The sequence below is a fragment of the bacterium genome (genome assembly GCA_035419245.1).
Lineage (GTDB): Bacteria > Zhuqueibacterota > Zhuqueibacteria > Residuimicrobiales > Residuimicrobiaceae > JAKPUX01.
The window spans coordinates 57,672-173,014 of sequence record DAOLSP010000004.1 but is presented as its reverse complement, the minus strand read 5'-3'; the positions used below and the strand labels follow the sequence as shown (position 1 = coordinate 173,014).

Sequence of the window (115,343 nt, the reverse complement as noted above, 5' to 3'; positions counted from 1 at the left end):
CCACGCCCATGATGGCACCGCCGGCAATAAAACCCGAGGCGATCAGGGTACCCTTCTCGCGACGGCGGGTATTGAGGCTTTCCTCCCTGGAACCGGTCGAGACCAGGTGGGCGATAAGGCCGCCGATCAGCAGCGGGGTATTAAGCTCCAGCGGAATGTACATGCCCAGAGCGAATGCGAGCGGCGGGATCCCGATCATCTGCAGCACCAGGGCGAAGATGGCACCGACCGCATAGAGGAGCCAGGGTGCCGGCATGTTGGACATCAGTGGCTTGATCACCGCGGCCATGGCATTGGCCTGCGGCGCAACCAGGGCGTCGGGTCCGACGAATCCATAGGTCTTGTTGAGGATCATGATGACGAATCCAACCGCCGCGGCGGAAACCAGGGTACCGAGGAATTTGAATTTTTCCTGATTGACGGGGGTGGTGCCCAGCCAATAGCCGATCTTGAGATCGGTGATAAAACCGCCTGCCATCGAGAGCGCGGTGCAGACCACGCCGCCGATGATCAGGGCCGAGACCATCCCGGTCGTGCCGGTCATGCCGATCTTGACCAGGATGAAGGAGGAGAGGATCAGAGTCATCAAGGTCATGCCGGAGACCGGATTGGTACCGACGATGGCGATGGCACGCGCCGCCACCGTGGTGAAAAGGAAGGAGATGATCAGCACGATCAGCAGTCCGACCACCGCCTGCAGCCAGCTGTGCACCACACCAAACTGGAAGAAGATCAGGATCAGCAGAGCGGTCAGGGCGATGGCGGCGACGATGATGCTCATCGAGAGATCCTTTTCCATGCGGTTGACTTTTTTCGCCTCGCCACCATGTTTGCCGGTGATCTCAACCCAGGCCAGCTGCATTGCCCCGCCTATGATTTTGGAGGATTTCAGGATACCGATAATGCCCGCGCAGGCGATGCCGCCGATGCCGATATGGCGCACATAGGTGAAAAAGATCTGCTCGGCGCTCATATCCTTGATGAGCAGGCTCGCCGTGCTGCCCAGCGTCGCGGTTAATCCCGAGCCGAAATAGTGGACCAGCGGCACCAGCAGGAACCAGGAAACGAAACTCCCGGCGGTGATGATGGCGGCGTATTTCAAACCGACGATATAGCCGAGGCCGGTGACCGCGGCGCCGACATTGAGGCGGAAAACTATCTTCCACTTGTCGGCGATGCCGGCCAGAAAGGGTACGGCCCGGCTTTCAAAAACCTCACTCCACCAGTGGAATGTCCCGATGATGAAATCGTAGAGCCCGCCGATGGCCATCGCTTTCAGCAGAATCCGGGCCTGGTCCCCTCCGGCCTCACCCGCGACGAGCACCTCGGTTGTCGCAGTCGCTTCGGGAAAGGGGAACTGGCCGTGCATTTCCTGGACAAAGTACTTGCGGAAGGGAATCAGGAAGAGGATGCCGAGAAAACCGCCGAAGAGCGAGGAGAGGAAGATCTGGTAGAATTTGGCATCCAAATTGAGGATATAGATGGCCGGTATGGTGAAAATCGCTCCAGCGACGACCACGCCCGAGGCGGCGCCGATCGACTGGATGATGACATTCTCCGACATGGCGTTCTTGCGGCCGAGAAAGACCGATCCTCCCACGGCGAGGATGGCAATGGGAATGGCGGCCTCGAAAACCTGACCGATCTTGAGGCCGAGATAGGCCGCCGCCATGGAAAAAAGCGCCGCATAAAAAAGGCCCCAGATGAGTGAATAGGGCGTGACCTCGCGCAGGGGCTTGTCCACCGGGACGACCGGCTGATAGGTTTCCCCTTCACGCAGGGGGCGGTAGGCATTTTCCGGCAGGGATGTTTTTTCGGATTCCATCACTCCTCCTGATTGGGTGAGAGGTTCGATACATGGCGAAAATATAGCGATCAGGCGCCTTTAATGCAAGGAGAATGTAACCCGGGATACCCCCCGAAATCTGGTTTCCACCCGCCCCCTCGCGCTGGTTGGGAGCCGGATTCCGGGGGGCAGCATGGACTGTAAACCCGCAAAATAGTGCTTTAATTTTCCCGCCGTATGCCGTATATTACGCGGCAATGACCACAGGAGAAGCTCATGACGTCGCGTTGCCTCTTTCTTACCCTGGTGCTGATCGGTGCAGGCTGCCGCACCCCCGAAGTCAAACCACTGCTGAACGAGCCGGTTGATCTGGGCTTAGCGAACAGCTCCGCCCGGATGATCGCGCTGCAAGGCTGTGGTTCCTGGAAGGACCTGCTGATTTGCACCATCCCGGAGATGGATGAATCCGCGTCCCTCCGTTTTGTGGAAAAAGTGGTCCGGCTGGGTTATCGCTCGTTGTGGGTGCGGACTCCGCCGCCGGCGGACTCGGCTGCGGCTGCGGCCCTGCTTCAAGCCGGCGCCGCCCGGCTGACCACGCCCGGCAAGAAGGGGGTGATGCTCTTCGGTAGCTGGCCGGTCTGCGGTTCCGCTCTGAGCGATACAGTTTTTCAGGCGATGATCTGGGTGACGGCTCCCGGGCCGGTTCAGGAGTGCCTCGGTGACGCACCCCAGAGCGCCCCGGCCGGGCCGCGGCTGGCACTGATCATTCCTTCGCAAAAGACCGTGACCCTCGAACCCGCCTGGCGCATGCGACTGGCTGCAGCGGAAGATCTAGTCTGGCTGGCCACCTCACAACCCGACATCACGCTGCTGCAGTCGGATCTTGAACCGATCGTCCGCCGTAAAACGCAGCTCTTTTTCGATCGATATCTCAAGGGGAAAAAGTGAACCAGCGAAAAGGCTTCGGGATCGGCCGCGAAGCAAATTGCGATTGAATGGCCGTGCGATGCAGGTCTATTTTTATCCGCAGCGCGACACTTGGCGCCGCATCGGCTTCTCGGCTACGCAGCTGCAGTCGATTTTGGAGCGCATCGCCGCAGGAACCGAAACCGCGGATCTGGTGGTGGCCGTGCACCTGGTCCGCTGTACGGCCTGGAGCGGCGGAACCGCGTATGTGCGGCAGTGGCATCATCCCGCTGCCTTTTATGCACGGCGGGGCAAATGGCGCCTGCGGGAGGAGTGGGATCTGCCCGCGGATCTGCCGCCGCGTTTCAAGCTGATCCGGCTGCTGCTGGCCGACGATCGCGCCCCTTACCCACTGACCATCCAGGACCGTTACGGTTGGCAACATCGCTTCGGCACCTTCGGGGATCAACTCGCCTTCTTTTTCGCCCATGAGCTGCACCATTTCCGCCGTTTTCATCTCGGACTCCATCAGGGAGAAGGGGAGCACGGCGCCAATCTCTATGCGGTCGAGCGTTGCCGCGAACTCGGATTCGAGGTTGCCAGCCTCCGCCTGCAGCGGCGGCCGCCCAAAAAAAAGGCCCACTCCGAGCCTACCTTCTGGCAGGTGCTCAATCCGGCCGATTTTTTGCCCGCGGCCCAAGCCAGCCTGCTTTGGCGTCGGGGCGGCGCCATTCTCGGCCTGGCGGTCCGCCTCCGTTGCCGCGATCGGGGCCAGTATATCGCGGGAAAACTGCGCCATTTCGAGCAATTGATGCAGACACCGCCGGGCGCGCGGCTCTGGATCACCTTCGATCCGCAGCGGCGGTATCAGCATGCCCCGGTGCGTCTCGTCCGGACCCTGCGCCGTCCCTCCCTGCGCGTTCTCATCGAGACCGGGGATGGCAAACAGTGGCGATGGCCAATGAGCTGGCTGACGGACGAACCGCCGGTACCGTGAATCGGTCAGACTTTCTCCTCGACCGGTTCAGAGAGCGTGCGTGAACTGCGGATCGTTTCAGGCCGGATCTTGTGCTTCTTGATTTTAAGATGCAGGTTTTGCCGCGGCATCTGCGCCATTTTAGCCGCCTGGGATATGTTGCCACGAGCTTGCAGCAGCAATTGGGTAATGTACTCCTTCTCAAACAGGTTTTTGGCCTCGGCATAAGAGTGAAAACCCATGCCCAGCGGGGGGGTATCGTTGGTAGGACCGAGATAGTCTTCCGGCAGTTCGCCGGGACCGATCCAGTCCGAGTCCGAAAGGGCGACCAGACGCTCGATAACATTCTCCAATTCGCGGACATTGCCACGCCAGGACTGGCGTGAGAGGATCTCGATGGTTTCGGGCTTGAGGTAGACGCCGAGATGATTATGTTTTTTGGAATAGGTGGAGACAAAGTGGCGGATGAGGAGGGCGATGTCATCAGCGCGTTCGCGCAGGGGCGGTACACGCAGGGTGATGACATTGAGCCGGAAATAGAGGTCTTCGCGGAACTGACCCTCCTGGACCATCTTGCGCAGATCGCGGTTGGTGGCGGCGATGATCCGGGCGCTGGAGCTGAGAAGCTCGGTCCCGCCAATACGCCGGAAACGCCTGTCCTGAAGCACACGCAGCAGCTTGACCTGAAAGGAGGGCGTGGTGTCGCCGATCTCGTCGAGGAAAATGGTACCGCGGTCGGCGATCTCAAAATAGCCCTTGTGGGTGCGGTACGCACCGGTGAAGGAACCCTTCTCGTGACCGAAGAGGGTGCTCTCCAGCAGGGTGTCCGGAATGCCGCCGCAATGGACGGCAAGAAAGTTGTTGTGCTTGTTGGGACCGAGAGCGTGGATCATCCGGGCGATCACCTCTTTGCCCGTGCCGGTCTCTCCAAGGATAAGCACCGTAGCATCCAGGGGCGCGACCTTGTGCACCAGACTCTTTAGATCCTGAATAGGTTCACTCTGGCCGACCAGCAAGGGCGCTTCGATCGTGGCGAGTTCGGTATCGCGCTGCATGGTGGAGGGACGTCGCTGTAGCTGGTTGAAGAGGTGCTCGACGTGACGCAGGACCTGTTCCACCTTCTGGATCGGCTTTTCGATAAAGCCGTCGGCTCCCTGTTTGACACACTCGACCAGCTCTTCGGCTGAAAGCGCCCCCAAAAGGACAATGAGGGTGTTTTCGGCAAGGCCCTTGATCTCGATGATCGTTTTCGCCAGCTCTTCGCGCAGGCTGTCCACATCGAGGAGCACCGCATCCCAAGCGAACGCATCGCTGAGCAGGCGAAGCCCCTGTTCAATTTCCCTGGTTGAATGAAGCTCAAAGCCGTTGAGCGGCGCTGCCTGATCAAAAAGCGATAGAAGTTGAGAGTCCCGGGCAATGATCAACAAGGATTTCTTCATGTGTTCTGGTCCTTATGCTGCTCCTTACAGTTCCGGTTCATGCAGTCGTGATCTTCAACCCCATGTAAGCAAAGAATGTGCCTGAAATGAGCAAATCCGGCAATAAAATATTTTTATAACCTTATAATTATCAAGCATAAAATCATAACGTGAGGCGCCCTGCCGGCGCTTTGGCTGGTACGGGGGGCGATAGTGTATAAGTGGCGCCACAGGCTGTGGCACGGATTCAGCAACCCCACAAAGGAGTAACCAGGCCGCCATGCGCATCTGTCAGATCTCGGATACCCATCTCGGCTATTCCGAGTATGGAAAAATATCGGTCCGAAGCGGGTTGAACCAGCGGGAACAGGATTTTTACGATGCCTGGGATCAGGCCATTGACCGCATCATTGCGCTGCAACCCGATCTGGTGGTTCATGCCGGGGATCTCTTCCACACACCGCGCCCGAGCAACCGCGCCATCCGCGTCGCCCTTGAGGGTATCCACAAGATCAGCCGGACCGGGATCCCGATGGTGCTGGTTTCGGGCAACCATGAAACCCCGCGCATCCGCAGCACCGGCTCCATCTTTGAATCCCTGGATCTCTTTCCCGGCATTTTCAGCGTCTACGACGGCCGCTATCAGCGCCTCTCCTTCGGTACTCTGGATGTCCACGCCATTCCCCATTGTTCGCTGAGTGAAGAACTTGAGGCCGCCTGCCGCAGCCTGGAGATCCGGGAGGGAGCGCACGATCATATCCTGGTAACCCACGGGGTATGGACCCAGACCGGCAGTTACAGCATGGGCGAGTTTAACGAGCAGCGTCTCCCCGACCTGACCGCGCTCTATCCCGGGGTCTTCAATCATGTCGCTCTGGGCCATTATCACCGCCGGCTGGATGTCGCGCCTAACGTCAGCTATTGCGGTGCGACGGAGCGCACCAGTCTGAATCAGGCGGGGTATTCCTGTGGTTTCCTCGAGGTGGACCTGTCGAGCGGGGAGCGGCGGTATCATGAGCTGGAGGTGCGCAACATGATCCGGCTTCAACCGGTCGACTGTCGCGGCATCGGCTTGCAGGAGCTGTACGATCGCGTCGCCGAACTGGCCGGAGGGGTGCCTGCGGGCGCGATTGCACAGCTGACCCTCGACGGTGTGGAGGAGAACCTCTACCTGGCCCTGGAAATGCGGCGGCTGGATGATCTCTTTCCGGATGTTTTTCATCTCGAGAAGCAGCTCCATGTCTCGGCGGGTGAGGCTTCCGCACCTGCAGCCACCCTCCATTTCGATACGCTCAGTGTGGAGTTCGGCCGCTATCTATCCGATCAGCCGGAGATGGCCCTGGACCGCGAGTATCTGCAGCAGCTTGGCAGCCGCTATCTTGAAGAGATTGAGGAGTGAGGCGCGGATGATCATCAAGAGTCTGGTGCTGCGCAACTACCGCCGTTTCGCTGCGGTCGATATAGAATGTCCGGAGAATATAATCGGCATCATCGGGCGGAACGGCGCGGGCAAAACCACCCTGGTTGAAGCGATCGGTTGGGCGCTTTACGGGAATGTCATCGCACGGACTGGAAAATCGGATATCCGGTCCCAGTTTGCCGGCGAGGGCGAAAACTGTTCGGTCGAACTGGAGTTTGTCTATGGCGGTGAAGCCTATCGGATCATCCGGCAGCTCAAGGGGAAGAATGCAACCGCCGAGGCTGCAATCTACCGGGCGGCTGTGGCTGAACCCGAGGCGGTGCAGGAGCGCGGAGTCAATGACTATGTGGAGCGGCTGTTGCGTCTCGATTACCGTTCGTTTTTCGCCTCTGTCTTTGCCAAACAGCGCGAGCTGGCGGCGCTCTCGGCAATGAGTGCGGAGGAACGGCGTCGCAGCATTGCGCGGCTGATCAACATCGACCGTGTCGATAAGGCGCGCGAGCGGGTGTTGGCCGACCGACTTGGCAAACTCAAATATGTGGAGGGGATGCGCAACGCCCTGGTCGATCCCGGATTGCTGGAAGCGCAGATCCTCGCCGCAGAGGCCGAAACCCGCCAGCTTCGTGAAGGGTTGAAGAAGGAGGAGGGCTTGGCGGCAAGCGGGGAGCGTGCCTTGCACGTGGCGCGCACCGAACTTGAACGGCTCGCGGCCATTCGCGATGCCTGGCAGTCCCATCAGAGCCGGATCTTGAGCGTGCGCGCGAGCGTAACCGAGAACGAGGCGGCGTTGCGGCGTGCCCGTGCGGATCTCGAGGCGATCGGGGCAGCGGAGCAGGAGCTGGCGGCGCTGGCCGGCCCGATACGGGAGCTGGAACCGCTGCGGCGGGAGAAGGAGCGGCTCGATGGCGAGGCGCTGCGCCAGGTCCGGCGCGAGGAATTGCTGCGGCAGCAGTCACAGTGCGAAATGCAGATCGATGCCTTGCAGACCCGCATCGCTAGCCTGCAGGGGCGGCAAGCGGAGTGGGCCGGGCTGGAGGCGGCGCGGGACGGCCTGCTGCGGCGCGAGGCGGAGCTGGAACAGGGGCTGGCGATCGCGCGTGCGGAGCAGCAACAGTGGAAGAGCGAGTGTGCCGCGATCGCCAAGGCAGGAGCAGAGGCGCGGGCCAAAAAGGAGCGGATCGAATCGTTGGGACCGGATGGGGAATGTCCCACCTGTACGCAGCGCCTCGCCGATCATTATGCCGTGGTGCTTGAGGGGATGGAGGCGAGGCTCGCCGAGCTACGTCAGGAGTGGCAAGCGGCGAGCCAGCGGCTCGCGGCCGCTGAGGTCCGGGTTGCGGAGGGCGAGGCGGTGCTGCGCGGGGTGCGGCAGGAAAAGGAGGGGGTTCTGGGGCGGCTGGCTGCGGTGCGCGAGGCGGCGGCCGCTCTCGACCAGCTGCGGGCTGATCTGGAAGCAGTCCGGGACAACCGCGACGGGGTCGCCCGTGGGCTGGCGGCGCTGGGGGAAGTGGCCTATGATCAAACGCAGCACGAGGCGGCCCGGGCACGCCTGGCCGAGCTGGAGGGGCTGCAGCGACGGGCGGACCAGCTGGGAGAGCGGGCCAGCCGGCGGGCGCAGGTGACCGAAGGCATCGCCCGCATCGAAGGGGTCTTGGTCGAATTCCATCAAATCGAGGAACGTGAACGCGCCGCCCAGTCGCAGCTGCGTCACGATGAGGAACGCTATCAGCAGGCCCAGGCGGAGCTCGATGCCGCCACCCGAGACCTGCTCGCAGCCAAAGAGCGGTGTGCCAATGCCCGGGAAGAGGTTGCCCGCAGCGTGGAGAAGGAAACGGGACTGCGGACGCAAAAAGTGCAGCAGGAGCAAAAACGCGCCGAAATCACCGCAGCCGAAGAGGAGATCCGCTATCTCGATGCCCTCGATCTCCATCTAAAAAAATTCCGGCTCGACCTCGCCGGCCGCATCCGCCCCCTCCTCGCCCGCCGCGCCTCGGAACTGCTGGCGCTCACCACCAGCGGTCGCTATTCCCGCCTCGAGCTCGACGAGGATTATCTCATTGCCCTCCAGGACGGCAACCATCTCTTCCCGCTCGGGCGGTTCTCAGGCGGCGAACAGGACCTCGCCAATCTCTGCCTGCGCGTCGCCATAAGCCAGATCCTGGCCGAGCGCAGCGGCGGCGCACCCATCAATTTCATCATCCTTGACGAGATTTTTGGCTCCCAGGACGAAGAGCGCAAGGTCCAGATCCTCAATGCCCTGGGCAAACTCTCGTCCCAATTTCGGCAAATCTTTATTATCACCCATGTCGATTCGATCAAGGATCAATTGCCCGTGATCATGGAGGTCTCCCAGGCCGACGAGGAGCGCAGCCAGGTTCGGATGGTGTGAGCCCGGAACGCCGGCCTTCAGTCTGGCCGGCTGGCGCTGGATTTGAGATTCTTGAAGCTCAACCCCTCCAGTGAAATCATGGCGAGCCCGACCAGGATGACGGGCAGGAAGTTGATGCCGTGCATCACAATGGCAAAGGTCAGGGCCTGACTGTCAGGAACCGAAAAGGGTGGCAGCGCAAGGGCCTGCTGGCACAACCAATGGTAGGTGCCGACATAGCCCGGAGAGGAGGGCACGAGGACGCCGAAGGTGGTGATCACCAGCAGCACCAGCGCGGTGGTCCAGGGTAGGGCGTAGAGGTGGAAGAAATCAAAGGAGTAGAGCACGAACTGGAACGCCAGGCCATAGCAGGCCCAGATGATGAGGGAGAGCACGGCGACGATGAGATAATGCGAAGGCCGGCGCAAAGGAACGATGCCGTTGAGGAAAGACTCGAGCATCTTTTTTATCTTCTCGGTGAGATGAGGAGCGCGGTGGCTGGCGAAACGATCGAGCAGATTCAGGGCGAGCCCCGGGTAGCGCTTCAGCAGCAGCAGCGCAAGGAAGAGCAGCGCAATGGCCCCGAAGGTGAGATAACCACCCATCTGCACCCAACCAGGGAAGGGAAAGACCAGCAAGGCCACAGCCATGAGCAAGAAGAGGGTGAAAACGTCAATGACGCGCTCCATGACGATGGTGCCGAAAATGGCGCTGCTCGAAACCGGCTGCTTTCTGCCGAGAACATAGGCACGGACGAACTCACCCAGATGCGCCGGGAGAAAGTCATTGAAAAAGTAGCCGATCATCAAGGCGGAAAAGAGGGGCATGAAGGGGATGGGGCGAATCGGTTCGAGCAAATACCGCCAGCGCAAGGTGCGCAGACTATGGGCAACGAAGGTTATGGCCACCGTTGGAATCAGCCACCAATAGTCGGCCGCGGCGAAAGCCTTGCCCATCTGGGCAAAATCCACTTTGCTGAAAGCCAGATACAGAAAGACGGCACTGATGACCAATCCGAGAAACGCCTTCCAGTTTTTCATCATGCACTTACATTCCCTTCCCTTGAACCAGATCACTGAAAGATACGGATTTTCATCCAATTCCTCAAGCGAATAAAAGGCTGGCTTATGAAATCAGTTGCTTTTCATAAATAAACTCTTAGCTTTATACCATACTCTATCCGGCGGAGCGGCAAAAAGTGTTCCCCCGGGGAGGAACCTATAAATAGGATGCCATATGGCCAGGATTGCACTTCACAACAATACCAGCAAAGGCCGGTTGATCGCGGTGGAGGGGCTCGATGGTTCCGGCAAATCGACGCAGATCTATTTGCTCAAGCGCTGGCTGGAACTGGAAGGCTATAAGGTCTTTTTCACCGAGTGGAACTCCTCAGTGCTGGTCAAAAAAGCGACCAAAAAGGGCAAGACCTCCAATCTGCTGACCCCGACCACCTTTTCCCTGATTCATTGCACTGATTTCGCTGACCGGTTCGAGCGTCAGATCTGGCCGCTCCTCTGCGCCGGCTATATTGTCCTTGCCGACCGGTATTGCTTTACCGCTTTCGCGCGCGATGCGGTGCGCGGCTGCAATGCCGATTGGGTACGTACCCTCTATAGTTTTGCCACCCAGCCGGATATCACCTTTTTCTTTCAGGTCCCGCCGGAGGTGGCGATCAACCGTATCCTCGATGGCCGCCCGACCCTCAAATATCACGAGGCGGGTATGGACCTGGGCCTTTCCTCCGATCCGTATGAAAGTTTTCGCCTCTTCCAGGGGATGATCAACAAGGCCTACCTGAGCATGGTGGAGGAATACGGCTTCACCGTCATCGACGCCAGCCAACCGATCGACGTCCAGCAGCAGCAGGTCCGCAAGGTGGTCGGTGAACGTATCGATCTACCGGACTATAAATGGAAAGTGAGGAGCCGGATATGAGATTTTATGGGGAGGGATTGCCCGGCATCAAGGTCGCCGATCTCACCGGCAAATTGATCGCCATCGAAGGAGCCGACGGCAGCGGCCGTTCGACACAAATCCGGTTGCTCACGGACTGGCTGGAGGGGCACGGCTATGCCACGGTCAATGTTGGGCTCAAACGCTCCAACCTCGTCAGCGAGGAGCTTGAAGCCGCCATGCAGGGCAACGTGCTCAGTCCGATTACGCTGTCGCTTTTTTACGCGACGGATTTCGCCGACCAGCTCGAAAACCGAATCATCCCGGCCCTCAAGGCGGGCTTTATTGTCCTGGCCGACCGGTATATTTATACGTTGATCGCCCGCGACATCGTGCGCGGCAGCAACGCCGAGTGGGTGGAATCGCTCTACAGCATCGCCCTGATCCCGGACCTGGTGTTCTATCTGGATGTGGCCCCGCGTTTTCTGGTGGAGCGCAACATGCAAAAGAGCGCCAGTCTCGATTATTGGGAATCGGGGATGGATATACGCCTCTCACGCGATATCTTCGACAGCTTTATCCGCTACCAGAAGATGATGCGCAGCGAATTCCGCCGCATGAGCGAAAAATACCAATTCGAGGTCATCAACGGCAACCGGTCGCCGCGCTCCATTGCCCTCGATCTGCAGAAACACGTCTCCCCTCTGCTCTCGAGCCATCCGGGCGTTTAGGTTTGCACCCTTTCTTGAACAGGTGCCTATGAAGAAAAACAAAAAGGATACCCTCCCCCCGAAGCATCAGGAGGATCTGGCTGCGGAGCTGACTGCGTTGCGCGCCAATTTCATCGATATCCTCAGCCGCTATCAGGTCAATCAGGAAGCCAAGCTGCTGGCCTGCATCGAGAGCCTCTCCGAACAATCCATGGCAGATCCGGACAGCAGTCATCCCGATGAGAAACATATTCTTATGATTCTCGAGCAGTTGCACGAACTGCGGCTCAAGCCGGAGAAAGGCCGCTTCAAGGATGTCCGGCGGATCAATGACTTGGTCGACGAGATCTACGCGCGGCTGGTACGGATGTCATAACATTGTCGCTGGCGTACGTTATGGTTGGCCGAAAAAGGCGGCGTGGTTGGAGGTGAAGGCCGGTGGGGTACGTCTGAGGATGGCGGCGATGGCGGGCTGACGCCTGAAGGTACGGTCGAGAAAGAGGCGCACCTTTCTGCGGTCCCACCCGAGGGGATGGCGGAAATCGGCGTAGAGTTCCAGATCGCCGGCATAGAACATTCTCAGCTCGAGCCCGGCTGTGGCCGGGGCATCCTGCGGGAGGTTAAAGATCGCCGGATTGATATAGGTGATGGTGCCGGCATGCCGGATAGTGAAATCCAGCGTGCGCCGGGCGGCCGCCTCATCCTCCCACGGCGTTCCGAACAACAAATAGACATAGGTTGGAATCTGCGCAGCCGCCAGTGTTTCCATCGCCCGCCCGGCCTGCTCGGCCGTCACCCCTTTTTGCATGCCCTCCAGCACGCGATCATCACCCGATTCCAATCCGATCTTGAGCAAGGCACAGCCGGATGTTTTGAGACCCCGGCAGAACTCCGGATCCATCAGCTCCGGAGTGACGCGGACGAATCCGTACCAGGCGGTTCCGGGCGGTTCTGCGATCAGACTGCGGAGCAGCGCCGGGCTCATGGCATTGTCGGTGAAGTGGATCAGTACGGGGTGGTGTTCTGCAGTCAACTCCTTCAGTTCGGCGCTCACCTGCCCGACGGGGAGCGCCTGGTAGCGGTGGCCTTCCGCCGGTTCGGGACAGTAGGCGCACCGGTTCCAATAACAGCCCCGGGAGGCATCGTACGGCACGATGGGGCCGGGGGCAAAATAGCGGGACCATTCGAGGCCTGCATACGAGATAGAGGCGCCAGGGCGGGGTGAAGCGACCCCGGCCAGATGGAGCAGCGGGATTTCCCCCGGCCCTTCGACGAGGTGGTCGGCCAGTCCGGAAAAGGGATTCCTCCAGCCCGGCCGGCGCATCCAGGAGGTCAGCAGCCCGCCCCCCAGGAGGATGGGCAAGCCGGGGTGGTCACGACGGATCAGACCTATAAGGGCAAAAGCGGGCAAGGCCTGGCTGAGATAGGCGAGGGAGATCCCGATGGCGTCCGGGGCGGACTCCTCGAGCAGGGCGTGCAGCCGGGTTTGGAAAAAACTGAAAAAAGGGCTCGCTTCCGGTGCGGCGGCAGCCGCGAGCAGGTCGTCGCTGCGCAGCGGTGACCAGAGACGGTGCTGGAAATCGGCCATGCTGAGGGAGGCCTGACGGCTGCGTCCATTTGCCGCCAACACCCGGTTGAGACGGCGCACCGCAGCACTATACCCGGGGAAATCCCGAAAGCCTGCGGGCGACTGCAGCAGCTTCAGATCGTCCGGACAACGAGCCCAGGCCTGGCGCGTCCAGCGGTCTCCCTCCGCCGGCTCGTTGTTCAGCAGGGCCAGGAGCCCCTCAAGATTGGCATCCCAAATCCGCACTGCCCGGGCATGGGCATGGAGCGCTCCGGCGAGGCGCGCCAAGCCGGGTGAGGGTTCGCAGGGTTTGGCCACAGGGGGATAAACGAGCAGGATCATCGAGCATCTCTTGTAAGTGAGTACAGCAGGATAATCTATCGATTCGCACGGCGATTCGCAATGCTTTTGAGCGGCCGGTTGTGAGCAAACGCAAAAGGTGGTGAAAATTTTCTTGGATTTGCCGGCCGGGAACTGTAATTTTAAAGCAAGATAATGGGGCATTATTGAGCGGGCAGAGGAGGGGAGCAGATGAACGAAACGACAGGAAAATCCAAGTCCCGGCTGGGCCGAAATCTTTCTGCATTATTGAATCATAGCGAAGAATCGCTTATCAAGACGATGCGCTGGAAGGGCGGCGATGGCAATGGCCATAAAGCCGGGGTTGAGGAAGAACCGCTACCGATCCCGATCATCACTTTGCCATCAACCCATGCCCTCCTGGAAGAACCCTCTCCCCAATTCCCGCCTGCGGCGTTGTACCAGAGCGTCCCTGAATCCGCCGCGCCGGAGCACCCTGCTACCGGAGCTGTGGTCGAGGAGGAATGGTCCGTCAGGCCGGCGGAGAACCAGCCGAATGTTCTCTATCAGATCAGCTTTCAGAACCATCTCCTTGCGCCGGAAGAGGATCTTTTCCACCTGGCTGTCCGTCAAGCGATTTCACTGGAGGTGGCGCTGCAGCTGCCGCTGCTGAGGAGCACGCAGCCGGTTCCTCCGGTGGTCTCGCGGATGCATGTCTATCTGCTGCTGTTCGATGCCGAGAAGGGACAGCGTGTCCGGCTTGAGACCAATTCCAGTACCATCGAGCCGGGAAAACAGAACTACGACTTTCATTTCCAGCTCGACGGAATGGCCCCCGGGCGTTGGGACCTGGCGGTACAGGTATACGCCGCTTTGTATGACTTTGCGGAACGGCGGGTATTGCGTCTACAGGTGGCGTGATCGCCGGCTTTCAAACGCCGAATTTTTACTCCAAATCAAATCGTTCACGGCGCAGTTGTTTCACCGCACTACGCCGTTTTTTATGCTCCCGCCGCAATGCTTTGGCGGTGCGGGAGATCCGGGTCGGCCGGCGTTCCGGGGCGGGCTGGAGGGCCTCCCGGATCAGGCCGATGAAGCGGGAGAGGGCCGCTTCGCGGTTGGCCAGTTGGGTGCGATGGCGGCTGGAAGTGATCCGCAGCAGGCCTTCCTTGTTGATACGCGTCGCCAGCTTTTCGCGGATCCGTTGTTTTTGCTCGGGGCTCAGGCTGGTGGAGGCCTCAAGATCGAACCACAGGGTGACGCGGGTCTCGACCTTGTTGACGTTCTGGCCTCCCGGCCCGCCGCTACGGGAAGTGGTGAAGATGAGTTCTTCAAGCGGGAATTGATGCAAGGCGACTGTTTGAATCAGCATCGAACCATCATTTCTTTGATTGCTTTCCACAGATAAGGTACCAAATTGACCGGAAAATAACAAGCGTATTGGGCTGGTCTTTAAAAATTCTGCCAGGATACCTCCAGTTTGTCATCATCTCCCATTAAACATCCTCAGTCAATAAAAGAGCAGAACGGCACAAGCGCTGTTGTCTGTTTTTTTTAACTGTGAAGCGGAATATTACACTTTCTTCTTGATTTTTAAACTGGATAACTCTATTTTAATTTGTCTTACTAACTGGAGGAGTGGTTATGATGAATTACAAGATCGCGGATATTGAAGGCATCGGCGCATCGATGAGCCAGAAGCTGAAAAAGGCCAACATCAAGACCGTTCATGGCTTGCTGCAAGCTGGCGCGACCAAAAAAGGCCGCAAGGAGCTCGCCGAATCTTCCGGAATCGATGAAGCTGTCATCCTCAAATGGGTCAACATGGCCGACCTCTACCGGGTGAAGGGCATTGGCAAGCAGTACGCCGAACTGCTCGAAAAAGCCGGTGTGGACACGGTTAAAGAACTGCGCACCCGCAATGCCGAGAACCTCGTGGCCAAGCTCGCCGAGGCCAACGCCGCCGGCAAAAAGCGTATGGTCCGCCTGCTTCCCGGCCTGAAACGTGTCGAAAGCTGGATCGAAGAGGCGAAGAAGCTGACCCCCATGGTAACCTACTGATCGATCCTCCCTCCCGTCCTTTAGCCCCTGCCGGTCTCCTCCGCTTGCAGGGGCTTTTCTTTCCTACCCTTCCGGTGTCCCACCCGCTTACATAAAACGGCCATCCGGTTACATTTTTGTCATGGGTTGTGCCCCGCACCGCGAAGAGGTACGCCAAGTCAATAATAAACAGTTAGCCTGTTCCGCGCTATTCTGGCATCATATTTGCAAATCAGGTGCGAGAATTAACCAGGGAGAATCTTTTCATGAAAAAAAATATGCTATTGTTATCAGGGCTGCTGTTCGGGCATCTGGCCGCCGCCGGCACCCTCTACAACGACCGGCTCGACAATGCAGCCTCCACCGCCGTCGGCCAGATGCAAAACCGCAACGGCGAGTTCATCACCGGATCTGGCTGGAAGGCCACGGCTGCAAACAGCCAGCTGCGCATCACCCTGCCGGCACCCTTGCCGGCCTCCGGCAGCCTGCTGGTCGATGTGCGCAATTTTGATCCGGTGCGCCAGAATATCGATGTCAAGCAGCAGATCATCAACCTCTATTCGCAGGAAAATGGTTCCAAAGCGATCTTTGAGACCAACGGCTCGTGGATCAATATCCGCACGGGCACCGGCTATTCGACGGGAGAAGGGGTTGCCGGCTTCAAGATGCTCGCTGCGCCGCGGGGTATAGATACCCGGGATGAGGTGCGGATTATGGAGGATGCCACCTGGGATCTTGACAAGACCTACGAATTTAAAATCACATGGGATAATTCAACCGCCTCCGTTTATCTCAATGGCAGACACTGCTACACTCTGCCCTTCGAGGGACAGGTGGAGATGTTCCGCTACATCTTTTTGGGAACCGACAATGTCTACGTCGCCCAGCCCGGAGTGATCTACAGCAATTTGCGCATTCTGGGCTCCAGCGATACGGCGGTTGTGCCCACAAGCGCGCGGGAGGTCGAGCAGCCCCTGCAGGCGCACCTCTTGCCCAATTATCCCAATCCCTTCAATCCGGAGACTACACTGGCCTTTGAGGTGCAGGAGCGCGCGCATATTACCCTGGTCATATGCAATCTATTCGGGCAGATCGTTAGGACGCTGGTGGACGCGGAACGCGCTCCCGGATTTTATGAAGAGGTCTGGGACGGCCGTGATCAGCACGGGAGGCCGGTCGCCGGCGGGGCCTATTTCTCACGACTGACGACTGTTAATGGTCAGAGCACGCGGAGGATGACGCTGCTCAAGTGACCCGGTTAGGGAGGCAAAAAAAAAGTGCGGTGCTCGTGCACCGCACTTTTTTTGGTTCAAACTGCTTATTTGCCTTCGATCTCATCGGCCAGCTTGCCGGCGTCATAGAGCTTGCGCAGGCCTTCGATGATGAAGGCACTGTGCACGGCGACGCAGCGGTTGGCGGTCTCATCATACACATAATCGCCGACGAGGCTTTCGATGTTGCCGTCAAATACCAGGCCAACCAGCTCAGCGTTTTTGTTGATCACCGGCGAACCGGAATTCCCACCGATGATATCACAAGTACTGACAAAATTGGCGGGGGTGGAGAGATCCAGATCTTTCTGGCGGTCCCAGAAACGCTGCGGCAGGGCCCAGGCTCCCGCCTGATCGAAACCGAGGGCGCGGTCGTAAAGACCGTAAAGGGTGGTTTTATATGGCGCTTTGGTGCCGTTCATCGGATAGCCCTTGACCGCGCCATAGGAGAGACGCAGGGTGAAGGTGGCGTCCGGATAGGTGTTCTTGCCATAGACCGCAAAACGGGCATTGGCGATCTTTTCCGAAGCGGGGGTGAGAATGGATTCGGTCTCCTTGCGAGATTTCTCCTGGCGTTCGCGCAGCAGGGGCTCAAGTTCGCGCAATACCGCAATGAAGGGATCGGTGGACTTGGCGATGGCCTCGGCACCGCCTTCATAGAGGGCTTTGCGCACATCAGGCTTGTCGAGAGTGGTGGCCTCAACCATCTCCCTGGCGGCTTGGGCGGCGGAGCGGCCCTTCAGCACGGCGGAGACGATTGGATCGGCGGCGCCGGCCTTGTCCAAGGCCATTTGCAGCATGGATGCGAAGGTGGCCTCCTCGAGATCCTTGTAGATCGGCGCCGGTGAGAAGAGGCGCAGCTTGGCGCGCTCCAGTTGGACATCGTGATAGCCGTCCAGGCGCTCCAAATCTGGTTTCTGGCGTTCGGCTGCAGCGAAGACCAGGTTCTGGGCATAACGAGCGAAGGTACTGCTCAAGGCCAGGCTGCCGTAGGAACGGGAGCCGAACTCCTTGCGCTGTTTGGCGATCACCTTTTCGATGCTCTTCCAACCGTCGCCGTAAGCCTTTTTCCATTCGGGATTGGCATCGACTTTGGCGCGGAAGGCCTGTTCATCGGCTTTGGCCTTAGCCATCAGCTTGGGGTCGAGCAAACCCTGATACTGCCCGCTCAAGGCCTTTTTGCTGTTTTCCAGGCCGAAGATCTGGCCCAGGGCGCGGCGCTGCTGTTCCGGGCCTTTTTGGGAGTAGGCATAGAGGACATCGAGGCGTTTTTGGATCATCTCGAGGTTCATGGGGTAACGCAGATCGCGTTGCAGTTCCATTTCAGCATAGGTGTCGAGCCGGCTGGTGCTGCCAGGATGGCCGGAGACAAAGACCAGTTCATTGTCCGCGGCGCCTCTGGCGTTCCATTTGAGATAGTCCGGGGTGCTGAGCGGCTTGTCGTCTTCATAGACGCGGAAGAAAGCCATGTCCAGGTCGTAGCGTGGATAGGTGAAATTGTCATCATCTCCGCCCCAGAAGGCGATCTGGCGCTCGGGGGCCATCACCAAGCGGATATCGGTATAGCGTTTGTACTGGTAGAGCCAGTATTCGCCGCCGTTATAGAGGGAGACGACGTCGCAGCGCAGACCGGTCTTGTCATGATATTCTTTCTCGATTTTGGCTTGTTCCTCTTGGCGTGCCTTGAGGGCATCGGCCGGTTTCATTCCCGGCTTGATCGCGCTGGTGATGCGGCTGGTGACATTGACCATGTCGACGAGGACGTTCAACTCCAGATCCGGGCATTTGGCCTCCTGCTCGGAGGTGGCGGCATAAAAGCCGGTTGCGACAAAATTCTGATCCTGAGTCGACATTTTCTGCAGCTGGCCCATGGCAACGTGGTGGTTGGTCATCACTAGGCCGTTGGGGCTGATGAAGGAGCCTGAGCCGCCGTCCATGAAACGGACGCTGGAGAGGCGGACATGGTCGAGCCATTCTTTGGTCGGGGTGAAATTGTATTTTTCCTGGAGCTGCTTGAGCGGGGGATTGTCGAAGGTCCACATGCCTTCATCGGCGAGGGCGCACGTCGCCGCCACCAGCAGGACCAGGGCGAGAGTAGAGCGAATGCTACGGTTCAAATCAACCTCCTCTGTTGTATTGAAATGCACGAAAGAACTGGTTTTACGTCCTTATAAAGACGTCTGATGGCGGGAAAAGTTTCATGCGAGGGAGCGGAGCAGCTTTTCCAGGGTCTCCTGGGTTTCGGTCCATTCGGTCACCAGCCACTCAAGCTCGGATTTGATCAGGGCATAATCGCGTGTCAGTTGGGCGGCAAATTCGCCGTTTTTATAGCTCTGGGGATTGGCGAGCTGCGCCTCAAGGGTGCTTTTTTTCTCCTCGCGGGACTGAATTTCAGCTTCAATGCGGGCGATGGCCTGCTCGAGCCGGTTGCGCTCGCGGCTGATGGACTGGCGTGCCTCCGCCTCCTGCCGTTTCTGCTCCTTGCTCTTGCGCGCCGGTATGGGGATTTCAGCAGCTGCCTCGGCTAGATGGATCTGAGCGCTCTTGGCCTCTTCGGCAGTCCATGAGACATCGGCCTCACGTTTGGCGATATAGTCGGAATAGTTGCCCTCGTACATCGTCAGGCGGCCCTCCCTGAGCTCGATCACCCGCGTCACCAGCTTGTCGAGGAAATAGCGGTCGTGGGCAATGAGTAAAAGGGTGCCGTCATAGTCGTGCAGGGCTTCTTCGAGGGCCTCCTTGGCGGTGGTGTCGAGGTGGTTGATGGGCTCATCCATGATGAGAAAATTGACTGGCGAGAGGAGGATCTTGGCCAGGGAGACACGGGCTTTCTCACCGCCGGAGAGGACGCGGACCGGCTTGAAGACCTCGTCGCCGTGGAACTGGAAGAGGCCGAGGATGTCGCGGATGCGCGGGGCCAGGGTTTGGGCGGTGGTGGAGGCGACTTCCTCGTAAACGGTGGCATCGAGGGAGAGGGCGTCGACCTGGTGCTGAGCATAGTAGCCGATGGTGGTGCGCTCGCCGATTTTGATCGAACCCGATTCGGGCTGCAACTCGCCACAGATCAGCCGGGTCAGTGTAGTCTTGCCTGCGCCGTTGACCCCGACCAGCGCCACCTTCTGGCCGCGATAGATGTCCAGGTTCAGGTCATTGAGCACCCAGGATTCACCGTAGCGGAAATAAAGGTTCTCGATGTGGAGCACATCCTTATAGCTGCTCCCCGCAACGCGCAAGCGGAAGTGGATCCGCGGCGGTGGTGGGGGCGGCAGCTCGACCTCCGCCATCTTTTCGAGCATCTTGAGGCGGCTCTGCACAGCGGCCGCCTTGGTCGCCTTGTAGCGGAACCGGTTGATGAATTTTTGCTGGCGCTCGCGCTCATCGCGCATCGCCTCCCACTGCTTGAGCAGGAGTACTTCGCTCTCGGCCTTCTGCTTTTCGTAGAGATGGTAATTGCCGCTATAATGCGTCAAGACCCCGCGGTCGAGCTCGGTGATTTCCTGGGCAAGGCGGTCGATAAAAAACCGGTCATGCGAGACCAGCACCATGCTGCCGGCGAATGAAAGCAGAAAGCTCTCCAGCCATTCGAGCGAGGGCAGGTCGAGGTGGTTGGTGGGCTCATCGAGCAACAGCAGATTGGGATTCTGCAGCAGCAGGCGCGCCAGGTAGACGCGCATACGCCAGCCGCCGCTGAATTCGCTCATTGGGCGCTGATAGTCGTACTCACTGAATCCCAGTCCGGTGAGAATCGCCTTGGCCTGGTTCTCGACGGCATATCCGCCAAGGGCATCATAGCGGGATTCGAGGGCGCCGAGGCGTTCGAGCACCTTGGGGTCATCCTCGGTATGGGAGTTGAGCAGGGCATGCAGTTCGGCGATCTGCTCCTCAAGGCGGAGAATCTCCCCCTGGCCCTCGAGCACGGCGGCAAGAATCGGCCCGCTCCCCACCGCGATCTCCTCCTGTGGCAGGTAACCGATGGTATACTCTTTGGGCTTGATCATGACACCATCGTGCGGCTGGAGATCCCCCTTGATGATGCGCAAAAGGGTGGTCTTGCCGGCGCCATTAGGGCCAATCAGGGCGACCCGTTTGCCGGGATTTATCACCCAGTTGACCTCCTTAAGCAGAAGTCGCTCGCCGATAGAATAAGAAAGGTTTCTGATCTGCAGCATGGGTTCCGGTTCATTATAAAAAACTCGCTCCCACCCGGAGCATGGGCCGGCTCTGGATCGCCGGACTGGATATCCGGGTGGGAGCGAGGAGTGAGGATTGTGCAAGAGGACTAGTCGAAGGCTTCCGAAACCTTCTTGTCGTATTCGCCGAATGCTGGGCCGACCTTGCCAAGGCCGACGGAAAGCTTGGTATCTCCGACGGGTCCACCTGTCGGTCGCGCGCAGCCGGCCTTGATTTCTTCTGTTGTGGGCTTTCCTTTTAATTCAGGGTACACGGGTGCGCCTTGCAGCGGCAGAGCTAGTTAAAACCATTGTACAAAAATCTCGCATGAAAGACAAGTATTTTATTGACCGCCCAGCCCGTACAGGCAGGAACCCGGCGCCGCGAGTTCAGCGGAAGAGCATCGGGGTGAACTCGTTAAGATAGAGCCGCCAGTTGATCCAGGTATGTGCGCCGCTGGTCTCCTTGTAGGTCACCGTGTACCCGTGTTTGCGCAGCATCTCGACGGTAGCGCGGGAGGTCTCGAGCAGGAAATCCTCCGTGCCGGTGGCGAACCAGAGCAGCTTGAGTCCCTTTTTGCCCGCGGGGTTGTCGAGGGCCGCTGCATTTTGTTCTTCCCAGCTTGCTCCAGCCGGCGCACTGGTTACGGCTGGATTGGGCTTGATGCCGATAATGCCCGAACTGAAGACACCGGTATAGGCGAACTGGTCGAGCGCCGGGAGGGCGATGCTGAGGGTCTGGAAACCGCCCATGGAGAGCCCGGCGAGGGCGCGATGCTTTTGGTCGGTATAGACCCGGTAGTGCGATTCCACGTAGGGCATGACCTCCCGGGAAAAGTCCTGTGCAAACTCATCGACCATTGAACTGCCGGGATTGCTGCGGGGAGCGCCCCAGATGAAGGGACCGGTGTGACCGGCGGGCATGACCACCACCATGGGCACCGCTTTCTTGGCAGCAATGAGGTTGTCGAGGATAAAGCCGGCGCGGCCGACAGAACTCCAGGAGTCATCGCTGTCTCCGGCGCCATGAAGCAGATAAAAGACCGGATATTTGCCCTTGCCGGATTCATAGCCAGGCGGAGTATAGATATGCATGCGGCGGAACCGCTGCAGAGTGGCGGACCAGTAGGTCACCGTCGCCACGGCGCCATGGGGGACCTGTTGCGTATCCATGAAAGCGGCGCCCGGCACGTGGATCAGGCTCCAGGTCGTTCCGTTGGACTCGCTGGTTTTGGGATTCCTGGGATCAATCGTTGTCACACCATCCACACTAAAGTTGTAGCGGTAGGTACCCGGATCAACCGGCAGGGTGACCTCCCAGATGCCCTCAGGGGTTTTGTTCATCTCCTTGCCCGTCCAGCCGATACCGGGGATTTCTCCGCCCCCCAGCCTTACCGCCTCGGCGTTGGGGGCGTAAATACGGAACTGCACCTGGTTGCCTTCCAGGATCCTGGGAGTGACCAGGGTATCGCCGGGTGAAGGTTTCCACTGAGCGGAGACGATTGCGGCGAACAAAATGAGATACAGGCAAGCTATCATCCAAACCGTAGTGTTGTTTTTTTGCATTGCGGACTCCTTTAGAAGGGTAGGTATTAGACAAAGGAGCGGGAGGAGGATCCTGAGATTTCACGGTTCATCTCTCCAAACCGCACCTCAAAATATACACTATTGGGGCCGAAAAATCAACGCTCTTGATTGTTAGTCCGGTTTTTAGTATTTTGCACAGCGTTTTTTCCCCGACAGAGGAGAGCTCATGCCCGCCCAAACCCGATTCAGCCTGCGCCGCCGCATTACCAGTTTTCGTTATGCCCTGGCCGGCATCCGGCAGATGGTGGAGACTCAGCATAACGCCTGGATCCATCTGGCGGCGACGCTGCTGGTTCTTGTCGCGGGAGGGTTGCTGCATCTGAGCCGCAGCGAGTGGATCGCGGTCATCGTCGCCATGGCTCTGGTCTGGTCGGCCGAGGCGGTCAACACGGCCTTCGAGTTTCTTTGCGATGTCACCAGTCCGGAATTTCATCCGCTGGTTGAGAAAGCCAAGAACATCGCCGCGGCTGCGGTTTTGATCTGCGCCATCGGAGCGGCCTGCATCGGCCTGCTGATCTTCCTCCCCCATCTTCTCGCCCTCTGCCACCAGCCTCTTTTACCCTAGTATAACAGGTGCGGCTTCAGCATCCGATCCAGCGTGCCGCCGCTGCCCCGGCAGAGAGAGACGCCGGAGGGCCAGAGGCGTCTCCTAAACCGCACCCGTTTGGTCTCGCCCGCCGCAACAGGCACCTGCCGATCCCGGATCCGGCGCCCAAAGGCGTCAAAGATGGTCCGGTTCATATCGGCGCTGACAGGCGTCTGCCGTTCGATCACCGTCTTGTCATTGAAGGGATTGGGATAGCGGCCGATGTTGGCTGGCGACAGGATGGAGGGCACGGTCACACGCGAGTGCGCGATGCCATCTTTCAGAAGGGGCATTCCCCATGCCACCCCCTGTTATGGGATGTGAAGAGTGAACGGTTTCAGGGTTTGCGCATGCGGAGCTCAGCCATGAGTTCCATCTGAATCTCCTGAATCTCCACCAGCCGCTGCCACTGGTGGGAAAGCATGTGATCGATCTTTTGGTGCAGCTGACGGATTTCCAGTTCTGCCTTGAGATTGACCTGATAATCGTGCTGGGCGTGCAAACGGTCGCGCATCTCCTGACGGTTCTGACTCATCATGATGATTGGAGCCTGGATCGCGGCGATGCAGGAGAGCAGGAGATTAAGCAGGATATAGGGATAGGGATCAAAGGGTTTGAACAGCAGCGCCACCGAATTGACGGCAATCCATAAAGACAAGACCCCGAGGAAGGCACCGATGAAAGCCCAGCTTCCTCCCAGTGCGGCGATGCGGTCCGCCAGCCGCTGGCCGAAAGTCAGGCCGCACTGCATCTCCTCATCCGGATTCCGGGTGAGGATCTCCTGCTGATGCAGACTGCGCGCTACCTGATCATCGATCTCGGTGAGCTCGCCGCGGTCCTCTTCGAGCATCTCGCGGATATAGTCAAGACGGAATTTCTCCAGATCTTCGATGCAGATCCAGCCCTCCTCCATAAAACTGCCCGTTTTTCGCTGGATCAGGGCGCCCACCTCGGGGCGGACCAGAACGCCGGGACGAAGATCCGCACGCGTATCGCGGCCGCAGATTTGACAGACATGGGCTACTCTCGCTGAAGACATGCCATCCTCTTCTTTTTCCATTTCCGCCATTCTGGGTCTCAATGACCGCCCCAAGCCCACTGCAGATCCACCAGCGGGCCGAGGAGATGCCATTGGCGGCCGTAGGGATATTCGCAGAAGCTCAGTTTGTACCCGATCCCGAGCTGCAGCGTTGTGCTGCGGTCCCAGAGCAGCATCCCCTTGTGCTCGAGCGCCCAGTTCTCCTCTCCCCTGGGGGTATAAAAGCAATCACCATCCAGCAGCCAGAACCAGCGCCGCCAGAGCCGGCCCATGCCCTCGAGACCGCCGCGCCAAGTGAGGTTATGAAAAAAAGGTTGCAGGCGCGGGAAAACCAACGGGAGATCGATGGTCGCGCGGCGGTCAAGTGGGCTGGAGCGAAAGAGACAAACGCTCAGACCCACCTTCAGGGTGACGCGCTGCCCACCGGCGATGGGATGTGACGCCAGCACTTCGCTTGACGAGGCGGCCATATTGGGTATGGCGAATTCGGGTGAAAGGATACCACCGGTGCCTTCACGACGCAGCAGCCGCAGCAGCGGCGTGGGATCATAGAGGCTGTGACGCGAAGCAAACCGCCAGTTCCCCTGGTGGCCGTGCGCCCATTTCAGGCTCACATTCGGCAGCAGCGGGAAGAGCAGGGGATGGAGGGAAAGCTCGATGTGCTCGGATACCGCTGTGCGTAGCGGTTGAAAGATGCCGACGCACCAGCGGCCCCTGGGCAGGGTTTGTGCGGAGCCGTTGGCGGCGGCGAACCAGGGATCGGTATGCTCCGCTGCGCGGGCTGCCGCAGGCCAGAGCAGCATGGCGGCGAGCAGCAGCACCAGCAGGCGCGGCCGCGGGGCTGAAGGTCGATGCTTTTTCATCGTGGCACCACCCAGCGGGCGCTGACCGGGACATGGTCCGAGAGGTTGAGAATTTCCTGATGGGTTACACGGCCCTGCGAAAGCCAGGGGCGGTTGCTGAAGAGATAATCGATCTTGCGGTCCCAGAAGGCACCACGGTTGGTGGTGTGGGTGAAATAACGCGCAGGATGCGCGTGATAGTCAACCAGGGGGACCGAGCAATCATAGGCGGCATAGAGATCGACCAGCCACTCCTTTTCCGGGGTATAATTGCTGCCCTCCTTGTGCAGAGGATGGTCGCCGGGACTATGAAAGTGCTCCCCCGGACAGCGGTCCTCATCACAATAGTCGGTGGAATCCGAACCGGGAGGCAGCATGTTGAAATCGCCGCCGGCGATCACGGCTGCGCCGGCGGTATCGAGCTTGTCTATTTCGGCCTTGAAACGGATGATGTGTTTGTGCTTGGTATCATCGGTCGAAAAGGCATCGGCATGGATATTGAGCACCCAAAAGTCGCCGCGCTCCGGCAGGTCGACCCTGGCCTTGAGGATATTGCGGCGCAGATAGAAATAGCGGGTCAGGGCGTCCTGATCGCTGCGCAGCGGCAGTTGGATGCGCTCGGCTTCGCGCAAAGGCCAGCGCGAAAGGAGGGCGCTGCCGGTGTTGATTCGGCCGAGGCCGTCGCTAGGGACATACTGCGCTTGCCACATCGAGGCATAGGCGCCATAGGTAAAGTAGGTATGGTCCAGCAGCCATTGCAGTTCATCGATATAGGCGGTGCGCTTGGACTGGACATCGATCTCCTGGATAAGCAGGAGGTCGGGCTGGAGGGTGCGGATCTCTGCGGCCATGCCCTCGAGCGTGGCCAGAACCTCGGCTGCAGTCAGGACCACCCGGTCGCCGCAGCTGTCCCCAAACCACGGGGTCTGCCGGCCAGCGCCAAAGCGAAGATTCCAGGTCATCACGGTGAGGGTGTCGGGGACCGGTTGCGGCATGGGATGGGCGGCCGTATAGAGCACGGCCTCTTCGCTTTGATCAAACTCGGTCACAAGCGGTGAACAACCGGCGGAGAAGAAGCCGATCATCCAGCTCCAGCAGCAGATCCGGATCCAAATGGATATTGGCTGGTTTCGGCGCACGAGACCTCCTTGAGGATGAGTACTGCGGTTAGCTTGCGCTTTCGCCATCGGAGCCTCTAAGTAACAATCTAATCATCCTTTGCAAACAAAGCCAGCATTTTTTATGTTGTAAATGGTACATTTGCAGGATGCCCTCCAGGGTCGGAACGACCCATCTGCGGGCAGTATTTCGGACGCAAGGCGTCAGATCGAAGCCGGATTTTTTGGAGGGCCTGCAGGTTAAATCTTGTTTATTTTTATGAATAATGATAAATTAAAAGAATTTGAATTTCTTCTGTCACTTTTCCTTCACGCTGGGTTGTCATGACGCACAATGGATTGAAATGGGGGCTCCTCTTCAGCCTGGCTGCTGCGGTTCTTCATGCCGGGCAGCCAGACCGTTATTTCTATAAAGGCCTCCCGTATGGCAGCCAATCCCTGGTCAATCCTGTGACCATGATTCTGCATGGGGGGTATGGCATCTTGGCCATGGAGAACCGCCCTCATAAACCCCTCGATCTGCCCTACGAAGCCGGGTGGGAGAATCTCTGGGATAATCTGCTGCATCCCTTTGATGCCATCGACGCCTACGGTTGGGTTAATTTTATTTCGGGCGAACTCATTCCTTTCAGCATCCACTCCAAGCATGCCCAGTACTGGCCTAACTATACGATGCACCTGTTCGGCGGCGGCATGAGCAGCCGCATGATGACCGAATGGTTTGCCTGCCGCCAAATTCCTCATCCCGCTCTCTTTTCAGCGGCAACCATGGCCGTCTATCACCTCCTCAACGAAACCGTCGAAAACGGTGAATTCCGGGGCTACAACGTCGATCCGATCGCCGATCTCTACATCTTTGATCCCCTCAGCATTGTACTCTTCAGCAACGACAAGGTGGCGCGCTTTTTCAGCGAGACCCTGAATTATGCCGACTGGTCCTACCAGCTCGCTTTCGATTTCGGGCGCGGCACCATCGAGAACAACGGGCAGAATTTCAGCCTGAAATGGCGGCTGCCCGGGTCACAACGGTGGCATCTCTTTTATAATTATGGCAATCATGGGGAGGGGGGATTCTCGTACAAGATCGATCAGGAACGGGCGATCTCGCTGGGGGCCGGACTGGTGGCCAAGAATCTGGTGGGTGTGGATGACCGGGAGGGGGAGAAGGTGCGCTCGTTGACGACCAATCTGGTCACCACCGCCGGACTTTTTTACGACCGCAACAATTCGCTCATGGCTTCCTTGCTCTATGCCGGCAAGCTGCGCAGCAAAGTCCGCCTTAACCTCTATCCGGGGCTGATCCGCATCGGCTCCTTCTCGCCCGGCCTTTTCGCCCTAGTGGACCGGGATAATCGCTGGACCCTGGGCCTGCAGCTGCACAAGGTCCCCTTTGGATTCGCCCATCGGATGTAAAAAAGGCCGCCCGATACCAGTCCGAATCCTGCTTCCAGCAGCACAAAAGCACGGTTAAGGCCGATGCCGATGGCAAAGGCGCGGTTGAAATCGGTATGAGTGTGGGTCCTCTTCTGAGTAGCGTCAGGCAAGGCCCTGAAATCCATTCTCTCATTCTTTATTTCCCCATGATTCCTGCCCCCCTCCATACTTCGCGACCCAGGTCTATTTTAATAATAAAAGAGATATTTCAGCTTCACCACGTTGACCCGGTTGACCATGTGCAGGCGGTTGGGCAGGAGACGATTCTCACGATCAAACTCCGCACTGCGGTCCTGCACTTCATTGAGGGCGAAGTAGATCCAGCTCTTGGGACGGAAGTTGTAGGAGAAGAGAAAACCGCCGATCAGCCGCTCCAGATGGCCGGTCGAGCGCACGTAGAGATTATCCACATAGAGCCGCAGGTTGAGATTGTTGACCGGAGTCCAGCTGCAATAGGGCCGCGCATTCAAGGTCACGTCCGCCAAATTCCCTGCGGGGTTGCCCTCGAAATAGAGATCCGCTGAAGTACCCAGGGTGAGGACCTGGGCCGGCTTCCAGTCGATTTCACCACCGGTCCAGCTGTAAGCGGCCAGCCAGGAGCGGGAAAAATTATAGGTGCGTGAGTAACCGCCGTAGAGGTGGCCCTCCCATTGGGGGGAGATGCCCAGCCATGAAGAGAGGGTGGCCTCATATGAGTTGTAGGCAACCCCCATATCCCGTGAGCGGCCAGCGTTGAGATTGATCTCGAATCCCCAGTTCTTGCGGAACTGCATGTTATAGCCCAGCAGGGCCATGCGGTCGGTGAAGGCATCGATCTTTTCGTGGTTGAGGATGCCGCCGCCATAAATGATCACCTGACTGACCGCTCCCGTCTTAGGCAACCACATGGGACCGGCGAGCAGAGTGCTGTTCCAGGTGCCCTTCCAGGGGACGAAGCCCACCTCCTGGATGTCAAAATTTTCACCCACATAGCGGGAGCGCCAACCGAGCAGAAAATGTTCCTTGGGGATCCAGAGTCCGAACGAGCCGGCATAATCGCCCTGGTGGTTGCGGTAGGAACGGGCGGCTTGGTAGGAGAGCTGCCAGTCCGATGCACGGAAGGCACCGTCGACATCGATGACCCCGTTATTGTCCTCCCCGGTATTTTTGCCGACATAAAGCAGGCCGATGGAAGAGTTGCCGAGGATCTGTTTTTTCAACCGCAGCGAGCTGAAAACGGCCGTAGGCTCATTGAGGCGTGCACTGCCGTCCTGATAGGACTTGCCCCCGGTGGCGGCGAAAAATCCCCCATATTCCCAATTGTTCAATCGGCCGAAGAGTTTGCTGCCGGCCAGCAGGGGCACCTCGTGCCCATCCGGAAGGCGCCGGCCGATGCGTCGTGAATAAAAGAGCTCCATGGGTTCATAAAAGCCGGTGTTGCGCTGCTTGCCGGAGGGCATAAAAACTTCGTTGCCCTGGGTGAAGAAGGGCCGGCGTTCGGAGTAATAGGATTCATAGCGGGAGATATTGAACTCGTAGGGGTCCGCTTCGATCTGGGCGAAATCGGGATTGGCCGTGAACTGCAGCGTAAGTTGCTGCGAGGGATTGTAAAAAAGGTCCACGCCGGCATTGGGCGAGAGCTTCCACGTTTCACCCGGCTCCTGTTCAGCCCTGGCCAGTCCGACGGGATAAATTTCCAGGTTGAGGCCCTTGACCGAGGGCCGGTTATCCCTGAATATAAGGCGGCCGAACTTGGAGATGCGTTGGCCCTCATTCTGCTCATAGGCGTTCCAATAGGTATCTTCCTTGCCGACCTCCGTCCAGCGGTCGAAATCGAGACCCCACTCCTGCAGCCTATCGTCGTACTGGATGGAGCGGTAAGGGATTTGCATTTCGACCGCCCAACCCCACTCATAGAGGCGGCTGGCGGAGAACCAGACTCCGTCCCAGCTGTAATCGCGGTTACGGGCATCATCGAGCAATCGGCAATCGGAGCGGCTGCCCCCGGCGGCGACGGCGAATTTATAGGCGGTGCGATAGTCGCCGAAGGTATCGATCATCAGCGAGACCACGTCACCGGTAAAGTCGTCGAGTTTGCCGGTGTAACGCTGGATGTGCGCCGGATCATCCCGGCACAAAATAAGACCGTAGAGGTTTTTGTCGTCGCTCAGCAGCCGGGCGACCGTCTGATGGAGTGGCGGCTGTCCGTAAAAGGGTTGGAGCTGGAAGAATCCGCTGGCCGAGTCGGCGCTGCTCCATGCGGGCTCGATCAGGCCGTCCACCAGGATGGGCTGATGGACGGTATGAACCTGGAGACTCTTGACCTCTGCTCGGGAGGCGGCGGTCAGTCCCAGTGAAACAAGAAAGATAATGAGGGGGTACTTCATGAACTCTCCAGCACGTGGTGATCCCCCTTTCTGTGATCCGGTCTTTCTCATACGGGGAGGCGTGGGCGGGGGTTTCAAGGAATTTCACCGCTAGAGTAGGATGCGGGGACAAGAGTATCCGGGGGATGGAGCCACTCCTGTTCTGTGCCCTTCAAACGGGTTTGTGCTTGATGAACGTGCCGTTGCGAAACTCGGTGAAGGCGAGGCGGAGTTCCTCCTCGGTATTCATGACGATCGGCCCGCGCCAGGCGACCGGTTCATTGAGGGGGTGGCCGTGGGCGAGGAGAAAGCGCATGCCGTTCTCGCCTGCCTGGATCTGCACCGCCTGTCCCTCATCGGCAAAGGCAATCAGGTGACCCGCGGCAACACTCTTTTCCGCGTCCGGGGAGAAGGAACCGCTGCCGTCGAAGAGATAAGCGAAGGCGCGATGACCGGCCGGTATGGGGAAACCCATCCGGGCGCCCGGCGCCAGCGAAAGATCGTAATAGCCGACCTCGACCATCAACTCCCGCATCGGGCCCTGGATACCCGCCAATTCGCCGGCGATCACTCTAGCCTGGATGCCGGGTTCGAGCTCGATCGTGGGAATCTGCTCGCTGAGGATGCCGTTGTAGCGCGGAATCATCATCTTCTGCGCCGCTGGTAGATTGACCCAGAGCTGGAAGCCAAGCAGGGGTTCGTCCGCGAGCTGGGGCATTTCCTGATGAATGACGCCGCTGCCGGCGGTCATCCATTGAACATCGCCACTGCGAATGACGCCCTGGTTGCCGAGGCTGTCGCCGTGCTCGACCGCGCCGGTGAGCAGGTAGGTCACGGTTTCGATGCCGCGGTGGGGATGCCAGGGAAAGCCCGCAAGGTAATCGTCCGGGTCCTTCGACCCGAAATGGTCGAGCAGGAGAAAGGGATCGAGGTTGGGCGCTTGTGAAAAGCCGAAGACGCGCTGTAGGCGCACACCAGCCCCCTCCATGGTCGGTACGCAGCGGGCGGTCATCTCAATGGCGCGAAACAGAGGCATGCGGATCTCCTTTCCAGTGTCAGGCGGTCGTCGCTTCGCTGGCTGGCGGCTGGTTTTCCTTCACCAGCGGCGTCACCAGAACCTTGTCAACGCGGGTGCCATCCATATCCATCACCTCGAACCGCCATTTACTCCATTCGAAGACATCGGTGGGTTCAGGAATGCGCCCGAGGTGCATCAAGACGAATCCGCCAAGTGTCTGATAGCTGTTCTCTTCCGGCAATTCCGCAATATTGAAGAATTCTTTGAATTCCTCAATATAATAGAGGCCGTCGATCAGGTAGGAGCCGTCGAGCCGCTTCTGCAATCCCGGGCGGGCTTCGGTCTCGTCGAGGGAGGGGATATCGCCGACGATGGCCTCCAGGATGTCAAAGATGGTGACTATGCCCTGCATGACGCCGTATTCATCGACGACGATGGCGATATGCTGCCGCTGCTTTTTAAAGGTTTCGAGCACATTAAGGGCCATGGCGCTCTCGGGCACATAGAGTGCGGGGAGCATATGCTTGCGCAGGTCGATCTCCTTGTTCGAGATGGCGTTCTCGAGCAGATCCTTGGCGCGCACAACGCCGATCACCTCATCGAGATTACCCTCACAGACGGGGAAGCGGGAGTGTTCGCTCTCGAGGATCTTTTTGTAGGTCTCCACGGCGGTTTCATCGGTCGAGAGCCAGACTACATCGGTGCGCGGCGTCATCAGGGCGCCGGCGCGCTTGTCGGCGAGGCTGAAAACGCTCTCGATCATGTCACGTTCAGCCTCCTCGAACATCCCGGCTTCGATCCCCTGATCGATCATCACCTTGATCTCTTCCTCCGAGACCGGCTGTTCCTCGATCTTGCTCAGGCCGAAAAGCCGGAGGATGCCATCGGTGGACCAGCTGAGGATCGCCACCGCAGGCCAAGCGAGCTTGGCCAGACGCGACATGGTGGGGGTGAGGGTACCCGCGACTTTTTCGGGATTGTGCAGGGCGATCTGTTTGGGGACCAGCTCGCCAAGGATGAGGGTGAAGTAGCTGATCCCGAGCACGACGAGGCCGAAGGCGAGTGCATTGCTGTACTTCGCGATGGATTCGAACTGCTGCAGCCACAAGGCCAGGGCTTCAGTGAACCTGGCGCCGCCAACTGCACCGGCCATGATGCTGATCAGGGTGACAAAAATTTGTACTGTGGAGAGAAATCGGGTTGGATTGTTGATCAGTTTGAGGACCGATTTCGCCCGGGGATGACCCTCGTTGGCCAGTTGTTGCAGGCGGGTCTTGCGCACCGATACTACGGCCATCTCGGACATGACGAGAAGGCCGTTGGCGATAAGGAGAACAAAGATGAGAAGGAGATTAAGTGTCATGCTGTTTCTGTCCCTGATGGACCATTAGGTTGTCAGCGGCATGGCGCCGCGCAGCTCCGTTGACGACGGGCATGAATCAAGCCCGGGCTCAGTACCTCAGGCCGGCCGCACCGGCAGCTCCACCTTGCGGTGTTCCGGGTCGGTGTTCTGTCTGAAAAAGATCGCCACATGCCCGATCATCCCGGCCAGCTCGCTTCGGGTTCGCTGCGCGATCTCGGCTGCTAGCGCTTTTTTCCCCTCCTTGAGTTCGAGAAAGCGCACCTTGATCAGCTCATGATCGGTCAGTGCGGCATCGATGGCCGCGGTGACTTCATCGGAAAGGCCGTTTTTGCCGATCAGGATGCACGGCTTGAGGGTATTAGCGCGGCCGCGCAAATAACGGCGCTGTGCGCCGGTGAGGGTGGGCATGGAATCTCCGAATAGTGATAATGTCGACATTATGCTAAAAATTACATAGATTTAGTTCGAGAGTCAAGGGAATTCTCGGCTTAGTGGGGGATTTACGCCTGCGGCGAGATATTACGGCCTGGTGTAAAAAAGTGTAGAATCGCATAAAATAAAATCTTACATTGAAGCGTGGTAGTCTGAGGAGTCGATATGAAAAGCAAAGAGCAGCCCCGCAACAACAAGCCAATGCAAAAACCGCCCTACCGGCCCATTCAGCTGCATCCCGTTCGGCCGGTTCCGAGCGATATCGCCATCGCCCAGGCCGCGCATATGAAGAAGATCAGCCTGATGGCTCGGGAGGCCGGGATCCTCCCCGGCGAATTGGAACTCTATGGCGAATACAAAGCCAAAGTGCGGTTGTCGATCCTCGACCGGCTGGCGGCGAATCCCAATGGCAAATATATCGTGGTGACCGCCATGACACCGACACCGCTGGGGGAGGGCAAGACGACGACGACGCTGGGGCTGTCGCAGGCGCTGGGAGCGCATCTCCGCAAGCGGGTTTTCACCTGCATCCGCCAGCCCTCGCAGGGACCCACGTTCAGCATCAAGGGCGGCGCTGCTGGCGGCGGCTACAGCCAAATTGTCCCCATGGAGGATTTTAATCTCCATCTGACCGGAGATATTCATGCCATCACCGCGGCCAACAATCTGCTGGCTGCGGCGATTGACGCCCGTATGCTGCACGAGAGCGAGCGCAGCGATGATGAAAAGCTGGCGCGGATGCTATGCAAAAGGGGCGAACTGGCGATCTCCCAGCGGCGGCGGATGGAGCGGCTGGGTATCCACGCCAACCGTCTTGATGAACTCTCAGAAGAGCAGATGCGGCGGATTTTCCGTCTCGATATCGATCCCGAGCACATCACCTGGAAGCGGGTAGTAGATGTCAATGACCGGCTGCTGCGGCGCATCCAGATTGGTCTGGGAGAGGAGGAGCGCAATCAGGCGCGCATGACCGGTTATGATATTGCTGTGGCCAGCGAGGTGATGGCCGTGCTGGCCCTCACCACCAGCCTGAAGGATTTGCGTGAGCGCCTCGGCCGCATGGTGGTCGCGCGCAGCCGCCTCCAGGAGCCGATCACCGCCGAGGACATCGGCGCTGCGGGGGCGATGACGGTGCTGCTCAAGGATGCGATCATGCCCAATCTCATGCAGACGCTGGAGGGCACACCGGCTTTTGTCCATGCCGGCCCCTTCGCCAATATCGCCCATGGCAGTTCGTCCATCTTGGCGGATCAGATCGCGCTCAAACTGGCTGATTATGTGGTGACCGAAGCGGGCTTCGGCGCCGATATCGGCCTGGAGAAATTCATCAACATCAAATGCCGCTATTCGGGGTTGAAGCCGGACGCGGCGGTCATTGTGGTGAGCATCCGCGCGCTCAAGATGCATGGCGGCGGCCCGACGGTGGTCGCCGGCAAACCATTCGATCCGGTCTACTCGCAATCCCATCCGGAGCTGGTGGAGGCGGGCTGCGGCAATCTCGCCCGCAGCATCGAGATCGCCCACCAGTTCGGCATCCCCGCTCTGGTGGCGATCAACATCTTCCCGGATGACAGTCGGGAGGAGATCGCGGTGGTGCAGTATGCCGCCCTGGCTGCCGGGGCCCACGGCGCCTATGTTTGCGATCATTATGCGCGCGGCGGCGCGGGGATCATCGAGCTGGCCGAGGCTGTATGCGCTGCCGCAGCAAAAGAGAACGACTTTCAGTTCCTCTATCCCCTGGAATGGTCGATCAAGAAAAAGATCCATGCCATCGCCACCCGCATCTATGGCGCCGATGGGGTCGACTATACCCCCGAGGTCGATCGCGCCATCGATTATTACAACCGCCAGGGTCTTGAGCATCTGCCCATCTGCATGGCCAAGACCCATCTTTCCCTTACCCACGATCCGACGCTCAAGGGCGTGCCCACAGGCTGGCGGCTGCCGGTGACCGACCTCAAGGCCTCGGTGGGGGCGGGTTTCCTCTATCCTCTTTGCGGGCAGATGCGGACCATGCCCGGCCTGCCGACACGGCCGGGCTTTCTCGATGTCGACATTGATACCGAAACGGGTAAAGTCATGGGACTCTCCTGAGCGGGAGCACGTCCCGTGTTGCGGAGTATAAAGCGGCATTTCTTCGAAGGAGAGGGACCATGAACCAGAAGCGCGAGGAGCCAATGGAACAATACCGGATTCAGCCTGGAGAGAAACTCCATCTCAAGGACGTCAATCCCAACGACGACACTCATTTTCCCAAAGGCAAGGCGGAAGGCAAGGAGGCATTGCTCAGGCTGAACAGCAGGTTGGAGACCTTACAGGAACTGTTATACGCTGAGCAGAAACACAAGCTGATGATCGTGCTCCAGGCCATGGATACGGGCGGCAAGGACGGCGTGATCCGCCATGTCTTCGAGGGGGTCAATCCACAAGGGGTGCGGGTGGCCAGCTTCAAGGCCCCCACGCCGCTGGAGCTCGCCCACGATTATCTCTGGCGGATCCATCAGCAGGCCCCGGGTAAAGGGGAAATGGTGATCTTTAATCGCAGCCACTATGAGGATGTCCTGGTGGTTCGTGTGCATGAGCTGGTCCCAAAAGCGATCTGGTCGAAACGGTATGAGCAGATCAATGCATTCGAGAAAATGCTCACCGAAGAGGGAACAACCATCCTCAAATTCTTCCTTCACATCGGCAAAGATGAGCAAAAGAAACGCCTGGAAGAACGCCGTGACAATCCCGAAAAACGCTGGAAATTCAACGTCGGCGACCTCAAGGAACGCGAGCTGTGGGATCAATACATGAAGGCCTACGAGGTCGCGATCAGCAAAACCAGCACCGAATGGGCGCCCTGGTATGTCGTGCCGGCCAATAAAAAGTGGTACCGCAATCTGGTGGTGGCCTCCGTGATCATCAACAAACTTGAGAGCCTGGGGATGGCCTATCCAGAGGCGGATTTTGATCCGAAAACAGCCGTGATCGAGTGACGAGGAATGGAATGGAGGTGAGGGTAAGCGTAGTGCGGAAAATCGGCCTCTTTGCTCTGCTGTTGTTCTTTTTTACCGGGGTGGCGCTACAGGCCCAGGAATACGTCATGGTCTCACCGGAAAAGAGTGACGGCGTTTATACCCTGCTGAAGCGGTACGGACTGCCGGCAAGCCGCGAGACGATCGCCCGGTTTTGGGCACTGAACGAGGATCTAATCCGCGGTGGTAAGTATTTGCGTCTCGGCTTCGATTATCAGCTGCCCATCTACAAAATCTATTATGATGGTAAAAGCATCCAAACCTCCTTGGGTATCACCGACCGGGCCCTGGCGCAAAGGATCGAGCTTTACAATCAGAAGCTGGTCACAACCGGCGTCCAGAAAAGTCCTTACAAGAGCAGCAGGGAATTCTGGGTGCCGGCAGACTGGATGCCGGAGAGCCGCGTGGCAGCCGAACCAGCGAGTTTCAAGATATTCGGCCCGCGCTATCAATCGGTGGAGCAGACCGATCAGGCGCTCAAGGGATGCATCATTTACCTCGATCCCGGCCATGGCGGCCCCGATCCCGGAGCGATGGGGCTGCGCGGTCGCGACCGGCTCTACGAAGATGAATACGCCTACGACATCACCCTGCGCCTGGCGCGGCGGCTTCTCGAGCACGGTGCCGGGGTCTATATGCTCGTTCAGGATGAGGATGACGGCATCCGGGATGAGGCGATTCTCAAATATGACGATCACGAGTATTATCTTGGCCATGTCCCGATCGCCAAGGACCAGCTGCGGCGCCTGAGTGACCGGGCTGATATCGTCAACGGCCTGTTTGACCGCTACAAGAAACGGGCGCGGATGCAACTGATGGTGACCATCCACCTCGATTCGCGATCGCGGGGCCAACGGATTGATATCTTTTATTATTACCAGGCCAACAGTGCCGCGAGCAAACAGCTGGCCCGCACTCTGCTCGCCAAGGTGGATGAGAAATACGCGCTCAATCAGCCGGGGCGGGGCTATGAGGGCAGCATCTCCACGCGCGATCTGCACATGCTGAGTCAGACCAAACCCACAGCGGTCTATATCGAGCTGGGCAACATTAAAAACAAGAAAGACCAGGACCGCTTCATCATCGCCGACAATCGCCAGGCGGTCGCCAACTGGCTTTGCGAAGGCGTGATCGATTTCACCCGGCAGGGGGGTGAGGAGCGGCGCTGATGTTGGCCGGCGTGGGTCCTGTATTACGGCAAAAGGCTTGTCGGAAGGAGGCGGTTGCCACCGCCTGGGCACCGGACTGCACTCCTCTTCGGGAAACGGGCATGCTGATTTGGGTGGTATACGAATCCAAACTGGGCAATACCGCCGCACTAGCGCAGCTGATCGCCGGCGAACTGGCCAGGGAGCATCGCGTCCGGTTGATGCCCGCCGAGGAGGCGGGGGTGCCGCACGGCGTGGATCTGCTGATTATCGGCTGTCCGCACCACCGCCATCATCAACCGGATGCCCTGCTGGCCTGGGCGTTCAAACTGCCACCGCGGGTGCTGCACGGAATTCGCCTGGGGATATTCGAGATTCGATACCGGCGTCATTTTTTCTGGCAAGGGGAGAGTGCCGCGGCCCTAGTCTGGCGCCGTCTGCTGGGGCTGGGCGGCAAACCGGTATCACGGCCAGTCAGCTTTTATCTACACCATCGGTCGCGACAGATTTCCGAAGCCGAAATGGGGCGGGGCGCCGCCTGGGCTAGAAGCCTGGCACGGAAAGCCCAGGAGGGCGTGCCGAAAGGCCCTTTCATCCACGCCGGCGATCACCTGCTGAACTGATCGCCGGATCACGGGGCAAGGGGTGGAGGCGGATGCTGTATCGAATTGAAAGGAGAATCGAACATGTTTAAGGAATTCAAAGAGTTCGCCCTGCGTGGCAACGCGGTCGATATGGCGGTCGGTATCATCATCGGCGCCGCCTTCGGCACCATAGTCAGCTCCCTGGTGGCCGATGTGCTCATGCCGCCCATCGGCTTGCTCCTGGGCAATGTCGATTTTTCGAATCTCTTCGCTGTTCTCAAGGAAGGAGCCGCTTCGGGGCCGTACACCAGCCTGGCCGCCGCCAAGGCCGCCGGCGCGGTGACCCTGAATTACGGGGTCTTCATTAATGCCATCATCAACTTCCTGATCGTCGCCCTGGCCATCTTCTTCCTCGTTCGCGGCCTCAACCGCCTGAAACGCAAACAGGAAGCCCCGGCTGAAGCGACGACCAAAGAATGCCCGCAGTGCCTCTCCATCATTCCGCTCAAGGCGAAGCGCTGCGCCCACTGTACCGCGCAGCTGGAATAAAAGCAGCACCGGTTTTGCCGCAGCGGCGGGCGCCTGCGTTTCCGCTTCGCCGTGCCAGAGGAGGTTCGCCGCTCCGGCCAGACCCGCTGCAGGGAAAGTCCATCCGCTCATCTGCCCCATTTGATCCGGTATCATGCAAAGAAGGAGAGAATACAATGGAGTCGGGCCTGTCCATTCCCATTTGTGATCTTCACTGCGACACCGCCACCAATCTGCTGCTCGGCTCCTCGCTGACCGACACGTCGATGCAGGTCAATCTGCCGGCGATGCGCCGGGGAGGGATCGGACTCCAGGTTTTTGCCTGCTACATCCCGCCGGCCATTCCCAAGGGCAGCGCTTTCGCCATGGCGGAGAAGATGATCCTGCACCTGAAGACGGAGCTGGGGCGCCATCCGGAGATGGCCCTCGCGCTTTCACTCGCGGAGGTCCGTGCGGCCCGGGAGCAGGGCAAGATCGCGGCGATGATCGCGGTGGAGAATGGCAATGCGATCGATGCGGATCTGGGCAACCTCGAAAAACTGCATCATCTGGGAGTGCGGCTGATGACTATCATTCATGCCGAGAGCAATGAATGGGCGATCAGCTCGAACGATCCTTCGCCGGCGTTCGCCGGTCTCAGCGATTTCGGCCGCGATGTGATCCAGGCCATGGATGATCTGGGCATGATCATTGATGTCTCGCACAGTCACGACCGGACGGTGGAGGAGGTGCTCAAGAGCAGCCGCAAGCCGGTCATCGCCTCGCACTCCTGCGCTAAAACCCTTTGCCCGGCTGCACGCAATCTCCCGGATGAGCTGATCGCCGGGCTGGCCTATTCAGGCGGCCTGATAGGGGTGAATCTCTACCCCGGTTTTCTCGATGGCACCTATAGTGAGCAGATTACCGCGACCGCCGGTGACCTCTTCACCGAGCTGGGGAAGATGGAACGGGAGGCCGGTTCGGATCTGGTCAAAATCGGCCGGCTCTTCCCCGAATTCAGCCGGAACTTCGCTGCCGCCATGGGAGAGAATCTCCTGCCGCTCGAACGCTATTATGATCATCTTCTTTACATCACCGAAATGATCGGCGCTGAGTATCTGGCCTTTGGTTCCGATTTCGACGGTGTGCCGATCTTGCCTGCAGGGGTCACCGACTGCAGCAGTCTGCGGACTATCCAACAAGGCCTATTAGAGCGGGATTACTCGGTGGATGAGGTCGAAGCGATCAGCTGGGAGAATTTTCTGCGCATCGTCGGCGCCGTCTGCGGTTGAGATTTCCGGCCTGGTTCGCGGCCCAAAAGACGCCCTGCAAGGCGGAAAAAATCAATTTGCTTCAATGCGAGAGTTTTTGTATTATAACACGTACGAATGCGGAGACGACCTGCCGGATGCCTTGTAGGATTCGTTCAGCACGGGGAGAGCACCATGCCGTTTGTCTACATCACCCGTCACCTGCACTTCAACGCTGCGCACCGTCTGCATAGCGATCTCCTGTCTGACTCAGAGAACCAGGCAATTTACGGCGCCTGCAACAATCCCCTGGGGCATGGGCATAACTACGAGCTGGAAGTGACGGTCGTTGGCGAGCCCGATCCCGTCACCGGAATGGTCATCGATCTCAAGGTGCTCAAGGAAATCGTTGAGCGCGAGGTTATCAGCCAGGTGGATCATAAACACCTCAATTTCGACGTCGATTTCATGCGGGGCATCGTCCCCACCGCGGAAAATATCGTGGTTGTCTTCTGGAAGAGGCTACAGGGCGCTTTCGACGGCTGCCGGCTTTATGAACTGAAACTCTGGGAAACGCCGCGCAATGTCGCGATCTATCGCGGTGAACAGTCACCGGAACCAGCATAATTCATCCAAAGGAAAAATGCATGGCCAAAAGCATTGAGCCGTTGATTAAGGATTTGCTTGTGGAGCTGGGGGAAGATCCGCAGCGGGAGGGGCTGCTGCGTACCCCAAAGCGTGTCGATGCCGCCCTGCGCTATTTGACTCAGGGATACCATCAGAGCCTCGAAGAACTTCTCAATGAAGCGATTTTTACTGAAGCGTGCGAAGAGATGGTCGTTATCCGCAACATCGAGTTTTACAGCATGTGCGAACATCATATGCTGCCTTTCTACGGACGGGCGCATGTGGCCTATCTGCCCCAGGGCAAGATCATCGGTCTGAGCAAAGTACCGCGGCTGGTCGATATGTTTGCGCGGCGGCTGCAGGTACAGGAGAGGCTGACCAACCAGATCGCCCAGACGTTGATGCGGGTGCTCAATCCCTATGGGGTTGCTGTGGTCCTCGAGGGTAAACATCTTTGCATGATGATGCGCGGGGTCGAGAAGCAGAGCAGCTTTGTCACCTCCAGCGCTATGCTGGGTGAGTTCAAGAAGGACCGCGCGACGCGGATGGAGTTTCTTAATCTGATCAAATCGTGGGAGTAGTATGTCGCAACTGGATTTGAAAGGCAAAATCGTCTGGGTAACGGGTTCCGGCCGCGGAATCGGCCGCTCGATCGCTCTCTCCCTGGCCGCACACGGGGCGCATGTCGTCCTTTCGGCGCGGACGGTTTCGGATATCGAGGCTGTGGCGCAGGAGATCACCAATCAGGGCGGCCAGGCCCTGGCGATGCCTTGCGACGTCCGCCATGCGGATCAGGTCCGGCGTGTGGTCGTCGCGGTGGAGCGGACCCATGGCCCCATCGAGGTGCTGATTAACAACGCCGGCGTTGCAGTCTTTAGCAAAATCGTCGATACCAGCGAGAGCGATTGGGATACCATGATGGAGACCAACGTCAAAGGCGCCTTCCTCTGTTCCCAGGCGGTACTGCCCGGCATGATCGAACGCAAGTCCGGCCATATTGTCAATATGGTTTCGGTGGCGGGCCGGACGCCCTATTACAGCAATGCGGCCTACTGCGCCTCCAAGTACGGTTTGCTGGGTTTTACCGATGTTCTGCGGATGGAGGCCCGCAAGCATGGCATCCGCGTAACCGCGCTCATGCCCGGGGCGACCGATACCCTCATCTGGGGTGAGAGCGGCGTCGACAACACCCGAATGATGCCCGCCGAAGAGATCGCCAAGGCGGTCATCGCCGTTCTGCTCACGGGTGAATCGGCGATGATGGAGGAGGTGGTCATCCGTCCGCTCAGTGGCGATCTTTGATCCCTGCACGGCCTCGCTTCGTGCCGGTATTGGCCGATACTCTTTTCCCTGGAAAGGCCCTGTCCCTCTCATGAAAATGCCGTTCATAGCCATAGCCATCCTCTCCGTTCTCTTTCTGATCATACAGCCAGCGGCCGTCACTCCGGAAGAGGCCTGGCGGCTGGAGACGATCCCGGTAACGGAGATCATACCGGGAATGACCGGCTTTGGCAAAACCGTTTTTCAGGGGGAGAAGATCGACACCTTCGGGGTGAAGGTTATTGACGTCATCGATAATTTTTATCCCCAGGAGGATCTGATCATCATCCGCCTGACCGGCGCGCAAGTGGAGCAGACCGGGGTGGTTGCCGGCATGAGCGGCAGTCCCGTCTATTTAGGCGGCCGGCTGGCAGGGGCGTTGGCCTTGCGTTTCATCGATTTCCAGAAAGAGCCGATAGCCGGTGTGACGCCGATCGCGGCGATGATGCGGGCAAGTGCATTCGAGGCGGAGCGCCTGGCAGCGCGTTCGGGGACGGCGCAGACCACACCGTACGATTTGCGAACGATCATGCTGGGGGCGGGCGCCGGCTTCTGGCAAAACCTCCTAGCGCCGCTGCTGCCCGTGCCGGAGTCGCGGTTGGCCGTGCGGCGCATTGATGCACCGCTGCTCTTTTCGGGCTTTTCGGAACCGGCCATATCGGCAGCCGCGTCGCTTTGGGCCAGTCTGGGGTTCTCGCCGGTGCTGGGTGGAGCGACGGTTGCGGCCGGGCACTCCGAAGCGGCTTTGGAGCCCGGCAGTGCCATCTCCCAGGTTTTCGTACGTGGGGATTTCGGCGTGGAGATGACCGGCACCGTCACCGCGGTGGACGGTGATAAAGTGCTGGCCTTCGGCCATTACCTCTTCAATCTCGGTCCCATTCAGATGCCGATGGCACGAAGCCGGATCCTGGCGACGCTGCCCAGCCTGATGGGGTCGAGCAAGCTGGCGCATTCGCTGGAGATTATCGGCACGATACGCCAGGACCGGCTGTGCGGCGTCTACGGCCAGATCGGCCTCGAACCGGTGTGGATCCCGATTCAGGTCGACCTCAAGAGCTCGGGGGGCAGCCGTACCTTTCAGTTTCAACTGGCGGACGATCCGGCCCTGCGCAATCTGATGCCTTTCTTCCTGCGCACGGCGCTTTTCCAGGCGCTGGTGACGGGACAATTGGGCGCTGAACCCTCCACGGTGCGTCTGCGCTGCACAATCGCGCTCGCGGATGGCCGCCAGCTGCAGTTTGGCGATTTCATTTCGTATCAGGAGCGGTTTGGATTTCTCGGCGCCGGCAGCGAGATCGGCGAAGCTGTGGACCTGATCGCGGTGAGCCTGGGAGCGCTGACCGTCAACCGTTTTGATCCGCCCCCCGTCCGCTCCATCGCCATTGCGGCCGATATCGAGCCCGGCGAACGGATCGCTGAAGTCGCGTCCATCCGGCAGGACCGTCTTGAATTAACGCCCGGTGATTCCCTGCACCTCTCGATCACCCTGAGGAGCAGCGAAGGCCGCGAAATCCGCTATCGCCAGTGTCTCTGTCTGCCGCGCTATCTCCAGGCGAATAGCCTGAATATCATCGCCTCCGGTGCAGCCGGCCTGATCCAGGCCGAACTGGCGAACAACCCGGACAAGTACCGCCCCGATTCTTTCGCGCGGCTCTGCACCCTGCTCGAACAACGCCGCACCAGCGACAACCTTTATGTTCAGATCCGTGAACCCGCGCCGGGCATGGCCGTGGATGGAGCAGAACTCAGCGGTCTTCCCCCCTCGGTCCTCGGGACCATGAATGGACGCGGAACTGAGCGCGTACTGCGCGACCGCGTCCTCGCCGAGTGGGTGATTCCTACTGGCTTCGAAGTCACCGGCATGAAACGCCTGAATGTGCGCATTGCCCAGCCCCGGACGGAACAGCCGGATGGCAATCAGGCGGCTATTGACCTGCAATTTCTGGAATGAGAATGAGACGTCGAGCTCGTATCCATCATCTGACCGGGCTGCTCCTACTGATGGCGCTTGGCATCGGCCGGCCGGCCGTCGCAGCCGGCCCCCAGCAACGAAGCTGGAAAAGTTTCAGTGATTTTCTTCCCTGCCAGCTGGAGAACGTCTCTCTGGAGAGCACAGGCCGTCTCGTCCTCGCCCCCCAAACCCGTCTGGTCATCGATTCCGGCGAACCTTATATTTGGGATATCACCAGTGACCCAGCCGGTGTCCTCTATCTGGCCACCGGCAACCAGGGGCGGGTGTTTCGCGTCGCCGGAAACGGGGATACTACGCTCTGTTTTGCCGCCAGCGAACCGGAGATCTATGCTTTGGCTGAGGACGGCCGTGGCGGCTTGTACATCGCGAGCTCGCCCAATGGCCGCATATACCGGCGCGACGCGACGGGCGCAGTGCGGGTTTTCTGCGAGCCGGGTCAAACCTATATCTGGGACATGCTATTCGACCGCGCCGGCGATCTCTGGGTAGCCACCGGCGGCAAGGCACAGCTTTTGCGTGTCAATCCCGCCGGTCAGATCAGTGTGGTGCTGAACAGTGAAGCGGAGCACATCCGTTGTCTCACCCTCGCGGGTGAAATCCTTTATGCCGGCAGCAGCCGGCCGGGGCTGATTTATCGCATCCGCAAAAACGACACTCCGTTCGTACTGTACGATACCGGTGTGGAGGAGGTGCACAGCCTTGCCGCGCTTCCCGGTTCTTGGCTCTACGCGGCTATTCGCAGCGCCGGCACCCCTGCCGCCGCCGCGGTGACGGTCTCGAGCGCTATAAGTCAGCCCGCTGCCGTGGAGGGCGAGGAGAGTGAAAAAGGCAGCGCCACGCCCGAGCCGGCACTGCCTACAACGGCTGAGACCTCCGGCGCCACCTCTCAGCTGGTGCGCATCGACACCGAGGGGTATGGCCGGCCGGTCTGGCCGGCGGACGCCGGGGAGGTCCAGACCCTGCTCGCCGATTGGGAGGGAAGCGTACTGGTGGGCACCGGCCGTGAGGGCCGGCTCTATCGCATTGATCAGAGCGGTGATATCTCCCTGCTGCTCAAGGTTTCCGCGTCGCAGATTTCGGTCCTGCACCGCACCGCCGTCGGGGAATTGGTCCTGGGAACCTCCAATATGGGCCTGGGTTATCGCCTTGGCGCGCTGGTTCAGAAGGGCCGCTGCGAATCCGAGCCCGTCGATACCGGTACCTTGAGTTTCTGGGGGACCTTGAGCTGGCGAGGCCAGGGCCCGCTGCTCTTCGAGACCCGTTCCGGCAATACCCGCAAACCGGAAACGAGCTGGAGCGCCTGGAAGCCCCTGAGCGGAACCGCGGGCGAGCGGCGCATCGTCAGTCCCGCGGCCCGCTTCCTGCAGTGGCGCTGCACACTGACCATTGGCGCCCAGCCCCCGGAACTGCGTGAGGTGAATTTCTTCTGTCTGCAGAAAAACCGGCCGCCCGAGATCGACGATATCATCATCCTACCGCCCGGCGACTATTATGATCCCGGCCAGGAGCCGGGGGCAGATGTGAAGGGCATCACCGAGCCGGCTCCCCTGCCCAAGCGGGAATATAAAAAAGGATTTCGCACCGCCCTGTGGCAGTTTGCCGACCCCAACCGGGATCCCCTGCTCTTTACGCTTTGGTATCGCCGCGTCGAGGATCGTCATTGGCGACGCCTCGCCGGGCCGATCGCCCAAATCCTTTACGCCTGGGATACAACCCAGATGGCCGATGGCGAATATCGGCTCCGCCTAGAAGCGAGCGACAGCCTGACGCTGCCGCTCGAGCAGGGCCTGCGCGCGGAAAAGATCAGCCCGACCTTTTTGGTGGATAATACCGCACCCCGGATCGAGTTCTCTCCCGCCCGGCAGGAGGGCCATAAAGTCCTGCTTGGTTTCAGGGTCTGCGATACCGCTTCCGTCATCACCCATGTTCGTGTCAGCATCAATGCCGGCGGCTGGCAGACCCTCTATCCCGTCGACGGCATCTGTGACGCGCTCTGTGAAGAGTTTATGCTTCCGTTGGAGGGCGGTTCTGCACCACTGGAGGTTGCCATCGAAGCAGCCGATCAGCTCGAGAATTGTAGCATCGCCCATCATCTGATAAAAGGGTTTTAATGATCCAGGGTAAGGAATGGCAGCCGGTTCGTGATTTTATCCGGGACAAGCACAGAATAGCGGTTACCACGCATATCCATCCCGATGGCGATGCCATTGGCAGCCAGATGGCCATGGCGCATTATCTGCGCCAGATTGGCAAGGAGGTGGTGCTTCTCAATTGCGATGTAACGCCCGAGTATTTCCATTTTCTTGATCCCGGGAAGGAGATCGGGCTCTATTCACCCCAGTTGCATGAGACCGTTATTTCCGGGCTGGATGGTTGTCTGGTCGTCGATATCAGCGACTGGGGCCGGCTTCGCGCGCTGGGTGAAGCTCTGCAGCGCTACCGGATCCCTCTCGCCTGCATCGACCACCATATTCCGGCTGAACAGATGGGTGAGGTGCATATCTGCTTGCAGGAGGCTTCTTCAACCGGTGAGATGATCTATGATTTTCTGCTCGACTCCGGCGCGGAGCTGACCCCGCCGATCGTCGATGCCTTGTATACCTGTGTGATGACTGATACCGGTTCATTCCGGTTTAATAATACCACCGCGCGCACCCATCTCATCGCCGCTGACCTGCTCGGGCGGGGGGCGCATTATCGGGCGATTTACGAGCAGGTCTATGAAAACAATTCAAAACAGCGCACCCTTCTCATGGCCAAGTTGCTCGAGCAGATGCATTTTGCCTGCGATGACCGGCTTGCCTATTTCAGCCTCTCGCAGGCGCTGCTCCGTCAGACCGGCGCCCAGCTTTGGGAGACCGAGGGTTTTTCCGAACTCCCGCGGACCATCGCCAAAGTCGAAGTCAGTCTGATGTTCACCGAAACCCTGGATGGCAGCACCAAGGTCAGCTTCCGCTCCAAAGGCCGCGTGGCCATCAATGGCATGGCGGCTCTGTTCGGCGGCGGCGGCCATAAATTTGCATCCGGCGCAACCCTCGCCATGAGTCTGAACCAGGCAGTGGAGGTCGTGGTGGAAGAGGCCAAAAAACTGTTCAAAGAGTAAAAGACAACAACACTCCCGGCATGTCGACTACTGGTCACGAAAATATCGATCGCTTTTACGCTCTCGCGGCACATGCCTCCCTGATCTCCGATCCAGCAGAGATCTTTCGCCAATCCCGGGCCCTGCTGTTGCGCATGATCCCTGCAGATTACTTTCTGATCTTTTATGATGACAAACTCCGCGAATGCCTCGCCGCCTCTTTCGCCTACAATATCCTGCCCCTCCCGACTATTGAAGAGATCACCATCCCCTATCAGGATCCGCTCATCAAGGAGGTATTGATCAGCCGGCAGACCGTCGTCCGGCAGGATTGCATGGAGCCGCTGGTGCACGATGTGAGCCAGGAGCTGATTATCCCGATTTTTACGCCCGAGGAGGTCCTCGGATCCCTTTATTTTGCCCGGCTCGCCGAGCGGCCCTTCACGGCGGAGGAGATTCGCCTCGCCGAGCTCTGTGCCTTTCTCCTGGTCGCCCCGATGGAACGGGCGCATTGGGAGCAGCGCTCGCGGCAGACGCACGAAATCCTCAACAGCTTTCGCGAAAAGTATCTTTCCATCCTCGACGCGCTGCCCTATCCAGCTATGGTTATCGATCCCGATGCGGACCGGCTGGAGGAGGTCAACCGTGCCTTCCTCGACTGGATGGGTTACGACCGTCGCCAGATCTTCCTGAGCCGTTTTTCGGAACTCTGCCGATCACAGGGCGATTTCGATAATGGCAAGGCCTGGCCGCCGCATTCGTCGCGGGTTCAGATCGTAGATCCTAATGGCGTACTGCACGAAGTGCAGGCGCTCAGCGCCTCGCTCAGTACCCAGGAGCCCGGGAAACGCATCATCACCTTCATCAGCGACTGGCGTCCGGCCCGGCAGGAGGGGCTGCAGCAGGATGCCGAGATTCTCATCCGCACCCTCGCGCACGATCTCAAGGCGCCTCTGCAGAGCCTCAAGGGGTATGCCACGCTGTTGTTGGAGGAGCAGGGGAGCGATCTTCCCGCTGCAGCGTCGACCTATCTGGAACGGATGTCCAGCAATATCGAGCAGATGGAGCGCCTCATCGCCGATCTCCTCGATCTCTCGCGTCTCAACAGCGGCGACTTTCCCTTTCAGGAAGCAGATTCCTTCGAGATTTTAAAAAGCGCGCTCGACTCGCTCTCGGGACTGATCGAAAAACGTCCGGTGAACTTGATTATCGATTCCACCCTGCCGCGCATCGTCTGCAATGCCTCACAGATAGCCCAGGTTTTCACCAATCTCATCTCCAATGCCCTGAAATTCACCCGCGGGATCGCCATTCCCAATATTGAAGTGGGCTGCAGTGCCACGGAGGAGGATTTCGAATTCTACGTTAAGGACAACGGCGTTGGCATTGCGCCGGAGGATCTGGAGCGTATCTTTGACCTCTTTTATACCCGCGACACCGGCGAGGGCAGCAAGAGCACCGGCGTCGGCCTGACCATCGTCAAGCGCATCGTTGAACGGCACCACGGCCGGGTCTGGGCGGAATCCGTGCCCGGTGTGGGGACGGTCATCAAATTTACCTTACCGCAGGTTTTGCACCGGCAGGCAACCCTTGCCGGGGAGTGACGGCCGTGCAACGTGAGTTTCAGATCCTGATTATTGAAGATCATCCTGAACAGGCGCACCTGATGGAGTTGATCCTCAAGCGCCATGGTCAACCCTTCGCGGTACACATCCTTCACGATCCGGAAGAGGGTTTGGCGCACCTGCAGAACGCACCGGTCGACGCCCTGGTGCTCGATTACAGCCTGCCCAAAATGTCCGGCCTCGAGGTGCTGCAAGAGATTAAGAAAAGACACTCGGGACTGCCGGTCATTATGGTCACCGGACAAGGGGATGAGCGTATCGCGGTCGAGGCGATGCGCCACGGGGTGTACGACTATCTGGTCAAGACCAAGGATTTTCTCGATCTCCTGCCGCGGGTGGTCACCCGGGCTATCGAGGAGCGGCAGCTCTCCTCGCGGCTCGAGCAAAGCGAGCAACGCTATTTCGCCCTCTTTGACAAGGCCAGCATCGCCATTTTTATTGCCGAGGCCGATTCCTATCGATTGCGGCAGGCCAACGGTATGGCGCTCAAACTGACCGGGTATCCCGACAAGGCCCTGCTCGAAATGAGTTTTTTACAGATTTGCGCTGCCCGTTCCCTGCAAGAAGTCGAAGGTTTTCTCGCCCGGATCAAGCAGGAGGGCCAGGCCAATCTGGATCAGGTCATGCTGGTCAGCCAGGACCACCATCTGATCCCTGTGGATCTCAGCGGCAGCCTGGTATCGATCGGCGACCGGCAGGTCATCCAGTGTTTTGTCCGCGATATCAGTGAGAAATTGAAAATGCAGCGCCAGCTGCTCCTCAGCCGCCAGCGACTGATCTCCCTTTTCGACGGCATCACCGACCCCATTTCGGTCCAGGATCGCGACCATAATCTCATCATGGGCAACAAGCGCTATCTGGAGATCACTGCCGGCAACACGCCCGGCCTGGTCGGATGCAAGTGCCACAAAGCCCTTTTTGGCAGCGATTTCCCTTGCTCCAACTGTCCCGCTTTCGAAACCTACCGCACTGGTGAATCCCGCTTTATCGAGATCATTCATGAGGGGCGAACTTATGACCTCTGGACCTTTCCGATGGCGGGTCTGGATGGCCGGCCGGAGTTCCTCGTCGAGTATGCCAAGGATGTCACCGAGCAGAAGGAGATCGAGAAGCAGCTGATCAAGTCGGAAAAGCTGGCCTCCATCGGCCTCCTCTCTTCGGGCATCGCCCACGAGTTGCGTAATCCCCTGAACATCATCGAGACCGCCCGCTACTCCATCGAAGACCTCCTGAATCACGCCCAGCCGGAGATCGACCGCAAGCTGGATATCATTAAAAAGAATGTCCGCCGCGCCTCGGTGATTATTGAAAATCTGCTCCAGTTCTCCCGCCACTCCGAATACGAACGCGAGCGCGTCGATGTCGAAAAACTGGTTGACACCACCCTCTCGCTGGTGGAAAAAGAGACCGCGGTCCGCGATATCCATCTTCAGAAGGCGTACGCCGGCGTCCCGAAGGTTTATTTCAGCCTCGACTCTTTGAAGCAGGTTTTTCTGAATATCATCTATAACGCAATCCAGGCGATGCCCAACGGCGGGGTGCTGCGCATCGTCACGTCAGCCAGCAGCGACGGCGGGTGGGTCGACATCGAATTCACCGACAACGGTGTGGGCATTTCGAGCGAGAATCTCAGCCATATCTTCACACCCTTCTTTTCAACCAAAAGGGATAGCGGCGGGACCGGATTGGGGCTCTATCTCTCTTATACGATCATCAAACGGGAGGGAGGAGACATCCTCGCGCGCAGCCGGGAGGGGAGCGGCACCACCTTTACGGTCAAGTTACCGGTCGCACAAACCCCCGGCACCCCCGGAGCGGGCGAGGATGTATGACACCGCTAAAATCTCGTCGCCACCCTGGTGTCCTGACGAGGGACTGGCCAACCCACGGGAGGGGGCCAGGTTTTAAACCACGGAATGGGGGGTACCCTGGCGAGTTAGCTGTTGACTAATTTAATCATTATTATTACATTATAGCTTCAAATCGCCGTTCCCCTCATCAACCAGGGATTGAACAGGAATATTTGTGAAAATCGAGAGTATTTTCGCACCCATTGATGGGCCCTTGCACGATTTCGAAGACGCCTTTCAGGAGATTTTACAGTCCGACATCCCGTTGGCCAATCAGGTGGTTCATTATATTGCCGGCCTCAAGGGGAAACGGTTGCGGCCTGCTTTGGTTTTTCTCGCCAGCCGGCTTCACGGTGAGGTGACCCCCTGGTCCATGGCCGCCGCTGTGGTGGTTGAACTCCTGCATACGGCCACCCTGGTGCATGATGATGTCGTCGATACCTCGGAGCTGCGCCGCGGCAAGCCAACGGTCAATTCCATTTGGGACAATCGCATCTCGGTTTTGGTGGGGGATCTGCTCTTCTCGCGGACCCTCAATGTCCTGGTTGATCTGCAGAGCCCACCCGCCCTCGGAATCGTCTCGGAAATGGCCAACCGGATCACCGAGGGCGAATTGCTGCAAGTCGAACACGAACACGATTATCAGATCAGCGAGCCGGTCTATTTTGACCTGGTGGCCAAAAAGACGGCCGCCCTTTTTGCCGCCTCCTGTGAACTGGGAGCCCTCGCGGTGGCGGATGACCCAGGAGCGCGCCAGCGCATGAAGGAATTCGGGGAAAATCTTGGTATCGCTTTCCAGATCAAGGATGACCTCCTCGATTATGCCGGGAATGTGGCGGTTCTGGGCAAACCCGTAGCCAATGACATCCGCGAGAACAAGGTCACCCTCCCCCTGATTTACGCCTTCGCCCATGCACCGGAGGAGGCCACGGGGCGCATTATCGCCTTGCTGGAGAAGCAGCAGTTGGCCGAGGAGGACATCCGCACGATCATTGACTTTGTCCGCGAACGCGGCGGGCTCGCTTACGCGGAGGAGATGGCCCACCATTATTGCAGCAAAGCGGCCGCGATCCTCGAGGGCTACGCGCCCTCGCAAGTCCGCGATGCCCTGATGACGCTGGTCCAGTTCGCGATTTCACGTGAAAAGTAAGACAGTCCACCTCTCCGCTTATACCCTTTCAAGCGCTGCGATTGTTCTGCTCCTTTTCCTTGCCTCGTGCGCCCCGAGCCCGCGTGCGCCTGTCGCCCGCTCTTTTTTTCTGATGGATATCTATGTCACGATCAAGGTGTTTCCGGAGCCCGGAGCCCGGGCAGAGACGGAAACGATCATCGAACGGGCCAACGCCTTGCGGGTGGACAGTCTCAGCGGCGGAGCCTTTACGCCGGCGGCTGGCGCCTTGACCGGGCTTTGGGGGTTTGGCGGGCGGGAGCCCATGCAGGTACCGCCGGAGACCGAGCGCCTGCAGGCGATCGCTCACACCGGCAGCGACGCGACGGTTTGCGATGCCCTGGCCACTGCAGTCTTTGTCCTCGTTCCGGAAAAGGGGATGTAGCGGATTGAAGCCTTTCCCGGAATCGAAGGACTGATCCTTACTGAAACTTTGGGACACCTGAAGGCGCACATCAGCAGCGGCCTGATGGGGAAATTTGAGCAGCTGACCAATTAGGGAGTGACCATGCCGAGAACACTGGTGACGGGCGGTGCCGGTTTTTTGGGATCGCACTTGTGCGAATACCTGCTGAACCAGGGACACCAGGTGATCGCGATGGATAACCTGCTGACCGGCAGCATCGCCAACATCGAGCACCTGCAATGCGAAGATTTCAAGTTCATCAAACATGACGTCACGGAATATATCTATATCGCCGGACCGGTCGACTATGTCTTCCATTTCGCCTCGCCGGCCAGCCCGCTGGATTACCTGCAGTTGCCGATTCAGACCCTCAAGGTGGGCGCGCTCGGCACCCACAAGGCCCTCGGCCTGGCGATGGCCAAGAACGCCCGCTTCCTCCTCGCCTCGACCTCGGAGGTCTATGGCGATCCGCTCGTGCATCCCCAACCCGAGACCTATTGGGGCAACGTCAATCCCGTCGGTCCACGCGGCGTCTACGACGAAGCCAAACGCTTCGGAGAGGCCCTGACGATGGCCTACCACCGGTACAAGGGGGTGGACACCAAGATTGTCCGGATCTTCAATACCTACGGTCCGCGCATGCGCCCCAATGACGGCCGCGCGATTCCGGCTTTTGTGCCCCAGGCCCTGCGCAACGAGCCGATCACGATCTTTGGAGACGGCTCACAGACGCGCAGTTTTTGCTATGTCAGCGATCTCATCGAGGGCATTTACCGATTGATGGTCTCGGATCAGCACGAACCGGTCAACATCGGCAACCCGCAAGAAATGACCATCCGCGAAATGGCCGAGGCCATCATCCGCCTGACCGGCAGCGCCAGTCCGCTGATCTTCAAACCCCTGCCGGTTGACGATCCCAAGGTGCGACAGCCCGATATCATGCTGGCGCGCAAGCTCCTCGGCTGGGAACCCCAAGTTGATCTCGAAGTCGGTCTGACCCGGACCATTGCTTGGTTCCGGGACGTTCTAGGAAAACGGTGAGCGGTCATGCCCGGCGCACCCCAAAAAATACTCGTTATTCGGCTCAGCTCCATCGGGGACATCCTCCTGGCGACGCCCTTGCTGCGGATTCTGCGGCGGAACTTCCCCGAGGCGCGTATCGACTTTGTCATCAAGTCGCGTTTTGCCGAACTGTTGCGCCATAATCCCCACCTCAATGAGTTGCTGGTGCTGGATACCGAGACCGGGCAGGAGGGGTTGCAAGATCTGCGCCGCCGCATCAACATGAACCGATACGATTTGGTCATTGATATCCATAAAAACTTCCGCAGCTATTATCTGCGTTTCGCGCTGCCCGGCACGCGGGTGGTCACCCACAGCAAACAGCTGCTGCGCCGGTTTCTGCTGGTCCATTTCGGGATCAATCTCTACGGCCGGGTCGTGCCGATCTACCAGCGCTACATCCGAGCGATGGCGCCTTGGGGGCTGAGCGACGATGGCCTGGGGTTGGAGTTTCATATCGATCCCCAAGCCGAGCGGCTGATGGCCCTGCGCCTGGCGGAACGTCCGGGCGCCCGATTGCTGGTGGGCTTGGCACCGGGCGCCGGTTTTGCCACCAAGCGCTGGCCGGCGGATTTTTATCAGGAGATCGCCCGGCGGCTGAAAAAGGAACATAACGCCGATATTCTGTTGCTGGGCAACAAGGCCGACCGCGAGGTTACCGGCGCAATCGCCGCCGAATCCGCAATCGGAGTCTACGATTGGGCCGGCACCCTGACGCTGCAGCAGAGCGCAGCCGCCCTGGCGCACTGTCATTTGCTGATCTGCAACGATACGGGGCTGATGCATCTGGCCTGTGCTCTTAAAATCCCGGTCCTCGCCCTCTTCGGCCCGACCACCCGGGAATTCGGATTCTTCCCCGTGGGCCGGCGTGCCGAGGTCATCGAACGCGTCGGTCTCTCCTGCCGGCCCTGCAGTCACCTTGGTGGGCCGCACTGCCCCAAGGACCACTTTCGCTGCATGCGGGAGATCCTGCCAGAAGAGGTCATGGTTCGTGCCGGGCGCATTTTGCAGAATGAGAGCCCGAGCTAATCCGTTTCACCCATTGGGAGGCTTAAACGTGGAGAGCCAAGAACTGGCGCGGCGGGTTGCCCGCCTGATCTGGGAGAAAAAAGGCATCGATCCGGTAATCATGGATCTGCGGCAACTGACCAGCATCACCGATTTTTTTGTCATCTGCTCGGTCGACAGCGATCCGCAGGCGCGGGCGATCATGGACCATCTGGAGGAGCAGCTGAGCGGCGAAGCGGTGCGCCCCTGGCACGTTGAGGGCAGCATCGGCTCGAAATGGCTCCTGCTTGATTTTGTCGATGTGGTGGTCCACATTTTCCGGCCCGAGGCGCGGAACTTTTATGGACTGGAGCGGCTGTGGGGCGATGCTCCCATGGAGGAGCTTACGGATCAAACTTTTTCGCAACAGGGATCGTAAAATGAAACCGAAGGAATATATCCAGGAGGCCTTGCAGCGCGCCCTGAAGGCGAGCGGATTGGAGCCCGGTGAAACGCCGTGGTTGGGGATTGAACGGCCCAAGCAGGAGGGACAGGGCGATCTTTCCACGACCTTGGCCATGACCCTGGCCAAGAAGGTCGGTCTGGCACCGCGCGAAGCCGCCGCACAATTAATCCGTTTTATGCCCCAGGACCCGGCCTATCTCGAGAAAGTCGAGATTGCCGGTCCGGGTTTTATCAATTTTTATTTTGCCAAACCGGCGCTCCAGCACGCTGTGCTCGAGATCCTCCGCGAAGGCGCGTCCTTTGGCCGCAGCGCCATGGGGGGCGGCCGCAAGGTCCAACTCGAATTCGTCAGCGCCAACCCGACCGGTCCGCTGGTGGTCGTCAGCGCCCGCGCCGCCGCCGTCGGCGACGTGCTGCGTCGCTGCTATCGCGCCGCGGGTTTCGACGCCCGCAGCGAATATTACATCAACGATGCCGGACGCCAGATCCGTCTCCTCGGCGCTTCCCTCAGCTCGCTCTATATGAACGAACTCGGCCACGCCGAACCCTTTCCGGAGGAAGGCTACCATGGCGACTACCTGCGCGATCTCGCCAGGCAGATCATGGCCCGCGAAGGCGACCGCTATGCAACGCTGCCGCAGGAGGATCGGGCCGCCGCCCTCGGCAGGATCGGCATGGAAGAAATGATCGCCCGCCACCGCGCCAGTCTTGCCACCTACGGTGTGGAGTACGACCACTGGTTCCGCGAAAGCGGCTTGCGCCAGGCCAATGCACAGCAGGTGGTCCTCGACGCCTTCGCCGCCGCCGGCTTGAGCTACGAGCAGGAAGGCGCGCTCTGGTTCTGTTCCACCCGGTTCGGTGACGAAAAGGACCGGGTGCTGGTGACCAGCGACGGCGAACCGACCTACTTTCTTATCGATATCGCTTATCATGAGGACAAGTTCCGCCGCGGCTTCGAGAAGGTGATCGATTTCTGGGGGCCTGACCATCACGGCTATATCCCGCGGATGCGCGCCGCCCTCCAGGCGCTCGGCCACCCTGCCGGAAGCTTTGAGGTCAGCATCATCCAGCAGATCAATCTGCTGCGTGGCGGCCAGATCTACAAGATGTCCAAACGCGCCGGCCAGATCATCGAGATGGATGAACTGATCGAGGAGGTCGGGAGCGACGCCGCCCGCTTTTATTTCATCGACCGGCGCATCTCCCAACCCATGGATTTTGACATCGATCTCGCCAAAACCCAGAGCGACGAAAACCCGGTTTATTACGTTCAGATGGCCCATGCGCGGATCTGCAACATCGAGCGCTTCGCGATCGAGCAGGGCTTGCAGATCCCGGCGGAGGCGGATACCTCGCCACTGGGCAATACCCTCGAGCTGCAGGTCATCAAGAAACTGCTCGAGTTTCCCGAGGTCATCCAGCGCGTGGTGCAACACACCGAGCCCCATCGCGTGACCAATTATGTGCAAGAGCTGGCCGCGGTCTTTCACCGCTTCTACCACGAGAACCGTGTCGTCACCGAGGACACAGCCCTTTCGGCGGCGCGGTTGATGCTGGCGCGGGCGACGCGGCAGGTACTGGCCAATGCCTTTGACCTGCTCGGAATCTCTGCGCCTGAAAATATGAGATAGAGAGAGGAGTACGCTCACCATGAGTCTGCTTGTAGTCGGTTCCATGGCTTATGACGATGTGATCACTCCGGCAACCGAGGTACATGACGCCCTGGGCGGATCGGCTACCTTCTTCGCGGCTGCCGCCAGTTTTTTCACCCCGGTCAACCTCGTGGCCGTGGTCGGCGAGGATTTCAACCCTAACGAAATCGACTTTCTCCGCGACCGCGGCGTCGATCTCGACGGCTTGCAGATCGAAACGGGCAAGACCTTCCGCTGGAAAGGCCGGTACCTCGCAAACATGAACGATCGCGAAACCCTCTTCACCCATCTCAACGTCTTTGAAAACTTCAATCCCCGCATCCCGGCGAAATACCGCCGCAGTGACTATGTCTTCCTTGCCAATATCAGTCCGGAGCTCCAGCTCAACGTCGTGGCCCAGGTGGACAAGCCCCGCTTCATCGCCATGGACACGATGAATTTCTGGATCAGCGGCACTCCCGGCCCGCTGCGCGAGATTCTCAAGCGGGTCGATGCTCTGGTGGTCAATGACTCGGAGATCCGGGAGCTTTCGGGTGAGGAGAATCTCATCCGGGCCAGTCGGCTCGTTCAGAGCATGGGGCCGCGCACTCTGATCGTCAAAAAAGGCGAGCATGGAGCCCTGCTGGTCCACGACGATAGCTATTTCTTCTGCCCGGCCTTTCCGGTGGAAAAGCTGCAGGATCCAACCGGCGCCGGCGACACTTTTGCCGGAGGATTTATGGGGTATCTCGCTCTCTGCGGCCAGGTGACGGAAGAAAACCTGCGCTGCGCTGTGGTCTTTGGTACGGCGGTGGCCTCCTTTCTCGTGGAAGATTTCAGCTGCAATCGGCTGCGCAGTCTGAGCCGCAAAGAGATCCTCGGCCGCGTCGATGCCCTGCGCGCTATGACCCGCTTCGATTTGGATCCCAATGGGCTGGCCGAAGCTTGATTGAGCTGAGTGACATCTATTTTTCCTATCACGACCCGGCCGGAGAGACGCGCCCGGTTTTGAATGGTATCACGCTGCGGATCGATCCCGGCGAATCGCTGGCCATCATGGGGCCCAACGGCTCGGGCAAGAGCACCCTGATTAAATGCTGCAACGGACTTCTCCTTCCCGACCGCGGCCGGGTGCGCGTCGATGGACTCGATACGGCGGAAGAACAGAATCTCGCGGCGATCCGCCGGCGGATCGGCATGATTTTTCAGAACCCGGACAATCAGATCGTATCGACAACGGTGGAACGGGAGATTGCATTCGGATTGGAAAATCTCGGGCTGCCATACGATGAGATGCATGCCCGGGTCGACGAGATGCTGCGCTATTTTGAGCTGGAGCCCTATCGCCTGAAATCACCTCATTATCTTTCCGGCGGTGAAAAACAGCGCCTCGCCCTGGCGGCCGTTCTGGCGATGAAACCCCGCTACCTGATCCTCGATGAACCAACTTCACTGCTTGATCCCCTGCACCGGCGGCAAATCATCGAGCTGATCGGCTTGCTGCACCAGCAGCAGGAGATGGCCTGCCTGCTCGTCACCCAGTTTCCGGAGGAGGCCTGGGCCGCCCAACGGCTGGTCGTGCTCGAGGGGGGACGGCTCTTCTGCGAGGGACCTCCGGCGGAAATTTTCAGCCGCGTCGACGAACTGGTCGCCATCGGCCTGGAGCCGCCGCTGCCTTTTTATCTCGACCATCTGCTTCAATCGTGATCTTTTTGATGGCACCTGTTGATTTTGTCATTTTTTGCCCCTATATTGCACAAATAGCCTATCCGGAGCGCCATGAATAAGGAGGGATCTGCTCCCGGCCATGAATGCCATTTTGCACATTTCCCATCTGGTCGATCCTGCAGTCCTGCAGCAGGTGCAGGATACTTTTGCCGCACAACGGCACCTTGCAGTTCTGCTGTTCGACGCCGATGGGGAAAAGGTGACCCGGCCCTCCCTGCAGTGCACTCTGCCAGAGGACTTATCGTCGGTCCTCTCCCCCTTTCTTGATTTCATCCTCACCAATCCGCCCCATTTCGCGGACCTGGGTCTCCGCGACGGGAACACGGTCTTCGCCTCTTTTTTTAACGGTATTTTTCACCGTGCCATCCTGCCGCTGATGGTTCAGCACCAGACTGTTGGGGCCGTACAACTGGTGGCGGTCCACGATCTCGATACCTTCGACCTCGGGCGCTGGCGGTACCTCCTCGATGGCTTTTCCTGGAACGATGTCCGGTATCTCGCCTTCCTCGATGCCCAACCGCGCGCTCCCCTGAATGAACTGGTCCACCATACTGCCTGGTTCAGGACACAGCTGACCGATCTCCTAGAGGGCGGCTACAGCTGTTACCGCAAGCAGCACCGGGAACCGGAAGGGCCGGGTTGGGGTAGGGCGGGAGCCCAGGAGATGGTGACCAACCGGCAGGGGGATATTCTTTCGGTTTCGCCAGCCATCGCCGAACTGCTTCATTATGACGCCAGCGATGAGATGGTCGGCCTTAATGCCATAGAGCACCTGACGATCGATCTCGATATTCAGGAGCGGCTGCGTGATATTCTCGCCCTGGGGGAGCATGAGAGCCAAATCGAGGCGCTGATCCAGACCAAGGATGGCCTGCTGCTGCGGGTGACCTGGCTGCTGGTATCGGACCGGGATGAAGAGGGACAAGAGGTAGGGCTCCGCTGGCAGATTCTACGCAGTTCGGAGGTGCGCAAGAGCAGGCCGGAGATCCTGCCCGAGCTGCTTCGCGAATTAAGCCGGGAACAGCGGGCTGCGGCCGCTGCAAGTGCCGGCGAAACCGGGACCCGGGAGGCAGAGCCTATCGCTCCCACGGCGGCACAGGGAGAGCAGCCGCCGGCTGCAGAATCCGAGCGCCCGGGGGATTCCGACAATAGGGCGGAACCGCTCACTCTGGAGAGCCTCGGTTTCCTCGAGGAGCTGGCTTATCCCCTCTTTGCCGTTGATGGCGAGAACCGCATCCTGGTCTGGAATCAACGGATGGCCGAGTTACTGCACATCTCCGCACTCGCAGTGCTGGGTCTCGATTTCAGCAATCTGCTGGTCGGCGAGTCCCAGAAGCAATGGCACCAATGGCTCTTCGAGTTTCGCATCAATCCCGACCTGAAAGAGGTCAAGCCGGGCGGCATCCTCTATGTCCTCGACAATTCCGGCGAGGTCTTTGCGATCCAGGTGGAGCTCGCCAAGACCGATCTGCCCGATACGCAGGTGATCACCGCGACGATCTGCTCCTGCGAAAAATCGTTGCCGCCGCCGTCCCCGACGCCGGCAGCGAGCCCGCTCGAGCCGGCCAGACCGCCGGTCAGCCGGCCGGTCTCGCCGAAACGGGAGGAACCCGCCGACGCTCTCGAGGCGCTCAGCCGTCTGCTCGAGCGCCAGTGGCAGCCCCTCTACGAACGGCTACGGTTGCTCATCCACCCCGCGGCGGTGGAAAGCTCCATGCGCGATGAAGCCCGGATCCTGCTCCAGGATGCCGAAGCCCTGACGCGCTTTTTCCAACAGGTCCATTATATCGCCGGTGAATTTGAAATCACCACTGCGCCGGTGCCGATCGTCCCCATCCTTCATCACGCAGCCAACACCCAGGAGCGCCTCTTCAGCCAGACGGCCCCGATCCACTGGCAGGTTGCGGACGAAAAGGTGCTGGTACAAGGGGATACGGTCATGCTGCTGCATGCCATGGTCTATCTGCTCGAGTACATCCGGAAGGTTATGGAGGAAGGGATGCCGCTGCGGATTAAAATCCAGGCGGCTCCTGAGCGGAGCGAGGGTCTTGCGGAGGTGGCGCGGCTGATGATGATCGAAGTGGCCTATACCGACCATTCGTCGCCCTGGCCGGCGGAAGAGCGTAAAAACCAGGCGGCAGGCAGCTTCCGCGATTTCGGACTCGCGGCCATGCAGGCGATCATCCAGGCCCACCACGGTGCGGCGCGCATCGTTACCGCCGAGTTTGACCAGCGCGCCTTCCAGCTCTATCTGCCGCTTGCGTCGTCCGCAGCCCCCGCAGAGGTCGGGAAGACCATCCTGGTCATCGATGATGAACCGGGCATCCTGCAAATGAACGCCCTGATGCTGAGCCATGCCGGCTATACGGTGCTCACCGCCATGGATAGAGCCACCGCGTTGCAGCACTTACAGGACCACAAGGCCGCGATCCGCGCGGTGCTGCTCGACTGGCAGCTTGAGAAAACAACCTGCCGCGAGCTTGCCGGCGAAATCGAACGGATTTGCCCTGTGCCGCTGATTCTCACCAGCGGTTATCTCCCCGACAAGGAGATCAAGGAGGTCATGGACGAGCACCATGCCCGATTTGTGCAAAAACCCTATACCACCACCCTGTTGCTGCAGACCGTTGCCGCGGCCATCAACGGCTAATCCGCCCGGCCTTAGACGGCGAAACGGAAATTGATGATATCCCCGTCCTTGACAATGTAGTCCTTGCCCTCCAGCCGCAAGACCGCCTCCGCCCTGCATTTGGCCATGCTCCCCCGCATGATGAAATCGTCGTAATGGACCACTTCGGCGCGGATGAAACCGCGTTCGATGTCGGAGTGGATCACCCCCGCCGCCTGTGGCGCCAGGGTGTTGCTGTGGATCGTCCAGGCGCGCACCTCATCCTCACCGACTGTGAAGAAGGAAAGCAGCCCGAGCAGCTGATAGGAGCTGCGCAGCAGTCGGTTCATCGCTGGTTGCTGGATGCCGGCATCCAGACGGAAGATCTCCGCCTCATCTGGGGAGAGTTGCCGGATTTCCATTTCAATTTGCGCCGAGATCGGCAGCACCGCCGTTTTAGGGATGGCAGCCCAGTTCTCCAGCGCTGCGGCTACGGCCTCGCTGCGGCCGATCTCCTTTTCGTCGATGTTCGGCACAAGGATATGGGGTTTGAGCGAGAGGAACTGATAGCCGCGAATGAGGATTTCCTCGTCGGGGGCAAACTCGAGGGTGCGCAAGGGCTGCAGGTTGTCAATCGCAGTCTTGCAGCGCCGCAGCACTTGCTCCTCCTTGACATGGAGGTCGGTTTTACGGACGCGCATCTCTTTCTCGAGCCGCTGCAGCCGGTTTTCGACGATGCCGAGATCGCTGAGGATGAACTCCTCCTGGACGAGGTTGAAGTCGCGCTGCAGATCAATGCGGTTAAGGGGATGTGGTACATTATCGTTGTGAAAGGCGGCGGCGATGACCAGGACGGCGTCGGCGGTGCGCAGCTGACCAAGGAATTGGTCGCTGAAGCCGCCCTTCTTTTGCTCATCGGCGCTCAGACCGCTGAGGTCGATATACTCGATCGTCGCCGGTGTCTTTTTTTTGGGGGTGAAGAGGGCATCCAGCCGGTCGAGGCGCTCGTCCGGAACCTGGACGATGGCGCGGTGGGCGTCGCGCTTACCCGCTTGGGCTGCATCTGCCCCGGTGAGTGCGTTGAACAGGGTGGTCTTGCCGGAAAAGGGCAAACCCACAATGCCGATTTTCATGGGAGTAATCCGTTTTGTTTTGTTCTAAACTTACATAAAATATAAACTTTCGCCGAAATATTTGCAAGGAAAATATCGGCTGTAATTTTCTTTGATACCTCCGAAAATCGGAGTCCCACCTGGAGCTAATCAAATATAAACAAGAGGGCTATGGAAGAGAAAAAGCCTATTAAATAACCGAGTTCGGCTCGGGTGGATGCGAGATTGCGGGGGCTGCCCCGTGCGATTTTCTCCTTTATTAAGAACATTTTTTTTCGCATATTATGTTTCATATTGTATCCAGTGAGGTAGGTCTATGTCTTCTGAAACCAGAGCCGGAGCCCGGCTTTGCCCCAATTGCCGCCGCCTGATCTCCGTCAACGCCAAGGAGTGCATCCACTGCGGCTGGAAAAACTATGGCCTTTCCGGACTGAGCGCCGGATTCGACAAGGTCATCCGCAGCCTTGGCGGTTTGATCCCCGTCCTGATCGGCTTTAATGTCCTGCTTTATCTGATCAGCCTGCTGTTGGACCTCTCATCGGTATTCTCCGTCCGCGGCTTTTTCAGCCTGCTTTCACCAAGCGGGAGCGCGCTGTACCGCCTGGGGATGACAGGTGCGGTTCCGCTCGCCCAGGGGCAGTGGTGGACACTGTTCACCGCCATCTATCTCCATGGCGGGATTCTACATATCTTTTTCAACATGATCTGGCTGCGGAACATCGGCTACGCAGTCGAGGATTTTTTCGGTCTCTCTCGCGCTTTTATTATTTTCACCGTGGCCGGGGTGGCCGGCTTTCTCGCCTCGGATCTGCTCCAGGTGCCCTTTACCGTCGGCGCCTCCGGGTCGATTTTCGGGCTGCTTGGGGCGCTGATCTTTTACGGCCGTCATCGCGGCGGCACGTTTGGCGAGGCCCTGATGCGCCAGGTAGGCAGTTGGGCGCTCATGGCGTTTGTTTTCGGCTTTATCTTTCCCGGTGTCAATAACTGGGCTCATGCGGGCGGCTTCGCTGGAGGGTATCTCTGCGCCCAACTGCTGAAATACCAGGAGATCGCCCCCGAGCGCACCGCCCATCGTATTGCTGCCCTGGCGCTCGGCCTCATCACTCTGGCCGGATTTGTCCTATCATTAATCCCGTTGGTTTGAGGGCGGTGGCATGACGCTTCCATCACCGGTGCCGCAGAAGACGATCTCCGTCATCCTGACCACCCGCGACCGCGCCGCCCTGGTTCTGGAAGCCGTGCACTCCGTGCTGCAGCAAAGCCGGCCGGCCGATGAGATTCTCGTCGTCGATGACGGCTCGGAGGACGAAACCCAGCAGCTCCTGGAGCCGCTGGGGGAAAGGATCCTGCGCATCCGCCATCCGCAGCCGCTGGGAGTATCTGCCGCACGTAACCGCGGTATCGCCGCTGCTTCAGGCCGCTGGCTCGCTTTCCTCGACTCGGACGATCTCTGGAAGCGCGTTAAACTCGAGCGCCAGCTGGCCGCTCTGCGGGAGAATCCCGGGATGAGGATCTGCTACACCGACGAGGAGTGGCGGCGCGATGGCCGGTGGATGAATCCGGGAGCACGCCATCGCAAGCGCTCCGGATGGATTTATCGTGAATGCCTGCCGCTGTGCATCATCAGTCCCTCCTCGGTGATCCTGGAGCGCAGTGTGCTGGAGGAGATCGGCCTCTTCGATGAAAACCTGCCCGCTTGTGAGGACTATGATCTCTGGTTGCGGATAACCAGCCAGAATCCCGTGCTCTTCTTGGCGGAGAAATTGATCATCAAACGCGCGGGGCCCTGGCCGCAGTTATCGCGCCAACACAGCCTGGATCGCTACCGGATCATCGCACTGCAAAAAATGGTGACATCCGGCCATTTGGCAGCGGAGGATAAGGCCGCCACCCTGGCTGCACTCGCGGAAAAATGCCGTATTTATGCCCTCGGCTGCCGTAAGCATGGCCGAGACGAGGAAGCCGGTTGGGCCGAGCGGATGGCGCTTACCGCCGGAGAACCATTGAAGAGCGAAGAGGAATAGCCTGATGCATAAAGGAATGGCGGCTCTACTGCTGCTGACCCTGATGACCGGCTGCACCGGCAATCAGGATCCTGAAATTAAAAAGGGCGTGAGGGACTTCCATGCGGCCTTCGACGCCAAAAACATCGCCGCCCTGCGCGCCCTGTGCACCAGGGATATGTACTGGTATACCCTCAACGGCAAGACCCTCAACGCCAGCCAGATCGGTGATTATTTCAATCCCATGTTTGAGCGTTGGGAGCAGATCAAGACCGAACTGGGCGACGCAGAGATCCGCTGCGAGGGGAACCTGGCGGTGGCACGCTACCAGGGTACGGTCGCGATCACCAGCAACGGCAAACCCTCGAAGGTGCAAGGTTTTTATACGACGATCCTGGTCAGACAGGAGGGGCGCTGGAAAATCTGGCAGCATCACATGACCTCGGCCTATTGAGTTCACCAGCCTCCCACACAAAAGGAGAAACGTATGAAGATCGGGTTCATTGGACTGGGCATCATGGGTGAGCCCATGGCCCTCAACCTGCTCAAAGTGGGCTTTTCGCTGACGGTTTACAATCGCACGCCCCGGCGGATGGAGAAACTGCTGGCGGCAGGCGCATCGGGCGCCGCTTCGCCGCGCGAGGTGGCTGCTGCGAGCGAGGTGGTGATCACAATCGTCACCGATTCTCCCGATGTCGAGGAGGTGGTGTTGGGCGGGAACGGGATCCTGAGAGGCCTCCATCCTGGCGGGGTGGTGATCGATATGAGCACCATCTCTCCGGCGGTGACCCGCAAACTGGCGGCCGAGATTGAAGCGAAGGGCGGCGAGATGCTCGATGCCCCGGTGAGTGGCGGCGATATCGGCGCCATCGCCGGAACCCTGGCCATCATGGTCGGCGGGAAAAAGGAGGTCTTTGAGCGTTGCCTTCCGGTTTTCCAGGCGATGGGCAAAAGCGTCACCTGGGTTGGCGGACACGGCATGGGCCAGACCGTCAAACTCTGCAACCAGATCCTCGGCGCGGTAACCAACCTTGCCGTCTGCGAGGCGGTCGAGTTCGCCCGCAAGGCGGGGGTGGATCCCCTGGTGATGATCGATGCGGTCAAGGGCGGCGCGGCGGGATCCTGGCAGCTGACCAATCTGGGCCCCAGGATGACGGCGGGCAATTTTGCTCCGGGATTTATGATCGATTTACAGCAGAAGGATTTGCGGCTGGCCCTCGAGGCAGCGCGCGAAATGCAGCTTCCGGCGCCGGCGCTGGCCCTGGTACACCAGCTCTTCACTGGCTGCCAGGCGCACGGTGAGGGCCGGGAAGGCACCCAAGCCCTGGTCAAATCACTGCGACGGCTCGGCGGTAACGCCTAAAGTCGACAGCAAGGGGGAGTACGCAGAGCCGGCGGATTGCCGGTATGTTCTGTAAATGGGAAGCAGGATCTCGGGTGGCTGGATGAGCGGGTTGTATAAATATCTTCTTGCAGGAGGGTCGGGCGTGGTTGCCTTCCTGCTTTGGGGTTGTTCACTGGAGTCCCCCAAGGTCCCGAACTGGGATACGACCGTGAATATCCCGGTGATGGATCACCGTTATACCCTTGCCGATCTGATCGCAGAGGAGGATAATTTTGTCGCGGGAGCCGACAGCCTCCTCACCTTTCATTTTTCCGAGGCGCTCGATACCACGCAGGTCGGGGCCTACCTGACCCTCCCGGATTTCCATGAAAGCCTTACCCTGGGCCTCGATGCTTTTACAATTCCGAGCGTTCCGGTCATGGCGGAACGCTATCTGTGGTCGCAGCTGACTTCTGAGGCGGTCTCCCTCACCGGGACAACCGCGGCTATCGCCCCGTTTTCCTTCAATTACGTCCCAGCCGCCGTCCACAGCAGTGAGGATCTGCTCTACGCGTCGCTGATCCGCGGCTCCGCGCGCCTCCATCTCTATAACCGTCTGAATGTCGATCTTGAGAATCTCATCCTCACCCTGCAGAACAGCGTTACGGGCAGCCTGGTCGTCTCCAGCCCGCTGATACGCCGGATCGCTGCCGGCGATTCCAGCGCGGTCATGCTTGATATGGGCGGATGTACCATTCCGCGCGAGGCGCGATGGTTGATCAGCGGCGACTCGCCCGGAAGCCGTGGCCGGCTGATCACCGTTTCCGCCGATCTCCCTGTGGATCTCGTTGTGGAATTGACCCAATTCGTCGTTGCCGCAGCCGAAGCGCGTATTCCTGCCACGACCCTGGAACGCAGCGAAACCATGGCCCTGGCGGATGCCGCCGGGAATGCCATCGATGAAGCCGTATTCGAGAGCGGCCGTTTGCGCCTCGAAATCGACAACCGTTCTCCCTTCAGCAGCCCGGCGCTCACCCTGGAATTTCCCCAGATCACCGTTCCCGCCACCCACAAGGCGCTGACCCTCACTCTGGGGCTCAATCCGGGCTTGGTCACGCGCACCGAGGTTGATCTGGCTGGGCTGACCGCCGATTTTGCCCTGCCGGCCGTGGGATCACCACAGCAGATTCAGATGACCATCCGCGCGACCACGGATGATATGCGCAGCGGATTTGTCGAAATCGGCGTCGCGACCCAGATTCGTTTTGCCCTCTCCCTCGAAGGGGTGCGCGTCGGCCGTTTCAGCGGCCGTCTTGCACCGCGGGCGGTCGGCCTCGACAGCACCGTACGCGCCCTCGATGTGGCCGGCGCGTGGGGTGACCTGGAGGGCATCACCTTGCGTGAGGCACGGCTCCAGGTGACGGTCTATAGCACACTCAATCTGCCGCTACGCTTCCGTGGTGCGCTGCATGGCTTTCGAAATGGCAGCGCGGGTGTGCCCTTCCCGCTCGAGTTCGCTGTCCCGGCCGCAACCCCGACGGGCCGACTCTACACCCCACCGCCCTGGACCGCGAACAACAGCGCAATCGTGGCATTCATCAACCAGCAGCCCGATAGGATCGCTGTGACAGGCACCGTGGACATCGGTGACAGCCTGGTCTATGGCAGCGTACGCAGCGGCGATGTGATTGCGGCCCGTTTCGACTTGGAGCTGCCCTGCAACCTCGTTTGGGAATCCCGGCAGATCGATGGCGATCCCAACGCCTTATACATTTCGCCTGCAGACGCTGGAGGGGATGCATTCTGGGATGAGAAAGGCACAGTGACGCTCTCGGGCGAGGCCATGGAACGCCTGCGTGCTGGTGAGTTGGAAGTGGAGGTCGAAAATCATCTTCCGGTGGCCGGCGAGGTGAGGTTTTATTTTGCCAGCGACTCGAGCCGCCTATTCACGACGCCCGATCTGGTCTTTGGACCGGTCCGGCTGGTGGCGGCTGCCATAGATGCAGCAGGCCGCGTTACAACTGCCGCAACCGCAACCAGCCGCATCGCCCTGGATCCGGCCGACGTTCCGCTCTTTCAAAACGCGACGGCTTCCACCAAAACGCTCTATTTCGCCCATCGTGTGCAGCTGGCCGGAAGCAATGGGCGCAGCGTCCGGCTCTTTCTTGATAACTATGTGCGGGTCAAGGCGCTTCTGCAGCTGACGCTTCATATCGGCGATTGATCCTGCCCTAAAATCTCGCGCCCACCAGGTGCCATGAGCGCCGGTATTCGGCTCTGGTGCCCACCCGACCTCCTCGCGCCGCCCCGCCGTGCAATTCGCTCGCTATTTGACGCGAATCGATCTTGTCGGATTCCTGATTCTTCTCTCGATAACTGGTCGGGATATCAGCAGCATGGACCACACTGTTATCAATGCCGCTTGCAGCTAAACGGCGGTGAATCCAGAATCCGTTGAAAGCTGCTCCGCTTCACCTATTAGCATGCCATCTTCATTCACCTGGGCTTCTGCACCATGCGCTTGATCTCTTTCAAGCGCTCCCGGATCGGCAGTTTTTGCGTACAGGCCTCCTCGCACAACCCGCATTCGCTGCAAAGGTCAAATACTGGACTCTTGCGGCTGATGCCCCAATGCCAGCCGAGACGCTCGGCGATGTGTTCCGGCTTGCCGGAGAGCATGAACTGGTTGTAGCTGTCCATCATCTTCGGCACCGGCACCCCTTCCGGGCAATGATCACAATAAGCGCAGCCCGTACAGAGCGCATCAAATGAGGTGCTGAGGTGGCTTCGAATTTCCTGGACAGCCACCTCCGTCAGTCCAGTGAATCCGTCGGCGGCAGCAATGGCCTCATCCAGCTGCGCCTGATTGCTGAATCCCACCAGAGCCGTCGTGATGCGCGGATCGTTGAGGAGAAAGCGCAATGCGCCCTGGACGACGGTTTCATCCGCATGGGTACGCACAAAATCGAAGCGTTCGGGGTGCTGCGGGATGATCCCGCCGCCGAGGGGATTCATGATGACCACGCCGCGCCCGAGCCTGGCCGCCGCGCTGATCCCCTGGTCGCGGTAGGCAAAATTCATCACTGAGTAGCCCAGCAGGATGCCGGCAAAGGGGTATTCCTCGAGCATCCATTCAATCTCGGCCCCGTTCATATGGCTTGAGACGCAAATGTGCCGAACCAGCCCCTCGCGTTGCAGTTGTTCGAAGGCTTGCAAGGCCCCTTTGTGCTGGCGTTTAATGAACGATTCCCGGTCCACGACGCACCAGATGTGGTAAAAATCGATCTGATCGAGTCCCATGCGCTGCAGCGAGGCCTCGAGCTCGCGGCGGATTTGATCCGGCTCGGCCTTATTGGTTTTGGTCGCAACATAAAAGGGTTTATCACGGCGTAGCTTTTTCATCTCCTGGAAGGCAACCCCGAAGAGTTCCTCGGATTTACCGTAACCGATCGCGGTATCGAAATAGTTGATCCCGAGGTCGTAGGCTTTTTTGACCAGAGCAGCGCAGCCCTCGACGTCGTGCTGGTCGGGGAAGCGCATGCCGCCAAAGCCGATGGCCGAGACCTGTATGCCCGTCGTGCCGTAGGGGTGATAGATCATGTGGTTTCCCGTGCGTTTATGCTACCGATGGGGATGAATCCGATGCCAGAGAAAACTTAGCAACTTTTTAGGTGAGAACAAGCGTTTTTTTGGGCCTCCGGGCGGATCGCATGCCGGGAAATGGCAGGCAAATAAAGTGTTGCCAATGTTCGCATGGATTAGTAAATTGCATCTCAGATCAACCAGTTGAGTGAGACCATGACCATAGCCTGCATGCTCCTGGCCGGCCTGCTTGTGACCGTGGCAGCTGGAGCCCAATCCCCACAGATCCCCGATTACTGTCAATACGATGCCAAATTGTCGACGCAACTCGCCGCTGTGGTTCGGGATCTTGGCCTGGAAGGCCCCTTCGATACCGAAGATGGCCCTGAACTGATTTCACTCGCGGTTGCGGATCTTGCCGGAAAAAAAACGCACCTCGGCGGGGTGTACATGGACAATTTCATCTACCCCGCCTCGATCTACAAGATGTATGTCGCTGCGGAGATCCTCGATCAGATCAGCAAAGGGCGGCTCGATCTGGCGACGCCGCACATCGTCCGGGATATCAACGCCGTCGACCGCTCAAAAGAGTGGACCCTCGATCCGCGGCCGCTGTTGCAGGGCGGCGATACCGTGACCGTGCGATACCTCCTCGACCTGATGATCACCCGCAGTGATAATTCGGCCGCCAACTGCCTCATCGACCTGGCCAGCCGTAATAGCATTGACTCCCTGATGCACCGCTACAACTGGTATGGCAGCGAGGTCACGCGCAAATTCCTGAAACGGCCATTCGAGGACCCCGGTTATGAGAAGATTCGCGGCACAGAAACCTGCGCCCTGCATGCCGCTGATTTCCTCTGCCGGATCGCCCGGCGCCAGTTGGTCTCGCCCTGGGTCAGCATGCAACTGCTCTGTCTCATGGGCGGGCAGCTCGATACTTCCAAGCTCGCCGCCGGGCTGCCGTCGCAGGCGATGTTCTACCACAAGACCGGCTGGTACAGCAACTGGACGCACGATGTCGGGATTGTTGATGACGGCCGCCATCGGTATGTCATCGCCTGTTTTCTCCCCCTGCCCGAAAAGATAGCCAGCGAGAAGCTTCGGCTGCTGGCGGCCAGGATTCACACGCTGATGACCAACCGTTAGGAGGCCAGATTGCACCCCGCGCTCTATAGCGTGGCGGCACCGGGCGGGCAGGTCCTTTGCCGCCTCTGTCCCCATGACTGCGTGATCGCTCCGGGCCGGAGCGGGCTTTGCGGCGTGCGGCAAAACCGGGAGGGCGTGCTTTACTCCCTCAATTATGGCAAGGCCATAGCCCTACATGTCGATCCGATCGAAAAGAAGCCGTTGTATCATGTTTATCCCGGCAGCCGCTGCTTCTCGATAGCCGCGGCGGGCTGCAATTTCCGCTGCCGGTTTTGCCAGAACCATGAGATCTCCCAGATCAGGCCGGGGCAGGACGTGTGGGGAGGTCGTGAGGTTACGGCCAGGTTGGTGATCGAACAGGCAGTGGCCGGCGGCTGCCGCACCCTCGCCTGTACCTATACCGAACCGACGGTCTATTACGAATATGCCCTCGAGATTTGCCGGCTCGCGCACGCCCAGGGTATTGATACGATCTGGGTCACCAACGGCTTTATTCATGAGCCGCCGCTGCGGGAAATAGCTCCCTGCCTGACGGCCGCCAATGTCGATCTCAAGGGATGGAATGAGGATTTTTACCACAGCGTGGTGGGAGGCGCCTTGGCGCCGGTCCTCGATACCCTGCGGCTTTTAAAAAAGCTGGGGATCTGGCTCGAGGTGACCACCCTGGCGGTGCCGGGCTATTCCGACGATGAAGAGAGCCTGCATGCAATCGCACTCTTTATTAAAGACGAACTGGGTCCGGAGACCCCCTGGCATATCAGCCGTTTTTATCCGCAGTATCGCATGATTGATCTCCCGCCGACGCCGCTGGAGGTCCTGCACAAGGCTCGGCGGATCGGCTTGGAAGCCGGATTGCGCTATGTCTATACCGGCAATGCCCCGGGTGATATCGGTGAGAACACCTACTGCTACCGTTGTGGAGTCCTGTTGATCGAACGCTCCGGCTATACCATCTCGGCCAATTATCTCGAATCGGGTTGCTGTCCCCAATGCCGAACCAAACTGGACGGATTATTCTCAAAGGAGGCTGTGTGAAACCATCCCTGATTACTTTGACCCTAACATCCGCCCTTTTCCTGGCTTGCACTGCGGAAAAGAAAGCCCCTGACACCGTAACGGCATCTCCCGGAAAGGTCAGGATTTACCAGACGGCGCAGTCGAGCGCCGCCCGCATGGCGGATCTGGGGACCGTGGAGTTCGCCGCCTTCGGCCAGCCGCTCGAAACCCAGCCCTGCGTCTTCATCGATCCAACCCATACCTTTCAGACCGTCATCGGCATCGGCGGCGCCCTGACCGATGCCTCGGCGGAAACCTTTTTCAGCCTCTCCAAAGCCAAGCAGCAGGAGCTGCTGACCGCCTACTTCGATCCTGACCGGGGATTGGGCTACTCCCTGGCGCGAACCAATATTCAGAGCTGCGATTTTTCGAGCGAAAGTTATGCGTATGTCGAGCGTGGCGATCTGGAGCTGAAAAGCTTCAGCATTGCACACGACAAGTCGTTCAAGATCCCCTTCATCAAGAAGGCCATGGCCGCGGCCGGTGGCCACATCCTCCTCTATGCCAGTCCGTGGAGCCCGCCGGCGTGGATGAAAACCAACGATGACATGCTGCACGGCGGCAAGCTGAAACCGGAGTGCGCTCAGGCCTGGGCCAACCTGTATGTCAAATTCATCCAGGCTTATGAAGCCGAAGGGATTCCGGTCTGGGGCCTCTCGGTGCAGAATGAGCCCATGGCCACGCAGACCTGGGAGAGCTGTATCTTTACCGCCGAAGAGGAGCGTGATTTCGTTAAAAAGTACATCGGCCCCACCCTCGCCCGGTCGGGCATGGCCGGCAAAAAACTGATCGTTTGGGATCACAACCGTGATCTGCTCTATCAGCGCGCGAGCACGATCCTAAACGATCCCGAAGCGGCGCGGTACGTCTGGGGCGTCGGTTTTCACTGGTACATGAACGACGTCTTCGATAATGTCAAGCGGGTGCACGAGGCCTTTCCAGAAATAAACTTGATCTTCACCGAGGGCTGCACCTATCCCTATTCGACCGAGAAACTGGGCGAATGGCATTGGGGCGAACGCTATGGCGAGTCCCTGGTGCGCGATTTCAACAACGGGGCCGTCGGCTGGACCGACTGGAACGTCCTGCTCGATGAGAAGGGGGGACCCAACCACGTCGGCAACTATTGCTACGCCCCGGTCCACAAGACTGCCGCAGGCGATCTCTACTACATGAACTCATTTTATTACCTCGGCCACTTTAGCAAATTCGTCCGGCCCGGGGCCAGGCGGATCATCGCCTGCTCCAACCGCGACAAGCTGCTGACCACGGGCTTTGTCAATCCCGACGGCAAGCTCGCTGTGATCGTCCTCAATCTCTCGGATGAAACCCTCCCCTACAAGCTCTGGCGCAGCGGGATGGCGGCCGATGTAACGAGTCTACCTCACTCAATCATGACCCTGATAATCGACTGATGCGGGTGCAGTGATAACCGGAAAGGAACTGAGGTGAGCGAACTGAGTGCAAAGATCGGTAAATATCGCTGGACCATCTGTGCCCTGGTCTTTTTTGCCACGACCGTCAACTATCTCGATCGCCAGGTGCTCAGCCTGCTGAAGGACCGCCTCGAGGTGGAGTTCAACTGGAGCGACTCCGACTACGCCAATATAGTCGCCGTCTTCCAGTTCGTCTACGCCATTTCGATGCTCTTTGCAGGGCGGCTGATCGACTGGCTCGGAACCAAGCTGGGCTATGCCCTTTCGCTGCTGGTCTGGTCGATCGCAGCCATGCTGCATGCCCTGGCGCGCGGTACCGGCGGCTTCATGGCCGCCCGCGGCCTTCTCGGCTTCGGCGAATCGGGCAACTTTCCGGCCGCGATCAAGACCATTGCGGAGTGGTTCCCGAAGAAGGAACGCGCTCTGGCCACCGGGATCTTCAACTCCGGCGCCAATGTCGGGGCGATTCTGGCGCCGCTCACCGTGCCCTGGATTGCGGGGCATCTCGGCTGGCAAGCAGCCTTTATCATCGTCGGTGGTATCGGATTGCTCTGGCTGCTATTCTGGTTTTGGCTCTATGAGGCCCCCCGGCTCAGCAAACGCGTCAAGCCGGCCGAATTCGCCTATATCCACAGCGATGCCGAGGAGTCCGTGCCAGGCAACGAGGCGCCCAATGAAAAGATCTCCTGGTTCCGGTTATTGGGCTATAAACAGACTTGGGCCTTCAGCTTTGGCAAGTTCATGACCGATGGCGTCTGGTGGTTCTTCCTGTTTTGGCTGCCGGCCTACCTCAAAGCCCAGTACCATATGACCGGGACCATGGTCGCCTTTCCCCTCGCCGTCCTTTACAGCATGTCCACAGTCGGCAGCGTTGCCGGCGGCTGGCTGCCCATGCATTTCATCAACCAGGGGCTGGAACCCTATGCCGCACGCATGAAGGCGATGCTCCGCATCGCCGCCATCCCGCTGGTGGTGCTGTCCGCCCAGTATCTGGGCAGCTACAGTTACTGGCTGCCGGTGCTGATTATCGGTCTCGGCACGGCCGCACATCAGGCCTGGTCCGCCAATATCTTCACCACGGTCTCGGATATGTTCCCAAAGAAGGCGGTTGCAAGCGTGACCGGCATCGGCGGCATGGCGGGCGGCATCGGCGGCATCGTCATCAACAAAGCGGCCGGCTGGCTTTTTGACGGCTACCGCAGCGCCGGCATTGCCCGCTCCTTTGCCCAGGCCCAAATGAACAACCTCGGCGGCTTCCTGGAAAAGATCAAGGCCCTCTCCCTGGTCAACAAGCACGGCGAGGTGGTCAATCTCAACACCAAGGCCCTGGCCGATCTGCCCGGGGAGGTCGTCACCCAACTGCAGGCGGTGGATGCTCACGCTTTCGAAGCCCTCAAGAACCTCCAGGGACCGCTTGTTCAGGAGCGCCTGACCGTCGCCTATACCCTCGTTTTTGCTTTTTGCGCTCTGGCCTATCTCATGGCCTGGGCGGTGATGTATTTCCTTGTGCCGCGCTTTAAACGGATCGAGGATTTGTGATCCCAAGTGCCCCGCCGGGCGACCGGTGGGGCTTTTCCCGTTTCACTCTTCCACGCTCACCCGTCCGAGCCGCCAGGCGAGACCGCTGTTCTGATAGATCAGCTCGAAGGAGCCCGATTCGCGGGTGCTGACATGAAAATGGTAGATCCGGTCGCGTCCCTGCTGCTCGCTCCAGATGCCATTGATGTGGATAATATGATAGGGCCGACTGCGCCAGCGGAAGCGCATCGGCCGCATTTTTTGGCCATCGAAGTAGCTGATCACCTCGACCGCCTCGTTTATGGTCTCAAATCGCATGGCTGTTCCATAAAAGATGTATAAAAGTACACCTAATAATAATCAATTTCCCTCTGCGATGCAAGAGAAAAATGGGGTGAAAATCTCCTTGATATTCACCAACCGCTTCTCTAAATTGCAGAACAACCAACGGGAGTTTCTTTGCCGCACCGCCCCGTCTATTATCACTGGCTGCTCGCTGCCCTGCTCGTCGCCCTGTGCGTGACGCTCGGCTATCTTTTTTTAGCCATTCCCAATTTGGAGGTCTTCACAGCCGCGGTTTTTGCTTCGGGATTCCTGACTGGCCCCGGGACCGGCCTGCTGATCGGCGCATTCTCGATGCTCCTTTTTTCGCTCTTCAATCCCTACGGTGCGCCAACACCGCCGCTGTTTATCGCCCAGATCTTTGCGATCGCCCTGACCGGGATGGCTGGGGGATGGATGCGACGCAGCCGCTGGCTGGCGCGGCCGTCCTGGGTGCAGGCCCTGTTGTTCGGCGCTCTCGGGTTTCTTTTGACGCTCTTCTACGACGTATTGACCACCCTGAGCTTCGCCGTGCTGATGACCGGAGGGAATGCCCGCCAGCTCGTGACGGTGTTCCTTTCCGGGATGGCCTTTTACGGGATCCATCTTCTCGGCAATACCTTGGTGTTTGCCCTGTTGCTGCCCGCGCTGCTGCAGAGGCTACGCCGCATCACTCTTGACTGACGGAGCGCGCATGCGCACCCTCTTCGTCCGGCTTTTCCTGCTCTTTTTCGCCGCGGGGGCATTTGCCCAATTCCCCGGCGGACCCTTGTGCGCCGATTCCACTTTGCGGATCGGCTCAGGCTACGGTTCTGCAGGTGACCTCTTCGCCCAGCTTCCCGGCACTTATTTCTTCGACCGCGGCAGCATCGGGCTGCCGGCCTGGGGCGCCCTCTTCGCGGCGCCGCCCTCGCAGTTCAACCTGGTCTATGATCACTTCAGGATGGATGATCCGCTGACCGGACGTGCGGACCTCAATCTGGTTCCGGTCGAAAGCATCGCCCGTCAGACGCTTTTCGCCGATCCGGCCAGCCGCCCCTTTCCGGAGCTGGCCGCCAGCCAGACCCTCGAGATCGCCGGCCGCGATCTTGCCGCCGATTCCCTGCGCTCCCAGGTCGCCTACCGCACCGGCGGCAACGGCTATGATGATATTGACGTACGCGCTGGACTGCGCTATTCGCAGCATCTGCGCGTCAACGTCGGTGGGGTACTCAAGAACTATGCCGGTGTAGACGCTCCCTTCGAAAAATACCGCGCCCAGAAGATTACTGTGGCGTTTTCCCGCACCTTCGGCCAGCCATGGCGCGCGGACTACCGGCTGCTTTACACCACCTCCGACCTCGATCTGCCGCTCTTCTCGAAACCTTTCCTGGCTCCCGGGCTTTCTCAACCCCACCAGAAGGAGAGCCGTTACGATCACGGCCTGGAGCTGCAGTATAAAGAGCGCTGGCAAACCCTGATCCAGCTTACCGACCACCATCGCGAGCGCTACGGCTATCGTCATGGCGTCTGGGATGAGAGCACCGATGCGCTCCGCGTCGATCTGCACAGCAGCGCTAACCTGCATTGGCGCAAGCTGGACGGTGCGGCCGGCGTCTTCCTCCGCAACACCGCACTCCGGGGTGGCGATTGGGGAGATCATGCTGCCAGGTTGGTGACCGCCTGGGGTCGTGCGACGGCGCATCCCGGGACCGGGTTGGCCGTAAGCGCGCAACTGGCACTCGAGAAGGCGGGGGGAGGAGAGGGCCTTGCCCTGCTTCCTCAGTTGCAGGTACGCAGCCTCCTCGCAGCCGGTTGGCGGACCCTGGTCTGGTATGAGCGCAGCCGCTCAACCGCTTCGCTGGCCGCGCGTTTTGAGCAGAGCCCCTTCGCTCAGGGCGATCCGGATCTGGCTCCCGAGCGCGCCGATCATCTCGGCGTGGGCCTGCACCGCAGTACCGACGCTGTGCAGCTCTTCGCAGCGGCCGGCGCCAGCCGGATCGCCGATGCGGTATTGCTGGTATGGGATGACGGACGCCATACGCCCCGGTATCAGAATCAGAAGGAGGAGTGGCGGTTCAGTCTGGACGGCGCTGCAGAATGGCGGATCTCGAGTTGGTTGACATTTTGGGGTAAAGCCAAACAATTGATCTTCCAAGAGGCGCCTCCGTGCGATCAGCCGGAAACCGCGGCGGCCGGCTGGCTGCAGATCAATCACCGCTTTTTCTCCGGCGATCTCGATCTGCGCCTTCGTTTCGGCTGCTCCTTCTGGGGTGAGCGCCACGCTGCGCTGCCATGGTACGCTGAGGCTTCTGCGGAGCGGCAGCGCCTAGGCGCCGCAACGCTTCCCTGGTTCCAGGCCACGGCGATCATCAAGGATGCCGCGCTCTTTTTCATGCTGCAAAATCCGCTCGGCGATGAAGTCGCGGTCACCGGTACTTATCCTCAGCCCAAACGGTTGATCCGATGGGGTTTTGTTTGGAATTTTTACAACTGAGCGGATTCAGCGTGTATCGCTTTGCGTTAGTCGCACCTGTATCGCCCTAAGGCCTTCGCCAAACCGTTGTAAACGCGCCATGACCGGACCCCTGACCAGACATTCCCGCGTATCCTGCGCAGACCAGACCTCCTCATCCGGAGACCGCAATGAAACGCGCTCCGATTTCAGGTTACCGCCTGCTGTTCCTGTCGCTACTGACGGGCGGCCTCTCCGTACTTCACAGCTAAAGTAGCTATCCCGACCAACTGAGGGTGATCAGCGGCGGCGATTCGCTTCTGGCGCATGCCGAATCCTCGGGCAATCTTGAAGTAATGCCGGATAGCAGCGATGTACGGCTGGTGCAGGGGGCGACCTCCGGTTTTCTCATCCTCAATCCTCAAAGTGCGCCGTAACCCTTCGATGAGGGATTGCCCTCATGGAACGGCACCGCGCCCGGCGACAACGGTAGCTTTAGGGTGATGATGCGCTTTCCCTATCTGACGGGCTGGTCGCCCTGGCTCGATGTGGGGTACTGGAAGGTGGATCTCTGGCCAGCAGCCATCTGGTGATGCTGGCGGGTTTTACGCCAGCCGGCGATCCGATCGTCCATGATCCAACGCGGACCAGCACGGAGTATGGATACGTTTATGACAAAGGTGATCTGGGCCTCTCCTGGTTCGACAAGGGAGGGGTGGCCTACACCTTTTACCTGCGCGATGCGGCCTCCGCGATGCGCCTTCCGGTCGCAGCGGAAAACCAACCGGAGTCCTTTGTACTGAAGCAAAGCTATCCCAATTCCTTCCATGGCGGGACAGCCTTCGAATACACGCTGCAGCGCGGCGGCAGGGTCGATTTTTATGTTTGTGATATCGTGGGAAGATGGGTGGCCACCCTGGCTGCGGAGATCCAGGGGGGGCTGCAACGGCTGTGGTGGAATGGAGGCGACGCCGGGGGGCTATGCACTGCCAAGCTGGATTTATCTCTGCGTGTTCCGCCTTGACCAGTAGGAGATCAAGGCGGGCAGGATGATGATGGCTAAATAGCGGCTCAGTCGACTGAATAGACCAGCTTTTTATTCATGCCGAGTTTCTTCATGCGGTAGCGAAGATTGGGTTCGGTGAGGCCGAGGGCGTGTGCAGTCTTGCGCTGGCTGCCGCCAAATTGTTCCAGGCTTCTCTTAATCAGGCTCTTCTCCAACGCCTCGATGGCCTCCGAAAGCGAGCCGATTTGCGGCAGCGCGGCGGTCTGCACGGCAGCGGCCACCGTCGCCGGCTGTGGCGCTTCCTGCAGCGCCAACTCGTAAGCCATCTTTTCCAGCTCAATCATATTGCCGGGCCACTGGTGGGTGACCAGGTGCATGACCAGGTCAAACGAGACCGGCGGAATGGGCCGGTTCATTTGTCCAAAAATCTGCTGCAAAACGGCTTCAAAGATCAGGGGGACATCCTCTTTGCGCTCGCGCAGGGGCGGGATGCGCACGGAACTCGCTGTCAGGGTGATGAACAGCTCCGGCAGAAAGCCCTTCTTTTGCACCGCTTCATGGATGCCTGGAAGCGCAGTCGAGATGACGCGCAACTCGATGCCGGATGGAGGGGCTGCCAGTATATCCCGAAGCAGTACCTGCGCCGTGGCGTTGACGGTCTCCAGGCCGTCGATGATCAATACGGCGGCAGAACCGGCGGCGTTCTTCTCCTCCAGCCGGCTCAACCAGGGCTGCAGTTTCTGTTCGATGAGGCTTCCCTTCACCTCATGAATCCGCGAGGCCTCCAGATGCATCTGTTCGGCAATCTGCCGTGCGGCGGGCAGGATCTCGGTGCCCAGCTCGCCATAGACCAGGACGTTGTTCATCGATTTTGCCAGCTGGATGATCTGGTTGCGGACGGCTTCGATCTCCGGTGAGACGCCGATCAGGGTGTTGTTGATCAAGGTTGAACCAAAAACGCGCATAGATGCTCTCCGTGCAAAGGGAGTGACCGTTGGGTTTGGGCAGGGCCATCGCATCAAGCCCCCCTGTGTTGATTAGGTGTCACAAAGAACGGATTTCGACTCAGGGCAAAGCAGCAGAAGCGCCTGCGCGATCCCCCTGTTTGGACCCGGCGACGTTCACCTTGGATTCATTCAGCACGGTGCCGCTCTGGCTCCGGGCATATTTCTGTTCGAGCAGGACAATGAGGATGCCGATCCAGAAAATCAGCAAGGTCAGCTTGAGCGTTGTATAGAGAGAGCCGGCCATCAGGGACAACGCCAGATAAAGGAGCCCGACGACGAGATGAATGGACATGGAGCGGTTCAGCAGAGAGCGCAGCAGCGGCCACCAGCGCAGCAGAGACTGGTCATAATAGAGGACCGGCACGCGTGAGAGGTAGGCCGGGTCGAAAATCAGCCGTTCATAGAATCGCTCTTTCTCCGAAAAAAGAACTCCGAGACGCAAAAGGAGGATCATCACCAGGGCAATAAGGCAGCCCAGCAGAAAGTACTGATCGATGCCATAGACCTTGATATTGGCGGTGTAGGCAAGATAATCGGCTACATTGAGCGCATGGATGAAAAAGAGCTGGAACGCGAGCAGATTGAGATACAGGGCATCGGGGCGGTTATACCGGAACATGTGGACGCCGTAGAGCACCAGGAGCAGAACGGGCACCACCGAGAAGGGCAACAAGCGCCGGATGAAAGCATTCAGCCAGCCAGCATGGTCAATACAGGTGGTGGTGGACCAGTAGGGCTCAAAGAGGAGGACGGCGGCCCCCAGAGTAGCCAGGAGGGCCAGAAGATCGGCCCGGCGCTGCCAGCGCGGCGGCACAATATAATGGATGACCAGCAGGAAGACGGTCAGGCATCCAAAAAGCCGGACCGGAATCTGGGCATAAAGCCAGATGAGGAGGCATTGGACATTGGTGCCGAAGAGATAGCCCCTGCCGATGAAAATGGGCAGGATGGAGAGGAGGTGCGCCAGAAAATAGAGCGCGAGGCCGAAAAAGATGCTCTTCTTGTAGAGGTCTCGTCTGGCTATGGCCAGGGCCAGCAGCAGGAGCAGGCTGTAGAGAGAGTGGTTGGCCCAGCTGAGAAAATGCACCTCGGCGTGCGGCAACAAGGAAGCCGCCAGCCAGAGAATGTTCATCACGAGCCAGGCGATGAGAATTTTTCGTATCAGGTTCAAAGGCATTGCAAAAGCTCGGCTGGTCCTTTTTGAAGCAATGACCTCGCATGAACCATCCCGATTCATGGATGTTTAGTCGTATCCGGAATGGGCCAGGGTGAATCGGGAGCCAAATATATCTGTTGATAGCCATCCAGTATTAATTTATCACTTTTTTGGTCCTGATGCAAATAAATAATGACGTCCTGATCGTCAATTTTAACGATTTGTACGATGGCCTGGGAGACGCCGCGCCCGATTTCGCTGCCTGCCTGGAGGGTCGGCCATAACATTACCGCTGCAAAGAGGATGCCGATCATTCGTTTCATGGGGTTCTCCTTATTCGTAAGAGTCCGGACCAGCTCGAGCCGCCATAATTTAGAATAAATTATTTAATATAACAAGAATAAATGATAATAAATGGCTAAAGAGCCAAAAATAATGACAATCAGCCAAAAAAAGCTTGACTTCGTTAATTTTTTTTTGTATACTTACAGTGGAGGTGAGACGACAGCCCGGACGAACTGAAGCATTCATGACTCTCCCAAAGGCTGAACCCCAAGTCTGCGAAAGCCTGAAGTAAGCGGAGACGGCCTCCCCCACTGTCTCCCTGGGTGCATTGATTTCGCGTGGTACGAAATCAGTGTCGGTGCGGTCGGGATCAGGCGATTCGGCAGATGTGACAAAGCCCCTTCTTGCCATGAGGCAGAAGGGGCTTTTTTTTATGCCCGGCCGTTCAAAAAAAAAGCCCCGGGCAGCGGTTGGCATGCGGGGGGCTGGGCTGATTGGGAAGGGGGGTCAGTCTGTGGTGTCGCGGGAGAGCTCGATGGGTCCCTCCTCAGGCGCAGCGGTGAAGCGGCCGTAGCCGGCGATCCGATGAATCGACTTAGCCCGATCGAGAATCGTGACCTTGCGTTCTCTGCGGTTAGAATTGGCCTCGAGCACGTAGAGGCTTTCGCCCACTTTGCCGAGGAGAATGCCGACATGGGTGATGCCCTTGTAGCGATAGCGGGCGCGGCGTGTGTGCCAGTTAAAGAAGACCAGATCCCCGGGAGCCGGTTCTTCGTTCTTGTCGATCAGGGTCAGTCCCATCTGCCCCTCTTCGGCATACTTGTATTGGGTGGCGGCGACGCGGTTAAAGACCTCATCCACCAGACCGGCCCCGATTAGGGCCATCCGCGTCAGCATGCCGCAGTCGGTCGCCTTTTTGCCGTCACCGCCGAGGCGATAGCGCAGGCCAAGAAACTGGGCCGCGTTGTAGACCAGCCGTCCGATTGGCCCCTGCGGTTCCTGCAGCTCTTTGCGTCGGCCCTCTTCGAGGGCGAGCAGGTAGCCAGCGGTGTTCTGATCGATATAGGAGCCGTCGCAGCCGAGATCGTAGACAAGCTTGAAGACCGTGAGTGATTTGACCGTAGCCTCGTCATAATGGCCGTTGATTTTCAGGGGAAGTTTGGCGTTCCATTGCAGCAGGGCGCGTTGCAGGCGTTCGACCGCTCCGTGGGGCGCGGCGTCGGCCGCTCCGGTTTTAAGCCCGAGGAAGGGCTGGAAAAAGGTGGAATCCGGTCCGTTGATGGCGGCAATCTTTTGCCGCATTTCGAGACGAAACCTTTCCATCGCCGCTGCAGCGACGATCTCGGGTCCGGTGCTGTCGGACTTGAAAGTCAAAGGGGAAGCGGTGCGCAGCGTGTAGGCGGCCGTTTCAGCGGCGATGATCTCAGCCGCGATGTCGGCAGCCGAGCGTTCGGCGGGGGCCGGCGCTGCCAGTATCGTCCCCGGCACCGGCGTGGCGGCCAAGGGGGTTGCGGTCGAATCGATCTGCAGCGCTTTGAGCGGCGTGGGCAGAACGCCGCGCAGAATCAGCACCAGCGCAATTAAAAAGATCGCGGAAGCCGGGTGCTGCCGGTGAAAGCCCTTACCCGCGCGGACAAGGTAGATGCACGGGGACGGGCGATGCTGCACTTCAGGGGCTGAAAAAGGGGGGTCGGGCCGATAACAATCCAATAGAGCCGCTCCTCATAAGGTCCGATGCCATTATCTTTACGCCGCCTCTCCCCGGAGTTGGCGCTCTATCGCTGATAGCGTATTGTGATATGCATCAAAATTTACCGATCCTGTCCGAGAAAGTCAAGTAAATTGCATTGAAGCGGGCCGAGCCGGAAGGGAGCCGCTGGGGTGCTTTTTTTCTTTGCATTTCGGGACAAAAGTATGTACACTATATTGAATCCCGAGCAAAGGAGTTTCCGTGATCACCCGAATCGAATTGGCCCAAAAACCCCGCTTCCATGATGCCGCCGGTGAGGCGCTGTTGGCCGGCGCGCGTGACCTGGGCATCACCGGACTCATTGCGGTGTACGCCTTTCGCGTCTATTATTTTTTGGGAGCGCTCTCGCCTGAGGAGCAGCAGCGCATTGCCACCCGCCTCCTCGCCGACGCCGTAACCGACGACTATGCCATCAATGCCTTGCTCAACCGCGCCGCCGGTGATGAGGTCTGGTCGGTGGAGGTGACCTTCAACCGCGGTGTCACCGACCTGGTCGCCGAAACCACCCGCAAGGGAGCGGCGGACCTCGGGTTGCACCGGGTGGAAGCGGTCAAAACCGCCCGGCGCTACGAACTGGCCGGCCGGCTCACGCCGGCCGAAAAAGAGCTCATCGCCCAGAAGCTGTTGATGAACAAGGTGGTAGAGCACCTCTGCGTTCCCGGTGAAAAGCTCTTTTTCGCGAACAGCGATGCCCCCTTTGAACTGATTCATATCCCGCTGCTCCAGGCCGACGCGGAGCAATTGCTGGCGATCAGCCGCGAACGCGACCTTTTCCTCAATCGGGTCGAAATGCAGACGATTCAGGCTCACTTCCGCAGCTTGCAGCGGGAGCCGACCGATATCGAGCTTGAGATGATCGCTCAGACCTGGTCGGAACATTGCAGCCACAAGACCCTTACCGGCCTGGTTGAGTTCGAAGGCCGCATCATCGACAATCCTCTCAAGGAGACGATCTTCCGGGTCACGCAGGAGTTGAACCGGCCCTGGTGCGTCTCGGTCTTCAAGGATAACGCCGGCATCATCACCTTCGACGAGGAGTACAACCTCTGTTTCAAGGTGGAGACCCATAATCATCCTTCGGCCATGGAGCCCTATGGCGGTGCCAACACCGGAATCGGCGGCGTCATCCGCGATCCGATGGGAACGGGCCTCGGGGCCAAGCCGATCATTAATACCGATATCTTTTGCTTCGGCCCGGTCGATTGGCCTCACGCGCGGTTGCCCAAAGGGGTGCTGCACCCCAAGCGGGTGATGCAGGGGGTGGTGGCTGGTGTCCGCGATTACGGCAACCGGATGGGCATCCCGACCTCGAATGGCGCCCTCTACTTTGACGAACGCTACCTCGGCAATCCCCTGGTCTACTGCGGCAATGTCGGCCTGATCCCGCGCGACCGGTGCGAAAAACAGGTGGTGCCGGGCGATTATATTGTGGTTGTCGGTGGACGCACCGGCCGCGACGGCATCCATGGCGCCACAGCCTCCTCCGGCGAGCTGCACAGCGAGAGCGAAGGAACCTGGAGCGGTGCCGTCCAGATCGGCAATCCCATTGTCGAGAAGAAACTGGTGGATACCCTGATGCAGGCCCGCGACCGCGGTCTTTACCGCGCCATCACCGATTGCGGGGCCGGCGGACTCTCCTCGGCAGTCGGTGAACTCGCGAAAAGCACCGGCGCCGAGGTCGATCTCGAATTCATCCCACTCAAGTATCACGGCCTGACCTACATGGAGATCTGGATCTCGGAAGCGCAGGAACGCATGGTGATCTTCGTCGCGCCGGAGCACCTCGAAGCGGCGCTGGCGCTCTTCGCCGCCGAGGATGTTGAGGCGACTGTGATCGGCCGCACCACCGACGATCACAAGATCCGCCTGCGCTACCATGGGACCGTCGTCGGCGAGCTGGAAATGGCCTTCCTGCACGACGGCCAGCCGCGCATTGTGCGCAAGGCCGTCTGGGAGAATCCCGGCAATGCCGAACCGGCGTTTCCGCAGCCCGACCATCTGGGCATGATCCTGCATCGCCTCCTTGCCGCTCCGAACATCTGCAGCAAGGAGTGGGTGATCCGGCAATACGATCACGAGGTTCAGGGCGGCAGCGTCCTCAAACCGCTGGTCGGTGTGGCCAACGACGGCCCGGGTGATGCCTGCATCACCCGGCCGCGCCTTGAGAGCCACCGCGCCGTCATACTAGCCAACGGCCTCAATCCCAAATATGGACTCCTCGATCCCTATTGGATGGCAGCCTCGGCCATCGATGAGGCCTTGCGCAATATCGTTGCCGTCGGGGGGCGTCCCGAGCGCACCGCGCTGCTTGACAACTTTTGCTGGGGGAACACCGAAAAACCCGATCGTCTCGGCGGCCTCCTCCGCGCCGCGCAGGCCTGTTATGACATGGGCAAGGCGCTGGGCACGCCTTTCATTTCGGGCAAGGACAGTCTCAACAACGAATACAAGACCGAGGCGGGGGAGAGTATCGCCATCCCGCCCACCTTGCTCATCTCCGCGATCGCGGTCATGGAGGATTGCCGCAAAGCGGTCACCATGGACCTCAAGACCGCCGGTGACAGACTCTACCTGCTCGGCGAGACCGGCAAGGAACTGGGCGGATCGCATTATTACGAACTCATGGGGCAGGAGGGCGGAGTGGTGCCGCGGGTCGATCCTGTCCGCGCCCGGGCGCTCTTCACAGCCCTCGCCGACGCGATCGATGCCGGGCTGGTGCGTGCCTGCCACGACTGCTCCGAGGGTGGTCTCGGTGTAGCCCTGGCGGAGATGGCCTTTGCCGGCGGCCTCGGCGCCGCCGTGAGCCTGCAGGCGATGGTGCGCCGCAGCGAGCTGCAGCGTAGTGACTGGGCGCTCTTCGCCGAATCCAACAGCCGTTTTGTGGTCGAGGTGATACCCGCGAATGAAGCGGCCTTCAGAACGGCTTTCGCCGGGCTTCCCTGTGCCCTTATAGGTGAGGTCACAGCCGCACCTCGTCTGCAAATCCGCGGTCTGACGGATGAACCGCTGGTCGATGAGCCCATTGATACCTTGAAACGCTCCTGGCAAGAAACTCTGAGGTGGTAAGTTGACGATGAAACCCAAGGTGCTGGTGCTGCGTGCAGCCGGATCGAATTGCGACATGGAGACCCAATTCGCTTTCCAGTACGCCGGAGCCGAGGCCGAGCTGATCCATATCAACCGACTGCTGCGCGGCGAGGTCCATCTGGCAACCTATCAAATCCTCGCGATCCCCGGCGGCTTCACCTACGGCGATGACATTTCGGCGGGCAAAATTCTTGCTAACGAGCTGCAGTTCAAACTCGCCGGTCAGCTCACCGCCTTCCATGAGGCCGGCGGACTCATCCTCGGAATTTGCAATGGATTTCAGGTGTTAGTTAAAGCAGGGCTTTTGCCGGAGGTGGATCTGGGCGGCCCCCAGGAAGTCACCCTGGTCCATAATGATTCGGGCAAGTTTGAGGACCGCTGGGTCCATCTGCAGGTGCCCGATAGCCGCTCCCTTTTCACCGCGGGCCTGAGTGGTCCGATTTATCTCCCCGTCGCCCATGCCGAGGGCAAATTTGCCGCTCTGAGCCCGGCGGTGCTCGACCGGCTGGAGGCCAATCGTCAGATCGTCTTGCGTTACACGGCGGCGGATGGCGGGCCGGCAGCATATCCGGAGAACCCCAATGGCTCGGACCGCGATATTGCGGGCATCTGTGACTCCACCGGACGCATTCTGGGCCTTATGCCCCATCCGGAGCGGCACATCGATCCGACCCATCATCCACGCTGGACGCGCAACGGCCTGGCACGCGAGGGTGATGGCGTAGCGCTCTTTCGGAATGCGGTGGCCTATTTCAGCTGAAGCTCTCGGACCATCCGTGGGGGCAGTACCGGCTTTTGTTGGGAGGTCGCAATGACGGATGACATCGGTCCCCTGTTGAAGAAGTGGCGCTACACGCCCAATGATATCAACGTCCGCCTCGTTCACGGCGAGGATGGCCGGGAGAAACTGCAGCTGCGGCTGGATCTCGGCATTATTCAGATGGAGCTGGACGGGCGACCGGACGGCCGCCGGCCGCATCGTTTCGAGTCCTATTACACCTATTATCTGAACAAGGCGCGTCTTGCCGAGAAGCAGGGGGGGCACAACCTGAGCTTGACGCCTCTGGACTGCTGGCTGCTACAGCAGGAGTCGGTCCAGTTCTACCATCGCTATCTTGCCCTGATGCGCCTGGGCGACTATCCGCGCGTGATCCGCGACACCCTGCGCAATCTGCACGTCCTCGACTTTGTCGGCCAGCATACCTCCAACGACGAAATCATCTGGTCTTTTGAACAATATCGCCCCTTTGTCATCATGATGAACACCCGTGCTTGTGCGTCGCAGAGCCTGGAGCTGCGGGATTATGACAAGGCCCTCGAATACATCAAGTCGGGCAGCACTAAATTGAGAAAATTCTACCTCGCCCATCGCGCCCGCATTGGCGAAGAGCGGTTGGAGCTCGACTTGCTGCATGAATGGGCGGTGGAGATCCGGCGCCGGCGCCCGGTGAGCGACCGCGAGCTCCTGGCGCGGGAGTTGCGGCAGGCGATTCACAAGGAAGAGTACGAGCGGGCCGCGCTGCTGCGCGACATGCTCGGCGAATTGGAGAAACCGGCCGGTAAAGAGTGAGTCCCGACCGTCATCTGTCACCCAAAAGGGAGGAACCACCAGGATGCTGCAAGGCAAGCGAGTCGCCATTTTGATCGGTCCCCAGTTTCACGATGAAGAGGCCACGGTTCCCAGATCCTGGCTGCAGGAGCGCGGTGCCGCCGTCGACCTGATCGCCCTGGAGCGGGAGGAAGTGACCGGCAAATACGGCCGTGTCACCCTGACCCCCGACCTGGGCATCGCCGAGGCCGACGCAGGGGTGTACGACGGTCTCATCATTCCCGGCGGCGGCGCTCCGGAACGTCTCCGCGTCGACGACCGGGTGCTGGCCTTTGTCAAGCGTTTCTGGCAGAGCGGCCGCCCCGTCGGCGCCATATGCCATGGCGCGCAGGTTCTGATTTCCGCGGATCTGCTGGCCGGGGTCACCGCGACCTGCTACGTCGGCATCCGCGATGACCTCAAGCTGGCTGGCGCTCACTATGTTGACCGGGAAGTCTGCATTGACGGCCCGCTGATCACTTCGCGTAAACCCGAGGATCTTCCGGCCTTCAACAAGGCCTTCGGGGACGCGCTCGCGGCCGCCGGTGAGGCCAAACTGACGGATGCCCTTACCGCCCTGGCGCTGGCCATCAGCCGCGAGAAGGGGGCGCAGGAATTCTATTCCGGCGTGGCTGCGGTGCTCCCCAATGAGGCCTTGCGCAACAAATTCAACTATCTTGCCGTAACCGAAGCGGGCCATTTCGACCAGCTCTCGGATCTCTATGAAAAGATCGCCCACCAGCGGCCGCCCTCCGGCCTGATGGCCACTGAAATCAGCGGCAAGTCCGTTTCCCCTCAGATCACCGCCGCTGAGGCGCTCGATCTGGCCATCACCGCCGAACAGAAGGCCTATGAGTATTACCGCCAAATGGCGCAGCGGGCCAGAAGCGATCGCGCGCGCGAGATGTTCGAATATCTCGCGGCCGAAGAGATGGAACACAAACGGCTGCTCTCCGTCGATAAAGCGATTCTGCAAGGGGGACAGGGGCATTTCCAGTGGGCGACCCATTTCGATGTGCCGCCCGGTATGGAGGATCTGTGGTAGGGTACAAGCCAGGACGGTAGACATCTGTCCTGCCAGAAAGGGCGCAATCGTATGAAACGAACACTTGCAAGAATTGGGCTGTTGTTACTAGCATCGGCGGGCATCGGGTATTCTCAGTATTACGATGGCGGCCTGGGCTTTTACGGCGAAGAGGGTGGACGCTTCATGGGCGGGTTCGGTTTCACCAGCATTCGTGAAGGCGGCCAGACCAAGAATTACGTTTCCGTAGGCCTGAGGCCTGAGTTCTCATTCGGAAAATTCGGCGTGGGGCTCAACATCAACCTCCTTTACGATGTCGATACCGGCGCGATCCGGGCTAAGGACTGGAACACGACCTACGATTATTTCCGCATGCTGCGCTACCTCCGCTATGGCCACAAGCTTGACAAGACCTATGCGCGCGTCGGCACGCTCGACGCCGCCCGTCTGGGCCACGGCTTCATCGTCAACTATTTCACCAATGAAGCCTCTTACGACAATCGCAAGATCGGTCTAGAATTCGATCTCGATTTCGGCCAGTTCGGCTTCGAGAGTACCGTCAGCAATCTGGGCCGCTCCGAATTGATAGGGCTGCGCGGCTATGTCCGCCCTCTTTACGGATTGAAACTGCCCATCATCCGCAATTTTGCCGCCGGCGCGACCTACGCCGCTGATTTTGATCCCGATGTCAGTGCCAGAAGCGACGACGGCATCTCCGCGATGGGATTCGACTTCGAGCTGCCGATCATTCGCACCTCGGTATTCACCACGATGTTCTATTTTGACTACGCCCAGCTCAAGGGCTACAGCTCGGTCGAAGGCACCTCGCGGAATTTTGGATCGGGCCAAGCCCTTGGCATTTACTCCGGCGTGGGCAACCTTTTAGGCGTCATGGAGGTGGCTGCGCGCCTCGAACGCCGCTGGCTAGGCAAGGAGTTCATCGCCTCCTATTTCGATCCCTTTTATGAGATCGACCGCTTCAAGATCGTCGGCGGCGACACGACGCACAAGGCCGATGCCCTGCTCGGCATTACCGAGGAGAGCCGCGGGGTCTTCGGCGAACTCTACGGCAACGTTCTCGGCAACAAGGTGCGGCTGCTCGGCATGCTGAGCCGCCTGGACGCTCAACCCAAGAGCGGCCGGCTGCACCTGGCCGCTGATGCCCCCGATCTGATCCCGGTGCTGGCCGCGCACGCCACCTACGACAAGAGCAGTATCGAGACCGTGCAGGATGTTTTTACCCTCAACAGTCAGAGTGTCGCACGCCTTGGTTTGGGCTACAAGATCAAACCCTATCTGATCGCCTATATCGATTATATCTGGACCTATGTCGAGACCGAGGAGGGCAGCCACATCTACCGGCCGCAAGAGCGCATCGAGCCCAAGCTGGTCTTTTCGTATAATTTCTAATCTCAACGACGGCGCGCACGGGAACGCACGCCCGGCCGCCGACTCCCAGGGATAGCGGGTGGTGGGGGGTGCAACTCTCAGCCTTTAGGGAGCCGATGATCCAACCGCTATGGCGGCAGCTGCGCCGCATGGTGCAGCTGCCGGTCGATTTCATCTATCCGCCCCTCTGTCTGCTCTGCGGCACCTACCTGCAGGCGGGGGCAGTGCTGATCTGCGGCGAGTGCTTCCGTCGTCTCCCCTGGCTCGAAGATCCCGACATTCCGAGCCAATTCTTGCGGACCCCCCTGAGCAAACCCCTGCACTTTGATCGCGCCATCGCACTTTTTGATTACCAGGATTCGATCGGCACGCTGATCCATTTTTTCAAATACAGTGGCGGGCGGGCTTTGGCCCAACCCTTCGGCGAGGCCCTGGGCGAGGCGCTGCGGGACGGTGCCTATGAGGCCCGGGCGATCATTCCGGTGCCATTGCACCCGGGGCGGCGGCGGGAACGCGGCTACAACCAGTCCGAGCTTCTGGCGCGGGCAATGGCGGCGAGGGCGGGGATGGCGCTCTGGCCGGCCGCGCTGCACCGGGTGGTCGCTACACCGCCCCAGGCCCGCATGGGGCGGCAAAAACGGTTGCGCAATCTACGCGGCGCCTTTGTCGCGCCCGATCCCGAGGCGTTGCGGGCGGGCCGGTTCGTGCTGGTGGATGATGTGCTCACCACTGGCCACACCCTCGACGAGTGCGCGCGAGTGCTGCTGGAAAACGGAGCGGCCGGGGTGATCGCAGCCACGATTGCCCGTGTGCGCTGAACTCCTGGTGCCAGAGAAGGCACATTTCGGTCGCACCCCGGCCGCGAAAGCTTGCACCACGCCGCTGTTGTGTCTCAGGGCGCGGGTTTTGAACCGATTTTGCCGCTTGACATTCTGCCAAATAATATGTATTTTTAGGTTCGCATTTTTAAACAACCTAATGTGTGAGGTAGTGAGATGCCCAAAGTCAGTACCCGCGAATTATTCGATGCAGCCTTGAAGGGCGGCTATGCCGTTGGGGCCTTCAATGTTAATAATATGGAGATCATTCAAGGGATCGTTGAGGCGGCAGCCGAAGAAAAAGCCCCGCTGATCCTGCAGGTTTCCAAGGGCGCCCGCAGTTATGCCCGTCACAACTATCTGATGCACCTCATTGCGGCGGCCCTTGAGCAGTTTGATCTGCCCATCGCGGTTCACCTCGATCACGGCGACAGCTTTGAGTTGTGCAAGTCTTGCATTGACGGCGGTTTTACCTCGGTAATGATCGACGGATCGCATCTTCCACTCGCCGAGAATATCAAACTGGTGCGCCAGGTGGTCGAATACGCCCATCCGCGCGGTATCCCGGTCGAGGCCGAACTCGGCCGTCTCGCCGGCATCGAAGATCATGTCAACGTCTCCGATCGCGACGCCATCTATACCAATCCGCGTGAAGCCAAGATGTTTGTCGAGCAAAGCGGCGCCGATTCCCTGGCGGTGGCTATCGGCACCAGCCACGGCGCCTACAAGTTCAAGAGCACGCCGCAGCTCGATTTCGAGCGCCTCGCCGAGATCGAGAAGGCACTGCCCGGTTATCCGCTGGTGCTGCACGGCGCCTCCAGCGTCCCGCGGGAATTCGTCGACCTCTGCAACCAGTACGGCGGCAAGCTGCCCGGAGCCCAGGGTGTTCCCGAAGAGATGATCACCCGCGCCAGCCGGACGAACGTCTGCAAGATCAACATTGATACCGATTTGCGCTTGGCGATGACGGCGGCGATCCGCAAGGTCTTCAGCGAGTCTCCGGCGGAATTTGATCCCCGCAAATATCTCAGCCCTGCCCGCGATGCCATCAAGGCCATGGTCAAGCACAAACTGCATGTGCTCGGCTGTGCCGGCAAGGCTTGATTTCAACCCCGAATGCATCAGGATTTAATCAAGGAGAAGTGTATGGCTATCAGATTGGGAATCAACGGGTTCGGCCGCATCGGCCGTCTGGTTTTTCGTGTTGCTGCGCAGCGAAAGGATATTGAGATCGTCCAGGTCAACGACATCACCGATGCGCCGACTCTGGCGCATTTGCTCAAGTACGATTCGGTTCATGGGGTGCTGAAGAACGATATCCGCGCCGAAGGGGAGTATATTGTCTTTGATGGCAAAAAGATCAAGGTCTCGGCCGAAAAGGATCCGGCCAATCTGCCCTGGGGCGCCGCGCATATTGATGTCGTGGTCGAGTCGACCGGTGTCTTCCGCAAACGCGCGGAAGTGGCCAAGCATATCGAAGCCGGTGCCAGAAAGGCGATCCTGACCGTCCCGGCCAAGGACGAGATTGATGCCACCATCGTTCTCGGCGTCAATGACGAGGCGCTCAAACCCGAGCACAAGATCGTCTCCAATGCCTCCTGTACCACCAACTGTCTGGCCCCGGTTGCCAAGGTCCTGCATGACAAGTTTGGCATCAAGCGCGGCCTGATGACCACCGTGCACGCCTACACCAATGACCAGCGCATCCTTGACCTGCCGCACAAGGATCTGCGCCGTGCCCGCGCTGCGGCGCTGGCCATCATCCCCACCACGACCGGCGCTGCCAAGGCCGTCGGCAAGGTGATCCCCGCGCTGAAGGGTAAGCTGGACGGTTACTCCCTGCGCGTTCCGGTCTCCGACGGTTCAGTCGTCGATCTGGCCGTCGAGCTCAACAAGGACGTCACCATCGAAGAGGTCAACGCGGCGATGCGCGAAGCGGCGCAGGGCAAACTCAAGGGCATCCTTGAGTACACCGAAGATCCGATCGTCTCCGTCGACATCGTCGGCAATGCCCACTCGTCGATTTTCGATGCCCAGTCCACCATGGTGCTCGAAGGCAAGAGCAATTTTGTCAAGGTGGTCTCTTGGTACGACAACGAGTGGGGTTACTCCTGCCGCGTGGTCGACCTTGTCGAAAAAATGGGCAAGATGTAATAAAAAATATTGGGTTTTGAACAATTTTTATGTACATTATGGATGTCGCGGGAGAGCCACAGACTCTCCCGCTGGCAGCCGGATAGGCAGATAGAATGCGCAAGCGGATAATTGCCGGCAACTGGAAGATGAACAAGGACGTCGCCGGGGCGGCGGAGTTGGCTAGGGCGGTTGTTGCGGCCTTGACCGTGCCGACGGAGACGGAAATCGTTCTTTGTCCGCCTTTTACCGATCTGACGACGGTCGCCGCCGTGATTCAGGGGACACCCATCCGGTTGGGTGGACAGAATATGCACTGGGAAGAGAAGGGCGCCTTCACCGGTGAGGTATCCGCCGCGATGCTGCTCTCCGCCGGCTGCAGCCATGTGATCCTCGGTCACTCCGAACGGCGGCAGTACTTTGGTGAGACCGACGAGACGGTCAACCACAAGGTCCGGGCTGCACTCAAGGCGGGATTGATCCCGATCGTCTGCGTTGGCGAGACTCTGGCTGAACGACAGACGGAGGAGACTGCGGCGGTGGTGGCGCGTCAGATCCGCGGGGCACTTGCGGGATTGAGCGGCGAGGAGGTGGCCAGGCTGGTCATCGCCTATGAGCCGGTTTGGGCGATCGGCACCGGCGTTGTGGCCACAAGCGACCAGGCGCAAGAGGTCCATGCCCTGATCCGCCAGCTCGTCGCCAGACTCTATGATTCCCGGATTGCCGAAGTGCTGCGCATCCAGTATGGCGGCAGCATGAAGCCCGACAATGCCGCGCAGCTGCTGGCGCAGAAGGATATTGATGGCGGGCTTATCGGCGGTGCCAGTCTCGATGCCCGTTCTTTCGTGGAGATTGTTTACGCATAGTTTGGAGTGCGCATGTATACGGTATTGATTATTCTTTTTGTTCTGGTCTGCATATTGCTGACTTTTGTCATCCTGATTCAGTCGAGCAAAGGCGGCGGGCTGGCGGGTTCATTTGGCGGTATGGACACCATGGGGACTCTTTTCGGCGGCGGACGCGGCAGCGCGCCCTTCCTGCAAAAGGTGACCGCTGTGCTGGCCACGCTCTTCCTGATCATCGCCTTGATCATGGGCTTTATGACCCGGGGCGGATTGAGCAGCCAGTCTCTGGTTGAGCGGGAACGTGACCGTCTGAATTCATCTCCGGCGCGCACGCTGCCCCAGGTTCCGGAGCAGCAGCCGGCAACCACGCCGAACAGATAGTCTCTTTTTTGACGAGACCTTGCAGCATTCAAGCCGAAGTGGTGGAATTGGCAGACACGCTATCTTGAGGGGGTAGTGCCCACAAGGCGTGCGGGTTCAAATCCCGCCTTCGGCACCAGCCCTTGCCAGGCCGGTGCAGGGACTCGGATCGCAAACAGCCCATCTCCCAAGATGGGCTGTTTTTGCATGGGGGGTGAGCACATCATATCCAGGAGGTGGACCATGCAGGACAAGATCACCCGTCGCGATTTCATCCGCATTGGTGCGGGTGCCGGATTGGCAGTGACGACCTTACCAGGAGCGCCGCAGTGGCTGCAAGCCGCACCGGCCAGCCCGCTTCTAGCGGTCGCCCGCAACGGCGCCCCCGGCGTGCTGGTGCGCAAGGCGGTCGAGGCGCTCGGCGGTATGGGCCAGTTCGTTAAAAAGGGCCAAAGCGTGCTGCTCAAGCCCAACATGGGCTGGGACCGCCTCCCCGAGCAGGCTGCCAACACCAATCCGGAAGCTGTCGCCGAGGTGATCAAGATGTGTTTCGAAGCCGGCGCCGCTCAGGTGCGCGTGCTGGACCGCACCTGCAACGAGCCCCGGCGCTGTTACCTGCGCAGCGGCATCGAAAAGGCGGCCAAGGCGGCCGGTGCCGAGGTCCGTCATATCGTCGAGAGCCGCTTCGAGGAGATCCAGATCCCCGGGGGTGAACTGGTCACCTCCTGGCCTATCTATCGTGACGCCATCGAATCGGATGTGATCATCAATATGCCTATTGCCAAGCACCACAGCATCTCCGGGGTCACGCTCAGTTTCAAGAATCTCATGGGCCTGCTCGGGGGGGACCGCGGCGCGCTGCACAACCATTTCATGACCAAGATTGTGGACATCAACACGGCGGTCAAACCGGCCCTGACCATCATTGATGCCTGGCGTATCATGCTGCGCAATGGCCCCACAGGAGGCAGCCTAGCCGATGTGGCCGAGAAGCGGATCATTCTCGCCTCAGCCGACCGCGTCGCCGCCGATGCCTGGGCCATGGGACTTTTTAATATCGATCCGGCCACGGTCGAATATCTGCGGCACGCATCCAGGCGCGGTCTCGGTCAGCTCGATCTCAAGCGTGTAAAAATTGAGGAGATCAACCTGGGGGTTTGAACGGGTATGGAGTCCTTTAACAATTGGAATGGGCCATGATGATCACCTTCCGCCGTATCTCCCAGCTGCTTTTTCTGACCCTTTTTATCGTCCTTTTCTTCCAGGCGGGATTCCCCTACGCGAGTATCCTGCCGGCTGATCTTTTCTTGCGCGCCAGTCCCCTGGTGGCCGTGGCGGTGATGCTAGCCGGGCGGGTTTTCATCGCGACGATGATCCTGGGCCTGGCGATCCTGCTGCTGACCATCCCCTTCGGCCGCTTTTTTTGCGGCTGGATCTGTCCGCTCGGGACGATCATTGACGGCAGCGACCATCTCATCCGGCGCAAACGCCCACCCGCCCGGCAGCGCGAGAGCCTGCGCTGGAGGTCCTGGAAATTCTTCCTCCTCGCCGCCGTGCTGATCTCCGCAATTTTCTCCACCCAGTTCATCTGGTTCTTCGATCCGATCGCCTTGCTGACGCGCACCTTCACGACGGTGCTCTATCCCGTATTCGCTTTTGCCTTGGGCGCTCTCTTCAATGCCGCCTTCAAGCTTCCTTTCCTTGAAGATACCGTCTATTCGCTCTACGACGCGGCCCAAACGCATGCCCTGCTCCCGATACAACAGCCCCGCTTCTTCGAAACCGGACTGATAGTCGCGATCTTCGCCCTCATCCTCGGTCTGGGGATGGTTTCCCGCCGGTTCTGGTGCCGCAATCTCTGCCCCCTCGGTGCCCTGTTGGGTATATTTTCCAGGTACCGTTTGACGCGCCGTTATGTCAGTGAGGCGTGCACCAGCTGCAGTCTGTGTCAGCGGGCCTGCAAGATGAATGCGATCGAGGATGACTATACCGTAAACAACACCGTGGAGTGCATCGAATGCGCGGAATGCGTCTCGGTTTGCAAGCCGCATGCGGTCTCCTACCGCTTCGGGCGCAATCCCGGCAAAAATGAGATCGATCTCTCCCGCCGCCGCTTGCTGCAAGCCTCCGCGGCCGGCCTGGCCGGCTTGGCCCTTTTCAAGACCGCGGCGGTCAGTCGCATCCAGAAAGGGCATGCGATTCGTCCCCCCGGCGCCCTCGTTGAAGAGCAGTTTCTCGATCGCTGCATACGCTGCCAGGAGTGCGTCAAGATCTGCTCCACCACCGGATCCTGCCTACAACCCTCCCTGACTGAAAGCGGCGCGGAGGGGCTCTGGAGTCCGGTTTCGATTCCGCGCGTGGGCTATTGCGAATACAGCTGCAACCTTTGCGGCCAGGTCTGCCCGACCGGCGCCATCCAGCCGCTCGCCCTCCCTGATAAGCAAAAGACCAAAATGGGCATGGCCTATTTCGACAAGAGCCGTTGCATCCCCTGGTACAAGCAGGAGGACTGTCTGGTTTGCGAGGAACATTGCCCGCTGCCGGAGAAGGCAATCCTCTTTGATGTCCATGAAGCCCGCGGTCCCGACGGCACCTTGCGCACGGTCAAGTTTCCCTATGTCAATGAGGATCGCTGTATCGGCTGCGGCATTTGTGAAAACAAGTGTCCCGTGGTCGGCGCCCCGGGCATCTTTGTCACAGCGGCCAAGGAGACACGTCTTTCTGCGCCCGTCGCCATGCGCGGTGCCGCCTCTGCTGGATAAGATCAGGAATCGTGATTTGCGCAAGCTGAACAAGGAGATCTTCGCCTTACCGCAATGGGCGTGGGAGGGTTTCAATGCCATCCGCCAGCGGCTTAACAAGTCCGCTCTGAAAGAGCGGCCTTGGATGCGGCATTACGACGAAGGAGTCCCCTACGAACTCGAGGCGCCCGGGGTGCCGGTTTACGAGCTTTTGCAGCGGGCGTTTGCGGAGGCGGGCTCCAAGACCGCCCTGCTCTATTACGACCGCCGGTTCAGCTACCATCATCTATATACCCTGGTTACGCGATTCGCCGCCGGTCTACAGCGGCTCGGCGTCCAGCCGGGGGAATCGGTCGCCCTGTGCTTGCCCAATATCCCGCAGTTTCTGATCGCCTACTGGGCCGCGCTCTATATCGGCGCGGTAGTCGTCCTGGTCAATCCCCTGCTCAGCGAGCGCGAGATGCACCAGCAGCTCACCTCGACCCGGGCTACGGTGCTGGTCGTCCTGGACCGGTTCCAACCCCGGGTGGAGCGGCTGCGGGCGCAGAGCGCGGTGCGACATGTTGTGGTCGCCTTTGCAGAAACCTACATGCCGCCGCTGCGGCAGATCGCCTTCCAGTTTCACAAACGGCTGAGCCGGACGGAGGAGAAGATCCGTCGCAGCAAGGAGACGCTCTTTTTCCGGCAGCTGCTCATGCATCCCCCGCTGACCCGGCCGGTCCCGGTGAATCCCGCATCGGCCGCGGTCATGCTCTTCACCGGGGGGGTTACCGGTGAACCCAAGGCCGCGATGCTCAGCCACAACAACGTCCTGATGAACGCCTTGCAGGCACGCGCCTGGATCAGCGATATCCGGGAGGGGGAAGAGGTCGTGATGGCCGCGCTGCCGCTGACGCACAGTTACGCCATGTCCACCTGCCATCATCTCGCCATCCTGGCCAAGGGAATCATGGTTCTGGAGCCGCGCTTCGAGGTCAAGCGGATCTGCCGCGATCTGCAGCGCTACAAGGTATCCCTCTTTCCGGGGGTGCCGACGATGTTTGGCAGCCTGGTCAACCGGTTGGCGCGTAAGCCGGCCGATCTGAGTTCGATCCGCTCCTGCATCAGCGGCGGGGCCCCCCTGCCGCGCGCGATCAAGGAACGATTTGAGGCGATGACCGGAGCCCGGCTGCTGGAGGGGTATGGACTCACCGAGGCCAGCCCGGTCACCCATTGCACCCCGCTGCAGGGGGTGTGCAAGGAGGGCAGCATCGGCCTGCCCTGGCCGGGCACCTATGCGCGGATCGTCGGTCTGCAGGATCGCCGTGTGCTCGGGACCGGAGAAATCGGTGAACTTCAGGTGCGCGGGCCCCAGGTCATGCTCGGTTATTTCGGCGAGGAGGAGGCGACGCGGGCGGTGCTCGATGAAGAGGGTTGGCTCAGCACCGGTGATATTGCTTACCAGGACGAGGACGGCTATTTTTTCATCGTCGATCGCAAAAAGGAGATCTTTTTCAGCGGCGGGTATAATGTCTTTCCGGCCGAGATCGAGCGGGTGCTGACGGAGCATCCGGCTGTCGCGGAAGCCGCAGTCGTTGCGGCGCCCGACGATCATTATGGCAGCGTGGCCAAGGCGTGGCTGGTGCTGCAGCCCGGCGCGGATGCGGTGACGGCGGCGGAGTTGCGGGAGTTCTGCCGCGCCCGCCTGGCGCGCTATAAAATTCCGCGGCAGTATGTCTTTGTCGATGCCTTGCCGAAGAACCTGCTGGGCAAGGTGCTCAAGCGCGAATTGACGCTTTTAGAGCCGATCAGGGAAGTGCGAACCGGCGAAGGATGTCATGGATAGTGATCTGGTGCGTTGCGAACTGCAGGCGGACGGTGCGGTCCGGATTACGCCGCTGGGAAGCCTGGAGGATATTTCACTGCTGCCGGCGGTGGTGGCCGTCTTCGAGCGCGAGTTCCGCAACAAGCACAAGAATTTCATTCTCGACTTAGGCATGCTCGCCGCGCTGCCGGCAGGGTGGGTCGCGCTTATCTTTGAACTGACCGCGCGCAGCCGGCGCCGCGGCGGCGAGCTCTGCGTGGCCCGCCTGCAGCGCAAGGCACAGGGCGATTTGCTGAATTTTCAGCCGGAAAGCTATCTCTGCCTCGAGGAGATGGATATCGTCATGCCACAGGACGCGACGACCGTGCCAGAGGTGGATCAGCCCGACTTTACTGCAGCGCCCGGTCCGGCACCAGCGGCACGCCCGCCGGCGCAGCAGGAGAATGGCGATCCGTCTGAAATCATCGAGATCCCCAGCCGCGTCGACGCCCTCTATCGCGCCTGCGACTTTGTCCTGGGTATCGCCAGCCGGCTCGGCTTCAGCGAATCCGACCTCTCCCGCATCAAGATCTCGGTCTATGAGGCCAGCCTCAACGCCATTGAGCACGCTTATCACTCCGATGCAACCCGCAAGGTGCGCGTGCGCGTGACCACGCTGCCGGACCGATTGCTCATCGGCATCATCGACCATGGTGACGGCTTCGAGGCCAGGACCAACGAGGATTTTGATGCGACGGCGGCTGCCGCGGCGCGCCGCACCGGCGGCATGGGGCTGCATATCATTCGCCGCTCCATGGACAAGGTGACCTATCTGCGCGATCCCAAGAACGGAAACTGCCTGCTCATGGAGAAAAAACGGCCCGTCAGCGGACTTACAGCCGAGGGGATCTCAGGCGATCCGGGCTTTGGAACGGGCCGGCTGAGCGCAACCGAGGAGAACGACGCCCCGTGGCCCGGATTATCCGACTAGACGGCCGCACGGGACTGCGGTTGTTTCTGCTCCTGGCGCTGCTGCTTGGCGCGTTCTGGGGGATCTATGCTCTGAGCATCCGCCTCGCAGAACTGCTGGATCGGCGGCCGGCGCCGGCCGAAGAAGCCCATCCTGAAGGGGAAGAACCCGATCTCGCCGCCGTGGCCACACCGGCGGGCATCGTCCATCTCAAGCAAGCCCTCTTTTGCCTCGACATCCATGACCGCAAGCCCGTGGTATTCAAGTCCGTTTTCAGCCGCCGCGTTGATTATATCTATTGTTATTCGGTGCTTTCCGCTCCGCCAGAAGGCGTTATGATTCTTCACCGCTGGATCCTCAAAGGGCAGCCGGTTTTCGAACGATGGCTGCGCGTGCAAGGCCGCAACTGCCGCGTCTGGAGCCGGCGCCATGTCCTGAGCAAGGAACCGGGCACCGGCCGGGTGGAGATCATTTTGGAGGATGGGAATTTGCTCGGCTCTGCGGTGTTTACATTGTTGTAAACCGGGAAGGTTTCATATGAGTGCAGAAGAGTTGCGCCGGGAGATCCGCCAGTTCCAGCGGCGCAAAAAATGGTTTGCCCTGCCCCTGATCGCTCTGGGCTTTATCATGCTCGTGACCCCGGGCCCCGGGCTGGCGTTGCTGCTCCTCGGCTTCATGCTCCTTTTCCCCCGCGACGGCGAACGCCTGCTGCACTGGATCAAATTGCGCTGGCAGCGCCTGTGCGGCCGGGTGCCGCCTTCCGGACCGGCGGAAACCCGGACGGATCACGACGCTCCGAAAAAATGAATTGAAACTTTTTACGGGATGCCGAGTCTAATAGATGATTTGTTTAAACCGATCCAATAAGGAGGGATAGATCATGTTTTTTTCCATGCGAGATATTCTGATTCTGGCGCCGGCGCTGATTCTGACGCTCTACGCCCAGTGGAAGGTGAAAAGCACCTTCAATCGGATGAGCCAGGTGCGCTCCGGATCTGGCATGACCGGTGCGCAGGTGGCCAAGTCCTTATTGCAGCGCAACGGGATCCAGGATGTTGAGGTGGGTGCTGTACAGGGTGAATTGACCGATCACTACGATCCGATTCACAAGACCCTCAACCTCTCCGAGCCGGTTTACGCCTCAGACAGCCTGGCTGCCATCGGGGTTGCGGCTCATGAGACGGGCCATGCCATCCAGCACCAGGTGGCGTATGCGCCGCTGAAGTTGCGTCAAACCATGTACCCGCTCTCCAATTTCGGCTCCATGCTCGCCATGCCGCTTTTCATCATCGGCCTGATCGCCTCCATCAAGGTATTGATCGACATCGGCATCCTCTTTTTTGCCGCCTCGGTCGTTTTCACCCTGGTCACCCTGCCAGTCGAGTTTGACGCTTCCAAGCGCGCGCTGGCCCAACTCTCCGCAAGCGGCATGATCAGGGGTGAGGAGATCGACGGCGCCCGCAAGGTGCTGAGTGCCGCCGCGCTGACCTATGTAGCCGCCGCGGCCATGGCGGTTCTGCAGTTGATCCGTTTGTTAATGCTTCGCAATGATCGTTGATAACAGGAAAGGATGTACCATGTACGCCAAGAAACGTTCCGCCCTCCTGTATACGGGTATCTTGATCGGTATCGTCATCGGATTGGTCATCTCCAGTAACCTGGACTGGGTCCGGCACAGCTTCGCCAATGACCGCGGCGAGGCCGTCGCCCTCGGCGCCAATGAGCCGGTGTCACAGGAACTGCTCGGCCTGCAAAGTCTGAGCAAGGCCTTCACCCAGGTGGCTAAAATCGCCAGCCCGGCCGTGGTGACCATCAACAGCAGTGCGGTCGTCAAGTCCAATATCCGTAATCCCTTCATGGATGATCCCTTTTTCCGCCAGTTTTTCAATGTGCCGGACCAGAAACAGGTGATGCACGGCCTGGGGTCCGGAGTGATCGTCAATCCCGACGGTTATATCCTGACCAACAACCATGTTGTCAAGGATGCTGACGAGATCACGGTAACCATCGACAAGGTGGAGCACAAGGCCAAGGTAGTCGGTAAGGATCCGGCCAGTGATATCGCGGTGATCAAGATCGAAAAGAAAGGGCTGCCGACCATCAATCTGGGCGACTCGGACAAGCTCGAGGTCGGCGAATGGGTGATGGCCATCGGCAATCCCTTCTCTGATGTGCTCGACAAAACCGTAACCGCCGGCATCGTCAGCGCCAAGGGGCGCTCTCTCGGCGCCGGCCTTGGGGACGGGACTTTGCGCTATCAGGATTTCATCCAGACCGATGCGGCCATTAATCCCGGCAACAGCGGCGGGGCCCTGGTCAATCTGCGCGGCGAGCTGGTGGGCATCAATACCGCCATCGTCGGCCAGGCCAACGCTGGCGTCGGCTTCGCCATCCCCATCAATATGGCCCGATCGATCATGGAACAATTGATCAAGAGCGGCAAGGTGCGTCGCGGCTGGATTGGCGTGCAACTCGAGGATGTCGACGAGGAGAAGGCGGAATACTTCGGCCTCGACAAACCCAAAGGCGTACAGGTGGGCGAAGTTCTCAAAGACAGCCCGGCCCTCAAAGCCGGCCTGAAGCGGGATGATATCATTCTCAAACTGAACGATTTCGAGGTCACTTCGCGCGACCAGCTCATTGCCTGGGTCGGCAGCCAGGCTCCCGACACCAAGATCACCTTGACCATCTGGCGCGACAAAGCCCTCAAGACCATCTCCCTGACCCTGGCCGAGCGGCCCGCGGATGAAGCCCTGGCCAGCGAGGAGGGCGCCACGACCGGCCAGATCGACAAGTTGGGCATCGAGGTGCAGGAGATGACGCGCCAGCTCGCCCGCCAGTACGGCTACGAGGGTGAAGAGGGCGTGATCATTACCAGCATCGATCCCAACTCGGTGGCCGACCGCAAAGGGCTGCGCGAGGGCGATCTGATCCTTTCGGTCAACGACACCGCCACCACCTCGGTGCGCGCCTTCCGCGCCGCCCTCCGCGAGGTCAAGCCGGGCGGCGTGGTCTATATGCGCATCATGCGCGAGCGAATGGTCTATACCGTCGCCCTGCGTATGCCACGATCATAAGAGAAAGTCTGACAATATGGCAGATATTGCGGCCAAAATGACAATTTAAGCGCACTGAGCACCAGAACAGAGCGTACGGCCTTCCGGGGTCGTACGCTTGTTTTTTATAGACCTGAATCGGTCTGCAGGCTGGTTTCCGTTTTGGCACGTACTTTGCAAAGGCGACGATGATTTTAGAGACCATCTGCAACGTTTTACATAAAGTTTCCCGAAAGGAGTAAAAGGATGGGAAAGATTATCGGTATCGATCTGGGCACCACCAACTCGTGCGTCGCGGTGATGGAGGCGGGGGAGCCCGTCGTCATCCCCAACAGCGAAGGCATGCGCACCACCCCCTCGGTGGTGGCGTTCAGCAAAACCGGTGAGCGGTTGGTCGGTCAGGTGGCCAAGCGACAGGCGGTCACCAATCCGACCAAAACCGTCTATTCGATCAAACGGTTCATGGGGCGCCGCTTCGGCGAGGTCTCGCGCGAGCGGGAAGAGGTCCCCTATACGGTCATTTCCGGCAGCAATGATGTAGCCAAGGTCAAAATAGACGACAAGGAATATTCTCCGCAGGAGATCTCGGCCATGATCCTGCAAAAGATGCGCCAGACCGCCGAGGATTACCTCGGTGAGAAGGTGACCGATGCGGTTATCACCGTGCCGGCCTATTTCAACGACAGCCAGCGCCAGGCGACCAAGGAGGCGGGCGAAATCGCCGGCTTGAACGTGCGTCGCATCATCAATGAGCCGACTGCGGCTTCGCTGGCCTATGGCCTCGACAAGAAGGGCAATGAAAAGATCGCCGTCTTCGACCTCGGCGGCGGTACTTTCGACATCTCGATCCTCGAGATCGGCGATGGTGTCTTTGAGGTCAAATCGACCAACGGTGACACCCATCTCGGCGGCGACGATTTCGACCAGCGCATCATCGACTGGATCGTCGATGAGTTTGTCAAACAGGAGGGTGTCGATCTCTCCAAGGATCCGATGGCCTTGCAGCGGCTCAAGGAAGCGGCCGAGAAGGGCAAGTGCGAACTCTCGACGACCACGCAGACCGAGATCAATCTGCCTTTTATCACAGCGACCGACAGCGGCCCCAAGCATCTCAGCATGACCCTCACCCGGGCCAAGTTCGAACAGCTTTGTGATGATCTCTTTCAGCGCACGCTTGCTCCCTGCCGGACCGCCCTCAAGGATGCCGGCATGACCACCGCCGAAATCAATGAGGTTGTCCTCGTTGGCGGTGCGACGCGCATGCCCAAGGTTCAGGAGATGGTGCGCGAGCTCTTCGGCAAGGAGCCGCATAAGGGGGTTAATCCCGACGAAGTAGTCGCCGTCGGCGCGGCCATTCAAGGTGGTGTTCTCGGCGGCGAGGTCAAGGATGTCCTCCTTCTCGATGTCACGCCGCTTTCTCTGGGCATTGAGACTCTTGGTGGCGTGATGACCCGGATTATCGAAAAGAACACCACCATCCCCACCCGCCAGTCGCAGATCTTTTCGACGGCGGCTGACAGTCAGACCTCGGTGGAAATCCACGTCCTCCAGGGCGAACGGGAGATGGCCATTGATAACCGTACGCTCGGGCGTTTTCACCTCGATGGCATTCCGCCCGCTCCGCGAGGCATTCCGCAAATCGAGGTCTCTTTCGACATCGACGCCAACGGCATCCTCAATGTCGCCGCCAAGGATAAGGCGACCAACAAGGAGCAGACCATCCGGATCGAGGCCTCGACCGGCTTGAGCAAGGAGGAGGTCGAGAAGATGGTCAGCGATGCCAAGTTGCATGCCGCCGAGGACAAGAAGCGGCGCGAGCTGATTGATACGCGTAACCAGGCGGATCAACTGGTCTATCAAACCGAGAAGAACATCAAGGAGAATGCCGACAAGCTCGACTCCGGTTTGAAGAACCAGCTCGAGGCCGGCGTCGGCCGTCTCAAGGAGGCGATGAAGGGCGAGAATATCGATGAGATCAAGTCGGCTCTCGAGGCCCTCAACCAGATCTGGCACCAGGCCGCCGCCAAGATGTACGAAGCGGCCAACGCCCAGCAGCAAGCCTCCGCCGCTGCCGGGGCGCAGCAAGGTCAGCCCGGCGGCGAATCCTCCGGTGACAAGCCGCCCAAGGCGGAAGATGCTGATTACGAGGTGGTAGACGACCAAAAGTAATCCGCCCAGGCATACGCCCGGCATGGCATATAGCCAGGCCGGGCCCTCTGACCGGCACAATGCAAAGGGCGGAACCTGTTCCGCCCTTTTTTTACTCATTGAGATGAGGATATCATCATGATCTCCATGGACAAATTGACGATAAAGGCCCAGGAGGCGCTGGGACGCAGTCAGCAGGCGGCCGGCGACAACGGACATCAGCAGATCGAGCCGCTACACGTGCTTCTGGCCCTGCTCAACGATCCGGAAGGCATGGCGCGGAGCCTGGCCAAGCGCATCGGCGCCGATCCGGGACTCCTGATCAACCGCACGACCGAAGCCCTGGCGAAGATCCCCCGGGTTAGCGGCAGCGGCCAGATGTATTACAGCCGCGAGACCGGTGAACTCTTTGATTCGGCCCAGAAAGAAGCAGGACAGTTGCGCGATGAGTACATCAGCGTGGAACACCTCCTTCTGGCCCTTGCCGGAGATCGGGGTCCGGCCGGTGCCCTGATGCGCGAAAACGGCATGACCCACGATGCGCTGTTGCAGGTGCTCAAGCAGGTGCGCGGCAGCCAGCGCGTGACCGACCAGACTCCGGAGGATAAATACCAGGCCCTGCAGCGTTATGCGCGCGATCTCAACGAACTGGCCCGTCAGGGCAAACTCGATCCTGTGATCGGCCGCGATGACGAGATGCGCCGGGTGCTGCAGGTGCTCAGCCGCCGCACCAAGAACAATCCGGTGCTCATCGGCGAGCCCGGCGTCGGCAAAACCGCGATCGCCGAAGGCGTCGCGCAGCGCATCACCCAGGGCGATGTGCCGGAGAATCTCAAGAGCAAGCGCATCATGGCCCTCGATCTCGGCGCCCTCATCGCTGGCGCCAAATACCGCGGCGAGTTCGAGGAACGCTTCAAGGCCCTGCTGAAAGAGATCACCGATTCGGAGGGGGAGTACATCCTCTTCATCGATGAACTGCATACCCTGGTAGGTGCCGGGGCCGCCGAGGGGGCTATGGACGCCTCCAACATGCTCAAACCCGCCCTCGCCCGTGGCGAGCTGCGCTGCATCGGCGCCACCACCCTCGATGAGTATCGCCTCCACATCGAAAAGGATGCCGCCTTGGAGCGGCGTTTTCAGCCGGTGATGGTCAATCCCCCCTCGGCGGAGGAGACGATCTCCATTCTTCGCGGCATCAAGGAAAAATATGAAGTGCATCATGGGGTGCGCATTCAGGACAATGCCTTGGTTGCGGCCGCTACGCTGGCCGACCGCTACATCAGCGACCGTTTTCTTCCGGACAAGGCCATCGACCTGATGGATGAGGCCGCCTCCAAATTGCGCATCGAGATCGACAGCATGCCGGCGGAGCTGGATGAGGTCGAACGCCGCAGCAAGCAGCTCGAGATCGAACGTCAGGCCCTGAAAAAGGAGGAGGATCCGGTCTCTGCGCAGCGCCTCGTTGAGGTCGAAAAGGATCTGGCGGAGTTGGCGGAGAGGCGGACCGCGCTGCGCGCCCACTGGGAACTGGAGCGAAGCCAGATCGCCGCGATCCGCGGACTTAAGGAGGGGATTGAGAAGGCCAAGACCGATGCGGCCGCTGCTGAACGCGATGGCCGTCTCGAGGAGGCCGCTGAACTGAAATACGGCCGTCTGATCGAGCTGCACAAACAGCTCGAAGCGGCCAACTCCCGGCTGATCGACTTACAGAAGGACCTGCGGATGCTCAAGGAGGAGGTTGATGAGGAGGACATCGCCGAAGTGGTCTCTAAATGGACCGGCATCCCGGTTGTGCGCATGCTCGAGAGCGAAAAGCAGAAGCTGCTGCATATGGAGGAGCGGTTGCACGAGCGGGTGATCGGCCAGGACGAGGCGGTCGAAGCGGTTGCCGATGCCATTCGCCGCAGCCGGGCCGGGCTTCAGGATGAAAACCGTCCCATCGGCTCCTTCATCTTTCTCGGTTCAACCGGCGTCGGCAAAACCGAGCTGGCGCGCGCTCTCGCGGAATTTCTCTTCGATGACGAGCGCGCGATGGTGCGCATCGATATGTCGGAGTACATGGAACGCCATGCGGTTTCGCGGCTTATCGGCGCGCCGCCTGGGTATGTAGGCTATGATGAGGGCGGCCAGCTTACCGAGGCGGTACGGCGGCGGCCCTATGCAGTGGTGCTCCTCGATGAGATCGAAAAGGCCCATCCCGAGGTCTTCAATGTCCTGCTTCAGGTACTGGATGAGGGGCGGCTCACCGACAACCAGGGCCGTACGGTCAATTTCAAGAACACCATCATCATCATGACCTCGAACCTTGGCGCCCAGCAGATCATGGAGCGGTCGCAGGAGATCAACGAGAAGAACCGCAAGAAGATCCACGAGGAGATCCAGGAAGAGGTACTGGCCCTGCTCAAGAATACCATGCGCCCCGAGTTTCTCAACCGCGTCGACGACATCATCGTCTTCCACGCCCTGCGGCGTGAGGAGATCAAACAAATCGCGCGGCTGCAGCTGCGGCATCTGGAAAAGCTGCTGGCGCGTCAAGATCTGCTTCTCGAAGTCACGCCTGAGGTGGAAGAGTATCTTGCGGAGCACGGCTACGATCCGGCCTTCGGCGCCAGGCCGCTGAAACGCCTGATCCAGCACGAGATGGTCGATGCCCTGGCCTTGAGACTCTTGGCGGGTGACTTTCCTGCAGGTTCTACCGTCGAGGTGCTTGTAAAGGATAAAAAACTTGATTTTATGAGGAAAAAACCCTAAGTTAGAAAATTCGGGAACTTTCCTTTTTCACTCTCGTTAACAATACATTTACCGGAGCATAGCAGCGGAGGAGATGTGATGAAACACTGGATTGCATGGACACTGGCCCTGGTGATGGTTGCGATTCTTGCCGGGTGTGGCGAAAAGATGACGGAAGAGCAGTTGCGCGCCAATGCCGCGGACTTTGAGAGCCGTGAGCAGTGGAAACAGGCGGTCGAGATGTATGCGCGTTTGGTCAAGGCTTTCCCCAAATCGCCCCGCGCAGATGAGACCCTCTATCGCCTTGGTGTGCTCTATGCCAACAATCTCAAGGATTATCAGCAGTCCGTTGATGCCTACAAGCAGCTCATCCGCAAGTACCCGAAAAGCAATTATGTCATCCAGTCCAGTTTCATGATCGGCTACCGATATGCCAACGACATCAAGGACTACGATAATGCCAAAAAGTATTATCAGGAGTTTTTGCAAAAGTGGCCCAATCATGAACTGGCCTCCTCGGTAAAATGGGAGCTGGAGCACCTCGGCAAGGATATCAGCGAGCTGGACCTCCAGCTCGGCACGCCCGCTCCGGGTTCAGCCGCTAAGCAGTAACGTCAATAGATATGATCTCGGTGCCGCCACCGGCGGCGCCGAGAATACCAGCCGATCGATGGGCGATCCGTCCCTGTTGCCTCTTTATCGGCTTTATTATTGTCCGGAGGAATGCGATGCGCGCGATGCGTTCTGCTGCTTTGCTGCTTCTGGGTGGGCTGCTGCTGACGGCCTGGCCGCTGCGGGCCCAGTCCGGCGATGAGGGCATCCGCGTCTCTGCGATGGCGGAGCCGCGCGAGGTGCCGCAGAATCGCACAGCCCTGGTGACCATCCGTCTCGAATGGGCCGGTGACCTCGACCGCTACGAGATCGTCAAATTCGACAATCCCCTGGTGGACAATCTCAGTATTATAGGAACGGCCAGCTCCAACCAGGTCCAGGTGGCCGGCGGCGTGCAGGTGGCCCGGCAGGAATACCAGTATACGGTCAAGCCGGATGGCCTTGGCATGGCTTATGTGGACGGCATCATCATCCGTTACAGCGACAAGGCGACCGGCAAGGAGTACCGTCTCGCAACCAGCCGTCTTGAACTCAAGGTGATCGATCCGCTCCCCGAGCCGGGCTCCTATCTTTGGCTGATCATTCTGCTGGCGGCCGGGCTCGCGGCGGCGCTTACCCTGTTTCTGGTGCGCCGGATCCGGCGTCGGCGGGCCGAGGCCGCGCGTCTCGCCCTCGAACAGCAGGCGCGCCAGATCTCCCTGGAGGAGAAATATGCGGAACGGCTAAAGGAGGAGGTCGATCTGCGCCAGCCGGATCTCGATCCCGGTGCGGCCTTCGCCCGGCTCTCTGGGCTGCTGCGCCGGTATCTGGCGGAAAGGTACAGCCTGCCGCTGATCAGCGCCACCACCTCTGAGGTCCGCGGTCTGATGGAGGAGGCGGAGGCCGATGAAGGGGTAATCACCGATACTATGGCTATTCTCGAGCAGGCCGATATTGCCAAATTTTCCGGTGCGGCGCCGCGGCGCGGCGAGCTGGAACGCGCCTATACGATTCTGGAATCCATGCTGGGGTCGACCAGCCGGTAGTACTAGGTTGCAGAGGTCAAGAGATCTATTATGGGAGGAGTAATGAACATCGACATTCAAGCCATCCAGGCCAAGATCGAGCGCGAGAGCGCCTTCGTCGAAAAGATCACGGCCGAGGTGAGCAAGGTGATCGTCGGCCAGACCTATATGATCGAGCGGCTGCTCATCGGTTTGCTCGCCGACGGACACATTCTGCTGGAGGGCGTGCCGGGTCTGGCCAAGACCATGACCGTCAAGACCCTTTCCGCGGCCATCAAAACCCAGTTCCAGCGCATCCAGTTCACCCCGGATCTGCTGCCCGCAGACATCATCGGCACCATGATTTACGACCAGAAGAACGGCTCCTTCTCCGCCAAAAAGGGCCCGATCTTTTCCAATCTCGTCCTCGCCGACGAAATCAACCGTTCCCCGGCCAAGGTGCAGTCGGCCCTGCTCGAAGCGATGCAGGAGCGCCAGGTGACCCTCGGTGATTCGACCTTCCCGTTGCCGTCGCCTTTCCTCGTCCTTGCCACCCAGAACCCGATCGAGCAGGAGGGCACTTATCCCTTGCCGGAAGCCCAGGTGGACCGGTTCATGCTCAAACTCTCGATCGGCTATCCCGACCGCAATGAAGAGCTGGAGATCATGCGCCGCATGACCCGCGCCGATCTGCCGGAGGCAAAGGCGGTGGTCACGCCTCAGGAGATCATCAGCGCCCGCCGTGCGGTTCATGAGGTCTATATCGATCCCAAGATCGAGAATTATATCGTCGATATCGTATTTGCCACTCGCAAACCGAAGGAGTACGGTCTGGATGAGCTGGCCGATCTGATCGCCTACGGAGCCTCGCCGCGCGCTTCGATCTATCTCAGTATGGCCGCCAAAGCCCATGCCTTTTTGAGCCGCCGCGGTTATGTGACGCCGGAGGATATCCGCTCGATCGCTATGGATGTGCTGCGGCACCGCGTCATCATCACCTACGAGGCCGAGGCCGAGGAGATCAGCGCTGAGGATGTCGTGCGCAAGATCATCAACAAGGTCGAGGTCCCCTGATCGGCGGCGTATTGGAAGCGGCAACAGGCTAATGAAGAACGGTCATGATCCCAAAAGAGATACTCAAAAAAGTAAAGCGCATCGAGATCCAGACCCGCGGCCTGGTCAACGATGTTTTTTCCGGGGAGTACCACTCGGTCTTCAAGGGCCGCGGGATGGAGTTCTCGGAGGTGCGCGAATACCTGCCCGGTGATGATATCCGCACCATCGACTGGAATGTCACAGCGCGGATGGGCCATCCCTTCGTCAAGATTTTCGAGGAAGAGCGCGAGCTCACCGTAATGCTGGTGGTCGATGTCAGCTCCTCCTCGGCGTTCGGCACGGTCTCACAAATGAAGAGCGAGATCGCGGCGGAGATCTGCGCCCTGCTCGCCTTCTCGGCGATCAAGAATAACGATAAAGTCGGCTTGATCATCTTTTCTGAAGGGGTGGAAAAATTCGTCACCCCGAAGAAAGGCAAGTCCCATGTGCTGCGGGTCATCCGCGAGGTGCTATACCATCAGCCGCAGGGCCACCGGACCGACATCGGCCAGGCCCTCGAATACCTCAGCAAGGTGAGCCGGCGGCGCAGTGTGGTCTTTCTGATCTCCGATTTTCTCTCTTCGGGGTATGAGAAAGCACTGCAAATCGCCAACAAACGGCACGATATTGTCGCCATCTCCCTGACCGACCCGCGCGAGCAGGAGCTGCCCGATGTCGGCTTTATCGAGCTGGAGGATGCCGAGACCGGCGAGACCTGGCTGCTCGACACAAGTGACGAGGGGACGCGGCGCGCCTTCAGTAAACGCGCCCTTCAGGACAAGAGCGGCCGTGACAAGATCTTCCGCTCGATGAACGTCGACCAGGTGGAGATCAACACCCGGATTTCGTATGTCGAGCCGCTGATACGATTTTTCAAGATGCGCGCCAAACGCTACCGTTAACCGGACGAGGAGTGCCATGCGCAAGAGTCATCCTGTTCTCTTTGCTCTCATGCTGGCGGCGCTGGCCGCCGGCTGCGGCTCGGGTAAACGCCCGGCCAAAGAGGCCGAAAAAGTGCGCGAATTTGCTGCGGACCTGGTCAACCGCTCCCTCTACACCCAGGCGGTCAGCGAATACGAAGCCTGTCTGCGCGATTATGATCTGTCCGCCAATGATGCGGCCAATCTGCAGTATGCCATCGGCAACCTTTATTTTGAGCGTCTGCACGATTACGCCAATGCCATGACCTGGTATCTCAAGCTCAAACACTTCCATCCTGAAAGTCCAGTCGTCGCCGAGGCCAACAAGAAGATCGTCGCCTGTCTGGAACGTCTCGACCGCAGCGCGGATGCGCGTCAAGCTCTGGATGAGACGGTACAGCTCGATCCCTCGCGGGTGCAGAAACCGCGGCCCGGGGCGGTCGTTGCGCGCATTGGCAGCCGTGAGATCAGCATGGGCGATCTTAATTTCGAGATCGACCAGCTGCCTCCCAGCGCCCGCGAGCAGTTCCGCAATCCGCAGGCCAAGCTGCAGTTCCTGCGCGAATATGTCGCCACCGAGTTGCTTTACGATACCGCCAAGCGGGCCGGACTCGATAACGACCAGCAGGTGGTCGACGGCGCTTTTCAGGCCAAGAAGGCTCTGATGGTCCGCCGCCTCATGCAGGACAAGGTCGCGGACAAGATCCATGTCGATGCGGGTGATGTGGCCACCTATTACCAGGCGCACAAGGCCGACTACGCCGAGAAGAACGACAAGGGCAAGTTGATCCGCGAGAAGAGCTTGGATGAGGTCCAGCAACAGGTGACTCAGGACCTCTACCGCGACAAATACCAGCGTGCCTTCCAGGAGATGATCGGCAGGATGATGCAGGCCGAGGGCGTGCAGTTCTTCGACGACCAGGTGAAGTAGAATATTGTTCCACACAGGGACACGGAAACGCGACGAAAGCGCATTCTCCTTGTCCCTGTGTTTCGGTGAGAACTGTTTTCAATAAACTGAGTTCACGTGACATGCCAAGACGACGAATACTGATTCTTCTCGGCCTTCTAACCGCAGTACTGGCGCGAGCCCAGGAGCAGGTGACGATCGATTCGCGGGTGGACCGCGCCAAGATTCTCATTGGTGATATCGTACGCTACAGCTTGCGCGTCTCCCATGCGGAGGGCGTCACGGTCGAGATGCCGTCGCCGGGCAGCAATCTCGGCCAGTTCGAGCTGCGCGACTACAAGGTGCTGCCGCCGCAGAAAAAGGAGGGGCGGACACTCCTCGGCGCCGACTATCTGATTTCCACCTTTGATACCGGCGACTATGAAATTCCCGCCCTGAGCATCACCTATCGACTCAAGGGCGACACGACACGTCATATTCTCAAGAGCGAACCGATCAAGATCCTGGTGCAAAGCCTCAATCCGAGCGAAGCGGGTGATATCCGCGACATCAAGCCACCTCTGGTGCCGCCGCGCGATTGGAAATCGATCCTGCTCAAGATCGCTGCGGCTGTTCTGCTGGTTGCCGCTGCTGTGGCCACATGGTGGATCTTGCGCCAGCGCCGGCAGGGGAAGGGGCTCCTTCCGGAACGGCAGACTCCGCCACGGCCCGCCCACGAGATCGCCCTGGAGGCCCTGCAGGCGCTGGTCGCCAGCGACTGGCTCGCCGCGGGCAAGCACAAGGCCTGGCACAGCGAACTGGCCGATATCCTGCGCCGCTACATCGAAGGCCGCTATGGCATCGATGCCCTCGAAATGACCAGCCGCGAACTGCTTGGCGCCCTAGACACCTACGGTCTCGAAGAACCCTGGCCGGCGCGGTTGAAGGATCTGCTGACCCTTTGCGATATGGCCAAATTCGCCAAGTACGTCCCCGAGCCGGCCGAAACCGAACGCCTGACCGCAACCGCCTTCGCCTTCGTCGAGGGCACCAAGCTGACCTGGACCGAACCGGAGCCGCAGCCGCAGCCTGAAGCCGTCGCCGAGCCGTCGTCCACGCAAGGGGAGGGCCGCTGAGATGTTCCGCTTCGCTAATCCCGGGTTCCTGCTGCTGCTGCTCATCCTGCCGGCGATGATCTGGTGGTATCTGCGCCGCAGCCTGCGCAGCCGTTCGACGGTGCGCTATTCCGATATCGCCCTGATCAAGGAGGTGGGAACGTCAAGCCGCAGACGCTACCGCCATCTGCTCTTCCTGCTGCGCCTCGCGGCCATCGCGCTGCTGATCGTCGCCTTCGCCCGGCCCCAGGCCGGAAGCCGCGAAGAGGAGATGATCACCGAGGGCATCGATATCATCCTCTCCATGGACATCTCCAGCTCGATGCTCGCCGAGGATTTCCAGCCCAAGAACCGCCTCGAGGCGGCCAAACTGGTCGCGGCCGATTTCATCAAGGGGCGCACCAACGATCGTATCGGCATGGTGGTCTTTTCCGGCCAGAGCTTCACCCAGTGCCCCCTGACCCTGGATTATGGCATCCTGCTCAAATTTCTCGAGGAGATCCATGTCGGCCAGATCGAGGATGGCACCGCCATTGGGATGGGACTGGGCACCAGCATCAACCGTCTGCGCGACAGCAAGGCCAAGAGCAAGGTGGTGATCCTGCTGACCGACGGCCAGAACAACCGCGGCGAACTCGACCCTCTCACCGCGGCGCGCATCGCCAAGAGCTTCAATATCCGGGTCTATACCATCGGCGCCGGCAGCAAGGGTGAGGCGCTTTATCCGGTCGACGACCCGATCTTCGGGCGGCGCTATGTGCGCATGCCGGTCAATATCGATGAAGAGCTGCTGCGGCGGGTGGCGGATATCACCGGTGGACGCTATTTCCGCGCCACCGATAAGACCAGCCTGGAAAAAATCTACAAAGAGATCAGCGAGATGGAAAAGACCAGGATCCAGGTCAAACAGTACACCCGCTATCGCGAGCTTTTTTCCGGTTATCTGATCGCTGCGCTGCTGCTGCTCGCCCTGGAAGTGATCCTCGGCAATACCGTTTTTCGCAAGATACCCTAATTAGCGGAATCCTTTATGCTGCGATTCGCGAACAGTTATGCGCTCCACCTCCTCTGGCTCATCCCGCTGGTGGTATTCTTTTATGTTCTGGCCTTTCGCGCCAAGAGCCGGGCGCTGCAGCGGTTCGGCAATAGCGAGCTGATGAAAAAGCTTGCGGCTAATGCCAGTCCGATCCGACCGATCCTCAAAGCCGCCTTGATCATCCTAGCCCTGATTTTCGCCCTGTTCGCCCTGGCGCGGCCGCAGATCGGCACCCGCGTCGAGGAGGTCAAGCGCGAGGGGATCGACCTGATGATTGCCATCGATGTCTCCACCTCGATGCTGGCCCAGGATGTGCCGCCGAGCCGCCTGGATAAGGCCAAACACGAGGTCGAGAGCCTGCTCGGCCGCCTTCAGGGCGATCGCGTCGGCCTCATCGCCTTCGCCGGCACCGCGTTCGTGCAATGCCCGCTCACCCTCGATTACGGCGCTGCCAAGCTCTTTCTCGACATCCTCGATCCCGGTCTCATTCCGACCCCCGGCACCAATATCGGTCAGGCCATCTCCCGCGCGCTCGAATGCTTCGACCAGAAGGAGCGCAAGCACAAGGTCCTGGTCATCATCACCGATGGCGAGGACCATGAGGGGGATGTGATGAAACAGACCGAGGAGGCGGAACGCCAGGGGGTGATCATCTATACCGTCGGCATCGGCTCACCGAAGGGGGACCCTATCCCGATGATGACCGACTATGGGATCTCCTCCGGCTTCAAGAAGGATCGCGAGGGCCAGGTGGTGATCACCAAGCTCGACGAGGTGACTCTGGAAAAGATCGCCCTGCAGACCAACGGCAAATATTTCCGAGCCACCAGCGGCGAGGACGAGCTGCGCAAGATCTACGACGACATCGACAAGCTCGAAAAGAAGGAGCTGGGTTCGATGCGCTTTTCCCAGTTTGAGGACCGCTTTCAGTACATGCTGATCTTCACTATTCTGCTGCTGGCGCTCGAATTCTTCATCCCGGAGCGGCGGCAGCGGCGCGATTTCTGGCTCAAACGTCTCTTCAAATGGTGATCCCCATGAAACGAATCGGATTATTCCTGCTGGCTGTGACTGTTCTTGGTAGTGGGGGGGGGCAGGCCCAGCCCGGCCGCGGCAAGATCGTCCAGGGCAACAAGCTCTTTAAACAGGAACGCTATGACGATGCCCTGATCAAATACCGCGATGCCCAGACCCAGGCCCCCGGCTTGCCGGAAGCGCCCTTCAATATCGGCGCGGCCGAGTACAAGAAGAACAAGTACGAGGAAGCGCTCAAGGAGACCCAGAACGCGCTCAAGAGCGACAACAGCCGGATCCAGGCCCAGAGCTATTACAACATGGGCAACGCTCTCTTCCGCCTCAACAAGCTGCCCGAGGCGATCCTAGCTTATACCCAGTCGCTCAAACTCGATCCATCTGACGAGGATGCCAAGTACAACCTCGAGCTCGCCCGTAAAAAGCTGAAAGATGAGGCGCAGAAGCAACAGCAGAATCCCCAGCAGCAGCAACAGCAGCAGCAACAGCAACAGCAGCAGCAACAGCAACAGCAGCAGCAACAGCAACAGGATCAGGACAAAAAGGATCAGGAGCAGCAAAAGCGGGAGCAACAGCAGCAAGAACAGAAAAATCAGCAGCCCAAGCCGGATGAGATCTCAAAAGAGGACGCTGCGCGGATCCTGGATGCCCTGAAGCAGGACGAGCAAAACCAAAAAGATACCCGCAAGATGCAAGCCCCGGGCCGGATCACGGTGGTCAAGGATTGGTGATCCCGAGCCGGGCCGGTGCATGGAGAGAAATAACCCTATGACGGTACGAACCTGTATAGGCATGGTGCTGATTTGGGCGAGCACGCTGGCGGCCCAACCGCTTAACATCACCGCCTCGGTGGATCAGACCAACCTCACCCTGAATCAGCAGCTGGTCCTGACCATCGAGCTGTCGGGTGAGGGCGCGAATGGCATCAATCGCATCGATCTGCCGGAAGTCAGCGAGTTTCTCACCCTGCTCGGCTCCGGCGGCACCTCGCAGAGCATCCAGATCATCAATGGCAAGATGTCGGTCCAGAAGAGCTTTACCTATTTTTATAACGCCAGCAAGGAAGGCACCTTTACCATCCCCCCGGTCAGCGTCTCCGTGCGCGGCCAGAGTTACAGCAGCCGGCCGATTATCATCACCATCGGCAGAGCTGCAGCCGCCGCACCCGGGAGCTCAGGCTCTGCGAGCGCCGCGGCGGGGAGCGCGCCGCAGCCCTTGCCTGCCAGCGAGGCCTCGGATGAGGAGCTCTTTATCCGCGCTTTGGTCAACAAGCGCCAGGTCTATCAGAACGAGCCGGTGATCGTCACCTTCAGCATCTATACACGCGTCAACGTCTCCGGCTATGCTCTGAGCAAACTGCCTGAGTCTGCCGGCTTCTGGAGCGAGGAAATCCCCCTGCCGCAGCAGCCCCAGACCCGCAACGAGGTGATCAACGGACGCAAATATGTCGTCGCCGACCTCAAGAAGATGGCGATGTTTCCGACCTCGCCCGGCCGGGTGCAGATCGGCAGCCTCGGTGTGGACTGCGATGTGCGCGTGCAGGCACGGCGGCGCAGCAACGACATCTTTGACAGCTTTTTTGACGATCCCTTTTTCGGCCGCACAGTGCGCAAGAGCGTGCAGTCGCGCCCGGTCAGCATCGAGGTCCTGCCCTTCCCCGAGAGCGGTAAGCCGGCCGATTTCAGCGGCCTGGCCGGATCGTTCGATATCAAGGCTACCATCGACAAAAAAGAGGTGACCACCAATGAAGCCATCACGCTCAAGGTGGTGATCTCGGGCACGGGCAATATCAACACCATCCCCAAACCGCACGTCGTTCTGCCGCGGGATTTCGAGCAGTATGAGCCCAAGGTGAGTGAGAACATCCAGCGCACCGGCGACCGGATCAGCGGCAGCAAAACCTTCGAGTATGTGCTGGTGCCGCGCTTCGCCGGTGAGCAGCGCATCCGGCCGATCACCCTCAGCTATTTCGATCTGGCCAGCCGACGCTACGCTACGGCCTCCACGCCTGAGCTGATCATCCCCGTCGCCAAAGGCAGCGGCGACGCCTCGACCGTGCCGGCGGGATTGAGCAAGGAGGAGGTCAAGCTGATCGGGCAGGATATCCGGTTCATCAAACTGGGGACGCCGGAATGGCGCCGTAAAGGTGGCGCCTTTTACCGCAGCAGCTGGTTCACGCTGTTGTGGATCCTGCCGCTGCTGGCGCTGGCGGCGGCCTTCGG

102 protein-coding genes and 1 tRNA gene (2 of these 103 cut by a window edge) are annotated in these 115,343 nt (G+C 59.5%); 79 read left to right on the top strand and 24 right to left on the bottom strand.

Annotation, left to right across the window (positions count from 1 at the left end):
* Positions 1 to 1,825, bottom strand: the 5' portion of a protein-coding gene (locus PLH32_08265; protein ID HQJ64591.1) for an oligopeptide transporter, OPT family. The gene continues 164 nt to the left of window position 1, outside the view; only the first 1,825 of its 1,989 coding nucleotides appear in the window; the start codon lies at positions 1,823 to 1,825; the stop codon falls past the left edge of the window.
* A 237-nt stretch (positions 1,826 to 2,062) separates the two neighbouring features.
* On the opposite strand from PLH32_08265, the gene PLH32_08260 reads away from it, so the two are divergent.
* Complete coding sequence (locus PLH32_08260; protein ID HQJ64590.1) at positions 2,063 to 2,734, top strand: hypothetical protein; 672 nt, start codon at positions 2,063 to 2,065, stop codon at positions 2,732 to 2,734.
* Between the two features lie 43 nt (positions 2,735 to 2,777).
* Positions 2,778 to 3,689, top strand: coding sequence for a hypothetical protein (locus PLH32_08255; GenBank protein HQJ64589.1), 912 nt, complete (start codon positions 2,778 to 2,780; stop codon positions 3,687 to 3,689).
* Positions 3,690 to 3,694: 5 nt separating this feature from the next.
* On the opposite strand, the gene PLH32_08250 is transcribed toward PLH32_08255, so the two are convergent.
* Positions 3,695 to 5,107, bottom strand: a complete 1,413-nt coding sequence (locus tag PLH32_08250) for a sigma-54 dependent transcriptional regulator (GenBank protein ID HQJ64588.1) — start codon at positions 5,105 to 5,107, stop codon at positions 3,695 to 3,697.
* Positions 5,108 to 5,366: 259 nt separating this feature from the next.
* Here PLH32_08250 and PLH32_08245 point away from each other — a divergent pair, with 259 nt between their 5' ends.
* A complete protein-coding gene (locus tag PLH32_08245) occupies positions 5,367 to 6,485 on the top strand; it encodes an exonuclease SbcCD subunit D (protein ID HQJ64587.1) in 1,119 nt (372 codons plus the stop codon).
* A 7-nt stretch (positions 6,486 to 6,492) separates the two neighbouring features.
* Complete coding sequence (locus PLH32_08240; protein ID HQJ64586.1) at positions 6,493 to 8,895, top strand: SMC family ATPase; 2,403 nt, start codon at positions 6,493 to 6,495, stop codon at positions 8,893 to 8,895.
* A gap of 17 nt (positions 8,896 to 8,912) precedes the next feature.
* Here the strand turns inward: PLH32_08240 and PLH32_08235 are convergent, their stop codons facing one another.
* Complete coding sequence (locus tag PLH32_08235; GenBank protein ID HQJ64585.1) at positions 8,913 to 9,914, bottom strand: lysylphosphatidylglycerol synthase transmembrane domain-containing protein; 1,002 nt, start codon at positions 9,912 to 9,914, stop codon at positions 8,913 to 8,915.
* Positions 9,915 to 10,110: 196 nt separating this feature from the next.
* Between PLH32_08235 and tmk the strand changes: the two genes are divergently transcribed.
* Genes tmk through PLH32_08220 form a run of 3 tightly spaced genes read left to right on the top strand, consistent with a single transcriptional unit; the run spans position 10,111 to position 11,853 of the window.
* On the top strand, positions 10,111 to 10,809 hold the full coding sequence (gene tmk, locus PLH32_08230) for a dTMP kinase (protein ID HQJ64584.1): 699 nt from the start codon (positions 10,111 to 10,113) through the stop codon (positions 10,807 to 10,809).
* A complete protein-coding gene (locus PLH32_08225) occupies positions 10,806 to 11,498 on the top strand; it encodes a thymidylate kinase (GenBank protein ID HQJ64583.1) in 693 nt (230 codons plus the stop codon). Before tmk ends, PLH32_08225 begins: the two co-directional genes overlap by 4 nt.
* Positions 11,499 to 11,526: 28 nt before the next feature.
* A complete protein-coding gene (locus PLH32_08220; protein HQJ64582.1) occupies positions 11,527 to 11,853 on the top strand; it encodes a hypothetical protein in 327 nt (108 codons plus the stop codon).
* 18 nt (positions 11,854 to 11,871) lie between these two features.
* Here PLH32_08220 and PLH32_08215 read toward each other — a convergent pair whose 3' ends face one another.
* Entirely contained in the window at positions 11,872 to 13,386 is a 1,515-nt protein-coding gene (locus tag PLH32_08215; protein ID HQJ64581.1) for a radical SAM protein, read from the bottom strand.
* A 189-nt stretch (positions 13,387 to 13,575) separates the two neighbouring features.
* Here PLH32_08215 and PLH32_08210 point away from each other — a divergent pair, with 189 nt between their 5' ends.
* The gene (locus PLH32_08210) at positions 13,576 to 14,265 is read left to right on the top strand and encodes a hypothetical protein (protein ID HQJ64580.1); all 690 of its coding nucleotides are present in this window, start codon (positions 13,576 to 13,578) and stop codon (positions 14,263 to 14,265) included.
* Between the two features lie 25 nt (positions 14,266 to 14,290).
* On the opposite strand, the gene arfB is transcribed toward PLH32_08210, so the two are convergent.
* On the bottom strand, positions 14,291 to 14,716 hold the full coding sequence (gene arfB / locus PLH32_08205) for an alternative ribosome rescue aminoacyl-tRNA hydrolase ArfB (protein HQJ64579.1): 426 nt from the start codon (positions 14,714 to 14,716) through the stop codon (positions 14,291 to 14,293).
* Between the two features lie 275 nt (positions 14,717 to 14,991).
* Between arfB and PLH32_08200 the strand changes: the two genes are divergently transcribed.
* Both PLH32_08200 and PLH32_08195 read left to right on the top strand, forming a co-directional pair.
* Positions 14,992 to 15,405, top strand: a complete 414-nt coding sequence (locus tag PLH32_08200; protein ID HQJ64578.1) for a DUF4332 domain-containing protein — start codon at positions 14,992 to 14,994, stop codon at positions 15,403 to 15,405.
* A 245-nt stretch (positions 15,406 to 15,650) separates the two neighbouring features.
* A complete protein-coding gene (locus PLH32_08195) occupies positions 15,651 to 16,637 on the top strand; it encodes a FlgD immunoglobulin-like domain containing protein (GenBank protein HQJ64577.1) in 987 nt (328 codons plus the stop codon).
* 65 nt (positions 16,638 to 16,702) lie between these two features.
* Here the strand turns inward: PLH32_08195 and PLH32_08190 are convergent, their stop codons facing one another.
* From PLH32_08190 to PLH32_08175, 4 genes are all read right to left on the bottom strand, one after another.
* Positions 16,703 to 18,772 carry a S46 family peptidase gene (locus PLH32_08190; protein HQJ64576.1) on the bottom strand — a complete coding sequence of 690 codons (2,070 nt, stop codon included), beginning with the start codon at positions 18,770 to 18,772 and terminating at the stop codon, positions 16,703 to 16,705.
* 81 nt (positions 18,773 to 18,853) lie between these two features.
* Entirely contained in the window at positions 18,854 to 20,824 is a 1,971-nt protein-coding gene (locus tag PLH32_08185) for an ATP-binding cassette domain-containing protein (protein ID HQJ64575.1), read from the bottom strand.
* A 110-nt stretch (positions 20,825 to 20,934) separates the two neighbouring features.
* Positions 20,935 to 21,099, bottom strand: coding sequence for a hypothetical protein (locus PLH32_08180; protein HQJ64574.1), 165 nt, complete (start codon positions 21,097 to 21,099; stop codon positions 20,935 to 20,937).
* A gap of 115 nt (positions 21,100 to 21,214) precedes the next feature.
* Positions 21,215 to 22,390 carry an alpha/beta hydrolase-fold protein gene (locus tag PLH32_08175; GenBank protein ID HQJ64573.1) on the bottom strand — a complete coding sequence of 392 codons (1,176 nt, stop codon included), beginning with the start codon at positions 22,388 to 22,390 and terminating at the stop codon, positions 21,215 to 21,217.
* A gap of 187 nt (positions 22,391 to 22,577) precedes the next feature.
* Here PLH32_08175 and PLH32_08170 point away from each other — a divergent pair, with 187 nt between their 5' ends.
* A complete protein-coding gene (locus PLH32_08170) occupies positions 22,578 to 22,976 on the top strand; it encodes a diacylglycerol kinase family protein (GenBank protein HQJ64572.1) in 399 nt (132 codons plus the stop codon).
* Here the strand turns inward: PLH32_08170 and PLH32_08165 are convergent.
* Genes PLH32_08165 through PLH32_08150 form a run of 4 tightly spaced genes read right to left on the bottom strand, consistent with a single transcriptional unit; the run spans position 22,973 to position 25,963 of the window.
* Positions 22,973 to 23,290 (bottom strand): hypothetical protein, encoded by a 318-nt coding sequence (locus PLH32_08165; GenBank protein ID HQJ64571.1) that lies wholly within the window; start codon positions 23,288 to 23,290, stop codon positions 22,973 to 22,975. The genes PLH32_08170 and PLH32_08165 overlap by 4 nt on opposite strands.
* Before the next feature lie 44 nt (positions 23,291 to 23,334).
* The gene (locus tag PLH32_08160) at positions 23,335 to 24,036 is read right to left on the bottom strand and encodes a DUF1003 domain-containing protein (protein HQJ64570.1); all 702 of its coding nucleotides are present in this window, start codon (positions 24,034 to 24,036) and stop codon (positions 23,335 to 23,337) included.
* A 38-nt stretch (positions 24,037 to 24,074) separates the two neighbouring features.
* On the bottom strand, positions 24,075 to 24,899 hold the full coding sequence (locus PLH32_08155; GenBank protein ID HQJ64569.1) for a hypothetical protein: 825 nt from the start codon (positions 24,897 to 24,899) through the stop codon (positions 24,075 to 24,077).
* Positions 24,896 to 25,963 carry an endonuclease/exonuclease/phosphatase family protein gene (locus PLH32_08150; GenBank protein HQJ64568.1) on the bottom strand — a complete coding sequence of 356 codons (1,068 nt, stop codon included), beginning with the start codon at positions 25,961 to 25,963 and terminating at the stop codon, positions 24,896 to 24,898. The genes PLH32_08155 and PLH32_08150 overlap by 4 nt, the downstream gene beginning before the upstream one ends.
* 357 nt (positions 25,964 to 26,320) lie before the next feature.
* On the opposite strand from PLH32_08150, the gene PLH32_08145 reads away from it, so the two are divergent.
* On the top strand, positions 26,321 to 27,409 hold the full coding sequence (locus PLH32_08145) for a hypothetical protein (protein ID HQJ64567.1): 1,089 nt from the start codon (positions 26,321 to 26,323) through the stop codon (positions 27,407 to 27,409).
* Positions 27,410 to 27,618: 209 nt separating this feature from the next.
* Here the strand turns inward: PLH32_08145 and PLH32_08140 are convergent, their stop codons facing one another.
* The 4 genes from PLH32_08140 to PLH32_08125 form a co-directional block, all read right to left on the bottom strand.
* Positions 27,619 to 29,796 (bottom strand): DUF5916 domain-containing protein, encoded by a 2,178-nt coding sequence (locus PLH32_08140; protein ID HQJ64566.1) that lies wholly within the window; start codon positions 29,794 to 29,796, stop codon positions 27,619 to 27,621.
* Positions 29,797 to 29,947: 151 nt separating this feature from the next.
* Positions 29,948 to 30,811 (bottom strand): pirin family protein, encoded by an 864-nt coding sequence (locus tag PLH32_08135; GenBank protein ID HQJ64565.1) that lies wholly within the window; start codon positions 30,809 to 30,811, stop codon positions 29,948 to 29,950.
* A 19-nt stretch (positions 30,812 to 30,830) separates the two neighbouring features.
* Entirely contained in the window at positions 30,831 to 32,156 is a 1,326-nt protein-coding gene (locus PLH32_08130) for a hemolysin family protein (protein ID HQJ64564.1), read from the bottom strand.
* Positions 32,157 to 32,252: 96 nt separating this feature from the next.
* On the bottom strand, positions 32,253 to 32,564 hold the full coding sequence (locus tag PLH32_08125) for a YhbY family RNA-binding protein (protein HQJ64563.1): 312 nt from the start codon (positions 32,562 to 32,564) through the stop codon (positions 32,253 to 32,255).
* Between the two features lie 225 nt (positions 32,565 to 32,789).
* Here PLH32_08125 and PLH32_08120 point away from each other — a divergent pair, with 225 nt between their 5' ends.
* The 23 genes from PLH32_08120 to PLH32_08010 all read left to right on the top strand — a co-directional run bounded on the left by PLH32_08120 (position 32,790) and on the right by PLH32_08010 (position 59,670).
* Complete coding sequence (locus PLH32_08120) at positions 32,790 to 34,682, top strand: formate--tetrahydrofolate ligase (protein HQJ64562.1); 1,893 nt, start codon at positions 32,790 to 32,792, stop codon at positions 34,680 to 34,682.
* Between the two features lie 59 nt (positions 34,683 to 34,741).
* Positions 34,742 to 35,569 carry a polyphosphate kinase 2 family protein gene (locus PLH32_08115; protein HQJ64561.1) on the top strand — a complete coding sequence of 276 codons (828 nt, stop codon included), beginning with the start codon at positions 34,742 to 34,744 and terminating at the stop codon, positions 35,567 to 35,569.
* 11 nt (positions 35,570 to 35,580) lie between these two features.
* Positions 35,581 to 36,777 carry an N-acetylmuramoyl-L-alanine amidase gene (locus tag PLH32_08110; GenBank protein ID HQJ64560.1) on the top strand — a complete coding sequence of 399 codons (1,197 nt, stop codon included), beginning with the start codon at positions 35,581 to 35,583 and terminating at the stop codon, positions 36,775 to 36,777.
* A 101-nt stretch (positions 36,778 to 36,878) separates the two neighbouring features.
* The gene (locus tag PLH32_08105; GenBank protein HQJ64559.1) at positions 36,879 to 37,379 is read left to right on the top strand and encodes a hypothetical protein; all 501 of its coding nucleotides are present in this window, start codon (positions 36,879 to 36,881) and stop codon (positions 37,377 to 37,379) included.
* A 63-nt stretch (positions 37,380 to 37,442) separates the two neighbouring features.
* Complete coding sequence (gene mscL, locus PLH32_08100; GenBank protein ID HQJ64558.1) at positions 37,443 to 37,889, top strand: large conductance mechanosensitive channel protein MscL; 447 nt, start codon at positions 37,443 to 37,445, stop codon at positions 37,887 to 37,889.
* A 155-nt stretch (positions 37,890 to 38,044) separates the two neighbouring features.
* Positions 38,045 to 39,139 carry a dipeptidase gene (locus PLH32_08095; GenBank protein HQJ64557.1) on the top strand — a complete coding sequence of 365 codons (1,095 nt, stop codon included), beginning with the start codon at positions 38,045 to 38,047 and terminating at the stop codon, positions 39,137 to 39,139.
* A gap of 153 nt (positions 39,140 to 39,292) precedes the next feature.
* Complete coding sequence (locus tag PLH32_08090; protein HQJ64556.1) at positions 39,293 to 39,724, top strand: 6-carboxytetrahydropterin synthase; 432 nt, start codon at positions 39,293 to 39,295, stop codon at positions 39,722 to 39,724.
* A 20-nt stretch (positions 39,725 to 39,744) separates the two neighbouring features.
* Positions 39,745 to 40,305: a GTP cyclohydrolase I FolE gene (gene folE, locus PLH32_08085; protein HQJ64555.1), complete on the top strand. Its 561-nt coding sequence runs from the start codon at positions 39,745 to 39,747 to the stop codon at positions 40,303 to 40,305.
* 1 nt (position 40,306) lies between these two features.
* On the top strand, positions 40,307 to 41,026 hold the full coding sequence (locus PLH32_08080) for an SDR family oxidoreductase (protein ID HQJ64554.1): 720 nt from the start codon (positions 40,307 to 40,309) through the stop codon (positions 41,024 to 41,026).
* A gap of 70 nt (positions 41,027 to 41,096) precedes the next feature.
* Positions 41,097 to 42,995 carry a SpoIVB peptidase S55 domain-containing protein gene (locus tag PLH32_08075; GenBank protein ID HQJ64553.1) on the top strand — a complete coding sequence of 633 codons (1,899 nt, stop codon included), beginning with the start codon at positions 41,097 to 41,099 and terminating at the stop codon, positions 42,993 to 42,995.
* 2 nt (positions 42,996 to 42,997) lie between these two features.
* Complete coding sequence (locus tag PLH32_08070) at positions 42,998 to 45,127, top strand: hypothetical protein (protein HQJ64552.1); 2,130 nt, start codon at positions 42,998 to 43,000, stop codon at positions 45,125 to 45,127.
* Positions 45,127 to 46,119, top strand: a complete 993-nt coding sequence (locus PLH32_08065; GenBank protein ID HQJ64551.1) for a bifunctional oligoribonuclease/PAP phosphatase NrnA — start codon at positions 45,127 to 45,129, stop codon at positions 46,117 to 46,119. Before PLH32_08070 ends, PLH32_08065 begins: the two co-directional genes overlap by 1 nt.
* Positions 46,120 to 46,139: 20 nt before the next feature.
* Positions 46,140 to 47,702, top strand: coding sequence for a GAF domain-containing sensor histidine kinase (locus PLH32_08060; protein ID HQJ64550.1), 1,563 nt, complete (start codon positions 46,140 to 46,142; stop codon positions 47,700 to 47,702).
* A gap of 5 nt (positions 47,703 to 47,707) precedes the next feature.
* Positions 47,708 to 49,555: a response regulator gene (locus PLH32_08055; protein ID HQJ64549.1), complete on the top strand. Its 1,848-nt coding sequence runs from the start codon at positions 47,708 to 47,710 to the stop codon at positions 49,553 to 49,555.
* Positions 49,556 to 49,748: 193 nt separating this feature from the next.
* Complete coding sequence (locus tag PLH32_08050; GenBank protein ID HQJ64548.1) at positions 49,749 to 50,723, top strand: polyprenyl synthetase family protein; 975 nt, start codon at positions 49,749 to 49,751, stop codon at positions 50,721 to 50,723.
* Complete coding sequence (locus PLH32_08045) at positions 50,713 to 51,126, top strand: hypothetical protein (protein ID HQJ64547.1); 414 nt, start codon at positions 50,713 to 50,715, stop codon at positions 51,124 to 51,126. The genes PLH32_08050 and PLH32_08045 overlap by 11 nt, the downstream gene beginning before the upstream one ends.
* Before the next feature lie 123 nt (positions 51,127 to 51,249).
* Positions 51,250 to 52,188: an SDR family oxidoreductase gene (locus PLH32_08040; protein ID HQJ64546.1), complete on the top strand. Its 939-nt coding sequence runs from the start codon at positions 51,250 to 51,252 to the stop codon at positions 52,186 to 52,188.
* Positions 52,189 to 52,194: 6 nt separating this feature from the next.
* A complete protein-coding gene (gene waaF, locus PLH32_08035) occupies positions 52,195 to 53,238 on the top strand; it encodes a lipopolysaccharide heptosyltransferase II (protein HQJ64545.1) in 1,044 nt (347 codons plus the stop codon).
* A 28-nt stretch (positions 53,239 to 53,266) separates the two neighbouring features.
* Positions 53,267 to 53,635, top strand: coding sequence for a ribosome silencing factor (gene rsfS / locus PLH32_08030; protein ID HQJ64544.1), 369 nt, complete (start codon positions 53,267 to 53,269; stop codon positions 53,633 to 53,635).
* A 1-nt stretch (position 53,636) separates the two neighbouring features.
* Positions 53,637 to 55,292 carry an arginine--tRNA ligase gene (gene argS, locus PLH32_08025; GenBank protein ID HQJ64543.1) on the top strand — a complete coding sequence of 552 codons (1,656 nt, stop codon included), beginning with the start codon at positions 53,637 to 53,639 and terminating at the stop codon, positions 55,290 to 55,292.
* Positions 55,293 to 55,311: 19 nt separating this feature from the next.
* Entirely contained in the window at positions 55,312 to 56,241 is a 930-nt protein-coding gene (locus PLH32_08020) for a PfkB family carbohydrate kinase (GenBank protein ID HQJ64542.1), read from the top strand.
* Complete coding sequence (locus PLH32_08015; protein HQJ64541.1) at positions 56,238 to 56,999, top strand: ATP-binding cassette domain-containing protein; 762 nt, start codon at positions 56,238 to 56,240, stop codon at positions 56,997 to 56,999. Before PLH32_08020 ends, PLH32_08015 begins: the two co-directional genes overlap by 4 nt.
* A gap of 100 nt (positions 57,000 to 57,099) precedes the next feature.
* Positions 57,100 to 59,670, top strand: coding sequence for a PAS domain-containing protein (locus tag PLH32_08010; GenBank protein ID HQJ64540.1), 2,571 nt, complete (start codon positions 57,100 to 57,102; stop codon positions 59,668 to 59,670).
* Positions 59,671 to 59,681: 11 nt separating this feature from the next.
* On the opposite strand, the gene ychF is transcribed toward PLH32_08010, so the two are convergent.
* Entirely contained in the window at positions 59,682 to 60,761 is a 1,080-nt protein-coding gene (gene ychF, locus PLH32_08005; GenBank protein ID HQJ64539.1) for a redox-regulated ATPase YchF, read from the bottom strand.
* A gap of 295 nt (positions 60,762 to 61,056) precedes the next feature.
* Here ychF and PLH32_08000 point away from each other — a divergent pair, with 295 nt between their 5' ends.
* The 5 genes from PLH32_08000 to PLH32_07980 all read left to right on the top strand — a co-directional run bounded on the left by PLH32_08000 (position 61,057) and on the right by PLH32_07980 (position 66,291).
* The gene (locus PLH32_08000) at positions 61,057 to 61,884 is read left to right on the top strand and encodes a rhomboid family intramembrane serine protease (protein ID HQJ64538.1); all 828 of its coding nucleotides are present in this window, start codon (positions 61,057 to 61,059) and stop codon (positions 61,882 to 61,884) included.
* A 10-nt stretch (positions 61,885 to 61,894) separates the two neighbouring features.
* Positions 61,895 to 62,764 carry a glycosyltransferase family A protein gene (locus PLH32_07995; protein HQJ64537.1) on the top strand — a complete coding sequence of 290 codons (870 nt, stop codon included), beginning with the start codon at positions 61,895 to 61,897 and terminating at the stop codon, positions 62,762 to 62,764.
* Between the two features lie 4 nt (positions 62,765 to 62,768).
* Positions 62,769 to 63,197, top strand: a complete 429-nt coding sequence (locus tag PLH32_07990) for a nuclear transport factor 2 family protein (GenBank protein HQJ64536.1) — start codon at positions 62,769 to 62,771, stop codon at positions 63,195 to 63,197.
* A 33-nt stretch (positions 63,198 to 63,230) separates the two neighbouring features.
* Entirely contained in the window at positions 63,231 to 64,106 is an 876-nt protein-coding gene (locus PLH32_07985) for an NAD(P)-dependent oxidoreductase (GenBank protein HQJ64535.1), read from the top strand.
* 124 nt (positions 64,107 to 64,230) lie between these two features.
* Positions 64,231 to 66,291, top strand: a complete 2,061-nt coding sequence (locus PLH32_07980; protein ID HQJ64534.1) for a hypothetical protein — start codon at positions 64,231 to 64,233, stop codon at positions 66,289 to 66,291.
* 272 nt (positions 66,292 to 66,563) lie between these two features.
* Here the strand turns inward: PLH32_07980 and PLH32_07975 are convergent, their stop codons facing one another.
* Positions 66,564 to 67,667: an aldo/keto reductase gene (locus PLH32_07975; protein HQJ64533.1), complete on the bottom strand. Its 1,104-nt coding sequence runs from the start codon at positions 67,665 to 67,667 to the stop codon at positions 66,564 to 66,566.
* 198 nt (positions 67,668 to 67,865) lie between these two features.
* On the opposite strand from PLH32_07975, the gene PLH32_07970 reads away from it, so the two are divergent.
* The 4 genes from PLH32_07970 to PLH32_07955 are packed head-to-tail and all read left to right on the top strand — an operon-like array spanning position 67,866 to position 72,829.
* On the top strand, positions 67,866 to 68,798 hold the full coding sequence (locus PLH32_07970) for a class A beta-lactamase-related serine hydrolase (GenBank protein ID HQJ64532.1): 933 nt from the start codon (positions 67,866 to 67,868) through the stop codon (positions 68,796 to 68,798).
* A 9-nt stretch (positions 68,799 to 68,807) separates the two neighbouring features.
* Positions 68,808 to 69,833 carry an AmmeMemoRadiSam system radical SAM enzyme gene (gene amrS, locus PLH32_07965; protein ID HQJ64531.1) on the top strand — a complete coding sequence of 342 codons (1,026 nt, stop codon included), beginning with the start codon at positions 68,808 to 68,810 and terminating at the stop codon, positions 69,831 to 69,833.
* Complete coding sequence (locus PLH32_07960) at positions 69,830 to 71,269, top strand: glycoside hydrolase family 30 protein (protein HQJ64530.1); 1,440 nt, start codon at positions 69,830 to 69,832, stop codon at positions 71,267 to 71,269. The genes amrS and PLH32_07960 overlap by 4 nt, the downstream gene beginning before the upstream one ends.
* A 42-nt stretch (positions 71,270 to 71,311) precedes the next feature.
* Positions 71,312 to 72,829, top strand: a complete 1,518-nt coding sequence (locus PLH32_07955; protein ID HQJ64529.1) for an MFS transporter — start codon at positions 71,312 to 71,314, stop codon at positions 72,827 to 72,829.
* Between the two features lie 42 nt (positions 72,830 to 72,871).
* Here PLH32_07955 and PLH32_07950 read toward each other — a convergent pair whose 3' ends face one another.
* Positions 72,872 to 73,126, bottom strand: coding sequence for a hypothetical protein (locus PLH32_07950; GenBank protein ID HQJ64528.1), 255 nt, complete (start codon positions 73,124 to 73,126; stop codon positions 72,872 to 72,874).
* A gap of 141 nt (positions 73,127 to 73,267) precedes the next feature.
* Here PLH32_07950 and PLH32_07945 point away from each other — a divergent pair, with 141 nt between their 5' ends.
* The 4 genes from PLH32_07945 (at position 73,268) to PLH32_07930 (ending at position 76,587) form a co-directional block, all read left to right on the top strand.
* A complete protein-coding gene (locus PLH32_07945; protein ID HQJ64527.1) occupies positions 73,268 to 73,813 on the top strand; it encodes a hypothetical protein in 546 nt (181 codons plus the stop codon).
* 10 nt (positions 73,814 to 73,823) lie between these two features.
* Positions 73,824 to 75,605, top strand: a complete 1,782-nt coding sequence (locus PLH32_07940; protein HQJ64526.1) for a hypothetical protein — start codon at positions 73,824 to 73,826, stop codon at positions 75,603 to 75,605.
* Positions 75,606 to 76,015: 410 nt separating this feature from the next.
* Positions 76,016 to 76,156: a hypothetical protein gene (locus tag PLH32_07935; GenBank protein ID HQJ64525.1), complete on the top strand. Its 141-nt coding sequence runs from the start codon at positions 76,016 to 76,018 to the stop codon at positions 76,154 to 76,156.
* The gene (locus tag PLH32_07930; GenBank protein ID HQJ64524.1) at positions 76,153 to 76,587 is read left to right on the top strand and encodes a hypothetical protein; all 435 of its coding nucleotides are present in this window, start codon (positions 76,153 to 76,155) and stop codon (positions 76,585 to 76,587) included. The genes PLH32_07935 and PLH32_07930 overlap by 4 nt, the downstream gene beginning before the upstream one ends.
* Before the next feature lie 47 nt (positions 76,588 to 76,634).
* Here PLH32_07930 and PLH32_07925 read toward each other — a convergent pair whose 3' ends face one another.
* The 4 genes from PLH32_07925 to PLH32_07910 form a co-directional block, all read right to left on the bottom strand.
* Positions 76,635 to 77,534 carry a helix-turn-helix domain-containing protein gene (locus PLH32_07925; protein HQJ64523.1) on the bottom strand — a complete coding sequence of 300 codons (900 nt, stop codon included), beginning with the start codon at positions 77,532 to 77,534 and terminating at the stop codon, positions 76,635 to 76,637.
* 100 nt (positions 77,535 to 77,634) lie between these two features.
* Positions 77,635 to 78,747, bottom strand: a complete 1,113-nt coding sequence (locus PLH32_07920; protein HQJ64522.1) for a hypothetical protein — start codon at positions 78,745 to 78,747, stop codon at positions 77,635 to 77,637.
* Between the two features lie 62 nt (positions 78,748 to 78,809).
* Positions 78,810 to 79,055, bottom strand: a complete 246-nt coding sequence (locus tag PLH32_07915) for a hypothetical protein (GenBank protein HQJ64521.1) — start codon at positions 79,053 to 79,055, stop codon at positions 78,810 to 78,812.
* A 469-nt stretch (positions 79,056 to 79,524) separates the two neighbouring features.
* The gene (locus PLH32_07910; GenBank protein ID HQJ64520.1) at positions 79,525 to 80,727 is read right to left on the bottom strand and encodes an NlpC/P60 family protein; all 1,203 of its coding nucleotides are present in this window, start codon (positions 80,725 to 80,727) and stop codon (positions 79,525 to 79,527) included.
* Positions 80,728 to 80,968: 241 nt separating this feature from the next.
* Here PLH32_07910 and purL point away from each other — a divergent pair, with 241 nt between their 5' ends.
* The 31 genes from purL to PLH32_07755 all read left to right on the top strand — a co-directional run.
* Positions 80,969 to 83,833: a phosphoribosylformylglycinamidine synthase subunit PurL gene (purL, locus tag PLH32_07905; GenBank protein ID HQJ64519.1), complete on the top strand. Its 2,865-nt coding sequence runs from the start codon at positions 80,969 to 80,971 to the stop codon at positions 83,831 to 83,833.
* Positions 83,834 to 83,840: 7 nt separating this feature from the next.
* A complete protein-coding gene (purQ, locus tag PLH32_07900; protein HQJ64518.1) occupies positions 83,841 to 84,614 on the top strand; it encodes a phosphoribosylformylglycinamidine synthase I in 774 nt (257 codons plus the stop codon).
* Between the two features lie 51 nt (positions 84,615 to 84,665).
* On the top strand, positions 84,666 to 85,424 hold the full coding sequence (locus tag PLH32_07895; GenBank protein HQJ64517.1) for a UvrB/UvrC motif-containing protein: 759 nt from the start codon (positions 84,666 to 84,668) through the stop codon (positions 85,422 to 85,424).
* Between the two features lie 43 nt (positions 85,425 to 85,467).
* On the top strand, positions 85,468 to 86,487 hold the full coding sequence (locus PLH32_07890; GenBank protein ID HQJ64516.1) for a DJ-1/PfpI/YhbO family deglycase/protease: 1,020 nt from the start codon (positions 85,468 to 85,470) through the stop codon (positions 86,485 to 86,487).
* A gap of 51 nt (positions 86,488 to 86,538) precedes the next feature.
* Positions 86,539 to 87,876, top strand: coding sequence for a hypothetical protein (locus PLH32_07885; GenBank protein HQJ64515.1), 1,338 nt, complete (start codon positions 86,539 to 86,541; stop codon positions 87,874 to 87,876).
* A gap of 95 nt (positions 87,877 to 87,971) precedes the next feature.
* Positions 87,972 to 88,673: a ComF family protein gene (locus PLH32_07880; protein ID HQJ64514.1), complete on the top strand. Its 702-nt coding sequence runs from the start codon at positions 87,972 to 87,974 to the stop codon at positions 88,671 to 88,673.
* Positions 88,674 to 88,850: 177 nt separating this feature from the next.
* On the top strand, positions 88,851 to 89,777 hold the full coding sequence (gene fba, locus PLH32_07875; GenBank protein ID HQJ64513.1) for a class II fructose-1,6-bisphosphate aldolase: 927 nt from the start codon (positions 88,851 to 88,853) through the stop codon (positions 89,775 to 89,777).
* 42 nt (positions 89,778 to 89,819) lie between these two features.
* Complete coding sequence (gap, locus tag PLH32_07870; protein HQJ64512.1) at positions 89,820 to 90,827, top strand: type I glyceraldehyde-3-phosphate dehydrogenase; 1,008 nt, start codon at positions 89,820 to 89,822, stop codon at positions 90,825 to 90,827.
* Between the two features lie 95 nt (positions 90,828 to 90,922).
* Positions 90,923 to 91,672: a triose-phosphate isomerase gene (gene tpiA, locus PLH32_07865; protein HQJ64511.1), complete on the top strand. Its 750-nt coding sequence runs from the start codon at positions 90,923 to 90,925 to the stop codon at positions 91,670 to 91,672.
* 12 nt (positions 91,673 to 91,684) lie between these two features.
* On the top strand, positions 91,685 to 92,032 hold the full coding sequence (gene secG, locus PLH32_07860; protein HQJ64510.1) for a preprotein translocase subunit SecG: 348 nt from the start codon (positions 91,685 to 91,687) through the stop codon (positions 92,030 to 92,032).
* Between the two features lie 32 nt (positions 92,033 to 92,064).
* Positions 92,065 to 92,150 (top strand) — tRNA-Leu (locus PLH32_07855).
* Between the two features lie 104 nt (positions 92,151 to 92,254).
* Positions 92,255 to 93,172 (top strand): DUF362 domain-containing protein, encoded by a 918-nt coding sequence (locus PLH32_07850; protein HQJ64509.1) that lies wholly within the window; start codon positions 92,255 to 92,257, stop codon positions 93,170 to 93,172.
* Positions 93,173 to 93,207: 35 nt separating this feature from the next.
* On the top strand, positions 93,208 to 94,773 hold the full coding sequence (locus tag PLH32_07845) for a 4Fe-4S binding protein (protein HQJ64508.1): 1,566 nt from the start codon (positions 93,208 to 93,210) through the stop codon (positions 94,771 to 94,773).
* A 16-nt stretch (positions 94,774 to 94,789) separates the two neighbouring features.
* Positions 94,790 to 96,577 carry a long-chain fatty acid--CoA ligase gene (locus tag PLH32_07840; GenBank protein HQJ64507.1) on the top strand — a complete coding sequence of 596 codons (1,788 nt, stop codon included), beginning with the start codon at positions 94,790 to 94,792 and terminating at the stop codon, positions 96,575 to 96,577.
* Positions 96,570 to 97,526, top strand: coding sequence for an ATP-binding protein (locus PLH32_07835; GenBank protein ID HQJ64506.1), 957 nt, complete (start codon positions 96,570 to 96,572; stop codon positions 97,524 to 97,526). Before PLH32_07840 ends, PLH32_07835 begins: the two co-directional genes overlap by 8 nt.
* Positions 97,505 to 98,026: a DUF2914 domain-containing protein gene (locus PLH32_07830; GenBank protein ID HQJ64505.1), complete on the top strand. Its 522-nt coding sequence runs from the start codon at positions 97,505 to 97,507 to the stop codon at positions 98,024 to 98,026. Before PLH32_07835 ends, PLH32_07830 begins: the two co-directional genes overlap by 22 nt.
* A gap of 16 nt (positions 98,027 to 98,042) precedes the next feature.
* On the top strand, positions 98,043 to 98,312 hold the full coding sequence (locus PLH32_07825; protein ID HQJ64504.1) for a hypothetical protein: 270 nt from the start codon (positions 98,043 to 98,045) through the stop codon (positions 98,310 to 98,312).
* Positions 98,313 to 98,385: 73 nt separating this feature from the next.
* On the top strand, positions 98,386 to 99,063 hold the full coding sequence (locus PLH32_07820; protein ID HQJ64503.1) for a zinc metallopeptidase: 678 nt from the start codon (positions 98,386 to 98,388) through the stop codon (positions 99,061 to 99,063).
* Positions 99,064 to 99,082: 19 nt separating this feature from the next.
* Positions 99,083 to 100,582: a DegQ family serine endoprotease gene (locus tag PLH32_07815; protein HQJ64502.1), complete on the top strand. Its 1,500-nt coding sequence runs from the start codon at positions 99,083 to 99,085 to the stop codon at positions 100,580 to 100,582.
* Positions 100,583 to 100,807: 225 nt separating this feature from the next.
* On the top strand, positions 100,808 to 102,730 hold the full coding sequence (gene dnaK, locus PLH32_07810) for a molecular chaperone DnaK (GenBank protein HQJ64501.1): 1,923 nt from the start codon (positions 100,808 to 100,810) through the stop codon (positions 102,728 to 102,730).
* 120 nt (positions 102,731 to 102,850) lie between these two features.
* On the top strand, positions 102,851 to 105,460 hold the full coding sequence (clpB, locus tag PLH32_07805) for an ATP-dependent chaperone ClpB (protein ID HQJ64500.1): 2,610 nt from the start codon (positions 102,851 to 102,853) through the stop codon (positions 105,458 to 105,460).
* Between the two features lie 78 nt (positions 105,461 to 105,538).
* On the top strand, positions 105,539 to 106,051 hold the full coding sequence (locus tag PLH32_07800; protein HQJ64499.1) for a tetratricopeptide repeat protein: 513 nt from the start codon (positions 105,539 to 105,541) through the stop codon (positions 106,049 to 106,051).
* Between the two features lie 116 nt (positions 106,052 to 106,167).
* Positions 106,168 to 107,076 carry a hypothetical protein gene (locus tag PLH32_07795; GenBank protein HQJ64498.1) on the top strand — a complete coding sequence of 303 codons (909 nt, stop codon included), beginning with the start codon at positions 106,168 to 106,170 and terminating at the stop codon, positions 107,074 to 107,076.
* A 42-nt stretch (positions 107,077 to 107,118) separates the two neighbouring features.
* Positions 107,119 to 108,108, top strand: a complete 990-nt coding sequence (locus tag PLH32_07790; protein ID HQJ64497.1) for a MoxR family ATPase — start codon at positions 107,119 to 107,121, stop codon at positions 108,106 to 108,108.
* 44 nt (positions 108,109 to 108,152) lie between these two features.
* Positions 108,153 to 109,031: a DUF58 domain-containing protein gene (locus PLH32_07785; protein HQJ64496.1), complete on the top strand. Its 879-nt coding sequence runs from the start codon at positions 108,153 to 108,155 to the stop codon at positions 109,029 to 109,031.
* A gap of 16 nt (positions 109,032 to 109,047) precedes the next feature.
* Positions 109,048 to 109,980, top strand: a complete 933-nt coding sequence (locus PLH32_07780) for a hypothetical protein (protein ID HQJ64495.1) — start codon at positions 109,048 to 109,050, stop codon at positions 109,978 to 109,980.
* Positions 109,981 to 110,081: 101 nt separating this feature from the next.
* Positions 110,082 to 111,074, top strand: coding sequence for a hypothetical protein (locus PLH32_07775; protein ID HQJ64494.1), 993 nt, complete (start codon positions 110,082 to 110,084; stop codon positions 111,072 to 111,074).
* Between the two features lies 1 nt (position 111,075).
* Positions 111,076 to 112,068, top strand: a complete 993-nt coding sequence (locus PLH32_07770) for a VWA domain-containing protein (GenBank protein ID HQJ64493.1) — start codon at positions 111,076 to 111,078, stop codon at positions 112,066 to 112,068.
* A gap of 15 nt (positions 112,069 to 112,083) precedes the next feature.
* Complete coding sequence (locus PLH32_07765; GenBank protein HQJ64492.1) at positions 112,084 to 113,121, top strand: VWA domain-containing protein; 1,038 nt, start codon at positions 112,084 to 112,086, stop codon at positions 113,119 to 113,121.
* Between the two features lie 5 nt (positions 113,122 to 113,126).
* Positions 113,127 to 113,852, top strand: coding sequence for a tetratricopeptide repeat protein (locus PLH32_07760; protein ID HQJ64491.1), 726 nt, complete (start codon positions 113,127 to 113,129; stop codon positions 113,850 to 113,852).
* A 37-nt stretch (positions 113,853 to 113,889) separates the two neighbouring features.
* On the top strand, positions 113,890 to 115,343 hold the 5' portion of the coding sequence (locus PLH32_07755) for a BatD family protein (protein HQJ64490.1). It continues 388 nt past the right edge of the window; 1,454 of the gene's 1,842 nt are visible here — the first part of the coding sequence; the start codon lies at positions 113,890 to 113,892; the stop codon falls past the right edge of the window.

Coding starts and splice junctions, on each gene's coding strand:
- arfB (HQJ64579.1), bottom strand. CDS start 14,716: ATGCTGATTCAAACAGTCGCCTTGCATCAATTCCCGCTTGAAGAACTC.
- argS (HQJ64543.1), top strand. CDS start 53,637: ATGAAACCGAAGGAATATATCCAGGAGGCCTTGCAGCGCGCCCTGAAG.
- ychF (HQJ64539.1), bottom strand. CDS start 60,761: ATGAAAATCGGCATTGTGGGTTTGCCCTTTTCCGGCAAGACCACCCTG.
- purQ (HQJ64518.1), top strand. CDS start 83,841: ATGAAACCCAAGGTGCTGGTGCTGCGTGCAGCCGGATCGAATTGCGAC.
- PLH32_08130 (HQJ64564.1), bottom strand. CDS start 32,156: ATGACACTTAATCTCCTTCTCATCTTTGTTCTCCTTATCGCCAACGGC.
- PLH32_07845 (HQJ64508.1), top strand. CDS start 93,208: ATGATGATCACCTTCCGCCGTATCTCCCAGCTGCTTTTTCTGACCCTT.
- PLH32_08220 (HQJ64582.1), top strand. CDS start 11,527: ATGAAGAAAAACAAAAAGGATACCCTCCCCCCGAAGCATCAGGAGGAT.
- PLH32_08240 (HQJ64586.1), top strand. CDS start 6,493: ATGATCATCAAGAGTCTGGTGCTGCGCAACTACCGCCGTTTCGCTGCG.
- PLH32_07850 (HQJ64509.1), top strand. CDS start 92,255: ATGCAGGACAAGATCACCCGTCGCGATTTCATCCGCATTGGTGCGGGT.
- secG (HQJ64510.1), top strand. CDS start 91,685: ATGTATACGGTATTGATTATTCTTTTTGTTCTGGTCTGCATATTGCTG.
- tmk (HQJ64584.1), top strand. CDS start 10,111: ATGGCCAGGATTGCACTTCACAACAATACCAGCAAAGGCCGGTTGATC.
- PLH32_08060 (HQJ64550.1), top strand. CDS start 46,140: ATGTCGACTACTGGTCACGAAAATATCGATCGCTTTTACGCTCTCGCG.
- PLH32_08075 (HQJ64553.1), top strand. CDS start 41,097: ATGAAAATGCCGTTCATAGCCATAGCCATCCTCTCCGTTCTCTTTCTG.
- PLH32_08260 (HQJ64590.1), top strand. CDS start 2,063: ATGACGTCGCGTTGCCTCTTTCTTACCCTGGTGCTGATCGGTGCAGGC.
- PLH32_08010 (HQJ64540.1), top strand. CDS start 57,100: ATGAATGCCATTTTGCACATTTCCCATCTGGTCGATCCTGCAGTCCTG.
- PLH32_08210 (HQJ64580.1), top strand. CDS start 13,576: ATGAACGAAACGACAGGAAAATCCAAGTCCCGGCTGGGCCGAAATCTT.
- PLH32_08245 (HQJ64587.1), top strand. CDS start 5,367: ATGCGCATCTGTCAGATCTCGGATACCCATCTCGGCTATTCCGAGTAT.
- PLH32_08235 (HQJ64585.1), bottom strand. CDS start 9,914: ATGAAAAACTGGAAGGCGTTTCTCGGATTGGTCATCAGTGCCGTCTTT.
- PLH32_08215 (HQJ64581.1), bottom strand. CDS start 13,386: ATGATCCTGCTCGTTTATCCCCCTGTGGCCAAACCCTGCGAACCCTCA.
- PLH32_07790 (HQJ64497.1), top strand. CDS start 107,119: ATGAACATCGACATTCAAGCCATCCAGGCCAAGATCGAGCGCGAGAGC.
- PLH32_08145 (HQJ64567.1), top strand. CDS start 26,321: ATGACGCACAATGGATTGAAATGGGGGCTCCTCTTCAGCCTGGCTGCT.
- PLH32_08175 (HQJ64573.1), bottom strand. CDS start 22,390: ATGCAAAAAAACAACACTACGGTTTGGATGATAGCTTGCCTGTATCTC.
- PLH32_07835 (HQJ64506.1), top strand. CDS start 96,570: ATGGATAGTGATCTGGTGCGTTGCGAACTGCAGGCGGACGGTGCGGTC.
- PLH32_08225 (HQJ64583.1), top strand. CDS start 10,806: ATGAGATTTTATGGGGAGGGATTGCCCGGCATCAAGGTCGCCGATCTC.
- PLH32_08165 (HQJ64571.1), bottom strand. CDS start 23,290: ATGCCCCTTCTGAAAGATGGCATCGCGCACTCGCGTGTGACCGTGCCC.
- PLH32_07800 (HQJ64499.1), top strand. CDS start 105,539: ATGAAACACTGGATTGCATGGACACTGGCCCTGGTGATGGTTGCGATT.
- PLH32_07895 (HQJ64517.1), top strand. CDS start 84,666: ATGACGGATGACATCGGTCCCCTGTTGAAGAAGTGGCGCTACACGCCC.
- PLH32_07775 (HQJ64494.1), top strand. CDS start 110,082: ATGCCAAGACGACGAATACTGATTCTTCTCGGCCTTCTAACCGCAGTA.
- mscL (HQJ64558.1), top strand. CDS start 37,443: ATGTTTAAGGAATTCAAAGAGTTCGCCCTGCGTGGCAACGCGGTCGAT.
- PLH32_08200 (HQJ64578.1), top strand. CDS start 14,992: ATGAATTACAAGATCGCGGATATTGAAGGCATCGGCGCATCGATGAGC.
- PLH32_08120 (HQJ64562.1), top strand. CDS start 32,790: ATGCAAAAACCGCCCTACCGGCCCATTCAGCTGCATCCCGTTCGGCCG.
- PLH32_07765 (HQJ64492.1), top strand. CDS start 112,084: ATGCTGCGATTCGCGAACAGTTATGCGCTCCACCTCCTCTGGCTCATC.
- PLH32_08160 (HQJ64570.1), bottom strand. CDS start 24,036: ATGTCTTCAGCGAGAGTAGCCCATGTCTGTCAAATCTGCGGCCGCGAT.
- PLH32_08080 (HQJ64554.1), top strand. CDS start 40,307: ATGTCGCAACTGGATTTGAAAGGCAAAATCGTCTGGGTAACGGGTTCC.
- PLH32_07950 (HQJ64528.1), bottom strand. CDS start 73,126: ATGCGATTTGAGACCATAAACGAGGCGGTCGAGGTGATCAGCTACTTC.
- PLH32_07795 (HQJ64498.1), top strand. CDS start 106,168: ATGCGCGCGATGCGTTCTGCTGCTTTGCTGCTTCTGGGTGGGCTGCTG.
- PLH32_08110 (HQJ64560.1), top strand. CDS start 35,581: ATGGAGGTGAGGGTAAGCGTAGTGCGGAAAATCGGCCTCTTTGCTCTG.
- PLH32_08140 (HQJ64566.1), bottom strand. CDS start 29,796: ATGAAGTACCCCCTCATTATCTTTCTTGTTTCACTGGGACTGACCGCC.
- PLH32_08155 (HQJ64569.1), bottom strand. CDS start 24,899: ATGAAAAAGCATCGACCTTCAGCCCCGCGGCCGCGCCTGCTGGTGCTG.
- PLH32_07925 (HQJ64523.1), bottom strand. CDS start 77,534: ATGCGCGTTTTTGGTTCAACCTTGATCAACAACACCCTGATCGGCGTC.
- PLH32_08135 (HQJ64565.1), bottom strand. CDS start 30,811: ATGCCTCTGTTTCGCGCCATTGAGATGACCGCCCGCTGCGTACCGACC.
- PLH32_07815 (HQJ64502.1), top strand. CDS start 99,083: ATGTACGCCAAGAAACGTTCCGCCCTCCTGTATACGGGTATCTTGATC.
- PLH32_07785 (HQJ64496.1), top strand. CDS start 108,153: ATGATCCCAAAAGAGATACTCAAAAAAGTAAAGCGCATCGAGATCCAG.
- PLH32_07820 (HQJ64503.1), top strand. CDS start 98,386: ATGTTTTTTTCCATGCGAGATATTCTGATTCTGGCGCCGGCGCTGATT.
- PLH32_08095 (HQJ64557.1), top strand. CDS start 38,045: ATGGAGTCGGGCCTGTCCATTCCCATTTGTGATCTTCACTGCGACACC.
- folE (HQJ64555.1), top strand. CDS start 39,745: ATGGCCAAAAGCATTGAGCCGTTGATTAAGGATTTGCTTGTGGAGCTG.
- PLH32_07940 (HQJ64526.1), top strand. CDS start 73,824: ATGCGCACCCTCTTCGTCCGGCTTTTCCTGCTCTTTTTCGCCGCGGGG.
- PLH32_08195 (HQJ64577.1), top strand. CDS start 15,651: ATGAAAAAAAATATGCTATTGTTATCAGGGCTGCTGTTCGGGCATCTG.
- PLH32_07885 (HQJ64515.1), top strand. CDS start 86,539: ATGAAACGAACACTTGCAAGAATTGGGCTGTTGTTACTAGCATCGGCG.
- PLH32_08105 (HQJ64559.1), top strand. CDS start 36,879: ATGCTGATTTGGGTGGTATACGAATCCAAACTGGGCAATACCGCCGCA.
- PLH32_07985 (HQJ64535.1), top strand. CDS start 63,231: ATGAAGATCGGGTTCATTGGACTGGGCATCATGGGTGAGCCCATGGCC.
- PLH32_07760 (HQJ64491.1), top strand. CDS start 113,127: ATGAAACGAATCGGATTATTCCTGCTGGCTGTGACTGTTCTTGGTAGT.
- PLH32_08185 (HQJ64575.1), bottom strand. CDS start 20,824: ATGCTGCAGATCAGAAACCTTTCTTATTCTATCGGCGAGCGACTTCTG.
- PLH32_07915 (HQJ64521.1), bottom strand. CDS start 79,055: ATGAAACGAATGATCGGCATCCTCTTTGCAGCGGTAATGTTATGGCCG.
- PLH32_07780 (HQJ64495.1), top strand. CDS start 109,048: ATGCGCAAGAGTCATCCTGTTCTCTTTGCTCTCATGCTGGCGGCGCTG.
- PLH32_08070 (HQJ64552.1), top strand. CDS start 42,998: ATGAGACGTCGAGCTCGTATCCATCATCTGACCGGGCTGCTCCTACTG.
- PLH32_08170 (HQJ64572.1), top strand. CDS start 22,578: ATGCCCGCCCAAACCCGATTCAGCCTGCGCCGCCGCATTACCAGTTTT.
- PLH32_08150 (HQJ64568.1), bottom strand. CDS start 25,963: ATGATCGGCTTCTTCTCCGCCGGTTGTTCACCGCTTGTGACCGAGTTT.
- PLH32_08115 (HQJ64561.1), top strand. CDS start 34,742: ATGAACCAGAAGCGCGAGGAGCCAATGGAACAATACCGGATTCAGCCT.
- PLH32_08090 (HQJ64556.1), top strand. CDS start 39,293: ATGCCGTTTGTCTACATCACCCGTCACCTGCACTTCAACGCTGCGCAC.
- PLH32_08040 (HQJ64546.1), top strand. CDS start 51,250: ATGCCGAGAACACTGGTGACGGGCGGTGCCGGTTTTTTGGGATCGCAC.
- PLH32_07825 (HQJ64504.1), top strand. CDS start 98,043: ATGAGTGCAGAAGAGTTGCGCCGGGAGATCCGCCAGTTCCAGCGGCGC.
- PLH32_07975 (HQJ64533.1), bottom strand. CDS start 67,667: ATGATCTATCACCCCTACGGCACGACGGGCATACAGGTCTCGGCCATC.
- PLH32_07880 (HQJ64514.1), top strand. CDS start 87,972: ATGATCCAACCGCTATGGCGGCAGCTGCGCCGCATGGTGCAGCTGCCG.
- PLH32_08065 (HQJ64551.1), top strand. CDS start 45,127: ATGATCCAGGGTAAGGAATGGCAGCCGGTTCGTGATTTTATCCGGGAC.
- dnaK (HQJ64501.1), top strand. CDS start 100,808: ATGGGAAAGATTATCGGTATCGATCTGGGCACCACCAACTCGTGCGTC.
- fba (HQJ64513.1), top strand. CDS start 88,851: ATGCCCAAAGTCAGTACCCGCGAATTATTCGATGCAGCCTTGAAGGGC.
- PLH32_08250 (HQJ64588.1), bottom strand. CDS start 5,107: ATGAAGAAATCCTTGTTGATCATTGCCCGGGACTCTCAACTTCTATCG.
- PLH32_08000 (HQJ64538.1), top strand. CDS start 61,057: ATGTCTTCTGAAACCAGAGCCGGAGCCCGGCTTTGCCCCAATTGCCGC.
- PLH32_07770 (HQJ64493.1), top strand. CDS start 111,076: ATGTTCCGCTTCGCTAATCCCGGGTTCCTGCTGCTGCTGCTCATCCTG.
- PLH32_07995 (HQJ64537.1), top strand. CDS start 61,895: ATGACGCTTCCATCACCGGTGCCGCAGAAGACGATCTCCGTCATCCTG.
- waaF (HQJ64545.1), top strand. CDS start 52,195: ATGCCCGGCGCACCCCAAAAAATACTCGTTATTCGGCTCAGCTCCATC.
- PLH32_08125 (HQJ64563.1), bottom strand. CDS start 32,564: ATGCCCACCCTCACCGGCGCACAGCGCCGTTATTTGCGCGGCCGCGCT.
- PLH32_07990 (HQJ64536.1), top strand. CDS start 62,769: ATGCATAAAGGAATGGCGGCTCTACTGCTGCTGACCCTGATGACCGGC.
- gap (HQJ64512.1), top strand. CDS start 89,820: ATGGCTATCAGATTGGGAATCAACGGGTTCGGCCGCATCGGCCGTCTG.
- PLH32_07970 (HQJ64532.1), top strand. CDS start 67,866: ATGACCATAGCCTGCATGCTCCTGGCCGGCCTGCTTGTGACCGTGGCA.
- tpiA (HQJ64511.1), top strand. CDS start 90,923: ATGCGCAAGCGGATAATTGCCGGCAACTGGAAGATGAACAAGGACGTC.
- PLH32_07890 (HQJ64516.1), top strand. CDS start 85,468: ATGCTGCAAGGCAAGCGAGTCGCCATTTTGATCGGTCCCCAGTTTCAC.
- PLH32_08020 (HQJ64542.1), top strand. CDS start 55,312: ATGAGTCTGCTTGTAGTCGGTTCCATGGCTTATGACGATGTGATCACT.